General features: G+C 73.3%; 102 protein-coding genes, 1 pseudogene and 1 riboswitch. Of the genes and pseudogenes, 42 read left to right on the forward strand and 61 right to left on the reverse strand.

Annotated features, from left to right (window positions below; translation table 11 throughout):
* Positions 1 to 557: PepSY domain-containing protein (locus tag PSU4_RS07390; RefSeq protein WP_147103974.1), on the forward strand; the 557-nt coding region annotated here is incomplete at its 5' end.
* Between the two features lie 52 nt (positions 558 to 609).
* Here the strand turns inward: PSU4_RS07390 and PSU4_RS07395 are convergent.
* From PSU4_RS07395 to mftF, 5 genes are all read right to left on the reverse strand, one after another.
* Positions 610 to 1,344: an SRPBCC family protein gene (locus PSU4_RS07395; RefSeq protein WP_147103977.1), complete on the reverse strand. Its 735-nt coding sequence runs from the start codon at positions 1,342 to 1,344 to the stop codon at positions 610 to 612.
* A gap of 122 nt (positions 1,345 to 1,466) precedes the next feature.
* A complete protein-coding gene (locus tag PSU4_RS07400) occupies positions 1,467 to 2,318 on the reverse strand; it encodes an FAD binding domain-containing protein (RefSeq protein WP_147103980.1) in 852 nt (283 codons plus the stop codon).
* Positions 2,315 to 4,792, reverse strand: coding sequence for a xanthine dehydrogenase family protein molybdopterin-binding subunit (locus tag PSU4_RS07405; protein WP_147103983.1), 2,478 nt, complete (start codon positions 4,790 to 4,792; stop codon positions 2,315 to 2,317). Before PSU4_RS07405 ends, PSU4_RS07400 begins: the two co-directional genes overlap by 4 nt.
* Positions 4,793 to 4,794: 2 nt before the next feature.
* A complete protein-coding gene (locus PSU4_RS07410) occupies positions 4,795 to 5,310 on the reverse strand; it encodes a (2Fe-2S)-binding protein (RefSeq protein WP_147103986.1) in 516 nt (171 codons plus the stop codon).
* A gap of 282 nt (positions 5,311 to 5,592) precedes the next feature.
* Positions 5,593 to 7,041 (reverse strand): mycofactocin biosynthesis glycosyltransferase MftF, encoded by a 1,449-nt coding sequence (gene mftF / locus PSU4_RS07415; RefSeq protein WP_147103989.1) that lies wholly within the window; start codon positions 7,039 to 7,041, stop codon positions 5,593 to 5,595.
* Positions 7,042 to 7,153: 112 nt separating this feature from the next.
* Here mftF and PSU4_RS07420 point away from each other — a divergent pair, with 112 nt between their 5' ends.
* Positions 7,154 to 8,299 (forward strand): alkaline phosphatase family protein, encoded by a 1,146-nt coding sequence (locus PSU4_RS07420; protein ID WP_147103993.1) that lies wholly within the window; start codon positions 7,154 to 7,156, stop codon positions 8,297 to 8,299.
* Positions 8,300 to 8,438: 139 nt separating this feature from the next.
* Here PSU4_RS07420 and PSU4_RS07425 read toward each other — a convergent pair whose 3' ends face one another.
* From PSU4_RS07425 to mftA, 7 genes are all read right to left on the reverse strand, one after another.
* Positions 8,439 to 8,993 carry a cyclodeaminase/cyclohydrolase family protein gene (locus PSU4_RS07425; RefSeq protein ID WP_147103996.1) on the reverse strand — a complete coding sequence of 185 codons (555 nt, stop codon included), beginning with the start codon at positions 8,991 to 8,993 and terminating at the stop codon, positions 8,439 to 8,441.
* Complete coding sequence (locus PSU4_RS07430; protein ID WP_147103999.1) at positions 8,990 to 10,687, reverse strand: formate--tetrahydrofolate ligase; 1,698 nt, start codon at positions 10,685 to 10,687, stop codon at positions 8,990 to 8,992. The genes PSU4_RS07425 and PSU4_RS07430 overlap by 4 nt, the downstream gene beginning before the upstream one ends.
* Before the next feature lie 99 nt (positions 10,688 to 10,786).
* On the reverse strand, positions 10,787 to 11,479 hold the full coding sequence (mftE, locus tag PSU4_RS07435; RefSeq protein WP_147104002.1) for a mycofactocin biosynthesis peptidyl-dipeptidase MftE: 693 nt from the start codon (positions 11,477 to 11,479) through the stop codon (positions 10,787 to 10,789).
* Positions 11,480 to 11,488: 9 nt separating this feature from the next.
* Positions 11,489 to 15,331, reverse strand: coding sequence for an oxidoreductase (locus tag PSU4_RS32215; RefSeq protein ID WP_246114989.1), 3,843 nt, complete (start codon positions 15,329 to 15,331; stop codon positions 11,489 to 11,491).
* A 61-nt stretch (positions 15,332 to 15,392) separates the two neighbouring features.
* Positions 15,393 to 16,625, reverse strand: coding sequence for a mycofactocin radical SAM maturase (gene mftC, locus PSU4_RS07445; RefSeq protein WP_147104005.1), 1,233 nt, complete (start codon positions 16,623 to 16,625; stop codon positions 15,393 to 15,395).
* Between the two features lie 12 nt (positions 16,626 to 16,637).
* Entirely contained in the window at positions 16,638 to 16,946 is a 309-nt protein-coding gene (gene mftB, locus PSU4_RS07450; protein ID WP_147104008.1) for a mycofactocin biosynthesis chaperone MftB, read from the reverse strand.
* Positions 16,936 to 17,040: a mycofactocin precursor MftA gene (gene mftA / locus PSU4_RS07455; protein WP_147104010.1), complete on the reverse strand. Its 105-nt coding sequence runs from the start codon at positions 17,038 to 17,040 to the stop codon at positions 16,936 to 16,938. The genes mftB and mftA overlap by 11 nt, the downstream gene beginning before the upstream one ends.
* 147 nt (positions 17,041 to 17,187) lie before the next feature.
* Here mftA and PSU4_RS31170 point away from each other — a divergent pair, with 147 nt between their 5' ends.
* Positions 17,188 to 18,321, forward strand: coding sequence for a GNAT family N-acetyltransferase (locus PSU4_RS31170; protein ID WP_186816795.1), 1,134 nt, complete (start codon positions 17,188 to 17,190; stop codon positions 18,319 to 18,321).
* A 73-nt stretch (positions 18,322 to 18,394) separates the two neighbouring features.
* On the opposite strand, the gene PSU4_RS07465 is transcribed toward PSU4_RS31170, so the two are convergent.
* From PSU4_RS07465 to PSU4_RS07480, 4 genes are all read right to left on the reverse strand, one after another.
* Positions 18,395 to 19,153 (reverse strand): SDR family NAD(P)-dependent oxidoreductase, encoded by a 759-nt coding sequence (locus PSU4_RS07465; protein ID WP_147104013.1) that lies wholly within the window; start codon positions 19,151 to 19,153, stop codon positions 18,395 to 18,397.
* Complete coding sequence (locus tag PSU4_RS07470) at positions 19,150 to 21,099, reverse strand: oxidoreductase (RefSeq protein ID WP_147104016.1); 1,950 nt, start codon at positions 21,097 to 21,099, stop codon at positions 19,150 to 19,152. Before PSU4_RS07470 ends, PSU4_RS07465 begins: the two co-directional genes overlap by 4 nt.
* Before the next feature lie 160 nt (positions 21,100 to 21,259).
* Complete coding sequence (locus PSU4_RS07475) at positions 21,260 to 21,910, reverse strand: DUF6069 family protein (RefSeq protein ID WP_147104019.1); 651 nt, start codon at positions 21,908 to 21,910, stop codon at positions 21,260 to 21,262.
* Positions 21,911 to 22,090: 180 nt separating this feature from the next.
* Positions 22,091 to 23,314, reverse strand: a complete 1,224-nt coding sequence (locus PSU4_RS07480; RefSeq protein WP_147104022.1) for a sensor histidine kinase — start codon at positions 23,312 to 23,314, stop codon at positions 22,091 to 22,093.
* Positions 23,315 to 23,382: 68 nt separating this feature from the next.
* Between PSU4_RS07480 and PSU4_RS07485 the strand changes: the two genes are divergently transcribed.
* Entirely contained in the window at positions 23,383 to 24,030 is a 648-nt protein-coding gene (locus PSU4_RS07485) for a response regulator (RefSeq protein ID WP_147104025.1), read from the forward strand.
* A 6-nt stretch (positions 24,031 to 24,036) separates the two neighbouring features.
* On the opposite strand, the gene PSU4_RS07490 is transcribed toward PSU4_RS07485, so the two are convergent.
* The 6 genes from PSU4_RS07490 to PSU4_RS07515 all read right to left on the reverse strand — a co-directional run bounded on the left by PSU4_RS07490 (position 24,037) and on the right by PSU4_RS07515 (position 29,057).
* Positions 24,037 to 24,858 carry a glycoside hydrolase family 16 protein gene (locus tag PSU4_RS07490; protein WP_147104028.1) on the reverse strand — a complete coding sequence of 274 codons (822 nt, stop codon included), beginning with the start codon at positions 24,856 to 24,858 and terminating at the stop codon, positions 24,037 to 24,039.
* Positions 24,852 to 25,613 (reverse strand): polysaccharide deacetylase family protein, encoded by a 762-nt coding sequence (locus PSU4_RS07495; protein WP_147104031.1) that lies wholly within the window; start codon positions 25,611 to 25,613, stop codon positions 24,852 to 24,854. The genes PSU4_RS07490 and PSU4_RS07495 overlap by 7 nt, the downstream gene beginning before the upstream one ends.
* Entirely contained in the window at positions 25,613 to 25,840 is a 228-nt protein-coding gene (locus PSU4_RS07500; protein ID WP_147104033.1) for a hypothetical protein, read from the reverse strand. Before PSU4_RS07500 ends, PSU4_RS07495 begins: the two co-directional genes overlap by 1 nt.
* 13 nt (positions 25,841 to 25,853) lie before the next feature.
* Positions 25,854 to 27,407 carry a glycosyltransferase family 2 protein gene (locus PSU4_RS07505; protein ID WP_222596197.1) on the reverse strand — a complete coding sequence of 518 codons (1,554 nt, stop codon included), beginning with the start codon at positions 27,405 to 27,407 and terminating at the stop codon, positions 25,854 to 25,856.
* 437 nt (positions 27,408 to 27,844) lie between these two features.
* A complete protein-coding gene (locus PSU4_RS07510; RefSeq protein WP_147104036.1) occupies positions 27,845 to 28,306 on the reverse strand; it encodes a peptidoglycan-binding domain-containing protein in 462 nt (153 codons plus the stop codon).
* A 157-nt stretch (positions 28,307 to 28,463) separates the two neighbouring features.
* The gene (locus PSU4_RS07515) at positions 28,464 to 29,057 is read right to left on the reverse strand and encodes a hypothetical protein (protein ID WP_147104039.1); all 594 of its coding nucleotides are present in this window, start codon (positions 29,055 to 29,057) and stop codon (positions 28,464 to 28,466) included.
* A gap of 111 nt (positions 29,058 to 29,168) precedes the next feature.
* Here PSU4_RS07515 and PSU4_RS07520 point away from each other — a divergent pair, with 111 nt between their 5' ends.
* Both PSU4_RS07520 and PSU4_RS07525 read left to right on the forward strand, forming a co-directional pair.
* Positions 29,169 to 30,341: a sensor histidine kinase gene (locus tag PSU4_RS07520; protein ID WP_147104042.1), complete on the forward strand. Its 1,173-nt coding sequence runs from the start codon at positions 29,169 to 29,171 to the stop codon at positions 30,339 to 30,341.
* A complete protein-coding gene (locus tag PSU4_RS07525; RefSeq protein WP_147104045.1) occupies positions 30,338 to 30,976 on the forward strand; it encodes a response regulator transcription factor in 639 nt (212 codons plus the stop codon). The genes PSU4_RS07520 and PSU4_RS07525 overlap by 4 nt, the downstream gene beginning before the upstream one ends.
* A 174-nt stretch (positions 30,977 to 31,150) precedes the next feature.
* Here PSU4_RS07525 and PSU4_RS07530 read toward each other — a convergent pair whose 3' ends face one another.
* The 4 genes from PSU4_RS07530 to thiD all read right to left on the reverse strand — a co-directional run bounded on the left by PSU4_RS07530 (position 31,151) and on the right by thiD (position 35,843).
* Positions 31,151 to 31,966 (reverse strand): FAD binding domain-containing protein, encoded by an 816-nt coding sequence (locus PSU4_RS07530; protein WP_147104048.1) that lies wholly within the window; start codon positions 31,964 to 31,966, stop codon positions 31,151 to 31,153.
* The gene (locus tag PSU4_RS07535; protein WP_281290663.1) at positions 31,963 to 32,508 is read right to left on the reverse strand and encodes a (2Fe-2S)-binding protein; all 546 of its coding nucleotides are present in this window, start codon (positions 32,506 to 32,508) and stop codon (positions 31,963 to 31,965) included. Before PSU4_RS07535 ends, PSU4_RS07530 begins: the two co-directional genes overlap by 4 nt.
* A 5-nt stretch (positions 32,509 to 32,513) precedes the next feature.
* Positions 32,514 to 34,784, reverse strand: coding sequence for a xanthine dehydrogenase family protein molybdopterin-binding subunit (locus PSU4_RS07540; protein WP_147104054.1), 2,271 nt, complete (start codon positions 34,782 to 34,784; stop codon positions 32,514 to 32,516).
* A 192-nt stretch (positions 34,785 to 34,976) separates the two neighbouring features.
* Entirely contained in the window at positions 34,977 to 35,843 is an 867-nt protein-coding gene (thiD, locus tag PSU4_RS07545; protein ID WP_147104057.1) for a bifunctional hydroxymethylpyrimidine kinase/phosphomethylpyrimidine kinase, read from the reverse strand.
* A 185-nt stretch (positions 35,844 to 36,028) separates the two neighbouring features.
* On the opposite strand from thiD, the gene PSU4_RS07550 reads away from it, so the two are divergent.
* Positions 36,029 to 36,463 (forward strand): nitroreductase family deazaflavin-dependent oxidoreductase, encoded by a 435-nt coding sequence (locus PSU4_RS07550; RefSeq protein ID WP_147104060.1) that lies wholly within the window; start codon positions 36,029 to 36,031, stop codon positions 36,461 to 36,463.
* A gap of 53 nt (positions 36,464 to 36,516) precedes the next feature.
* On the opposite strand, the gene PSU4_RS07555 is transcribed toward PSU4_RS07550, so the two are convergent.
* Positions 36,517 to 38,640, reverse strand: coding sequence for an FtsX-like permease family protein (locus PSU4_RS07555; RefSeq protein ID WP_147104065.1), 2,124 nt, complete (start codon positions 38,638 to 38,640; stop codon positions 36,517 to 36,519).
* The gene (locus tag PSU4_RS07560) at positions 38,637 to 39,377 is read right to left on the reverse strand and encodes an ABC transporter ATP-binding protein (RefSeq protein WP_147104067.1); all 741 of its coding nucleotides are present in this window, start codon (positions 39,375 to 39,377) and stop codon (positions 38,637 to 38,639) included. Before PSU4_RS07560 ends, PSU4_RS07555 begins: the two co-directional genes overlap by 4 nt.
* Before the next feature lie 218 nt (positions 39,378 to 39,595).
* Here PSU4_RS07560 and PSU4_RS07565 point away from each other — a divergent pair, with 218 nt between their 5' ends.
* Both PSU4_RS07565 and PSU4_RS07570 read left to right on the forward strand, forming a co-directional pair.
* The gene (locus tag PSU4_RS07565; RefSeq protein ID WP_186816796.1) at positions 39,596 to 40,750 is read left to right on the forward strand and encodes a sensor histidine kinase; all 1,155 of its coding nucleotides are present in this window, start codon (positions 39,596 to 39,598) and stop codon (positions 40,748 to 40,750) included.
* On the forward strand, positions 40,747 to 41,388 hold the full coding sequence (locus PSU4_RS07570) for a response regulator (protein ID WP_147104073.1): 642 nt from the start codon (positions 40,747 to 40,749) through the stop codon (positions 41,386 to 41,388). The genes PSU4_RS07565 and PSU4_RS07570 overlap by 4 nt, the downstream gene beginning before the upstream one ends.
* Positions 41,389 to 41,447: 59 nt before the next feature.
* Here the strand turns inward: PSU4_RS07570 and PSU4_RS07575 are convergent, their stop codons facing one another.
* On the reverse strand, positions 41,448 to 42,020 hold the full coding sequence (locus tag PSU4_RS07575; RefSeq protein ID WP_147104076.1) for a peptide deformylase: 573 nt from the start codon (positions 42,018 to 42,020) through the stop codon (positions 41,448 to 41,450).
* 209 nt (positions 42,021 to 42,229) lie between these two features.
* On the opposite strand from PSU4_RS07575, the gene napA reads away from it, so the two are divergent.
* Positions 42,230 to 42,535 (forward strand): nucleoid-associated protein NapA, encoded by a 306-nt coding sequence (napA, locus tag PSU4_RS07580; protein ID WP_147104081.1) that lies wholly within the window; start codon positions 42,230 to 42,232, stop codon positions 42,533 to 42,535.
* Between the two features lie 57 nt (positions 42,536 to 42,592).
* Positions 42,593 to 43,267 (forward strand): LytR C-terminal domain-containing protein, encoded by a 675-nt coding sequence (locus PSU4_RS07585; protein ID WP_147104084.1) that lies wholly within the window; start codon positions 42,593 to 42,595, stop codon positions 43,265 to 43,267.
* Positions 43,268 to 43,332: 65 nt separating this feature from the next.
* On the opposite strand, the gene PSU4_RS07590 is transcribed toward PSU4_RS07585, so the two are convergent.
* From PSU4_RS07590 to moeA, 4 genes are all read right to left on the reverse strand, one after another.
* The gene (locus tag PSU4_RS07590) at positions 43,333 to 45,555 is read right to left on the reverse strand and encodes an AAA family ATPase (RefSeq protein ID WP_147104088.1); all 2,223 of its coding nucleotides are present in this window, start codon (positions 45,553 to 45,555) and stop codon (positions 43,333 to 43,335) included.
* 117 nt (positions 45,556 to 45,672) lie between these two features.
* A complete protein-coding gene (locus PSU4_RS07595; protein WP_147104091.1) occupies positions 45,673 to 46,656 on the reverse strand; it encodes a CDP-alcohol phosphatidyltransferase family protein in 984 nt (327 codons plus the stop codon).
* Complete coding sequence (locus PSU4_RS07600; RefSeq protein WP_147104094.1) at positions 46,653 to 47,396, reverse strand: phosphatidylserine decarboxylase; 744 nt, start codon at positions 47,394 to 47,396, stop codon at positions 46,653 to 46,655. Before PSU4_RS07600 ends, PSU4_RS07595 begins: the two co-directional genes overlap by 4 nt.
* A gap of 444 nt (positions 47,397 to 47,840) precedes the next feature.
* A complete protein-coding gene (moeA, locus tag PSU4_RS07605) occupies positions 47,841 to 49,082 on the reverse strand; it encodes a molybdopterin molybdotransferase MoeA (RefSeq protein WP_246114990.1) in 1,242 nt (413 codons plus the stop codon).
* 126 nt (positions 49,083 to 49,208) lie between these two features.
* Between moeA and PSU4_RS07610 the strand changes: the two genes are divergently transcribed.
* The gene (locus tag PSU4_RS07610; protein WP_013677741.1) at positions 49,209 to 49,412 is read left to right on the forward strand and encodes a cold-shock protein; all 204 of its coding nucleotides are present in this window, start codon (positions 49,209 to 49,211) and stop codon (positions 49,410 to 49,412) included.
* Positions 49,413 to 49,613: 201 nt separating this feature from the next.
* A complete protein-coding gene (groL, locus tag PSU4_RS07615; RefSeq protein WP_147104100.1) occupies positions 49,614 to 51,251 on the forward strand; it encodes a chaperonin GroEL in 1,638 nt (545 codons plus the stop codon).
* 181 nt (positions 51,252 to 51,432) lie between these two features.
* On the opposite strand, the gene PSU4_RS07620 is transcribed toward groL, so the two are convergent.
* On the reverse strand, positions 51,433 to 52,377 hold the full coding sequence (locus PSU4_RS07620) for a helix-turn-helix transcriptional regulator (protein ID WP_147104103.1): 945 nt from the start codon (positions 52,375 to 52,377) through the stop codon (positions 51,433 to 51,435).
* Positions 52,378 to 52,439: 62 nt separating this feature from the next.
* Between PSU4_RS07620 and PSU4_RS07625 the strand changes: the two genes are divergently transcribed.
* Complete coding sequence (locus PSU4_RS07625; RefSeq protein WP_147104106.1) at positions 52,440 to 53,030, forward strand: TIGR03086 family metal-binding protein; 591 nt, start codon at positions 52,440 to 52,442, stop codon at positions 53,028 to 53,030.
* Positions 53,031 to 53,036: 6 nt separating this feature from the next.
* Here the strand turns inward: PSU4_RS07625 and PSU4_RS07630 are convergent, their stop codons facing one another.
* The 5 genes from PSU4_RS07630 to PSU4_RS07650 form a co-directional block, all read right to left on the reverse strand.
* Positions 53,037 to 53,369, reverse strand: coding sequence for a YciI family protein (locus PSU4_RS07630; RefSeq protein WP_246114991.1), 333 nt, complete (start codon positions 53,367 to 53,369; stop codon positions 53,037 to 53,039).
* Between the two features lie 289 nt (positions 53,370 to 53,658).
* Positions 53,659 to 53,970, reverse strand: coding sequence for a PspC domain-containing protein (locus tag PSU4_RS07635; protein WP_147104109.1), 312 nt, complete (start codon positions 53,968 to 53,970; stop codon positions 53,659 to 53,661).
* A gap of 106 nt (positions 53,971 to 54,076) precedes the next feature.
* The gene (locus PSU4_RS07640; RefSeq protein ID WP_147104112.1) at positions 54,077 to 54,397 is read right to left on the reverse strand and encodes a hypothetical protein; all 321 of its coding nucleotides are present in this window, start codon (positions 54,395 to 54,397) and stop codon (positions 54,077 to 54,079) included.
* Between the two features lie 128 nt (positions 54,398 to 54,525).
* Positions 54,526 to 54,756 carry a hypothetical protein gene (locus PSU4_RS07645; protein ID WP_147104115.1) on the reverse strand — a complete coding sequence of 77 codons (231 nt, stop codon included), beginning with the start codon at positions 54,754 to 54,756 and terminating at the stop codon, positions 54,526 to 54,528.
* Between the two features lie 117 nt (positions 54,757 to 54,873).
* Positions 54,874 to 56,535, reverse strand: coding sequence for a DNA repair helicase XPB (locus tag PSU4_RS07650; RefSeq protein ID WP_147104118.1), 1,662 nt, complete (start codon positions 56,533 to 56,535; stop codon positions 54,874 to 54,876).
* Positions 56,536 to 57,014: 479 nt separating this feature from the next.
* Between PSU4_RS07650 and PSU4_RS32730 the strand changes: the two genes are divergently transcribed.
* From PSU4_RS32730 to PSU4_RS07670, 4 genes are all read left to right on the forward strand, one after another.
* A complete protein-coding gene (locus PSU4_RS32730) occupies positions 57,015 to 62,216 on the forward strand; it encodes a nitrate- and nitrite sensing domain-containing protein (RefSeq protein WP_147104121.1) in 5,202 nt (1,733 codons plus the stop codon).
* Entirely contained in the window at positions 62,213 to 62,635 is a 423-nt protein-coding gene (locus PSU4_RS07660; RefSeq protein ID WP_098957503.1) for a roadblock/LC7 domain-containing protein, read from the forward strand. Before PSU4_RS32730 ends, PSU4_RS07660 begins: the two co-directional genes overlap by 4 nt.
* 78 nt (positions 62,636 to 62,713) lie before the next feature.
* A complete protein-coding gene (locus PSU4_RS32230) occupies positions 62,714 to 63,646 on the forward strand; it encodes a DUF742 domain-containing protein (RefSeq protein WP_246114992.1) in 933 nt (310 codons plus the stop codon).
* Complete coding sequence (locus tag PSU4_RS07670; RefSeq protein WP_147104124.1) at positions 63,627 to 64,220, forward strand: GTP-binding protein; 594 nt, start codon at positions 63,627 to 63,629, stop codon at positions 64,218 to 64,220. Before PSU4_RS32230 ends, PSU4_RS07670 begins: the two co-directional genes overlap by 20 nt.
* A gap of 412 nt (positions 64,221 to 64,632) precedes the next feature.
* Here PSU4_RS07670 and PSU4_RS07675 read toward each other — a convergent pair whose 3' ends face one another.
* Both PSU4_RS07675 and PSU4_RS07680 read right to left on the reverse strand, forming a co-directional pair.
* Positions 64,633 to 65,208 carry a P-loop nucleotide/nucleoside kinase family protein gene (locus PSU4_RS07675; protein WP_147104127.1) on the reverse strand — a complete coding sequence of 192 codons (576 nt, stop codon included), beginning with the start codon at positions 65,206 to 65,208 and terminating at the stop codon, positions 64,633 to 64,635.
* Positions 65,205 to 67,454, reverse strand: coding sequence for a helicase-associated domain-containing protein (locus PSU4_RS07680; protein WP_147104130.1), 2,250 nt, complete (start codon positions 67,452 to 67,454; stop codon positions 65,205 to 65,207). The genes PSU4_RS07675 and PSU4_RS07680 overlap by 4 nt, the downstream gene beginning before the upstream one ends.
* A 107-nt stretch (positions 67,455 to 67,561) precedes the next feature.
* On the opposite strand from PSU4_RS07680, the gene PSU4_RS07685 reads away from it, so the two are divergent.
* Entirely contained in the window at positions 67,562 to 67,741 is a 180-nt protein-coding gene (locus PSU4_RS07685; RefSeq protein WP_147104134.1) for a hypothetical protein, read from the forward strand.
* A 1-nt stretch (position 67,742) separates the two neighbouring features.
* Entirely contained in the window at positions 67,743 to 68,330 is a 588-nt protein-coding gene (locus tag PSU4_RS07690; protein WP_147104136.1) for a nucleotidyltransferase family protein, read from the forward strand.
* A gap of 331 nt (positions 68,331 to 68,661) precedes the next feature.
* Here PSU4_RS07690 and PSU4_RS07695 read toward each other — a convergent pair whose 3' ends face one another.
* Positions 68,662 to 69,363: a LysM peptidoglycan-binding domain-containing protein gene (locus PSU4_RS07695; RefSeq protein WP_147104139.1), complete on the reverse strand. Its 702-nt coding sequence runs from the start codon at positions 69,361 to 69,363 to the stop codon at positions 68,662 to 68,664.
* A gap of 420 nt (positions 69,364 to 69,783) precedes the next feature.
* Between PSU4_RS07695 and moaC the strand changes: the two genes are divergently transcribed.
* Together moaC and PSU4_RS32990 are read left to right on the forward strand one after the other, a co-directional pair.
* Positions 69,784 to 70,263, forward strand: coding sequence for a cyclic pyranopterin monophosphate synthase MoaC (gene moaC, locus PSU4_RS07700; protein ID WP_186816797.1), 480 nt, complete (start codon positions 69,784 to 69,786; stop codon positions 70,261 to 70,263).
* A pseudogene (locus PSU4_RS32990) lies at positions 70,236 to 71,179 on the forward strand (molybdenum cofactor biosynthesis protein MoaE). The gene moaC and the pseudogene PSU4_RS32990 overlap by 28 nt, the downstream one beginning before the upstream one ends.
* Positions 71,180 to 71,251: 72 nt before the next feature.
* Here PSU4_RS32990 and PSU4_RS07715 read toward each other — a convergent pair.
* A complete protein-coding gene (locus PSU4_RS07715) occupies positions 71,252 to 71,836 on the reverse strand; it encodes a LysM peptidoglycan-binding domain-containing protein (RefSeq protein ID WP_147104145.1) in 585 nt (194 codons plus the stop codon).
* A gap of 554 nt (positions 71,837 to 72,390) precedes the next feature.
* Between PSU4_RS07715 and PSU4_RS07720 the strand changes: the two genes are divergently transcribed.
* From PSU4_RS07720 to PSU4_RS07730, 3 genes are read left to right on the forward strand one after another with little or no spacing between them, the layout of a single operon-like run.
* Positions 72,391 to 73,287 carry an AAA family ATPase gene (locus tag PSU4_RS07720; RefSeq protein ID WP_147104148.1) on the forward strand — a complete coding sequence of 299 codons (897 nt, stop codon included), beginning with the start codon at positions 72,391 to 72,393 and terminating at the stop codon, positions 73,285 to 73,287.
* Positions 73,288 to 73,300: 13 nt separating this feature from the next.
* On the forward strand, positions 73,301 to 74,449 hold the full coding sequence (locus tag PSU4_RS07725) for a vWA domain-containing protein (RefSeq protein ID WP_147104151.1): 1,149 nt from the start codon (positions 73,301 to 73,303) through the stop codon (positions 74,447 to 74,449).
* Complete coding sequence (locus PSU4_RS07730) at positions 74,442 to 75,566, forward strand: XdhC family protein (protein WP_147104154.1); 1,125 nt, start codon at positions 74,442 to 74,444, stop codon at positions 75,564 to 75,566. The genes PSU4_RS07725 and PSU4_RS07730 overlap by 8 nt, the downstream gene beginning before the upstream one ends.
* A 70-nt stretch (positions 75,567 to 75,636) precedes the next feature.
* Here PSU4_RS07730 and PSU4_RS07735 read toward each other — a convergent pair whose 3' ends face one another.
* A complete protein-coding gene (locus tag PSU4_RS07735; RefSeq protein WP_186816798.1) occupies positions 75,637 to 76,488 on the reverse strand; it encodes a Gmad2 immunoglobulin-like domain-containing protein in 852 nt (283 codons plus the stop codon).
* A 548-nt stretch (positions 76,489 to 77,036) separates the two neighbouring features.
* On the opposite strand from PSU4_RS07735, the gene PSU4_RS07740 reads away from it, so the two are divergent.
* Positions 77,037 to 77,567 (forward strand): gamma carbonic anhydrase family protein, encoded by a 531-nt coding sequence (locus tag PSU4_RS07740; protein WP_147104160.1) that lies wholly within the window; start codon positions 77,037 to 77,039, stop codon positions 77,565 to 77,567.
* On the opposite strand, the gene PSU4_RS07745 is transcribed toward PSU4_RS07740, so the two are convergent.
* The 3 genes from PSU4_RS07745 to thiO all read right to left on the reverse strand — a co-directional run bounded on the left by PSU4_RS07745 (position 77,564) and on the right by thiO (position 79,673).
* Positions 77,564 to 78,325 carry a thiazole synthase gene (locus PSU4_RS07745; protein WP_147104163.1) on the reverse strand — a complete coding sequence of 254 codons (762 nt, stop codon included), beginning with the start codon at positions 78,323 to 78,325 and terminating at the stop codon, positions 77,564 to 77,566. The two genes, PSU4_RS07740 and PSU4_RS07745, sit on opposite strands and share 4 nt — an antisense overlap.
* A 5-nt stretch (positions 78,326 to 78,330) precedes the next feature.
* The gene (thiS, locus tag PSU4_RS07750) at positions 78,331 to 78,531 is read right to left on the reverse strand and encodes a sulfur carrier protein ThiS (RefSeq protein WP_147104166.1); all 201 of its coding nucleotides are present in this window, start codon (positions 78,529 to 78,531) and stop codon (positions 78,331 to 78,333) included.
* Positions 78,528 to 79,673, reverse strand: a complete 1,146-nt coding sequence (gene thiO, locus PSU4_RS07755; RefSeq protein WP_147104169.1) for a glycine oxidase ThiO — start codon at positions 79,671 to 79,673, stop codon at positions 78,528 to 78,530. Before thiO ends, thiS begins: the two co-directional genes overlap by 4 nt.
* Positions 79,667 to 79,775, reverse strand: a riboswitch (TPP riboswitch). Its footprint overlaps the gene before it by 7 nt.
* A 31-nt stretch (positions 79,776 to 79,806) precedes the next feature.
* Between thiO and thiE the strand changes: the two genes are divergently transcribed.
* Positions 79,807 to 80,475, forward strand: a complete 669-nt coding sequence (thiE, locus tag PSU4_RS07760; protein ID WP_147104172.1) for a thiamine phosphate synthase — start codon at positions 79,807 to 79,809, stop codon at positions 80,473 to 80,475.
* Positions 80,476 to 81,247: 772 nt separating this feature from the next.
* Here the strand turns inward: thiE and PSU4_RS07765 are convergent.
* Positions 81,248 to 81,892, reverse strand: coding sequence for a hypothetical protein (locus PSU4_RS07765; RefSeq protein ID WP_147104175.1), 645 nt, complete (start codon positions 81,890 to 81,892; stop codon positions 81,248 to 81,250).
* Between the two features lie 963 nt (positions 81,893 to 82,855).
* Positions 82,856 to 83,563 (reverse strand): DUF3159 domain-containing protein, encoded by a 708-nt coding sequence (locus tag PSU4_RS07770; RefSeq protein WP_147104178.1) that lies wholly within the window; start codon positions 83,561 to 83,563, stop codon positions 82,856 to 82,858.
* A gap of 164 nt (positions 83,564 to 83,727) precedes the next feature.
* Between PSU4_RS07770 and PSU4_RS07775 the strand changes: the two genes are divergently transcribed.
* The gene (locus PSU4_RS07775) at positions 83,728 to 84,525 is read left to right on the forward strand and encodes an SGNH/GDSL hydrolase family protein (RefSeq protein ID WP_147104181.1); all 798 of its coding nucleotides are present in this window, start codon (positions 83,728 to 83,730) and stop codon (positions 84,523 to 84,525) included.
* A 76-nt stretch (positions 84,526 to 84,601) separates the two neighbouring features.
* On the opposite strand, the gene thpD is transcribed toward PSU4_RS07775, so the two are convergent.
* The 6 genes from thpD to PSU4_RS07805 all read right to left on the reverse strand — a co-directional run bounded on the left by thpD (position 84,602) and on the right by PSU4_RS07805 (position 90,376).
* Positions 84,602 to 85,513: an ectoine hydroxylase gene (thpD, locus tag PSU4_RS07780; protein WP_147104184.1), complete on the reverse strand. Its 912-nt coding sequence runs from the start codon at positions 85,511 to 85,513 to the stop codon at positions 84,602 to 84,604.
* A complete protein-coding gene (locus PSU4_RS07785; RefSeq protein ID WP_147104186.1) occupies positions 85,514 to 85,951 on the reverse strand; it encodes an ectoine synthase in 438 nt (145 codons plus the stop codon).
* A 2-nt stretch (positions 85,952 to 85,953) separates the two neighbouring features.
* Positions 85,954 to 87,333, reverse strand: a complete 1,380-nt coding sequence (ectB, locus tag PSU4_RS07790) for a diaminobutyrate--2-oxoglutarate transaminase (RefSeq protein WP_246114994.1) — start codon at positions 87,331 to 87,333, stop codon at positions 85,954 to 85,956.
* A gap of 119 nt (positions 87,334 to 87,452) precedes the next feature.
* Complete coding sequence (ectA, locus tag PSU4_RS07795) at positions 87,453 to 87,983, reverse strand: diaminobutyrate acetyltransferase (RefSeq protein WP_147104189.1); 531 nt, start codon at positions 87,981 to 87,983, stop codon at positions 87,453 to 87,455.
* Between the two features lie 176 nt (positions 87,984 to 88,159).
* The gene (locus PSU4_RS07800; RefSeq protein WP_147104192.1) at positions 88,160 to 89,761 is read right to left on the reverse strand and encodes a flavin-containing monooxygenase; all 1,602 of its coding nucleotides are present in this window, start codon (positions 89,759 to 89,761) and stop codon (positions 88,160 to 88,162) included.
* Between the two features lie 207 nt (positions 89,762 to 89,968).
* On the reverse strand, positions 89,969 to 90,376 hold the full coding sequence (locus PSU4_RS07805) for a YccF domain-containing protein (protein WP_147104195.1): 408 nt from the start codon (positions 90,374 to 90,376) through the stop codon (positions 89,969 to 89,971).
* A gap of 211 nt (positions 90,377 to 90,587) precedes the next feature.
* Here PSU4_RS07805 and PSU4_RS07810 point away from each other — a divergent pair, with 211 nt between their 5' ends.
* The 5 genes from PSU4_RS07810 to PSU4_RS07830 all read left to right on the forward strand — a co-directional run bounded on the left by PSU4_RS07810 (position 90,588) and on the right by PSU4_RS07830 (position 94,616).
* On the forward strand, positions 90,588 to 90,797 hold the full coding sequence (locus tag PSU4_RS07810) for a hypervirulence associated TUDOR domain-containing protein (protein WP_147104197.1): 210 nt from the start codon (positions 90,588 to 90,590) through the stop codon (positions 90,795 to 90,797).
* 36 nt (positions 90,798 to 90,833) lie between these two features.
* On the forward strand, positions 90,834 to 91,208 hold the full coding sequence (locus PSU4_RS07815) for a DUF427 domain-containing protein (protein WP_147104200.1): 375 nt from the start codon (positions 90,834 to 90,836) through the stop codon (positions 91,206 to 91,208).
* A 283-nt stretch (positions 91,209 to 91,491) separates the two neighbouring features.
* Entirely contained in the window at positions 91,492 to 92,673 is a 1,182-nt protein-coding gene (locus tag PSU4_RS07820; protein WP_147104202.1) for an LLM class flavin-dependent oxidoreductase, read from the forward strand.
* Positions 92,670 to 94,034 (forward strand): NtaA/DmoA family FMN-dependent monooxygenase, encoded by a 1,365-nt coding sequence (locus PSU4_RS07825; RefSeq protein ID WP_147104205.1) that lies wholly within the window; start codon positions 92,670 to 92,672, stop codon positions 94,032 to 94,034. The genes PSU4_RS07820 and PSU4_RS07825 overlap by 4 nt, the downstream gene beginning before the upstream one ends.
* Before the next feature lie 12 nt (positions 94,035 to 94,046).
* Positions 94,047 to 94,616: an NADPH-dependent FMN reductase gene (locus tag PSU4_RS07830; RefSeq protein ID WP_147104208.1), complete on the forward strand. Its 570-nt coding sequence runs from the start codon at positions 94,047 to 94,049 to the stop codon at positions 94,614 to 94,616.
* A 159-nt stretch (positions 94,617 to 94,775) separates the two neighbouring features.
* On the opposite strand, the gene PSU4_RS07835 is transcribed toward PSU4_RS07830, so the two are convergent.
* The gene (locus PSU4_RS07835) at positions 94,776 to 95,261 is read right to left on the reverse strand and encodes a cupin domain-containing protein (protein ID WP_147104210.1); all 486 of its coding nucleotides are present in this window, start codon (positions 95,259 to 95,261) and stop codon (positions 94,776 to 94,778) included.
* A gap of 204 nt (positions 95,262 to 95,465) precedes the next feature.
* Between PSU4_RS07835 and zwf the strand changes: the two genes are divergently transcribed.
* Positions 95,466 to 96,959: a glucose-6-phosphate dehydrogenase gene (gene zwf / locus PSU4_RS07840; RefSeq protein ID WP_186816799.1), complete on the forward strand. Its 1,494-nt coding sequence runs from the start codon at positions 95,466 to 95,468 to the stop codon at positions 96,957 to 96,959.
* Between the two features lie 131 nt (positions 96,960 to 97,090).
* Here zwf and PSU4_RS07845 read toward each other — a convergent pair whose 3' ends face one another.
* Both PSU4_RS07845 and PSU4_RS07850 read right to left on the reverse strand, forming a co-directional pair.
* Positions 97,091 to 97,816, reverse strand: coding sequence for a zf-HC2 domain-containing protein (locus PSU4_RS07845; protein WP_147104213.1), 726 nt, complete (start codon positions 97,814 to 97,816; stop codon positions 97,091 to 97,093).
* 13 nt (positions 97,817 to 97,829) lie between these two features.
* A complete protein-coding gene (locus PSU4_RS07850) occupies positions 97,830 to 98,036 on the reverse strand; it encodes a hypothetical protein (protein ID WP_147104218.1) in 207 nt (68 codons plus the stop codon).
* 81 nt (positions 98,037 to 98,117) lie between these two features.
* Here PSU4_RS07850 and PSU4_RS07855 point away from each other — a divergent pair, with 81 nt between their 5' ends.
* On the forward strand, positions 98,118 to 98,696 hold the full coding sequence (locus tag PSU4_RS07855; RefSeq protein ID WP_147104220.1) for a sigma-70 family RNA polymerase sigma factor: 579 nt from the start codon (positions 98,118 to 98,120) through the stop codon (positions 98,694 to 98,696).
* Between the two features lie 17 nt (positions 98,697 to 98,713).
* On the opposite strand, the gene PSU4_RS07860 is transcribed toward PSU4_RS07855, so the two are convergent.
* The gene (locus PSU4_RS07860; protein ID WP_147104223.1) at positions 98,714 to 99,727 is read right to left on the reverse strand and encodes a TerC family protein; all 1,014 of its coding nucleotides are present in this window, start codon (positions 99,725 to 99,727) and stop codon (positions 98,714 to 98,716) included.
* Positions 99,728 to 99,898: 171 nt separating this feature from the next.
* Here PSU4_RS07860 and PSU4_RS07865 point away from each other — a divergent pair, with 171 nt between their 5' ends.
* Positions 99,899 to 100,333 (forward strand): VOC family protein, encoded by a 435-nt coding sequence (locus PSU4_RS07865; protein WP_147104226.1) that lies wholly within the window; start codon positions 99,899 to 99,901, stop codon positions 100,331 to 100,333.
* Positions 100,334 to 100,574: 241 nt separating this feature from the next.
* The gene (locus tag PSU4_RS07870; RefSeq protein ID WP_147104228.1) at positions 100,575 to 101,741 is read left to right on the forward strand and encodes a luciferase domain-containing protein; all 1,167 of its coding nucleotides are present in this window, start codon (positions 100,575 to 100,577) and stop codon (positions 101,739 to 101,741) included.
* A 70-nt stretch (positions 101,742 to 101,811) separates the two neighbouring features.
* Here the strand turns inward: PSU4_RS07870 and pdxR are convergent, their stop codons facing one another.
* A complete protein-coding gene (pdxR, locus tag PSU4_RS07875) occupies positions 101,812 to 103,218 on the reverse strand; it encodes a MocR-like pyridoxine biosynthesis transcription factor PdxR (RefSeq protein WP_147104230.1) in 1,407 nt (468 codons plus the stop codon).
* 50 nt (positions 103,219 to 103,268) lie between these two features.
* Here pdxR and PSU4_RS07880 point away from each other — a divergent pair, with 50 nt between their 5' ends.
* Positions 103,269 to 103,766 (forward strand): carboxymuconolactone decarboxylase family protein, encoded by a 498-nt coding sequence (locus PSU4_RS07880; RefSeq protein ID WP_147104233.1) that lies wholly within the window; start codon positions 103,269 to 103,271, stop codon positions 103,764 to 103,766.
* Between the two features lie 25 nt (positions 103,767 to 103,791).
* Positions 103,792 to 104,964, forward strand: a complete 1,173-nt coding sequence (locus PSU4_RS07885; protein ID WP_246114995.1) for a low temperature requirement protein A — start codon at positions 103,792 to 103,794, stop codon at positions 104,962 to 104,964.
* Here the strand turns inward: PSU4_RS07885 and PSU4_RS07890 are convergent, their stop codons facing one another.
* A complete protein-coding gene (locus PSU4_RS07890) occupies positions 104,965 to 105,741 on the reverse strand; it encodes a methyltransferase domain-containing protein (RefSeq protein ID WP_147104265.1) in 777 nt (258 codons plus the stop codon).
* A gap of 74 nt (positions 105,742 to 105,815) precedes the next feature.
* Here PSU4_RS07890 and PSU4_RS07895 point away from each other — a divergent pair, with 74 nt between their 5' ends.
* From PSU4_RS07895 to PSU4_RS07905, 3 genes are read left to right on the forward strand one after another with little or no spacing between them, the layout of a single operon-like run.
* Positions 105,816 to 106,016, forward strand: coding sequence for a ribbon-helix-helix protein, CopG family (locus PSU4_RS07895; RefSeq protein ID WP_147104238.1), 201 nt, complete (start codon positions 105,816 to 105,818; stop codon positions 106,014 to 106,016).
* Positions 106,013 to 106,393 carry a type II toxin-antitoxin system death-on-curing family toxin gene (locus PSU4_RS07900; RefSeq protein ID WP_147104241.1) on the forward strand — a complete coding sequence of 127 codons (381 nt, stop codon included), beginning with the start codon at positions 106,013 to 106,015 and terminating at the stop codon, positions 106,391 to 106,393. The genes PSU4_RS07895 and PSU4_RS07900 overlap by 4 nt, the downstream gene beginning before the upstream one ends.
* 39 nt (positions 106,394 to 106,432) lie before the next feature.
* Positions 106,433 to 107,911, forward strand: a complete 1,479-nt coding sequence (locus tag PSU4_RS07905; protein ID WP_147104243.1) for an amidase — start codon at positions 106,433 to 106,435, stop codon at positions 107,909 to 107,911.
* Positions 107,912 to 107,923: the final 12 nt, after the last annotated feature.

A 107,923-nucleotide genomic window follows, 5' to 3' on the forward strand; every position in this document is an offset into this window, starting at 1 on the left:
TTAGCCGAGCGTTAGGGATCGGGCAGCGCGGCGCTAGGCGCCGCGGCGGCATCGTCGTGCAGGTCGGACGAACCCGACGAACAACCGACCTGGAGGACACCGTGAACATCCGCCGCCCCGTCGTTCTGGCCGCCGCCACCGGCGTCACCCTGCTCGCCCTCACCGGCACCGCGCTGGCCCTCGGCACCGGGGGCGACGACAGCACGACCCGCACCCCCACCGTGCCGACGACGTCCACGAGCTCGACGGGCGCGCCCCCCACCCCGCTGCTCACCGACACCGCGCAGGCCGCGGTCGACCGCTCCGCCGCCGAGCAGGCTGCGGTGGCGCACGTGGGTGGCGGGCAGGTCGTCGAGGTGGAGCGGGAGTTCGAGCACGGCCGGCAGGTGTGGGAGGTCGACGTCCGGACGACGTCGGGCCTGCGGGAGCTGCACGTCGACACCGCGACGGGCCAGGTGACCCGCGACCGCCTCGACGACGATGACGACGATGACGACGACCGCCGGGTCGGGGACGACGACCGCCGGGTCGGCGACGACGACCGCTGGGACGACTGACCTCGTGAGTGGCAATAGTCGCGATAGCGACTATTGCCACTCACAGGTAGTTCTACTTCGAGCGCAGGCGACGCACCACGACGAAGATCGCCAGCAGCGCGCCCAGCACGCCGACGACCGGCGCCACCCGCTTCAGGACGGGCGCGCCGGCGGAGTCGAGCAGGTCGATGGCGTCGACCTCGCTGCGCAGCGGGCCACCCGTCGGCGTCGACTTCGGGGTCGTCGCCGGCTTCGGCGCCTCGGAGCCGGCGGTGGCCGACGTCGGGGCGCTGGTCGGCGCGGCCGCGGCCGGAGCGTCGGCCGACGGCGCCGCGGGTGCGGCGTCGGCGGCCTCGGCGCCGGAGGCGCCCAGCTTGTCGGTCAGGCACGACGCGAACTGGCCGATGATCTTCTCGCTGACGTCGGAGATGACGCCGCGGCCGAACTGGGCCGGACGGCCGGTGATCGAGAGGTCGGTGACCATCGTGACCTCGGTCTTGTCCGGGCCCTGGGACACCATGGAGCCGGTGACCTTGGCCGCGGCGGTGCCGTTGCCGCGGGAGTCGCGGCCGGTGGCGTCGATGACGACCTTGTGGTTGGCGTCGTCACGCTCGACGTAGGTGCCCTTGCCCTTGTACGTCAGGGAGATGGGGCCGAGCTTGACCTTGACGGTGCCGGTGAACGAGTCGTCCTCGTACTCGGTCAGGGTGGCACCCGGGAAGCACGGCGCGACCGTCTCAGGATTGTTCAGGGCCGCCCAGGCCTCCTCGATCGGCGCCGCGATCGTGAACTTGTTCTCCAGCTGCATCGGTACTGCCTCCTCTTCGGGGCCACTCTCCCGCCGACCGGGCGGGAGGGGCCGAAAAACCCCCACACAACACTGTGGACGCCCACCCGGAACGGGCGGGCGTCCACAGATGACGCTGTTGCTCAGCCCGCTGCCGCGAGCACCGCCCGGCCGGTCAGCACCCTTGCCAGGTGCTCACGGTAGTCGGCTGCGGCGTCGGCGTCACTCGGTGCGGCAGTGCCCTCCGTCGCGTGCTCGGCCGCGGCACGTGCCGAGTCCTCGTTCGCCTGCTGCCCGACGAGTGCCGCCTCGACGCCGCTCGCGCGGATCGGGGTGGTGCCCATGTTGGTCAGCCCGACCCGGGCCTCGGCGATCGAGCCGCCGTCGATGCGCAGGGCCACGGCGACCGCGCACATCGACCAGGCCTGAGCGGTCCGGTTGAACTTCTCGTAGTGGGAGGCCCAGCCGGTGTACTTCGGGAACCGCACCTGGGTGAGGATCTCGCCCTCGCCGATGGCGGTCGTGAAGTAGTCGACGAAGAATTCGCTCGCGCCGACGGTGCGGGTGCCGGAGGCGCCCGCGATGACGAACTCGGCGTCGAGCGCGAGCGCGACGGCGCCGAGGTCACCGGCGGGGTCGGCGTGCGCGAGGGCGCCGCCGAGGGTGCCGCGGTGGCGGACCTGCGGGTCGGCGACGGTCGCGGTGGCCTGCGAGAGCAGCGACACGTGCTGCTTCACCAGGTCGTCGCGCATGACGTCGTGGTGCGGGACCATGGCGCCGATGGCGATGCGGTCGCCGTCCTCGGCGATCCGGCGCAGGTCGGCGATGCCGCCGAGGTCGATGATCGTCGACGGGGCGGCGAGCCGCAGCCGCAGCACGGGCAGCAGGCTCTGTCCGCCGGCGAGGATCTTGGCGTCCTCACCGGCGTCCCGCAGCGCCGCCACGGCCTCGTCCACCGACGAGGGCCGCACGTAGTCGAACTTGGCGGGGATCACTGGACCTCTCCCTGGGGGTTGTTCGGGTCGATCGAGCCGAGGCCCGCGCCCGGCGAGTGGGTGTCGACGGGAGTCTCCTGCGTGCTGCGGCCCTGCGCCTCCTGGATGGCCCGCCACACGCGCTGCGACGTCGTCGGCATCTCGACGTTGGTCACGCCGAGGTGCCGGAGCGCGTCGATGACGCCGTTGACGATAGCGGGGGTGGAAGCAATGGTGCCCGCCTCGCCGACGCCCTTGACGCCCAGCGGGTTCGACGTGGCCGGCGTGGAGACCGTCGACGACTCGAAGCTGGGGAGGTCCGCCGCCGAGGGCAGCGTGTAGTCGACGAAGGTCCCGTTGACCAGGGTGCCCTGGTCGTCGTAGTTGGCCTCCTCGAACAGTGCCTGCGCGATGCCCTGGGCGAGCCCGCCGTGGACCTGCCCCTCGGCGATCAGCGGGTTGACGACGTTGCCGATGTCGTCGACGCAGACGTAGCGGCGGAGCGTGACCCGGCCGGTCTCGGTGTCGACCTCCATCGCGGCGAGGTGCGTGCCGTGCGGGAAGGAGAAGTTCTCCGGGTCGTAGACGGCGTCGGAGTCGAGGCTCGGCTCCATGTCCTCGGGGTAGTCGTGCGCCATGAACGCGGCGAACGCCAGCTCCTGGATGGCCTTGCCCTTGTCGGTGCCGCGGACGGTGAACTGGCCGGCGTTGAACTCGATGTCGTCCTCGGACGCCTCGAGCAGGTGCGCGGCCAGCTTCTTCGCCTTCGCGATGACCTTCTCGGCCGCCTTGACGACGGCGATGCCGCCGACGACGAGCGACCGGGACCCGTAGGTGTCGAGGCCCTTCGGCGAGATCTGGGTGTCGCCGTGGAGGATCTCGACGTCCTCGAACGGCACGCCGAGCTGGTCGGCGACGATCTGGCTGAACGCCGTCTCGTGGCCCTGGCCGTGCGCCGAGGCGCCGGTGACGACCTCGACCTTGCCGGTGGCGAGCATACGGATGCTCGCCGCTTCCCAACCACCGGCGCCGTAGGCGAGGGAGCCGAGGACGCGGGACGGGGCGAGACCGCACATCTCGGTGAAGGTGGAGATGCCGATGCCGAGCTGGACCTTGTCACCGCGGGCGCGGCGCTCCTCCTGCTCGCGGCGCAGGCCGGCGTAGTCGAACGTCGCCATGGCCTGCTCGGTGGCCTGCTCGTAGTTGCCCGAGTCGTAGGTCAGACCGACGACGGTGGTGAACGGGAACTCCTCGTGGGTGATCCAGTTCTGCTTGCGCAGGTCCATCGGGTCGCGGCCGAGCTCGACGGCGAGCTCGTCCATGATCCGCTCGATGCCGAACGTCGCCTCGGGGCGTCCCGCGCCGCGGTAGGCGTCGGTCAGGGTCTTCGTGGTGAAGACGTTGGTGCAGGTGAACTTGAGCGCCGGGATCTTGTAGATCGCGTTGAACATGAACGCGCCCAGGATCGGCACGCCCGGGCCGACGAGGCCCAGGTAGGCGCCCATGTCGGCGAGCAGGTGGACGTCGAGGCCGGTGACCGTGCCGTCCTTCTTCGCCGTGATCGTCAGGTCCTGGATCTGGTCACGGCCGTGGTGGGCGGCGAGCAGGGACTCCGACCGGGTCTCGGTCCACTTGACGGGCTTGTTGAGCCGCTGCGCCAGCGCGACGCAGAGCATCTCCTCGGGCAGTACACCGATCTTGCCGCCGAAACCGCCGCCCACGTCGGGGGCGATGACGCGCAGCTTGGCCTCGGGCACGCCGAGGGTCACGGTCGTCATGGTGCGCAGGATGTGCGGGACCTGGGTCGCGGCCCACACGGTGATCTGCTCACCGGTCGGGTCGACGACGCAGGAGCGCGGCTCCATGAACGCGGGGATGAGGCGCTGCTGGCGGAACCGGCGCCGCACGACGACCGAGTCGGGGTCGGCCTCCGCGGCGGCGATGGCCTCGTCGACGCTGCCGCCGGTGCCGGCGGCGCCCGAGTCGAACGCCCAGGTGGCGTTCTCGTTGGTGCCGAGGTCGGGGTGGACCAGGGTGGCGCCCTCGGCGAGGGCGGCCTCCATGTCGAGGACCGGCTCGAGCGCGTCGTAGTCGATCTCGACGAGGTCGCCCGCGTCGCGGGCCTCGGCGGCGGTGCGGGCCACGACGACCACGACACCTTCGCCGGCGAAGTGCACGGTGCCCGTGGCGAGCAGCGGCCGCTGGGGCGCCTTCATGTCCGGGGTGATCGGCCACGCGCAGGGCAGGCCGACGGACTCGACGCCCAGGTCGGCGGCGGTGAACACGCCGATGACGCCCGGCGCCGCCTCGGCGGCGGACTTGTCGATGCTCGTGATCGTCGCGTGCGCGATCGGCGAGCGGACGACGTGCAGGTGCAGCGTGCCGTGCGGGGTGATCGCGTCGGTGTAGCGGGTGCGCCCGGTGATGAGGCGCGCGTCCTCCTTGCGGGTGCGCGCCTTGCCGAGCTCGGTGGTGGGTTCGGCGGTCGTCGTCATGCTCAGTTGCCTCCCGCAACGGGGGCCGGCGACTCGGTGGGGGCCGACGCGCCGGGCTTCATCATCTGCGCGGCGCGCTGCACCGAGCGGACGATGTTCTGGTAGCCGGTGCAGCGGCAGAGGTTGCCCTCGATGCCTTCACGCACCTCGGTCTCGTCGGGGTCGGGGTTGTCCCCGAGCAGGTCGACGGCCGCCATGATCATGCCGGGGGTGCAGTAGCCGCACTGCAGGCCGTGGCACTCGTTGAACGCCTTCTGAACGGGGTGCAGCTCACCGTCGCGGGCGAGCCCCTCGATGGTCAGCACCTCGGCGCCGTCGGCCTGGACCGCCAGGACGGAGCAGGACTTCACGCTCTGCCCGTTCAGGTGGACGGTGCAGGCACCGCAGTTGCTCGTGTCGCAGCCGACGACTGTCCCGGTCTTGCCCAGACGCTCCCTCAGGTACTGCACCAACAACATTCGGGGCTCGACGTCGTCGGCGTAGTTCACGCCGTCGACCGTGACCCGGACCTGTGCCATGAGTCTCACTCCTCAACCGCGACGTCGGTGGCTTGTCGCGAGGACTACCGGGGGTGTGTCGCCCCCGCCGCGGCAGGGCCGCGCGGGGCACCGCGCACACGTGTGGCGGTCGACACATCACACTCCCGATGATCGACCGGTGCAACACGGTCGACGGGCGCCGATGCGGGTCACGGGGCGTGTGCGTGCTCCATCGGGTCACGGTTTCCGCAACAGCGGCGCAGATTGCGGAACCAATACGCAGACGCGGCACGGTCCCGACCGGCTCTTCATCCTTTCGGACTAGCCCTGTCGGTGTGGCCGCCGCCGACCCGGCCCGGTCGGACGCAGCGGTGCCGCCGTCCGGTGCCGCCACGCACCCCACCACAGCCCGGCGCCGTAACCGAGGTCGTCGAGCCGGTGGGCGCCGACGTGGGCGAGCGGTCCGGGCCCGTCGGCGTCGTGACCGCGGTGGGTCCACCAGTCGACGACGCCCTCGACCACCGCGGCGACCGCGACCGCGCGGCGGGCCCGCGCCGAGAACAGGCACGCGAGCACGGCGACGGGCCAGAAGTGCCGGGTGAGCGCCGACCCGGTCTGGGCGAGCGCGCCGACGAGACCGATCCCGGTCAGCCGGGCGGCGGCGAGCCGGGGCCTGCGCAGCTTCCCGAGTTTCCGCGACAGCCGTTCCGCCGCCCCGGCCGTGATCACCGCGGCCAGCGCCGTCGCCCCGCGACGTTGCACCAGGAGCAGCGCGCACACCGCGGCCGACCACGGTGAGAGCACCATCGGCGGCACCGCACCGGTGTGCCGCAGCGCGAGCGGCGCCGCTCCCGTCCCGTAGAACGTCTTGCGTCCCCACCACTGAACGACGTCGACGCGATGGTCGTGCGCGACGTGCGACGCCGGCTCGTAGCGCAGCCGCCACCCCTGGGCGTGCAGCCGCAGCACGAGATCGACGTCCTCGGCGACGTGCAGCTCCTCGTCGAACCCGGTGCCCGCGGCGTCGCGCCGCACCAGGAGTGCGGCGCTGGGCACGTAGGCCACCCGCGAGCGGGGGACGACGGGTGCCGCGTCGAGCCCGAGGTCCAGTGAGGACCGGACGGCCTCGTAGCGGCTCACCCACGTCGTGCCCGCGTCGAGGGCGACGATCCGCGGCGCGACGAGCCCGACGGCGGGGTCGGCGAACCGGTCGAGCAAGGGCTCCAGCCAGCCCGGCCGGGGCACGACGTCGGAGTCGAGGAACGCCACCAGTTCGGTCGTGGCGGCGGCGAGGCCGGCGTTGCGGGCGGCGGCGGGGCCGCGGGCGGTGTCGTTGCGCAGCACCGTGACCGGGCTGTCGTGGCCGACCGCGACGGGGACCGCCGACCCGTCGTCGACGACGACGATCCCGCCCAGGTCCGCGGGCAGCGTGGCGAGCAGCCGGACCAGCCCAGCTGTCCGGTCCTTCACGGGGACGACGACGGTGACGTCCTTCGCCGTCGGTCGCTCCAACGCGGCGACGGGCCGAGCCGGCTGGGCCAGTCCGCCGTCGAGCAGCAGCCGTGCGAGTGCGCGGGAGGCCGGGTCGGCGACGGTGATCGTGTTGCCCGTGTCGACGATCGCGCGTGCCTTCGCGGTGAGGTGCACCAGCCGCGGCGGCGCACCGCCGAGCAGCGCGGCGCCGTCGTCGAGGATCCTCGTCCGCCGGTCGAGGACGATCCGGAACCCGTCGGGCAGCCGGGTGTCCTGCGGGCCCGTCTGTGAGGTCATCGGCCGCCATTGTGCCCGCCCCTGTGCGTGGCGCCCTGTGAGTGGCGATAGTCGCTATAGCGACTATCGCCACTCACAGGGGCACTCCGTCGCAGATGGCAGGCTGCACACCGTGACGGCCCCCCTGCTCCCGCGCTACGGCACCGCCTCACTCGCCGAGGTGCTGCCCTCGGTGCTCGCCGCGCTCGGTGTCCCCGGCCCCGCGCCCCTGCCGCTGCCGCCGGTGCGTGCCGCGTGCGTGCTGCTCGTCGACGGGCTCGGCACCGAGCTGCTGCGCACCCACGCCGCCGACGCGCCCTTCCTCTCGACCATGGCCGACGCCGGCCCGCTGACCGTCGGGTTCCCGTCGACGACCCCGATCAGCCTCGCGTCACTGGGCACCGGCCTGCCGCCCGGCGGACACGGTCTCGTCGGCCTCTCCTTCGACCCCGGCGACCAGGCCCTCCTCGACGTCCTGCGCTGGACCAGGGCACGCGACGGCAAGCACGTCGACCAGCGCGACCTCCACGTGCCCGAGGTCGTGCAACCGTCGGACACCGCGTTGCAACGGGCCGCCGCCGACGGGGTCGTCGTCACCGCGGTGGCGCCCGCGTTCCAACGAGAGTCGGGCCTCACCCGCGCCGCGCTGCGCGGCGGGACCTTCCGCGGGGTGCTGGCCCTCGGCGACCTCGCCGCCGAGATCGACGCCGCGCTCACCGGCCCCGGGCGGCGCCTCTGCTACGGCTACCACTCCGACCTCGACACCCTCGGCCACGTCCACGGCCCGGGCACGCTCCCGTGGCGGTTGCAGCTGCGCCAGATCGACCTGCTGGTGTCGACGATCGCCGCCGCCCTCCCGCCCGATGCCTTGCTCGTCGTCACCGGGGACCACGGGATGATCACCGTCGACCGCGCTCCCGACTTCGACACCGACGAGACCCTGCAGGCCGGGGTCTCGCTGCTGGGTGGCGACGCCCGGGCCCGGCACGTCTACACGACGCCCGGGGCCATCGACGACGTGCTCGCGACGTGGCAGGACGTGCTCGGCGACGACGCCTGGGTCGTCACCCGCGACGAGGCCGTGGCCGCCGGCTGGTTCGGGCCGCTGGGGCCGCATGTCGCCGGGCGGATCGGCGACGTCGTCGCGGCGATGCGCGGCGGTACCGCGCTGGTGCGCAGCCAGGCCGAACCCAAGCTCGCGAAGCTCGTCGGCCAGCACGGCTCGTTGACGAGCGCCGAGCAGCTCGTGCCGCTGCTCGTCACCGGCCCGCAGAGCTGACAACCCACCCCGCGCGCAACCTCACGGTCGTCGCGCGGGCCGAACACGACCGTGAGGTTGCGCCCGACCTCTTGCGCCCGACCTCTTCCGCCCGACCTCTTGCGCCCGACTTCTTGCGCCCTTCTCGCACCGCCGTACGTCAGCCGGACGGGGCCACCGCCGGGAAGGCGGCGAACGCCGTCTCGGCGGCGGAACGAGCAGCAGCGGCGGCACGGGCGGCGCGGGCGAGGCGTGGGTCGTCGGGACTCCCCGCCAGGTTCTCCGCGACCATCGTCGCCGCGGAGGCAGCAGCGCCCGCCGCCAGGAACACCGCGGTCGCGGCGTCGGCACGCAGGTTGCGGTTCCCCCCACCGACGAGCGGGACCGCCAGCGCGGCGACCTCCGCGGCGGCCTCGGCGGTGGCGAGGGGCACCTCGGCCGCGTGGGAGCGCGCCGCCGCCTCGCCCGGACCGCGACGTGCCGCCATGAACGCCGAGTAGGCGGCGATGTCGTCGTCGGCCAGGCCGCAGGCCATGGCGCGCAGACGGTCCGCGAGATCAGCGCCAGGCGCACCGGGGGCGAACCGCGCCGCCATCCCCGCCAGCGCGGCCGCCTGCGCCGCGACGAGCGCCGCCACCGCACCCCCGGCAGGCGCGGGGGTGCGCGCGGCGACGTCGTCGAGCAGGTCCCGGACGGTGCGGTCGGACAGGCTCACGAGAGGTTGACGACGTTGCCGTCGGCGTCGACGTCGATCTCGTGCGCCGCGGGGTGGGTGCCCAGGCCGGGCATGGTCCGCATGTCACCGCAGATGGGGTAGACGAAGCCGGCCCCGACGGAGGCGCGCACCTCCCGGACCGGGAGGCGCCAGCCGGTCGGGGCGCCCATCAGCGTCGGGTCGGACGAGATCGACAGGTGCGTCTTCGCGATGCACACGGGCAGGTCGCCGAACCCGTTGCGCTCGTAGTTGTCGAGCTGCCGGGAGGCGGCCGGGGCGATGTCGACGCCGTCGGCGCCGTACACCTTCGTCGCGATGATCTCGATCTTCTCCCGCAGCGAGGCGTCGTCGGGGTAGAGGAACGCGAAGTCGGAGGGCTCGTCGGCGGCCTCGGCGACGGCCTGCGCGAGGTCGACGCCGCCGCGCCCGCCGTCGGAGAAGTGCGTCGACACCGCGGCGCGCACCCCCATCGAGGCGGCGATCTCGGCGATGGCGGCGTGCTCGCTGGGGTGGTCGTCGGGGAAGGCGTTGATGGCGACGACCGGCGTGACGCCGTGGATGCGGATGTTCTCGATCTGCTTGCGCAGGTTGGCCCCGCCCGCGTGGACCTCGTCGGGGTTCTCGGCGAGCAGCGCCTCGGGCAGCGCCTTGCCGGCGACGATGCGGTGGTTGCCGGAGTGGGCCTTCAGCGCCCGGACCGTGGTCACCACGACGGCGGCGTCGGGGACGAGGCCCGAGGCGCGGCACTTGATGTTGAAGAACCGCTCGGCGCCCATGTCGGCGCCGAAACCGGCCTCGGTGACGAGGTAGTCGCCGGCGTGGACGCCGATGAGGTCGGCGACGACGGACGAGTTGCCGTGCGCGATGTTGCCGAACGGCCCGGCGTGGACGAGGACGGGCGTGTTCTCCAGCGTCTGCATCAGGTTGGGGCGCAACGCGTCGACCATGATCGCGGCCATCGCGCCGGCGCCCTTGATGTCCTCGGCGGTGACGGCGGACCCGTCGGCGCGGTAGCCGACGACGATGCGTCCCAGCCGCGCGCGCATCTCGGGGATCGACGTCGACAGGGCCAGGATGGCCATGACCTCGGACGCCGCGGTGATGTCGAAACCGGTCTGGCGGGGCACGCCGTCGAGGCGCCCGCCGAGGCCGACGACGATGTTGCGCAACGCCCGGTCGTTGACGTCGAGGACGCGTCGCCAGGTGATGTCGTGCGGGGCGATGCCCTGGGCGTTGCCCTGGAACAGGTGGTTGTCGAGCACCGCGGACAGCATGTTGTGGGCCGCGGTGACGGCGTGGAAGTCGCCGGTCAGGTGCATGTTGAGGATGTCCATGGGGACGACCTGCGAGTAGCCACCGCCCGCGGCGCCGCCCTTGATCCCGAACGTCGGGCCCATCGAGGGCTGGCGGATCGCGATCGTCGCGCGTTTCCCGATGTGGGAGAACGCCTGCCCGAGCCCGACGGTCGTGGTGGTCTTGCCTTCGCCCAGCGGCGTGGGGGTCACCGCGGACACGACCACGTACTTGGCCTTCGGCCTGTCGGCCAGCTCCTGCACGGCCGAGAGCTTGATCTTCGCGACGTGGTCGCCGTGGGGCTGCAGCAGGTGCGACGGGATGTCCATCGCCGCGGCCACCTCGTCGAGGGGCTTGAGGTTCGCCCCGCGCGCGATCGTCAGGTCGGAGGGGAAGCCCATGAACGTCCTCGCTTTGCCCAGCGGTCGTGCGACGGCGCGTCCGTCGTCGCTCCCGAGGCTATGTGAGCCGCGCCTCTCGTCCAGGAAGATGGGTGATCGTCACAAACGTCCGCCGGGTCCGGGCTCCCATTTGTGGAGGGCCACAAGACAGTTGTCGACGATCGTCGCCAGCAGCGCGCGTCCCTCGGCGGCGGAGGCGCCGGTGGGGTCGCCGAGGATGCCGTTGGGGCTCGCCGCCGCTGTCCCGCCTGCGCGCAGGAGCGGGAGGAGGTCGGCGAGGGGCGCGGTGTTGCCGGGTTCGGCGCGGTCGGCGTGCACGGCGGTGGGGGCGATCGCCGCCATGAGGGAGGTCTCGGTGCGCCCGGCGTGCGGGTCACCACCCGGTGTGCCGCAGGGGACCCAGGCCGCGTCGCGGCCCTCGTAGCGGAGCCGTTCGACGGCCTCGACCACGGTCACGAGGTTGCCGCCGTGGCCGTTGACGAACAGCAGCCGCCCGGCCCAGCGGCAGGCGGAACGTCCGTACTCGACGAGCAGCAGCCGCAGCGCCTCGTGCCCGATCGACACCGTGCCGGGGAAGCCTTCGTGCTCCCCCGCGGCCCCGTAGGCGACGGCCGGGGCGACGACGAGTTCGGGTGCGCGCGCCAGGAGACCGGCGGCGACGGCCTCGGCGATCCGGACGTCGGTGTCGAGCGGCAGGTGCGGCCCGTGTTGCTCGACCGACCCGACGGGCACGACGAGCGTCGGCCGCGTGGAGCGCAGCTGTGGCCAGGTGAGATCCCGCAGCAGGGGCACGCGCGGACCTTAACGCCCGCCGAGACCGACGTGAGTGCTGTTCGTGGACGCGCCGACAGCACTCCGGTTGGTCTCGGCGAGCACGATCTCGGCGACGAGCCGCTCGGCGTCGGCGATCGCGGCGCCCACCCGGCGTGGGGCGAGGGCGTCGCCTATCCGGTTCGGGCCCTCGCGTGGGCGCGGCGGGGTGGCGACGACGACCGCGTCGACCTCCCGCGTGTACTCCCGGCCGGTCGGGTGGTGCAGCAGCGTCACGGCCACCCGTCCTGTCGACGTGCGCGCCGCGGCGAGGACGACCGTGTCCGGGGTGCACGTGATGCCGAGGGCGGCGGCGCGGCGTCGGAACATGGGGCGGTGCAGGGTGAGGCCGAGGTCCTGGCCGACGACCATCGCCGCCGCCACCACCTCCACCGCGCAGCCGCGCTCGGCGAGCAGCTCCGCGACGGAGGTGGCCTCGTGGAACCCTGTCCCGTCGACGATCAGCACCTCGCCGCGGGGGTCGGCGGACCCGTCGAGTACGTCGACGACGTCGTGCACCGCCTCGACAGCCCAGGCCGGCCGGTCGGGGATGCCGCCCGTGGCGACGATCCTGATGCCGCGGTGCGTCACCACGTCCCCCGACACGCCTGTGCACAGCTCCACCCCGACCGCGCGGCACTCGGCGACGAGATCCTCGACCAGTACAGCCAGCTCCCCGCGGCCGGGCGCACGAGCGGCGAGCGCCAGCGTCCCGCCGAAGTGGTCCGAGCGTTCGACGAGCCGCACCCGCATCCCCCGCTGCGCCGCCGACGCGGCCGCCCGCAACCCGGCGGGCCCACCGCCGACGACCAGCAACTCCGCCGAGTTCGACACGGGACTGCTTCCGACCATGATCGAACCAGTCCCGTGTCGAACTCGGCGGTCGTCGTCGGGGCGCGGCGTCACCGCGCACGACAACGGCCGGTTCATGCCGACGTTCGCCGTGCACTCCTGGTTGCAGCCGATGCAGGTCCGCGCGCCGGTGCCCGACGCCCACTCCGGGTCGGCGATCTGCCCGCGGACGACCCCGACGAGGTCGCAGTGTCCGGCCGCCAGCGCAGCGCGGGCGTCGTCGGGGCGGGTGTAGCGGCCCGCGCCGAGGACCGGCACCGACACCGCCGCCCGGACCGCCGACGGCAGCGCCGCCGCGTACCCCGCCGGAACCGGCGAGGGGGCCTCGACCAGCTCCAACGTCCGCGTCGCCAGGCCGACCGACGTGCTGAGGTAGTCGACGGACGGCTCGACGAGCCGGGCGGCGGCGACGGCGTCGTCGATCGTCAGCCCGCCGGGGACGTCCTCGCCGCCGCCCAGCCGCACCCCCAGCACCCGGTCCGGCCCGATGGCCGCACGCACGGCGTCGACGACCTCTTCCAACAGGCGCGTCCGGGCGATGCCGTAGGCGTCCGTGCGCAGGTTCGTGTCCGGCGCGAGGAACGCCCGCAGGATCGAGGCCTGCGACGCCTGGACCTCCACCCCGTCGAAGCCGCCCTCGACACACCGCGCCGCGACGTCGGCGTAGGCCGCGATCAGCTCGTCGATCTGCCCGAGCGTCATCGCGACGGGCACCTCGCGGAACATCGGGTCCGGAACCGCCGACGGCCCCCACACCGGCGCCTGCGAGTACAGCCCCGACGACTGGGGCCCGTTGTGGTTGAGCTGCGCCAGCACCGGGACATCGTGGGTGTGCACGGCGTCGGTGAGGCGGCGGTACGCGTCGAGCACGCGGGGGTCGTGGCCGCGGATCATCTGCTCGTACGGCCGGTCTCCGGGGTGGACGGCGTGCTCCTCGGTGATCACGAGCCCGGCCCCGCCGGCGGCCCGCGCCGCGTAGTGGTCGACGTGCCGGCGGCTCGGCAGCCCGTCCTCGGCGAAGCCGGTGAGGTGCGCGGCGAAGACGACCCGGTTGCGCAGCCGCAGCGGCCCGAGCTGCAACGGGGTGAACAGCGGGTCCGGCCCGAGCGCCGTCCGCGCCGCCGGGCGCACCGCCCGAACCCCCTGTGAGCGGGAATAGTCGCTATAGCGACTATTCCCGCTCACAGGCGCTCTGCCCTCCCGGACCGCCTCCTGGATTCCGCGGGGTGCGACGCAGTCGCCGGCGCGGGGGAGGTCGGGGCGCGCGGACCACAGGGTGTCGTCGGGCAGGCGTTGGACGCAGTCGACGACGACCGTGCACGGGACCTCTCGCACGCTGCCGGTGTGCACGTCGCGCAATGACGCGACACCGTCGGCGACGGACCTGACCTCGGTGAACGCCGCGATCGTGACGCCCGCGCGCAGGAGCCGGGCGTGGGCGCCACCGATGTCGGCGCCGGGGCCGAGCCGGGTGCCGGCCGCGGGGTCGGGGGTGACGAGCGTGCAACGGTGCCCTGCCGAGGCGAGCAGCTCCGCCACCCCGATCGCGACCGCGTCCCCCACGGGATCGCTGATGACGACGTCGGCCGGGTTCTGCCGGAACGCCGAGTTCTGCCGGAAGGTGGCGACGAGCTCCGCCGCCGGGATGACGTCCACCCCCGCGCCCACGGGGAAGGCGGGGGGCCGCGGGCGGGAGCCCGTCGCGAGGATGATCTCGACGTCCCGGCGGGAGAGGTCCGCCGGAGTCAGCGCGCGCCCCGTGGTCACCTGGACGCCGAGGTGCGCGAGCTCCCGTTCCCACCACTCGATCAACAGCCCGAAACGTGACCGGCCGGGCAGCGCGGCGGCCAGCCGGAGGGCCCCGCCGAGCTGGGAGTCGCGTTCGACGAGGTGCACCGGCCGTCCCTGCAGCGCGTAGGTCCGGGCGGCCTCCAGCCCGGCCGGCCCTCCCCCGACGACGAGGACCGGCCCGTCTCCCGACGCAGCAGCCGGAGAAGAAGGAGGCGCCGCGTCATCGGAGATCACGACGTTGCGGGGGTCCCGGCCTGCCCACCACCTGCCGGAGAGGGTCGCCGGCCGGACCCGGTCCACCTGGCCGGAGCGGACGAGGGAGACGAGGTCGGGGTCGGCGATCTGCGCCCGGGTCATCTCGACCGCGTCGCACACCCCATCCTCCAGCCCGGAGAGCGCGAGCGAGGGCGAGGCGACCGAGCCCTGCCACACCACGTCGCACCGACCGTCCACGACCGAGCGCATCGCCTCCGCGAGCGCCCGGCCGAACCCTTGTGCGGTGTGCATGTCAGGACGGGTCGCTGCCGTGGAGAAAACGCCCCCGCGCACGGGCACGAGGTAGTCGACGACACCGGCGACGGCGTCGACCACCGGCGCGATCGAGGTGGGCGTGATCCCGGTCCAGGGGGTGAGCTCGTCGCAGCAGAGCCGCAGGCCGAGGACCGCGTCGCCGATCGCGTCGCGGACGACGTCGAGCACCTCGGTCACCACGTCTGGGCAGCCGGCGGACACGCACTGCCGCAGCAGCGCGTACTGCCCGGCGTCGATCTCCACCCCGTCGAGCCCGGAGGAGACGGCGAGCAGGGCGGCGGAGCGGAACCCGTCGACGAGGGCGGGCCGGTCGAACGAGTCAGGCCCCCACATGATCGGCGACGAGAACGCGACGGACCCCTGCGACCCTGCGTGCCCGAGCGAGGCGAGCACCAGGGCCGGGCCGCAGGCGGCGGCAACCGCAGCCCACCCCGGTCCACAGGAGGAGAAGAGAGGCGCCCGCGCGTACGGATGGTCGGACGGGTGCACCGACGCCGTCTCCGTCACGACGACGCCGCAGCCCCCCGCGGCCCGGGCGGCGTAGTAGGGGACGTGCCGCGACGAGAAGACCCGGCCGTCGCCCAGGTTGGTCTCGTGCGGGCCGAACAGCACCCGCGAGGGCGCGACGCGACCCCGCAGCGGCCAGGGCGACGTCAGCACGGCGGCGGGGGTAAGTGCACGGCACCGGACCCGGTCGGGCGGGTCCGGTGCCGGCGGTCTCTCAGCCGCCCGCGACCGGCAGGCGCAGCCCGGAGTCGGACTCCGAGGCACCGAAACCGGTGAGCGGGCTCGTCTCGCACGCACGGTCCGGGCGGGTCGTGAGCGTCAGCGGCACCGGGGCCTTGGGCGTGCGCGAGTTCCGCGGCGCGGAGCGGCTGTGGTCGACGTCGGACTTCGGGATCAGCGTCTCGCCGTCGCGGGCCGCGAGGGCCTGCTCGCCGAAACCGCGGACGCACTCGGGGTCCGGACCGTCCAGCGGCAGGCCGGTGAAGAACTTGGCCGCCATGCAGCCGCCCTGACACGAGTCGTAGTGCATGCACCCGGAGCACGCGCCACCTGTCTGGGGCTGACGCAGCTCGGTGAACAGCTCCGAGTCCTGCCACACCTTCTGGAAGCCACCCTCGGAGCGGACGTTGCCCGCCAGGAAGTTCTCGTGGATCGCGAAGGGGCAGGCGTAGACGTCGCCGACCGGGTCGATGAGGCAGACGACGCGACCTGCGCCGCACAGGTTGAGCCCGGGCAGCGCCTCGCCGTAGGCGGAGAGGTGGAAGAAGGAGTCGCCGGTGAGGACCTGGTCGCCGCGTTCGACGAGCCAGTCGTACATCTGGCGCTGCTGCGACGGGAGCGGGTGCAGCTCGTCCCACACGTCGGCGCCGCGGCCCGAGGGGCGGAGCCGGGTGATGCGCAGCTGGGCGCCGAACTTGTCGGCGATGGCCTTGAACTCGTCGAGCTGGTCGACGTTCTGCCGGGTCATGACGACGCTGATCTTGGGCTGGGCGAACCCGGCCTCGGCGAGGTTCTCCAGCGCGCGCATGGCGGTGGCGTAGGAGCCGGGGCCGCGGACGTGGTCGTTGACGTCGGCGGTCGCGCCGTCGAGAGAGATCTGGATGTCGACGTAGTCGGTCGCCGCGAGCTGGGCGGCGCGCTTCTTGTCGAGCTTGATGCCGTTGGTGGAGAACTTGACGCCGACGTCGTGGGCGATCGAGTAGTCGAGCAGCTCCCAGAAGTCGGGGCGCACGGTCGGCTCGCCGCCACCGATGTTGATGTAGAAGACCTGCATGCGCTGGAGCTCGTCGATGACCGCCTTGGCCTCGGCGGTGGTGAGCTCACGCGGGTCGCGCCGACCCGACGACGACAGGCAGTGCACGCACGCGAGGTTGCACGCGTAGGTGAGCTCCCAGGTCAGGCAGATGGGCGAACTGAGGCCGTACTGGAAGTGGTCGACGAGCTTCACGTCGGTCCCCGATCAGGTGGTGGGACGGGCCTCGATGGTCCCCGAGGCGGCGAGACCGGCCAGGGCCTTGAGGTACGCGGGTCGTTCGGTGTCGGCGACGCCCGCCGCGTCGATCGCGGCGTGCACGTCGCTGTGCTTCTCCAGCCCGGTGACGACGTCGACGAGCTGCGGCGTCTTCAGGAAGGAGAGCTTGCGGGTCCCGAAGTGGTAGACGAGCGCGCCGAACGACTCGGGGCGCAGCGACACCTGCGGGCTGCAGCGGTACGCGGCCCCCGGGTCGAACCCGGGGTCCGCGCCGCCGGAGGTCGGGTCAGTAGACACCGCACATACCGTCGATCGAGACCTCTTCGACGAGGGTCTCCTCGACGAGCGGCTCCTCCTGCGAGGTGGACTGGGTGTTCTCGACCGGCGCCATCGGCTGTCTCCCGTCGTGGGGGTGGTGCTTGGGACGAACTGGACGCTAAATGGCACCCGGTGCCAATGCAAGAGTGACCTGGACCGCCGACCTGTCCGGACCAACCCGTTCGGAGGGGTCCGGACGAGACCGTTCAGACTTGCCGACGTGAGTGCTCCGACGTTGCTGCACCTCTGCACGCCCCCCGAGTGGCGCGCTGCCCTGGCCGACGGCGCGCTCGGTCTGTCGGGTGCGGCGGGCCGGTCGATGGCCGAGTCCGGGTTCGTGCACCTGTCCACCGCCGGGCAGGTCACGCTGCCCGCGAACCGGCTGTTCGCGGGCCGCGACGACATGGTGCTGCTGGCCGTCGACGCCGGCCGGATCGCCGACCTGCGGTGGGAGCCCGGGCTGCCGGACGACCCGTCGGACATGGTCTTCCCGCACGCCTACGGCCCGGTGCCCACGGGCGCGGTCGTCGCGGTGCTGCCGTTCCGCCCGCGTCCCGACGGTGGTTTCGACACGCCCGACGGCCCGCCCGCCCGCGTCGACGCCGCCGCCCGCCGTGACGCGATGGCCTACTCGGTGCTGCGCCGGCTCGCGACGTCGGAGGTGCCCGTCACCGGTGGCGTCGCCGTCGTCACCGAGCCGGTGTCGGCGTCCTACCAGCACAACCAGCTGCTGCTCGACGGCCCGGTCGGGGCGGCGCAGGTGATCGCCGACGCCGACCGCGTCCTGGGTGGGGCCGGGCTCGCGCACCGGGCGGCGACGCTGCGCGGGGTCGACGCCGCGGCGACGGCGGCCGAGCTGGGTCGGCACGGCTGGGAGGTCGACCACCTCGTGTCGCTGGTGACCACGCCCTCGGCCGAACCGCCGCGCCACCGCGTCCACGCCGAGCGTGCACTGCCGTCGGAGCTGCGTTCGTTCTGGGAGGCGTCCTGGCTGCGGTCCACGCCGGGGCTGACCGAACAGCAGCGCGCCCAACTGTCCGACCGGCACGACCTCGAGGACGACGCCGTCGACGTGCACGCCATGGCGATCCGCGAGGACGGGCTCGTCGTCGCCTGCTGCCTGCTGAAGATCGACGGGGCGACCGCGGAGCTCGACGCCGTCGAGACCGCCCCGACCCACCGCGGCCGTGGGCTGGGCGACGCGCTGCTCGCGGGCGCGCTGCGGCAGGCCCACCAGGCCGGGTGCGACCTCGTGTGGCTCGACGCCGACGCCGCCGACTGGCCCCGCGACTGGTACCGGCGCCGCGGGTTCGGCGAGGTCGGCGAGTCGTGGTTCTGCCGCTCGCGCGGGTGACGCCGAGACCGACGGGAGTGCTGTTCGCGCGGCGCGCAACAGCACTCCCGTCGGTCTCGGCGAGGCGAAGCGGCTACGCCGTGTCGCCCGGCTGCGGGAAGTGGGCCATCAACGTCTGCGTCAGCGCGCCGTCGACGAGGATGTGCTGGCCGCTGACGTAGCCGGCGTCGTCGGAGAGCAGGAACGCGGCGACGCGGCCGATGTCCTCCGGCGCCCCGATCCGCCCGACGGGGATCAGCGCGCGGCGCCGCTCGTACATGACCGGGTCGGCGTAGACGGCCTCGGCCATCTCGGTGCGGATCATGCCGGGGCCGATGGCGTTGACCCGCACACCCTGCGGCCCCCACTCGACCGCGGCCTGCCGCGTGTACGCGACCACCCCGGCCTTCGACGCGGCGTACAGGCCGCCGCCCAGCTGCGGCACCTCCGCCGCCATCGACGCGATGTTCACGATCGCCCCGCCCGCCGACGACAGGTGCGGCAGCGCGGCCGCGCTCAGCGCGACGACCGCGCGCAGGTTGACCCCGAGGGTGGCGTCGACGTCGGCCGGGTCGAGGGCCGACAGCGGGCCGCGGCGGATGATGCCGGCGTTGTTGACCAGGCCGTCGAGGCTCCCGGAGACGGCGAGCGCGGCCTCGACCAGCGCGGCCGGGTCGGCGGTGACGTCGCCGGGGACCGCGGTGCCGCCGACCTCGGCCGCAGTCTTGGCGGCGTCGTCGGAGGAGACGTCGTTGACCGCCACGTGCCAGCCCCGCTCGGCCAGCACCCGCGCGATGCCGGCGCCGATGCCGCCGCCGGCACCCGTCACCAGAACGACCTTGCCGTTGCTCATGCCTCTACCCCCACTCGGAACCCGTCCCAGATCGCGTCGATCGCCCGTCGCGGGGCGAGCGCGTCGCCCACCGCCCGGACCTGAATGTCCTGCGCCGCGAGCTCACCGACCAGCGCGTCCTGCGCCACGCCGTACCAGGCCGCGACGACGGCGTCGGCCTCGTCGACCACCTGCTCGCCGGTCCAGTTGTCGCGCGAACGCACGAGACCGTCCTCGATCGCGAGGACGGTGTGGCTCTCCCGGATCCGGACCTTGGCCGCGCCGAGGCGGCGCAGCATCGGCGGCCGGGAGAAGGCGTCGAGCTCGGCGCCCGCGGGCACCGGCGTGATGACGGTGACGACGTGTCCGTCCGCGGCGAGACGCTCGGCCGTCGTGAGGACCTTCCAGTCGGCTTCGCCGGAGTCGAGCACGACGACGCGCTCGCCGCGGACCCCGTGGGTGATCGCGTCGTGGGCGCTGACCGCCACGGAGCCGCCGGGGATCGGAGGCGTGCCGGGGGTCGACCCCGTGGCGACGACGACCAGGTCGGGGTCCAGCGCCTTCACCGACGCGACGTCGGCGTGCACGCCGAGGCGGACGGTCACGCCCAGCCGCCGCACCTGCCGCTCCAGGAACCGTGTCGCCCCGGCGAACTCGTCGCGGTAGGGCATCGCGGCGGCGGCGACGAGCACCTGCCCACCGAGCCGGTCGGAGGCCTCCAGCAGCGTGACGCGGTGTCCGCGCAGGGCCGCGGTCTCGGCCGTCTTCAGCCCGCCCGGCCCGCCGCCGACGACGACCACGTGGCGCGGTTCGTCGACGACCGGAAGCGTTCCGCCCCACTGCTTCTCGAACCCGACGACGGGGTTGACCAGGCACGCGACGGGCACCCCGCGGTGGGGCCCGCCGCGGCAGCCGACGTTGCACGAGATGCAGGGCCGGATCTCGTCGAGCCGGCCCTCGCGCGCCTTGTTCGGCAGGTCCGGGTCGGCGATCAGCGGCCGGACGAGGCAGACCAGGTCGGCGGTGCCGTCGACAAGAAGCTCCTCGGCCTTCTCCGCGCTGACGACGCGCGCGACCGCGAACACCGGCACCCCGCCCGTGACCTCGCGGATCGAGCCGGCGAGGTGCACGAACGGCGCCTGCGGGTAGCTCATGTCGGGGATCTGGCGGTCGATGGAGGCGTAGTTGGACTGGCTGACGCTCACGTAGTGGGTGGGCACCGCGTCGAGCAGCCGGGCGACGATCTCGCGGCTCTCGTCGATCTCCAGGCCGTCGGGGACGAACTCGTCGCCCGACACCCGGATGCCGACGGGCACGTCCGGCCCGGCGACCTCGCGGACCTCGGCGAGGATCCGCAGCGGCAGCCGCAGCCGGTTCTCCAGCGACCCGCCGTACTCGTCGGTGCGGGTGTTGCTGAAGCGGGACAGGAACGAGCAGAGCAGGTAGCCGTGGGCCAGGTAGACCTCGAGGCCGTCGAACCCGGCGGCGAGGAAGCGTCGCGCGGCCGACCGGTAGGACTCGATGAGCTCGGAGATGTCGGCGTGCGTCATGGCGTGCGGGACGACGCGGCTGGACGGGTCCGGCACCGCCGACGGTGCCCACAGCTCACGGTGGCTGGGGAAGCCGCTGCCCTGGCGTCCGAGGTGGGAGAGCTGGGCGAAGATCGCGGCGCCGTGTTCGTGGACGGCGTCGACGACGCGGGCGTACGGGGCGATGCCGGCGTCGTCCCACACCTGGTTGATGCCGCCGAAGGTCAGGCCCGTCGGGTGCACGATGCCGGAGCCCTGGATGATCAGTCCGACGCCGCCACGGGCGCGTTCGGCCAGGTAGTGGGCTTGCCGCTCGGCCAGCGCGTGCTCGTGGGGGTCGACGAAACGGCTGCCGTGACCGGCCATGACGATGCGGTTGCGCAGCCGGACGTTCCCCATGTCGATGGGTTCGAACAGACGCGTCAGCGGAGAGGCCACACCGGGACACTGCCCCCGGAACAGGAGCGTAGTCAAGGTCCTAACGACGACTCTGTTCGAGCGCAGGAAGGCGCCCCCGCACCGGGCTGGTGGGTCCGGTACGAGGGCGCGAGGTCGAGACTGCCTGGTCGGAGTCGCGATCAGGTCTCGAAGTACCCGATCAGTGGAGCCGGCGGCCGCGCGAGGCGGAGGCGGCCGAACCGGCGACGAGCGTCCCGATCGCCAGACCGATGACCAGGTGGATCACCGCGGCCGCACCGGTGATGGCCAGGGCCGTCGTGCCGAGGAACGGGAGCACCACGGCGACAGCGGTCGTGAGCCCGACGATCCAACCGAGGTAGGCCAGCGGGCGCGGCGTCGACAGCAGGAGCAGGTGGGCGAGGCCCGTCGCGGCCAGCGCCGCACCGGCGGCGACCAGACACAGCGTCGTCACCGAGGCCGACGAGCCCAGCGCCGCCGAACCGGCCGGCGCGTAGAGCGCGACGTGGAAGGCCACCCGCACGACCAGCACCCCGACCAGCCCGATCAGCGCCGCCACGACCGCGGTGGCGAGGCCCCCGGCCCAGAGCCGCGTCGCGTCCACGACCGGGCGGTGCTCCACCGGTTCGGTGTGCGTCGGAGCGGCCGGCGGGACGGCGGCGGAGGCTCCGTCGTAGCCGTAGCGGCGCTCGGCCGGGAGTCCGCGCTGCGGCTCGTACCCGCGCTCCGGCGCCGTCGTCTGTGGGGGGACGGCGGTGCGGACCTGCCGGCCGACCGGCGCCATGCGCTCGGTGTCGCCGTCCCAGTAGCGGTTGTCCATCGTCGTGCTCATCGCACTCGCCTCATTCGGTCTGCGGGGCTTCCTCCCCGATGCCTCAAGGCTCTCGCGCGCAACGGATCCGCACCGTCGACCGACCGCCCGATGCACTGGACGACGCCGGTGTCCCCCGATCGACGGACATGGACCACAGCGCTCGTGAGCGGCGATGGTCGCTATAGCGACCATCGCCGCTCACAGGGGCAGGTCGACCGTCACCACCGTTCCGGTCGGCGCCGACGCCGCGGCCGTGAACGTGCCGCCCGCGGCCTCGATGCGCACCCGGTGCGACGCCAGTCCGATGTGGCCACGACGCAGGCTGGTGGTCATCGCGTCGGGCGGCAGGCCCACCCCGTCGTCGGCGACGACCAGCCGCGCGTGGTCGCCCTCGCGGGCCAGCGAGAGCCGCACCGTCGACGCCTTCGCATGCGTCGCCGCGTTACCGACGAGCTCGCGCGCCGTCCGGTACAGCAGCCCGTCCAGCGGGGTGCGCCCGTCGGGCCAGCCGTCCGTCGACACCTCGCCGTCGAACCCGGCGCGGCCCGCCGCGGTACGGACGAGATCGCCCAGCGCCGCCGTCAACCCCGCCCGGTCCAGCACGGCCGGATGCAGCTCCGAGACCGTCGTCCGCAACAGCCGCGACGACTCCAGCAGCGCCTCCTCGATCCGGTCGAACGACTCCGCGTCGCCGGTGTCACGAGCGTCCTCCAGGTCCTGGCGGGCGGCGAGGACGTACTGCAGCGCACCGTCGTGCAAGGCCTCCGACAGCGCCCGGCGCTCGTGCTCCTCGATGCCGGTGAGCTGGTCGAGCAGATCGGTGCGGTCGTTGACGAGCGTGCCGATGGTGTCGACCCGTGAGCGCTGGATCCGCGACAGCCCGATGCAGCCCAACCCCACCCCGGCGACGATCGCCGTCCGCAACAGCAGCGACCCCCACGGCTCCGCGTTCGACTCCTGCGTCGCGATCGCCGCCGCCAGATACACGACGAGCGTCGCCCCCGCCACAGCCGCGCAGATGTGCACCCGCAGCTGCGTGGCGGCGAGCACCGGGATCAGCAGGAAGCCCGCGGAGAGGACGTCGGCGGTCCAGCTCTGCGGCGTCGACAGGCCTGTGAGCAGCGTCAACGACCCCAGCACCAGAAGGTCCACGAGCAGCGCGACCCACGCCAGCCGGACCGGGGCATCGCTGCCGCCGCGCGTCCACAGGAACACCGCGAGCGCCCACATCGCGTACCCGGCGGCGACCAGCGTGCACGCGAACACGTCGTGGGCGGGCGGCACGAACGCCACCGTCAGCGCGACGAACGCGACCAGCACCCCCCGCAGCACCACCTGCAGGTCCACCCCGCGACGGGCGTGGTCCATCGCGACACGCATGACGTCGGGGCCGATGGCGGCCCGCTCGGGGGCGTCGGGCATGGGACCTCCCTGTCGGGAACTGCCCGCGAAGTGTCCACCGCGGACGCTCGGATCCCTATGCTGGCCCGATGGAGTCGTCGGACGCCCGGGTGCGCGTGGTCGTCGCCGACGACCACCCCTTCTTCCGCGACGGCGTCGCCCGCGGTCTCACCACCAGCGGACGCGTCGAGGTCGTGGCGGAAGCCGACGACGGCCGCGAGGCCCTCGCCGCGATCCGCGAGCACTCCCCCGACGTCGCCCTCGTCGACTACGAGATGCCCGACATCGACGGCCTCGGCATCGTCCGGGCCGCCGTCCGCGACGGGCTGCCGACGCGGGTGCTGATCCTGTCGGCGCACACCGAGAGCGCCGTCGTGTTCCAGGCGCTGCAGGAGGGCGCCGCCGGCTACCTGGCCAAGGACTCCAGGCGCGCCGAGATCGTCGAGGCCGTCCTCGACGTCGCCAAGGGCAAGACGGTGGTGCCGCCGGAGCTGGCCGCCGGGCTCGCGGGCGAGATCCGGATGCGCGCGCAGAGCACGGGCCCGGCGCTGTCCGAACGCGAGCGCGAGGTGCTGCAGGCCTTCGCCCGCGGACTCTCCGTGCCGCAGGTGGCGGGCGAGCTGTTCATCGGCGTCAGCACGGTGAAGACGCACGTGCAGCGGCTCTACGAGAAGCTCGGCGTCTCCGACCGGGCGGCCGCGGTCGCCGAGGGGATGCGCCGCGGCCTCGTCGAATAGCGCTGCTCAGGTCCACACCCGGACGTAGTCGACGACGAGGTCCACCGGCCCGGTCCGGTCGGCCTCGGGCGGCCCTGCGTTCCCGCCGACGGCCAGGTTGAGCAGCATGAACGCCGCCTGGGGGTCGGCAGGCCGCGACGGATCGGTGGCGTCGAAGGCCAGCGAGCCGTAGGGCACGCCGTCGAGGGAGAACGTGATCCCGGCCGGGGCCCAGTCCATGCGGACGACGTGGAAGTCGCCGTCGTTCGGTGCGCCCGCTGACCAGCTCGCGAGCGCGGCGTCGTCGGTACCGGTGTGCACGCTGGACTCGCGGGCGCCGTGGCCGAAGTCCTCGAACATGTCGATCTCGCCGCACCGCGGCCACCCGACGGTGTCGATGTCGGCGCCCAGGGTCCACCACGCGGGCCAGAACCCGCGGGTGCTGACGTGCTTGACCCGCGCCTCCCAGTGCCCGTGGCGCTGCGCGAACAGGCCCTTCGTCGTGAGCCGGGCGGACTCCCAGGTCACCTGCCCGTCGGCACCGGTCGTGGGTGTCGCGCGGATGACGAGGTTCCCGGTGCCGTCGAGGAACGAGTTGCGACGCGAGTCCGTGTAGGTCTGCGCCTCGCCGTTGCCCCAGCCGCCGCCGCCGAGGTCGTAGGTCCAGCGTGCCGGGTCGGGGGCGTGGCCCGCGGGGCCGTCGAAGTCGTCGGCGAAGGTGTACACCGGGGGCGGCGCCGCGTTGGCGGTGCCGTTCGAGGCCGGGCCGGTGAGCTCGGCGACCAGCGCCACCGCGGTCACGACGCCCGCCGCAGCGGCGATCCGGATCGCACCGCGCCGCGTCACCACGGTCCCGCCACCGCGTCGAAGTACGTCTTGTCGGGACCGTCGTAGTCGAGCCATGCCTGCCTCGGTGTCGTCGACGGCACCACCCGCCCGGCGCAGATGCCCCTGCGGTCGAGGACGTCCAGAACCAGCGGCACCGCGTCGACGGTGCTCTGGTAGCGGTCGTGGTAGAGCAGGATGTCGCCGTCGCGAGCCTTCTCCGCCTGGTCGAGCATGTCCTCGGGGGTCGCTTCCTCGTAGTCGTCGGAGTCGTAGCTCCACAGCACGAACGTCAGCCCGAGCCGCCGCGCGACGCGCTCGACGGCGTCACTGCTGCGCCCGTACGGCGGCCGGAACAGTGTGGGCGCCGGTCCGCCCATGCCGGTGAGGATCGCCGTCGTCGCCGTGAGCTCGTCGGTGATCTGTTGCTCGGTCTGCTCGTCCAGGAACGGGTGGTCGTAGGTGTGGTTCCCGACCTCGTTCCCCGCGGCGCGGGTGAGGATCACCGTGTCCGGCCGGGCCTGCGCGTCGGCGCCGATCATGAAGAACGTCGCTCGGCTGCCGTGGTCGCGCAGCGCGGCGACGATCTGCGGCGTCGTCACCGGGTCGGGCCCGTCGTCGAAGGTGAGCGCGACATGGCCGTTGGGGCAGGCGTCGCCGCTGCGCACCGGAGCGGCGAGCGAGGTCTCGCGGACGGCGGCGACGCCGTCCGCGACGACCACGGGTGAGGCCGCCACCATGACCGCGAACATCACCTGCCAGACACGGGCGGAGTGCATCAGCGGTGGTTCGGCAGCCGCTCGCCGGGGACACTGCCGCCGTCACGACGGCTCGACCAGTCCTGACCCTCGACGATCATGCGGGGCAGGACACGGTTGATCGCGCTGATGCACGCGATCACGGCGAACGCGGCCAGCACCCACCACAGCGGCGACATCTCCAGGAACGGCAACGAGGCTCCGGCCCCGACGCCCATCGCCGCGGGGGTCAACGCAGAGTTGTACATCGCGATCCTTCGTCTAGTTCCAGCGCTTGGTCTTGCGGGTGAGTGAGTCCCAGTAGGCCTTCACGTGACAGGCCTGCAGGAAGTAGTCGAGGATCAGCTCGTACATCGTCGCGGCGAGGAGCATCTGTCTCCAGCCCCGGTAGCGGACGGTCACGACTCGCTCGACGACGAACACGACGCTGACGGCCAGCCAGAACGGGTGGATGTGCAGCCCGCCGAACACCGCGGCCCACAGCAGCGTCCCCAGGTAGGCGACGGACACGAGGCAGCCGAGCATCGTGAACAGCTGCCGTCCCCAGTAGCGCCACGTCACGCGGGTCATGCCGTACTGCAGGCAGTTCTCCACCGCGCCGCGCTTCCACCGCAGCCGCTGCTTCCACAGGTCGCGCCAGCTCTCCATCACCTCGGTGGTGAGCGTGCACTGCACCGGCGAGATGATCCGGTGGCCGAGGTGCAGCAGCGCGAACGTCAGCTCGTTGTCCTCGGTCAGCACGGTGGTGTCGTAGACCCCGCCGCGGCCGTCACCGGCGGGCAACCGGCCGTCCAACCGGGCCTCGACGACCTGGCGCAGCATGCCGACCTTGAACAGCGCCGCGGTTCCGGTGATGACGAGGCACCGACCGTTGAGCCGGTTCACGTCGCGGGCGTATCGCGCGTACTCGTTGCGCTGCAGGTGTCCGACGAACCCGCCGCCCTCGCCGCCGCGGAACACCCCACCGACGCCGCCGTAGCCGCGTCGCAGGTAGAACAGCGCGGCCTCCAGGAAGTGGGGGTCGAGCAGGCTGTCGGCGTCCTGGACCAGGACGACGTCGTCGTCGGTGAGGGTCGGGAACAACCGGGCGAGCACCTGGTTGAGGGCACCGGCCTTCTTGTCGGAGTTGTCGACGGTCTCGACCACCTCGACACCGAGATCGCGACCGATCGACGGCGTCGCGTCGGTGCTGTTGTCGGAGACGACGACGATCCGGTCGGGTGGGCTGGTCTGACCGCGCAGCCCGGCGATCGCATCGGGCAGCGTCTCCTGCTCGTTGTGGGCGGGCAGCAGCGCGACGAGGATCGGTTGCCGACGACGGTTGCGCACCACTGCGATCGGTCGCGTCAGCGACTCCAGCGCCGCGCGCAGCGACCCCTCCGCTGCCGGAGGGCGCGGGGGGACGGTCCTGCGCGCAGGGTCGGCCCGGTCGACGAGGGCGCGCCCCGTCCGACGCGACGGTGAGGGGTGGAGCGGGACGGTCGGGGAGAACAGCGCTGCCGGCGGCACCGTGGTCGGCAGCGCCGTCGTCGGCAGCGCCGTCGTCAGCAGCTCTGTCTGCGGGTCCGGCGCCGTTTCTGGTCGGCGTGGCGACGGGACCGGGCGGACACGCTCGTCGAGGGCCGCGGCGGCGGTGTGCCGACCGGTCCCGGGTTCGGGGACGACCACTGCCGGCTGCGCGGTGCGGCGCCGTGGCGCAGGAGAGGGACGGACACCCGCGGCGCGGTGCCTGCCCGCGGACTCGGGGCGGCGCGCCTGGGCGGGGATGCGGACGGTCTCCTCGAGGAGGTCGGAGCCCGGCGCCGCACTACTCACACCCTCCAAAGAGGACTCACTCCTTCTGCGAAGCCCGAGGGGATCGCGACTCGACACATCGACCGGTGGTGCTGAGCATCGGCCGTCTCGCGATGGGGAGCGTCCGGGCGGTGCAAAGGTGACTTCGGATGATGCCCCCCTGCCGTTACCCCGAACGCCGACCCGGCGACTCCGTACAGTGACGAACGGCGGATCATCTACCTCCGAACGTGGCGCCGATCAGCGCAGTCGAGCTACGACACACCGACCACTGCCTGCCCGATTTAGTAGCTTCTGTCGGCTTTCTCGAGGCTCTCGTGAAACTCTCAGAATTGCTCGTGCCGAGACGGCGTGTCCCCGTCGTCGGCGTGGCGCGCCGCGAGCCCGGCGGAGTTCTTCCGAACGGCACGGAGCCCGCGCCCTGTGCGGGCGCGGGCTGTCCGCGTGGGATCGGGTGCTCAGCCGCCCATCTGGTTGTTGCCGTTGGCCAGGAAGTTGGCCAGGGCGGCCTGGGTGGCGGCGTTCATCGTGCCGGTCTGGGGCAGGTGCGCGTCGCGCTGCAGGTAGGTGATCGCCTGCGTCGTCTGTGTGTTCATGACGCCGGTGACCGGGCCCTCGTAGTAGTTCAGCCGGCCCAGTTCCTTCTGCAGCGTCTCGATCGCGGCCGACGGCGCAACCGGGGTGACGGGCTCGACCGGCGTCACGCTGTGGGACGGGGTGTGGCTGGTGGAGTGCGAGATCGGCGCGATCTGCGGTGCGGCGGGGGTCGCGCTCGGCGTGCTGCCGCCGAAGCCGATCACCAGGCCGGTGACGATGCCCGCGACGGCGATGCCGGCGGCGGAGAAGGCGACGACCTTGCGGGTCCGGGACGGGCCGGCGGGGGTGGAGGGGGTGCTGGTGGGGGCGGTCTGGGTGCTCATGGCCGGTGCTCCTTCGAGGTGTTCCGGGGGTGTTTCCCCGATGCCTCGAGGTTCGTCCTCGCAGGCCACGGGCACCGTCGACCGACCGACCGGCGCACGGGACGACCGTCGTGTCCGCCGATCGACGGACACGACGGTCCCCCTGCGGTTCGGGGCCTCAGCCCTTGCTCGGCTCACGGTCTTGCGGCGGCGACACCGTCGTCCACAACGGACCGACGACGAACCAGATCACGGTGACGAGGACGACCCGGCCGCCCCACGTCCAGAACGGGTCGGCGAGCCAGGCCGCGGGAGCGGGTACGACGAGTCCGCCGACGAGTGCGACCACCGCCATCACGACGAGCGCGATCACCCCAGCGACCAGCATCTTCCGCCATTCGCGCCACTCGTGCGCGACCTTGGCCGGGCCGTACCTCGGCGCCTTCGCGGGCGCCGGGCCGCCCGCGAAGCGGTGTGCCATCCGGACGTCGGCCCAGCGGATCATCGAGTGTCCGAACGCGACGGTGACGCCCAGGTACACGGCGGCCAGCCCGTGGGTGAGTCCCGGCCGGGTGCCACCGGCGACGTCGACGATCGACGCGGTGACCAGCACGAGGTCGAGCACCGGGACAAGCAGCAGGAGCACGGCACTCGTCCTGCGGAGCCGCAGCACGTACCGGGCCAGCAGGCCCGCCCCCAGCAGTATCCAGAAACCGGCCTCGCACGCCGCGATCAGCACGACGAGCGGGTTCTCGTTCACGAAGTCCCCCATGGCATCGAGCGTCGGTGACGCCGGGGGCGGTGTCGTCGGTCGTCGGACCGATCATCGCGGCGGCCGGCGTACATCCTTCGAGGGACGCGGGCGCCGGGCGGGCGTGCTCTGATGGACGACGTGCCCCTGCTCGCACGCGACTCCGCCGCGGCGGCGGGCTATCTCGTCGCCGGGCTCGTGCTCATGCTGTTCGTGCCGGACGTCCGCATCTCCTGGGAGGCGGCGCCGCCTCCGCCGGGAGCGGCGGCGGTCGTGGTGCTCGTGGTCGCGTGTGCCGCGGAGGTGCTGCGCCGCACCGCGCCGCTGGTCGGGCTGGCGATCTCGGTCGCGACGTTCGCCGCGGGCATCGTCCTGGGCGCCACCGACCTCGGTGTCCTGCTGATCTTCACCGACCTCCTCTACTGCGCCGTCCTGTTCACCTCGCGCCGCGTCAGCCGGGCGGTGTCGGGGGCGGCGGGTGCGGGGATCGTCGCGGTCGTCGTGCTGAGCCTCGTGTCCGGTGACGGCCGCGCAGCCCTCTACGGGCTGCTCAACGCCGCGCTCCTGTTCGCCATCCCCGTCATGTGGGCGTCGGAGGTCCGACGGCACCGCACTCTTGCCGACGCCGAACGCGACCGCGCGGAGCAGGCAGAACGGATGGCCGCGCTCGACCGGGAGGCTGCCGTCGCGGCCGAGCGCACCCGGATGGCCCGCGACCTGCACGACGTCGTCGCCGGGCAGTTGTCGGCGATCGCGCTGCAGTCCGCCGCGGCGCTCAACCTCCCCGATGCCGACGCGCCCGCCCTGCGCCGCGTCCTGGGTTCGGTGCGGGAGCAGTCGGTGGCCTCGCTCGGCGAGATGCGGGCGATGATCACGTTGCTGCGCGACGGCCACGACGCCGACCCGCCGGCCGCGCCCGCCCGGCTCGACGACCTGGGCCCGCTGCTCGGCCCGGCCCGCGCCACCGGCCTCGACGTGAGGCTCGACGACTCCCGCCGCGGTGCGCCGACCCGGGCGGCCGTCGAGCTGGCGGCGCACCGGATCGTGGCGGAGTCACTCACCAACGCCGCGAAGCACGCGCCCGGGTCGACGGTCCGGGTCGCGTTGTCCGACAAGGGTTCCGCGCTGGTGGTGGAGGTCGCGAACACGGCCGGGTCCCGCCCGTCGACGGGGGTGGGTGGCGCGGGTACGGGCCTCGCCGGGCTCGGCGAACGCGCGGCCGCGGTCGGCGGCACGCTGCACGCCGGACCCGCCGACGACGGCTGGCTCGTCCGCGCCGAACTGCCGCTGGAGGGTGCGTCGTGATCCGTGTCGTCGTCGCCGACGACCAGGCCGCCGTCCGCGCCGGGCTGGTCATGATCCTCGACTCGGCACCCGACGTGGAGGTCGTCGGTGAGGCTTCCGACGGCGCCCAGGCCGTCCGGGCGGCGACGTCGCTGCGCCCCGACGTCGTGCTCATGGACATCCGGATGCCCGGTGTCGACGGCATCGCCGCGACCCGCGAGCTCACCGCCGCGGGCATCGCCGAGGTGCTGGTCCTCACGACGTTCGACCTCGACGACCTGGTCGACGGGGCGCTCGCGGCCGGGGCGGCCGGGTTCCTGCTCAAGACGGTCGACGCTCCCGCGCTCGTCGACGCCGTCCGTTCGGTCGCGCGTGGCGACGGGGTGCTCGCCCCCGAGGTGACCCGTCGCGTCCTCGCCCGGCTGTCGGCCCGTCCTGCCCGCCCGGCGGTCCCCGGTGTCGACGACCTGACCGCCCGCGAACGCGACGTCCTCGGCTGTCTGGGTCGCGGGCTGTCGAACGCCGCGATCGCCGACGAGCTCGTCATCACCGAGGCCACCGCCAAGACGCACGTGTCCCGGGTGCTCGCGAAGCTCGGCCTGCGCTCGCGCACCCAGGCCGCGCTGGCGGCGCAGGACGCGGGCCTGGTCCCGTGACTGCAGGCGCTGCCGCGGCCCGGGCAAGAACCCGCGCGCAACCTCACCGCTGTTTCCGCGGCCGAAACCAACCGTCAGGTTGCGCGCGGGGTCTCGGCGCAGGGCGTCTCCGCGGGGCCGGGACGCACGACGGTCCCCTGCCGAACCCGGCAGGGGACCGTCCGCGTGCAGGGCCTACCGACCGGCGGCGGTCTCCAGCGCGCGACGGGTCAGGACCCGCGCGAGGTTGCGGCGGTACTCCGGGGTGCCGGCGGTGTCGGTCGGGGGCTCGGTGCCCTCGCCCGCGAGCGCGGCGGCGTCGGCGATCGAGCGCCCCTCCGCCAGCGCCGCCTCGGTCGCACTGGCGCGCAGGGGCGTCGAACCCATGTTGACCAGCCCGACCCGCCCGTCGACGACAGCGACCGCGACGATGGCCCAGTCGTTGGCGCGGCGGGTGAACTTCTCGTACGCCCAGCCCGCGGACCCGGTGCGCGGCACCCGGATCTCGACGATCAGCTCGTCGGGCTCCTTGGCCGTGGTGAACACGCCGGTCCAGAACTCGGTGGCGGGCACCGTGCGCTCCCCGCGCGGCGAGCGCAGGACGATCGTCGCGTCGAGGGCGAGGACCGCGGCGGGCAGGTCGGAGGCCGGGTCGCCGTGGGCGAGCGAGCCGCCCAGGGTGCCGCGGTGGCGGACCTGCGGGTCGCCGACCGTCCGCGCGACGGCGGGCAGCAGCGGCACCTCGGCGGCGAGGACGTCGGAGACCTCGACGTCGTGGTGTCGTGTCCCCGCGCCGATGGCGACCTCGTCGCCGTCGACCCGGATGTAGTTCAGCTCGCGGAGCCGTCCGATGTCGACGATCAGCTCCGGCGCGGCCAGGCGCAGCTTCATGACCGGCAGCAGCGAGTGCCCGCCCGCCATGATCGTGGCGTCGTCGCCGTGCTCGGCGAGCAGCGCGAGTGCGCCGTCGACCGAGTCGGGGCGGGCGTACTCGAACCCGACGGGGATCACGAGCCACTCCCGACGGAGAACCCGGGTGCGGTGCGCGCGTCGTCGCTCAGCGCCTCGATCTCCTGCTCGGCGTCGGGGTCCTTGCCCGCGGCGACGAGCGCGGCACGCACGATGTTGTGGTAGCCGGTGCAGCGGCAGAGGTTGCCCTCCAGCCCCTCCCGGACCGCGCGCTCGTCGAGGTCCGGGTTCTCGGCGATCAGACCGGTCACGGCCATGACCATGCCCGGCGTGCAGAACCCGCACTGCAGACCGTGCTCGGCACGGAACGCGGCGGTGACCGGGTGGTCGAGGGAGTCGCCGCTCTCTCCGGCGAGACCCTCCATCGTCGTGACCGCGAGCTGGTCGGCCTGCACCGCGAGCACGGTGCAGGACTTGACCGACTCGCCGTCGAGCAGGACCGTGCACGCCCCGCAGGACGTGGTGTCGCAGCCGATGTTGGTGGCCTTGAGCCCGACGTTCTCGCGCAGGTAGTGCGCCAGCAGCAGCCGGGGCTCGACCTCGTCGGTGGTGGTGCGGCCGTTGACGGTGATCTCGACCTTCACGCCTGTCATCCGTCCTCCTTCACGGCGTCCTGGATGGCCTCCCACACCCGCAGCGGGGTGGTCGGCATGTCGATGTGGCGGATCCCGAGGTGCGCGAGCGCGTCGACGACGGCGCTCTGCACCGCGGGGGCGGAGCCGATGGTCCCGGCCTCACCGATCCCCTTGAAGCCCAAGGGGTTGATGGGGGTGGGCGTCTCCATGGTGACGAGGTCGAAGCTCGGCAGCTCGGCCGCCGACGGGAAGCCGTAGTCGGCGAAGGTCGCGGTGAGCGGCTGCCCGTCGGGGTCGAACACGACCTCCTCCAGCATCGCCTGCGCGATGCCCTGGGCGATGCCGCCGTGGCGCTGGCCCTCGCAGAGCAGCGGGTTGAGCACGGGCCCGGCGTCGTCGACCGCCCAGATGCGTTCGACGGTGACCTTGCCGGTCTCGGTGTCGACCTCGACGACGGCGACGTGCGACCCGAAGGGGAACGTCGCCTTCTTGCCGTCCCAGACCGTCTTGACCTTGAGCTCCTCGCGCTCGGCGAGCTGCGCGAAGGTGACGGTCGGCGAGCCGGGGGCGCCGCGGACGACGATCGCGGCGTTGGTGGTGTCGACCTCGAGGTCCTCGACGGACGCCTCGAGGATCTCGGCGGCGCGCTGCTTGGCGAGGTCGATGAGCTCGAGCGAGGCCTGGTGGACGGCGACGCCGCCGGTCTGCAGGCTGCGCGAGCCCATCGTGCCGCCGCCCTCGGGGACGTGGTCGGTGTCGCCGTGGCGGACCGTGATCTTCTCGACGGGGATTCCGAGCTGCTCGCTGGCGAGCATCGCCCAGGCCGTGGCGTGGCCCTGGCCGTGCGGCGACGTGCCCGTCCAGACCAGGGCGGTGCCGTCCGCGTGCACCTCGACGGAGGCGTTCTCGACGAACGCCCCACCGCCGGTGATCTCGACGTACGACGAGACGCCGATACCGATCTGCTTGGCGTCGCCCCGCTCGCGGCGGGCCTTCTGGACCTCGCGCAGCGTGGCGTAGTCGCTGGCCTCGAGCGCGAGGTCGATGGCCTTGGCGTACTCGCCGGAGTCGTACTCGACGCCACCCTTGGTGGTGAAGGGGAACTTCTCCGGGGCGACGACGTTGATCTTGCGGACCTCGGCCGGGTCCATCCCGATCTCGGCGGCGAACAGGTCCATGGCCCGCTCGATCGCCGACGTGGCCTCGGGACGGCCGGCGCCGCGGTAGGCGGCCGTCGACGTCGTGTTGGTGACGACGACCGTCGCCCGCGAGTCGACCTTCTCGATGTCGTAGGTGCCGGGCGCCATCATGCGCGTGAACACCGGCAGGAACACGCCGAGGCGCGGGTAGGCGCCGGCGTCGGCGATGACGTCGAGCCGGTAGGCCTTCACCCGGCCGTCGCGGCTGCCGCCGATGGTGATGGTCTGGCGCTGGTCGCGCCCCTGGACCATCCCGGTCATGTTCTCCGAGCGGCTCTCGCTCCAGCGGACCGGTCGGCCGGTGTGCCGGGCCAGCCACGCGACGAGCGCGAACTCGGGATCGGCGCCGATCTTGGCGCCGAAGCCGCCACCGACGTCGGGGAGGATGACGTGGATCTGTGACGCGTCGACGCCCAGCCACCCGGCCACCTCGTCGCGCGCGCCCTGCGCGTTCTGGTTGGAGACGAACAGGGTGCAGCGCCCGTCGTCACCCCAGACGGCCGAGGCGGCGCGCGTCTCCAGCGACGCCGCGGCGACCCGCTGGTTGATGATCTCCCGGGTGACGACGACCTCGCAGTCGGCGAAGAAGTCGGGGTCCGGGTCTTCTTTGTTGTAGACGCTGCACGTGTTCGTGCCGGCGTCGGGGAACAGCAGGTTCTCGTCCTTGAGGGCCTCGCGGACGTCGACGACGGCCGGCAACGGCTCGTAGTCGACGTCGACGAGCTCGGCGGCGTCGGGGCCCTGGTAGCGCTCCTCGGTGAGGACCGCGGCCACGGGCTCGCCGACGAAGCGCACCCGCTCGGTGGCCAGCCAGGGGCGGACCATCTGCTTGGGTGCGCCCCCGAACAGGAGTGGGGCCGGCAGGTCGATGTCGGCACCGGTCAGGACCGCGACGACGCCGGGGGCCTCGCGGGCCGCCTCGACGTCGATCGAGGTGATCGTCGCGTGTGCGATCGGGGAGCGGACCAGCGTGAGGTGCAGCGCTCCGCTGAGCCGCTCGTCTGTCAGGTCGTCGGTGTATGTCGCGCCTCGCGTGAGGAACACCGGATCCTCTACGCGGACGACGCGCGTCCCCATGATGCTCATCAAGGGCGAGACTAGCCCCGCCCCGGTGGACGCGTCGGCGCGCGGATTGTCCGACGACGCCGACCGACCAGCAGCTTCAGTAAGGCTACCCTGTCCGACGCCGAACACCGACCCGCACAGCCGGTTCGGTTCGCACTGGGCATCCGCAGCTGCGGACCTGGACAGCGCGGGCCGGTGGCTCACGTCACCGGCTCAGGACGGCTCGTTCCACCAGTCCCGCACCGTCCACAAGGGCGACACCGGGCCGTGCCCCGCACCCAACGGATAGGAGTTGCGGACGGCCTCCACGATGTAGCGCTTCCCGAACGCGACGGCCTCGCCGACCGACAGCCCACGCGCGAGCCCCGACGCGATCGCCGCCGCCATCGAGTCGCCACCACCGTGGGTGTTGCCCGTGTCGAAGCGCGGTCCGGGCAGCTCGGTGAACGTGTGCCCGTCGTAGAGCAGGTCGATGCAGCCGTCGACGTCCTCGGCCAGGTGCCCGCCCTTCACCAGGACGTTGCGCGGCCCCAGCCCGTGCAGCACCTTCGCCGCCTCGTACTGGCCCGCCCGGTCGTGCACGTCGATGCCGACGAGCAGTCGCACCTCGTCGAGGTTCGGCGTGACCAGGGTGGCGCGGGGGAACAGCAGCCCGCGGAAGGCGTCGAGGGCGGAGTCGGCGAGCAGCTGGTCGCCGTGCATCGAGGCCGCCACCGGGTCGATCACGAGCGGTGTCGCGTGGGCGGCGCCGATCCCGTTGTCGTCGCAGGCGGCCGCGACGGCCTCGATGATCTCCGCACCTGCCAGCATGCCGGTCTTGGCGGCGTCGAGGCCGATGTCGGAGGCGACGGCGGCGATCTGCGCCGCGACCGTCTCGGGCGGGATCGGGTGCACACCGGTCACGCCGACGGAGTTCTGCACCGTCACCGCGCACACCGCGAGGCAGCCGTGCACCCCGCACGCGGCGAAGGTCCGCAGGTCGGCGGCGATGCCCGCGCCGCCCCCGGAGTCGGTGCCCGCGATCGTCAGCACCCGCGGCGGGGTGACCCCGACCGTCGGCAGTGGACCCGACGTTCTCATGGGACAGCCTCCCTCGCCGGCATTACCCGGCCGGTTCAGCGGTCGACGGCTCCGGCCGCCCTCTCAGCCCCCCACCCGGAGCTCCCGCGTTGCTCTTACGTGCGTCGTCGACGGTAGCCCACCGGCCGCCGACGTCATGCCCCCGCACGGAATAGATCCGGACCCGCCGGGGAGTTGCTCCGGACATGGCAGCGAACAACGAGGTCGAGCTCAGCCCCGAGGGCTGGGTGCGTGGCCAGACCGAGAAGATCCTCGAGACCGGGACGACCGGCAGCGTCGACATCGGGGGCCGCCCCGTGGTTCTGGTGACGATGAAGGGCGCCAAGACCGGCAAGCTGCGCTACGTGCCCCTGATGCGGGTCGAGCACGACGGGCACTACGCCCTCGTCGCCTCCAAGGGCGGGGCCGCCGAGCACCCGGTCTGGTACCACAACCTGCGCGCCAACCCGACCGTCACGCTGCAGGACGGGACCGAGGCGGGCGAGTACTCGGTTCGCGAGGTCGACGGAACCGAGCGGGAGCAGTGGTGGGAGCGCTCCGTCGCGGCCTTCCCGAACTACGCCGAGTACCAGACGAAGACCGACCGCCGGATCCCCGTCTTCGTCCTCGACCCGGCCTGACGACCTGTGAGTGGCAATAGTCGCTATCGCGACTATTGCCACTCACGACTCCGTCAGGCGCCCAGCGCGCGGATCGGCGGGACCCGGCCCGCGCGGATCGCCGGGGCGAGCGCGGCCAGCACCGCGACGAGCACGACGCCCACCCCGAGCACCGCGAGCTCCACCCCCGGCAGCGACCCGGTGCCCGGGTCGAACCCCACCGACTTCAGCGCGAGGAACCCGTACAACGAGCCCAGGACCACGCCCAGCACCGCGGCGGCCAGCGCGCTGCACGCCGCCTCCCACGCCACCATCGCGCGCACACCCCCGCGGGTGAGCCCGACCGCGCGCAGCAGGCCCGTCTCCCGGGTCCGCTCGGTGACCGACAACGTCAGCGTCACCCCCACCCCGACGACCGCCACCAGCACCGTCATCCCCACCAGACCCAGCCCGACGCCGCGCAGCACCGCCAGCTCCTCGGCCAGGTCGGCACGCACGTCGGCGGCGTAGACGACGACCGCGGTCGAGTCCGGGCCCAACGCCCGGTCGACAGCGGCGCGCAGGGCGGTGTCGTCGACACCCGGGGCGGGGTCGACGAGTACCTTCTCCCCGTTCTCCTGCACCCGCAGCGCAGGGTCGGCGGCCAGCTGCGCGAGTGTCGCCGGCAGGTCGGTCGCGGTCACCTGCACCGCGCTCGGCAGCCGATCGGAGATCGACTTCTGGGCGGACGCGTCGACACTCGCCACCCCCACCAGCAGCGCCGACGTCAGCCCCACGCCCAAGGTCAGGACCGTGACCGTGGCGGCGGTGCGCCGCGGCACCTGACCCGCGTTGGCGACGGCCATCCGCCCCGGCGCCCGCCCGACGGCCGCGACGACCCGCCCGACCGTCGCCGCCAGCCCGCCCATCAGCAACGGGCCCAGCGCGACCAGCGCGGCGAACGTCGCCAGCCCGGACGCGGCCGCGGCGATCAGCCCGGCCTCCCCGTCGCTGCCGGCCCCCACGAGCGCCAGGAGCACCGCCGCCACCGCCGCGCCCGTCGCAACCACCGCCCGACGGCCCCGCCGCGACGGCCCCGCCTCGCTCGTCGCCGCCTCCCCGAGGGCGGCGACCGGCGGGGTGCGGCCCGCCGCGAGCGCCGGTCCGACCGCGGCGACGACCGTCGCCACGACGGCGAGCAGCACACAACCCGCGAGTCCTCCCCAGGACAGCACGAGCGGGCCACCGCCCACCGCCGCGACGACGATCTCCCCCACCCCGACCGCGGCACCTGCCCCCAGCAGGCCCGCGACCAGTCCCGACACCGCCGCCTCGGCCAGCACCGCCCGCACGACGTCGCTGCTGCGCGCCCCCACGCACCGCAGCAACGCCAGCTGGGTGCGGCGCTGGGTCAGCAGGATGCGGAACGTCGACCCCACGACGACCACGGCCGCGATCAGCGCCAGCCCGGTGAACACCGACACCCCGCTGACGACGGCCGCCGCCCTGGTCGAGCCGCTCTCCCGCTCGGCGGCGCGCTGCTCGTCGCCGGACCGGACCATGGCGTCGGCGGGCAGCTGGGCCCGGACCGCCGCGGCGTCGGCGCCCGCCACGTCGACCTGGTCGAGCGAACCGCCCAGTGCCGCAACGGCGGCCGGGGTCGCGACGATCATGTTGGTGCCGACGTTCGGCAGCTCCGCGACACCGGTGACCGTCAGGCGCTGCTCCCCCACCGTCAGCACCGATCCGGGACGGACGTCGCCCCGGGCCGCGGTGGCCGCGGAGACCAGTGCCTCGTCGTCGGCGGCCGGGAGCCGGCCCGCGACCGGCGGCGCGGACAGCCGCGTCAGCGGCCCCGTCATCGGGTCCGACCTCAGCAACCACGAGCCCGCCCCCGCCGCCCCGCCGACCGGCGCCAGCCCGCTCCACACTCCCACCGCGTCGGTGACGCCGGGTGTGGCCGCGATCCGCGCGACCGTCGCGGCGTCGACGTCGCCCCGGACGACGACGGACGCCGACGCAGGCGTCACCACCGACTGCGCCTCCAGCGTCGAGGACAGCGTGCCGCCGAGCAGCAGCGTGCCGGCGGCGAAGAACGTCGCGACCAGGACCGCAAGCCCCGTGAGGACGACGCGGCCCGGATGGCGGCGGGCGTCGGCCAGCAGCGCCCCCGCAGCCGCCCGGCCTCCCCCACGCCCGCCGCCTGCCCGCCCGCTCACGCCGCCGCCCCCGACAGCGACGACAGCGCGGCCAGCACCGTCTCCGGGCGCGGGTCGCGCAGCGACCCCGCGACGCGGCCGTCGCGCAGCAGCAGCACCCCGTCGGCGAACGACGCCGCGACGGGGTCGTGGGTGACCATGACGACAGAACGGCCGAGCTCGCGGACCGAGGTCCGCAGCAGGTCGAGCAGCTCGTGGCCGGACGTCGTGTCCAGGTTGCCCGTCGGCTCGTCGGCGAACACGATCTCGGGCCGCCCGAGCAGCGCCCGCGCGACGGCGACGCGCTGCTGCTGACCGCCCGACAGCTCCGACGGCCGGTGGTCGAGGCGGTCACCGATGCCGAGCAGGTCGATCAGCGAGGCCCGCCACATCGGGTCGGGTCTGCGGCCGGCGAGCCGCGCGGGCAGGTCGATGTTCTGCGCGGCGGTGAGCTGCGGCAGCAGGTTGAACGACTGGAACACGAACCCGAGCCGGTCGCGGCGAACAGCGGTGAGCTGCGCGTCGGACAGCGTGCCGAGGTCGGTGTCGCCCAGCAGGACCCGCCCCGAGGTGGCGGTGTCGAGCCCGGCGAGGCAGTGCAGCAACGTCGACTTGCCGGAACCCGACGGTCCCATGACCGCGGTGAACATCCCGGCCGGGATGCGCAGGGAGACGCTGTCGAGGGCGCGCACGGCCGAGCCGCCGCGACCGTGCACCTTCACGAGGTCGACGGTCGCCGCGCAGACGCGGGCGGTCATCGGGACCTGCTCCCGAGCGTCTCCAGCAGCGGGAGTGCGGCCATCACGACGATGACCACCAGTCCGAGGGCCCATCCGGCCGTCTCCAAGAACGTCATGCCATGACGATCTCCGGCGGCGGCCGGTGTGCGCCTCGGCCACGGGACCGATCTGCGGGGCCGCGCCTCGTACTTTCGGCCGAGGGTGGCCGTCGGCCGGTCGGACCTAGGCTGACCGGCGTGATCAGCGGGACGGGCGGGGCGGAGCGGCTGCGGGCGCTGCGCTGGGCCGGGCTCGGCGTCGAGATCATCGGCTACCTCGTGTGGCTGGGCGTCGACGCCCTGTTCGTCGTGACCGGCAGCTCCCTGCCGTGGAGCGCGGCCACGGCGTTCACGGGCCTGTGCATCGTGGTGATCGTGTTGTGGCGCAGGCGCCCCGGTGTCGACGCGAAACACGTCGCGGCCGTCGCGTACGCGGCGTCGGCGGCGGCGACGTTGACGGCGCTGGTGATCGGGCAGCCCACGATGTCGTTCGGGGAGCAGCTCGCGCTGGCCGTCGTCACGGTCGCGGCCCTGCGCCACGCCGACGACCGCACGACCCTGCTGCTGTGCGCGGGCGCCGGCGTCGTGATCGTGGCGTCGCCGTACCTGCGGATCGAGATCGGTTCGACGACGACGGCGTTCACGATCCTGTCGGCGCTGGGCTGGGGCGGGACGGTCGCCATCGGGCTGGTGCTGCGCGAGGCCGGGTCACGACGGGCGTCGCTGCTCGAACGCGCCCGCGCCGACGAACGCCTGGAGCTGGCCCGCGACCTGCACGACGTCGTCGCCCACCAGGTCACCGGCATCGTCGTGGCCGCGCAGGCGGCGCGGGTCGTCGCCCCGGCCGACCCGGACGTCGCGAAAGCGTTGGCGGCCATCGAGACCGCGGGTGCCGACGCCCTCGCCGCGATGCGCGCCATGGTCGGCGTGCTGCGCGGCGGGGAGGGGGGCCGCGCGCCCGGGGCGGAGCTCGGCGGCATCCCGGAGATGGTGCGCCGCTTCGATCCCGACGGCACCCGGGTCCGGCTGATCGCCGATCCCGGGTTCGAGCACGCCGTCCTCCCGGCGGGGGTCGCGGCGACGGGCTACCGCGTCGTGCAGGAGGCGCTGACCAACGTCCGCCGCCACGCCCCGGCCGCGACCCGGGTCGAGGTCGAGGTCAGACTGCGCTCCGACGAGCTCGTCGTCGGGGTCCGCAACGACGGCGCGGGGTCCGGGTCGGCCCACCCGGCGGGGTTCGGGCTGGCGGGGATGGCCGAGCGGGTCGGGGCACTCGACGGCACCCTGCACGCGGGACCCGCCGGCGACGGTGTGTGGACGGTGACGGCGCGGCTGCCGGTGGGGGGACGATGACGATCAGCGTGCTGGTGGCCGACGACCAGGAGATGGTGCGCACCGGGTTCCGGCTGATCCTGTCGGCGGAGCCGGGTGTCGAGGTGGTCGGCGAGGCGGGGACGGGCGTCGCGGCGGTGGAGCTGGCGCGGCGGCTGCGCCCCGACGTCGTGCTCATGGACATCCGGATGCCCGAGCTGGACGGCCTGGAGGCCACCCGCGCCCTGACCGGGGACCCCGCGCCGCCGCGGATCGTGGTCGTCACGACCTTCGATCTCGACGAGTACGTCTACGGCGCGCTGCGGGCCGGGGCGTGCGGGTTCCTGCTCAAGGACGCCGGTCCGCGGCTGCTCGTCGAGGCGGTCCGCGCCGCGGCGGCGGGCGACGCCCTGGTCTCGCCGTCGGTCACGGTCCGGTTGCTGGAGCACCTGACGGCGCCGGCGTCGAAGGCGCCGAGGCTGCCGGACCCGTTGTCGCCCAGGGAGCTCGACGTCGTTCGCGCGGTGGCGAGAGGCCGCACGAACAACGAGATCGCCGCCGACCTGTTCGTCTCCCTGTCGACGGTCAAGACGCACCTGACGAACGTCCACGCCAAGCTGGGCGCCCGCAACCGCGTCGAGGTGGCGGCGTGGGCGTGGGAGAACGGGCTTCTGACCTAGCCCTGTGAGTGGCGATAGTCGCTATAGCGACTATCGCCACTCACAGGCGCCGGAGGCGCTCAGACCTCCTCGGCCCGCTGCGTCGACGGGTCCCAGGACAGGCCCGGGACGCCCCAGCCGTTGGCCTTGAGCATCTTCTTCGACGCCTTCTGGTTGCGCCCCATGAGCCGTTCGACGTAGACGTGCCCGTCGAGGTGGTCGACCTCGTGCTGGAAGCAGCGCGCCAGGAAGCCGCGGCCCTCGACCTCGACCGGCTCCCCGTCGACGTCGACACCGGTGACCTTGGCCCAGTCGGCCCGGCCGGTCGGGAACTGCTCGCCGGGGACCGAGAGGCAGCCCTCGTCGTCGTCCTCCGGGTCGGGCATCGTCTCCGGCAGCGCCGACGTCTCGATCACCGGGTTGACGACGACGCCGCGCGCCATCGACTTCGTCAGCTCGTCCGGGCAGTCGTAGACGAACACCCGCAGGCCGACGCCGACCTGGTTGGCGGCCAGCCCGACGCCGTGCGCGGCGGCCATCGTCTCGAACATGTCGTCGACGAGCTCACGCAGCGCATCGTCGAACTCCACGACCGGGGCCGTGGGGGTGTGAAGCACCGGGTCGCCGATGATGCGGATGGGGCGGACTGTCACACCTGCAGACTAGTGTCGCGCCCTGTGAGGGACGGTTCCGGGAGGCTCGTCCCCCCACTCGGCTGATGCACGATTCATGCCTCGTCGTGGCGCGTCCCTGCCCGGTTCGTGTCGGGCTCGCGTGGTTGAATCACCCCGGTGAATGACACATGTGTGATTCACGGTTCTGCCAGCCAGTGCACGATGTGCTGTGACGCCCGAGGAGCGTGATGGAGTCCGCCACGGAACACGGGGTCGCAGACCCCGCAGCCGGCCCGGCCGACGAGCTCGACCGCCGGGAGCGCGAGATCCTCGCCTTCGAAGGCCAGTGGTGGAAGTACGCCGGCGCCAAGGAACAGGCCATCCGCGAGCTGTTCGACATGTCGGCGACCCGCTACTACCAGGTCCTCAACGCGCTGATCGACAAGCCCGAGGCACTCGCCGCCGATCCCCTGCTCGTCAAGCGGCTCCGGAGGCTTCGTACCAGTCGGCAGCGCACCCGTGCGGCGCGTCGGCTGGGAATCGAGCCCTGGTGACGCCATTGTGATCACGCATCCGGTCGCCGACCGGTACCCGTTGACCCGGAGGTTGTCGTGACCACACCAGGATCGTCCGGTGGCTCGCCGCTGCGGATCGGCGGCTTCGCGCTGATCGGCGTCGGCATCGTCGCCGGTGTGATCGGTCTGGCGACGACCGCGCTCGGCAACGGGAACGGTGCCGGCGAGACCGACAACGCGGCCGCGCCGACCTCCGCGACCGCCCCCGCGGAGCCGGGCCCCGGCGCGACACCCACCGACGGCTCCGTGCCGCTGCCCTCGTTCGGGCCGACCGGCAACATCGGCGCCCCGCCCACCACCGAGCCCGGCGCCGGCGGCGCGGCAGCGGGCGGTGCAGGTGGCGTCGGCGGTACGGGTGGAGCGGGTGGGGCCGGTGGCATCGGCTCGGGCTCGCTCGCCGAGGGTGGGGTCAGCCCCGACACGTTGAAGGCGCCCGTCCGCGTCTACAACAACAGCAACATCAGCGGCCTGGCCGAGCGTGCGCGCACCGACTTCGAGTCGGCGGGCTGGAACGTCACCGAGGCGCGCAACTACTCCGAGGGCATCATCCCGACGAGCACGGTGTACTACCGGCCCGGCACCGCCGAGCAGGGCGCGGCCGACGCGCTGGCCCGCCAGTTCGGCATGCGCTCCGAGCCCCGGTTCTCCGGGATCGAGGACGCCACGCCCGGCATCATCGTGATCGTCACCAAGGACTTCCAGCAACGTTGACGTCCGCTCCCCGGTCGTCTGCGCTCGTGGCGGTCAACGCCGACCGCCACGAGCGCAACACTCCTTCAGGGCCTGCGTGACGCGTAGGCCTCCAGCTGGGCCAGCTGCGCCGGGTCGAGCGAGGCCGGGACGGTCTTGCGGGCCGCGTCGATGTGCGCGGCCGTGACCTGCGTGGCCTCCAGCGACTCCCGCATCGCCGTCAGCGCGGCCTCCCGCAGCACCGCCGCGCAGTCGGCCGCCGAGTAGCCCTCCAGCTCGGTGCCGAGCGCGTCGAGATCGACGTCGTCGGCCAGCGGGGTGTTCCTGCCCGCCGCGCGCAGGATGTCGGCGCGCGCCTGCGCGTCCGGCGGCGGCACGTACACCAGGCGCTCCAGCCGACCCGGGCGCAGCAGGGCGGGATCGATCAGCTCGGGCCGGTTGGTGGCGCCGACGACGACGACCTCCCGCAGCGGCTGCGCGCCGTCGAGCTCGGTGAGCAGGGCGGCGACCACCCGGTCGGCCACCCCGGAGTCGGTCGACCCGCCGCGGCGCGGCGCCAGCGCGTCGACCTCGTCGAGGAAGATCAGCGCGGGTGCGGCGTCGGAGGCCTTGCGGAACAGCTCGCGGACCGCGCGCTCGGACTCGCCGACGTACTTGTCCAGCAGCTCGGCGCCCTTGACGGACAACACGTTCAGCCGTCCCGTGCCCGCGAGCGCGCGCAGCAGGAACGTCTTGCCGCAGCCGGGCGGGCCGTAGAGCAGCACCCCGCGCGGCGCCGCGACACCCAGACGCGCGAACGAGTCGGGGTACTGCAGCGGCCACAGCACCGCCTCGGTGAGCGCCTGCTTGACCTCGGTCATGTCGCCGACGTCATCGAGCTCGATCCCGCCAGTCTGCAACGTCTCCGACGACGACATCGACACCGGCCGCACCGACGACACCGCGTCGAGCAGGTCCTCCTGCCGGATGCGCGGCTCGTCGTCGGCGTCGGCCTCCGTGCGCAGCGCCGCGCGGATCGCCGCCTCCCGGCGCACCGCCAGCAGGTCGGCCACCACGAATCCCGGCGCGCGCTCCGCCACCGCCGCGAGGTCGACGCCCTCGGCCAGCGGGACCGACGCCAGCAACCGGCGCAGCAGGTCCGTGCGGGTCCGGGCGTCGGGCAGCGCCAGGCTCAGCTCCCGGTCGACCAGGTCCGGCGCACGCAGCCGCGGGTCGACGGCCTCGGGTGCCGACGTCGTCGCCACCAGCGCCACGCCCGGTGTCGCCAGCGCGTTGCGCAGCACGTCGAGCACCAGCGTCGCCAGCGGCGGCGGATCGGCCGCCGGGAGCAGGGCGTGCACGTCGGTGACCAGCAGCACGGTCGGCCGGCCCGCACGCGCCGCACCGACGGCCGACTCCACCGCGTCGTGCACCCGCTGCGACGCCGCGCCCGGCTCCAGCGCCGCCGCCGACGGCGCGTCCAGCTCGACACAGCCGGCCTCGACCGCGGCCGCGGCGCTGCGCGTCAACGTCGCCTTGCCGACACCCTCCGGGCCGACGACCAGCGCCCCCAGCTGCGCCGTCCCGCCGAGTTTGGCCAGCAGCTCGGGCCGGCGGAACGTCAGCTCCAGCCACTCGACGAGGCGCCTGGCCCGGTCCACGCTGCCGACGAGCTCGTCGATGCCGAGAGCCGGTTCGGCCGGGGCCGCCGTGGGTGCGGTCACCGTCGGCACGGCCGGCGCGGTCGGTGTCGCCGGTGCACCGGTGGTCGGGCCGTCGAGCCACCCCACCACCGTCGACGGCTGGACCGCCACCACACCCGCCGGCTCCGTGTCCGCGACGACCAGCAGCTCCGACGTCCAGCCCCCGCCGACAGTGTTGGCCAGCGTCCGGCGGGCCGTCGGCACGTCCGAGCCGGGCGGCGGCGCGAGGTCCTGGGGCAGCAACGACACCGCGTCGCCGCGCACCACGACCTTGCCCAGCAGCGCCAGCCGGATCGTCTCCGGCGTCGCCGTCCGCGCGATCCGCGAGCCGCTCAGCACCACCCGCCGCGCCGCCGCCGCGACGGTCGGGGCCACGACGACACTCGCGCCGTCGGTCAGGCCGCAGTTGGACAGCGTGACGTCGTCGACCGTGACCTGCCCGTGCGGCGTCGCCGGGTCGGCCGCGGCGGCCAGGGCGCTCGTGACCCGGGAACCGGTCAGCGTGACCGCGTCCCAGGGCCTCAGGTCGAGTGCGTCGAGCACCTCCGGGTGCAGCCGCACGACCCCACGACGGGAGTCGACAGCGGACGTGGCCAGCCGGGCGACGAGCGTGATCTCCGCGGGCACCCCCGCACGCTATCGGTCCGCACCCACCCCCTCACGCCGAGTGCGACACAGCGCTGGTCCCGGCGACGAACCCGGGCAGCTCGCGCCGGGCGCAGGGCAGGTCGTGGACACCCCGGGTCAGCGGCGGCGGATACCCAGGCGTCGGCGGCTGCCGCGGGGCAGCCGGCCGCGTGGGGGTGTGGGGCCGGGGCGGCCGTTTCCGTTGACCGCGCCCTCGTCGGCACCGATCAGGCGCACCCGGCGCGCGACGGCGGAGGCGCCACCGGCGACGCGGCGGCGCAGCGGCGGGCGCAGACCCAGCCGGCGGGCGGAGCGGGCGGCCCGTGCGACGGCCCGCCGCTGCCGTACGGGGACGTTCCAGGCCTCGGGGTGCTGGGCCAGCCACCGGTGCCGGTACATCGTGTACGGCAGCAGCAGGAGGTATCCCAGGGCCACGACGGCGAGCCCGAGGAACGGTGCGGTGAGCAGGACGGCCGCGGCGAGGCCGACGAGGACGAGCAGCGGGGCGATCAGCCGCGGGGGGACGCGGACGGTCTTGAGCGACAGCGTCGGGATCCGGCTGACCATGAGCGCCGCGGCGACGAGCGCCCACAGGGCGACGGTGAGCTGCGAGGACCACCAGCCGTCGCCGAAGTGCAGCCACAGGTACAGCGGGATGCCCGCGACCAGGGCAGCGGCCGGCGCGGGGACGCCGACGAAGAACTCCTTGGCGTACGGCGGCTGGTCCTCGTCGTCGAGCAGGGTGTTGAAGCGGGCGAGCCGCAGGGCCATGCAGACGGCGAAGACGAGGGCGACGATCCAGCCGAAGCGGTTGCCCTCGAGCCCCCAGATGTAGATGACGAGGGCGGGGGCGACGCCGAAGGAGACCAGGTCGGACAGGGAGTCGAGCTCGGCGCCGATCTTCGAGCTGGCGTCGAGGAGCCGGGCGAGGCCGCCGTCGAGTGCGTCGCAGAGCGCGGCGGCACCGACGGCGGCCACGCACAGCTCGAACCGCCCGACCAGCGCGAACTGCACGCCCGAGAGCCCGGCGCACAGCGCGAGGATCGTGACCGCGTTGGGCAGCAGCCGGATCCCGGCGGTGTAGCCGGGCACCGACCTCATCGGGCGTCCGGCAGCTCGGCGAGCACCGTCTCGCCCCCGATCGTGCGTTGCCCCGGCGCGACGAGCACGCGTGACCCCGCGGGCAGGTAGGTGTCGACGCGGGAGCCGAACCGGATGAGGCCGAACGTCTCGCCGGCCGCGACCTCGTCGCCGGGCTTCACCTGGCAGACGATGCGGCGGGCGAGCAGCCCGGCGATCTGCAGGACGCCGACGCGGTGGCCGTCGGCCGTGGTGAACAGGACCGCGTTGCGTTCGTTGTCCTCGCTGGCCTTGTCGAGGTCGGCGGAGAGGAAGACACCGGGCCGGTACTCGACGGCGGTGACGCGGCCCTCGACGGGGACACGCTGCACGTGGACGTCGAGGACGGAGAGGAAGACGCTGACGCGCGGGACGGGCCCGGCGGGCAGGCCGAGCTCGGGGGCGGGCTCCACCTCGGACACCGTGGCGACGGTGCCGTCGGCGGCGGCGACGACGACCCCGGCGCGGACGGGCGGGACCCGCCGCGGCTCGCGGAAGAACGCGGCGACCGCAGCGGTGGCGGCGACGCCCGCGACGGTGCCGCGACCGGTGACGAGACGGAGGAGCGCGGCCCCGGCGGCGACGCCCGCGACGAGTGGCCGTCCTCCGGGGTGCATGGGTGGGACGGCGGCGCGGACCAGTTCCGCGACGTGCCCGATCGAGGTTCCGGACGTCGAGGGCGCGGACTCTGCGGACGACTCTGCGGACGACTGTGCGGACATGGACGGGTCGGCTCCTGAGTGGCGACCGTGGCGCGGCCCGGCAGGCCGCGACGACGAATCGCCACGGTAGTGCAGGGGAGGTCGACGACCGCAGAGGGTGCGCACCGCGCAGAAGGGGTGATCGCAAAGGGCCGGGGCCGTCATCCCCCGAGACGACGACCCCGGCCGTGGAACCGCTCGTCCGCTCCCCAGCGACGGGCGGTAGGTCCGTTGCGTTGAAAGGCGGTTACCCGCCTTCTACCGAAAGTATCCAGAGCAATCGGCTCATCGTCCAGATCAGCAGGTCGAGAACCCTGCGAAGTGCACCGATCGGCCGAACGCTCACCAGTTAAGACGCTCTCAGGTGCCTGGTTGTTGCACTCTTCGCGTGTGATGTAGGTCACATTTCATCGCCTGACCGTGCGGAACCGATCGCCGAGCGGTTCAAAGCCGCTTCACGACGGGTCACGCCTCGAGGAGCCAGACCTCCACATCCACACCCCTGTCGACCGCCGAGACACCCTCGGGGACGACGATCAGGCAGTCGGCCAGCGCCAGCGACGCGAGCAGGTGCGAAGCCGGCGCCCCGACCTCGTGGACGGTCCCGTCGGCCGCGTCGAGGACACCGCGGCGGAACTGCCGCTTCTCCGCGGGCGACACCAGCGCCTCACCCAGCGCCGCCGAGACCACCGGCCGCATCGGGTGCGGATGCCCCATCGCCGCCCGCAGCGCCGGACGCACGAACACCTCGAACGACACCAGCGAGCTCACCGGGTTGCCCGGCAGCGTCACCACGGCAGGCCCGTCCCCGTCGAGCCGGCCCGCGCCCTGCGGCCCACCCGGCTGCATCGCGACCCGCACGAACTCCACACCCCGGCCCGCCAGCGCGTCCTTGACCACCTCGTAGGCGCCCGCGCTCACCCCGCCGGAGGTGAGGATCAGGTCGACCCCACCCGCCTTCTCGGCGAGCAGCTCGGCGAAGACCTCCACGTCGTCGGGGACGAACCGCAGCAGCTCCGGCTCGCCACCCGCGTCGGCGACCGCCGCGGCCAGCATCGGACCGTTCGACTCGAAGATCTGGCCGGGCGCCAACGCGGAACCGGGCTCGACGAGCTCCGACCCCGTGGACAGCACGAGCACCCGCGGGCGACGACGGACCGCGACCGTGGGCAGCCCGACGGCAGCCAGGAGCCCGATCTGCGGCGGCCCCAGGACCACGCCCGCCGTCAGGACGGTCGCGCCGGGCGTGACGTCCTCGCCCGTGCGTCGCACGTGCTGGCCCGCGGCCGGGTGGCCGTGGACGACGACCGTCTCGACGCCGCCGTCGGTCAGCTCGACCTGGACCACCGCGTCGGCACCCGCGGGCATCGGCGCGCCCGTCATGATCCGGTGGGCGGTACCGGGCCGCAGCGTCGGCACGTCGGTGCGGCCGGCCGGGATGTCCTCCGGAACCGGGAGCGTCACCGGTGAGTCGGGCGAGGCGGCGGCGACGTCGGCCGCGAGGACCGCGTAGCCGTCCATCGCCGAGTTGTCGAAGGGCGGCAGGGCGACGGCGGACACGACGTCGGCGGCCAGCACCCGCCCCAGCGCCCCGGAGATCGGCACCTCCACCGCCGGCATGGGCGCCAGCAGCGACGCCACGAACGCCCGGTGCTCGTCGACGGTGCGCGGACGGCGCGGGGCGGTCAGGTTCTCGGAGGTCGTCACCTCCCGCATCCTGCCCGACCCGGCCCGTTCCGCCGCGACCTGGGGATCGTCCCGGATCGCCGGCCCCCGGCGGGCCCGTTCCGGGGGTAGCGTCGACGTCGTTCGTACGCAGCAACAGGAGGTGCCGTGGCTCAGGGCACGGTCAAGTGGTTCAACTCGGAAAAGGGCTACGGCTTCATCGCCACCGACGGCGGCCCGGACGTCTTCGTCCACTACTCGGCGATCCAGGCGGACGGGTTCCGCACCCTCGACGAGGGCGACCGGGTGGAGTTCGAGACGACGGCAGGCCGCGACGGCCGGAGCCAGGCCGAGGCGGTCCGCCGCATCTGACCCCGGGTGACGCGCACCCCGGAGGGCGCCCCGCACGGGTGGGGCCTTTGTTGCACTCGCCTGTGCCGAGTGCTAAAAACGGCGTTGGCACTCCGGCATGCCGAGTGCCAGTCGGGTCGGTGAGACCGGCGCAGGGTTGCCGGTCGTCCGTCGCGGGCACCACCCGACACGAGGTCATCCCAATCGGAGGGCAACACCCCCATGGCGAAGCAGATCGCGTTCGACGAGGAGGCGCGCCGCGGGCTCGAGCGCGGCATGAACACCCTCGCCGACGCCGTCAAGGTGACGCTCGGCCCGCGTGGCCGCAACGTCGTCCTGGAGAAGAAGTGGGGCGCGCCCACCATCACCAACGATGGTGTGTCGATCGCCAAGGAGATCGAGCTCGAGGACCCGTGGGAGAAGATCGGGGCCGAGCTCGTCAAGGAAGTTGCGAAGAAGACCGACGACATCGCGGGTGACGGCACCACGACCGCCACCGTGCTGGCGCAGGCGCTGGTCCGCGAGGGCCTGCGCAACGTCGCCGCCGGCGCCAACCCGATGGCGCTCAAGCGCGGCATCGAGAAGGCCGTCGAGGCTGTCTCCCAGGCGCTGCTGAAGGCCGCCAAGGACGTCGAGACCAAGGACCAGATCGCCGCCACCGCGTCGATCTCGGCCGCCGACGCCTCGATCGGCGAGCTCATCGCCGAGGCGATGGACAAGGTCGGCAAGGAAGGCGTCATCACCGTCGAGGAGTCGCAGACCTTCGGGCTCGAGCTCGAGCTCACCGAGGGCATGCGCTTCGACAAGGGCTACATCTCGCCCTACTTCGTGACCGACGCGGAGCGGATGGAGGCCGAGCTCGAGGACCCGTACATCCTCCTCGTCTCGTCCAAGATCTCGACCGTCAAGGACCTGCTCCCGCTGCTGGAGAAGGTCATGCAGTCGGGCAAGCCGCTCGCGATCATCGCCGAGGACGTCGAGGGCGAGGCCCTGGCCACGCTCGTCGTCAACAAGATCCGTGGCACCTTCAAGTCCATCGCCGTCAAGGCGCCGGGCTTCGGTGACCGCCGCGAGGCGATGCTGACCGACATGGCCATCCTCACCGGTGGCGAGGTCATCTCGGAGAAGGTCGGCCTCAAGCTGGAGAACGCCGACCTGTCGCTGCTGGGCTCCGCCCGCAAGGTCGTCGTCACCAAGGACGAGACGACCATCGTCGACGGCTCGGGCGACGCCGACCAGATCGCCGGTCGCGTCAACCAGATCCGTTCCGAGATCGACCGCACGGACTCGGACTACGACCGCGAGAAGCTGCAGGAGCGCCTGGCCAAGCTGGCCGGCGGTGTTGCGGTCATCAAGGCCGGTGCCGCGACCGAGGTCGAGCTCAAGGAGCGCAAGCACCGCATCGAGGACGCCGTCCGCAACGCGAAGGCGGCCGTCGAGGAGGGCATCGTCGCCGGTGGTGGCGTTGCGCTGATCCAGGCCGGTGCCGGCCTGTTCGAGGGTCTCGGTCTCGACGGTGACGAGGCCACCGGCGCGAACATCGTCAAGGTCGCGCTGGAGGCTCCGCTCAAGCAGATCGCCGTCAACGCCGGCCTCGAGGGTGGCGTCGTCGCGGAGAAGGTGCGCTCGCTCCCCGCGGGTGAGGGCCTCGACGCCGCGACCGGTGAGTACAAGGACCTGGTCAAGGCCGGCATCATCGACCCGGCCAAGGTCACCCGCTCGGCGCTGCAGAACGCCGCGTCGATCGCGGCGCTGTTCCTCACCACCGAGGCCGTCATCGCCGACAAGCCGGAGAAGAACGCCGGCCCGGCCGGCGACCCGACCGGTGGCATGGGTGGCATGGGCGGCATGGACTTCTGAGTCCGGCTCCACAGCACCACAGCACGTCCTGTCAGGGGCGGCACCCGTTCCCGGGTGCCGCCCCTGCGGCGTTCCCGGCTCCCTGGCGGCTCCGCGCGCGGCGGCTCCGTGCGCGGCGGCTCAGCGCACGGCGGCTCCGCCGCCTGTGAGCGGCGATAGTCGCTATAGCGACTATCGCCGCTCACGAGTGCGTGTCGGCCAGGCGCTGGGCGCGGGCGCGGATCGCCTCCCGCAGCTCCGGCGGGTCGAGCGCCTCGGCGTCGACGGCCAGGGACCACATGACCCGCTCGGCGTGCTGCAGGTCGCCGAACCCCACGTCGACGACGAGCCACTGCCCCTCGTCGCAGACATCGGTGACCCCCGCCGAGATGCGGACGATCTCCGCGCGCCGCGACGGCCGGATCCGCAGCCGGGCGCGGATGCCGGTGTAGCTCGACAGGAACTCGGCGCGGCGTCGTTGCCACAGCTCCTCGAGGTCGACGCCGGCGGGCCGGGCGGCGGGCTCGGCGAGCTCCTCGGCCTCGGTGATCCGGTTGACGCGGTAGGTGCGGTCGGCCCCGTCGTGCAACGCCAGCAGGTACCAGCGGCCGGCGGCACTCACCAGCCCGAGGGGATCGACGGTCCGCCAGCTCGGCGGCTCGCCGCGGCTCGGGTAGCGGATGCGCAGCCGGTGTCCGGTGAGGACGGCGCGTTGCACGGCCTCGGGGTGGCGGTCGGGCTCGGGCTCGGCGATGAGGCCGCCGCGGCGGACGAGGACGCGGCCGGCGGCGTCGGTGGCACGGCTGCGGGCGTCGTCGGGCATGGCGGCGACGAGCTTGGCCATCGCCGAGGAGAAGGCCGGGCCCATGCCGAGTGCCTCGGACGTGACTCGCGAACGTGAGGTGAGCAGGGCGACGGCCTCGTCGTGGGTGAGGCCGGTGAGGTCGGTCGTGAACCCGGGGAGCAGGGCGAAGCCGCCGTCGCGGCCGCGTTCGGAGTAGACGGGCACACCGGCGGCCGACAAGGCGTCGATGTCGCGCAGAACCGTGCGCGTCGACACTTCCAGCTCCCTGGCCAGCGCGGATGCCGGCATCCGGCCGCGGTGGCGCAGCAGCAGGACGAGGGCGAGCAACCGGTCGGCGCGCACTCGGAAAGAATGCCACGGATACACGACACAAGATGTCGTGATTGGGCGCCAGGGTTCTCGCCATGACGACTCCCACCGCACAGCAGACCGACCCCCGACCCCTCTACCGCGACGCCCTCGGCTGGGTCCGCGGCCTCGTCGACACGGTGCCCGTGGCGCGCTACGGCGACCCGACCCCGTGCGCCGACTTCGACGTCCGCACCCTCGTCGCGCACCTGATCGCGACGGTTGGCCGCGCGCAGGCCGTCTCGCTCGGCGAACCGGCGATCTCGCGGCCGTCGATGATCGAGGGCATCCCGGACGACGACCTCGCCGCCACGTACGGCCGCGCCGTCGACGACCTCGCTCCACTGTGGAGCAACGACGCCGTGCTGGACTCGATGGTGCAGGTCCCGTGGGGCGAGGTCCCCGGCCGCGGCGCGCTGTGGGGCTACCTCGACGAGGCGCTCGTCCACGGCTGGGACCTCGCCGTCGCCACCGGCCAGGACGTGGAGGCCGACCCCGCACTGGCGCAGGCCACGTTCGCCGCGGTCGTGCGGTTCCTGCCGGCCGAGCCGCGCGGCGGCCCCGTGCCGTTCGGACCGGTCGTCGAACCGACCGCCGACGCGGGGCCCACCGAGCGGCTCGCCAACTGGGCCGGACACCACCGCTGAGCCGGCTCAGCCGACCTCTTCGCGCACCTCGACGGTCTCCTCCGGACACCGGCGGGCCAGCGCCAGCGCGGTGTCGAGGTCGGGCGCGGAGATCATGTAGTAACCGCCGAGCACCTCACGCGCCTCGGCGTACGGCCCGTCGCTGACCACCCGGTCCACGCCGCGGACGGTCCTGGCCGTCTGTGGTGGGGCCAGGGCCGCAGCGCTCACGATCTCGGCGCCTGCCTCCGCAACGGCCTCGACGAACGCCTCGTGCTCGGCGATTCCCTCGTCCCACGAGTCGTCGCCGATCTCCCAGTCGGTGGTCGTCGAGTAGAGCAGCAGCATGTAGTTGGGCACGTCGGCTCCTCGGCTGTGGGGACCCCGGTGACCCCCTCATGATGCCGACGAACCGGACAACCCGGATTCGACATGCTCACCGGGGACCGTGGGATCAGGCCGACGGACCGCGCCCGCAGCAGCTGGGCCGCGAGCGCACCATGACGATCCAGGTCGCGCGAGCTCTCCCGTCACTCGCAGCCCGAGCCGAGTGCGGCGACGACCAGGCCGGGCAGGGACCGCAGCACGATGCCCCGAGGCCGGTGGGCGACGCGGCGCGCCCGCAGCGGGCACTCGTCCGGCCCGGCCGTCAGTCGGCCTCGGGCGCCAGAACCCAGGCCGCGACGTAGAGCACCGCGCCGGCGCCCGCGCCGAGGATCGTCAGGGCGACGAGCCCGAGGCGCAGCAGGGACACGTCGATGTCGAGCTGCGCGGCGATGCCGCCGCACACGCCGCCGAGCATCCGGTCGGAGCGGCTGCGGACGAGACGGAAGGGCTTCTTCGGGGTGCCCTGCGCGTCGGCGGTCGTGTCCGTCGCCGGGTTGTCCGTCCCGGGGATGTCCGTCGGGGGGATGTCGGTCGTCGGGATCGAGGTGCCGGTCGAGGTGGTGTCGGTGTCCATGACGTCGAGACTCCCGCCGCGGACGGCGCACATCCTCCGGGACGCCCCCGATCCGAACCCGGATCCGACCCCGGCCCCGGGTCGGTGCTCACCCCCGGTGGGCTCCTCAGCCGCGGCGCGTCGACGGACCGATGCGAGGGCGCCGGCCACGTGGGACCGCGCGCCGCTGCTGCGGGATCCGGGGCACCTGGCGTCCGAGCAGCTCACGACCGGTGTCCGACGGAGTGCCGTCGGCGGGCGGGGGTGTTCTGTCGACGACCGGCAGTGCGACGGGGCGGGCGCGCCGCACGGGCATCGGCGGACGGTCCTGCCCGATGGCTTTCTCGCGCAGGTGGAAGAAGCGGCCGATGACCAGCGCGGCGGCCATCGCCACCACGAGCCATCCCGCGACGCCCACGAGAACCCACGCCAGAACTGAGATCGTCATCACCTGCCTGGAGGCGACGATATACCGGGTGTGAGCGTTTCGCGCCGGGCCGTGACGCTGATGGGTGACGCTCGACAGCGGCTTTCGCGTCAGCTATCTGACGTCGCGTGGCCGGCACTCACGGAGGGTCAACGGTCGCGGAGGCGGTGCCCGCGGCCCGGCCGACCCGCCGGTGGATCACCGGAGGGCTCGTCGACCGGGTCCGGGGGCTGCGGCACCACCGGCTCGGCGGGACCTCGGGGGACCTGTGCGTCGCGGGCGCGGATCATCCGGCCGAGGAGGACGACGACGATCACCGACACAAGGATCCATGCCGCGACGCCGATCGCGACCCAGCCGATGACCGGAATCGTCCCCACCTCCCCCGCACGGTCGTGCCGTCAGGGGTTCGAGTGTGCCCGCCGGCCGGCCCCTCCGCCGACCTGACTGGCCGATCAGCGCAGCACGGGGGCCCGATCGGGGGTATCCGGTGACTCTCAGTCCACCTCGGGGATGGCCGGGCCCAGCAGGTCGTCGGCGTCGACGATCCGGTAGGCGTAACCCTGCTCGGCGAGGAAGCGCTGACGGTGAGCGGCGTACTCGGTGTCGAGGGTGTCGCGCGAGACCACGGAGTAGAAGTGCGCCTGCCGGCCGTCACCTTTGGGCCGGAGCAACCGGCCCAGCCGCTGGGCCTCCTCCTGCCGCGAGCCGAACGTTCCCGACACCTGAACGGCGACGGTCGCCTCCGGCAGGTCGATCGAGAAGTTCGCGACCTTACTGACCACGAGACGCTTGATCTCGCCCGCGCGGAACGCGTCGAACAGCGCCTCGCGCTCCTTGTTCTTCGTCGACCCCTGGATGACGGGGCACTCCAGCGCCTCGCCGAGGTCGTCGAGCTGGTCGAGGTAGGCACCGATCACCAGGGTGGGCTCGTCGGGATGGCGGTCGAGGATCGCCTTGACGACGGGCAGCTTCGTCCGCGCCGTCGACGCCATCCGGTAGCGCTCCTCCGCATCGGCGGTGGCGTAGCCGAGGCGCTCGGCGTCGGTCAGCGTCACCCGGACCTCGATGCACTCGGCCGGCGCGATCCAGCCCTGTGCCTCGATGTCGCGCCACGGGGCGTCGTAACGCTTGGGGCCGATCAGGGAGAACACGTCACCCTCGCGGCCGTCCTCGCGCACGAGGGTGGCGGTGAGGCCGAGCCGGCGGCGCGACTGCAGGTCCGCCGTCATCCGGAAGACGGGCGCGGGGAGCAGGTGCACCTCGTCGTAGATGACCAGACCCCAGTCCCGGGAGTCGAACAGCTCGAGGTGGCGGTACTCGCCCTTGGTCCGCCGGGTGATGACCTGGTAGGTGGCGATCGTGACCGGGCGGATCTCCTTGCGCTCGCCGGAGTACTCGCCGATCTCCTCCTCGGTCAGGCTCGTCCGCGCGATCAGCTCGCGCTTCCACTGCCGCCCGGAGACGGTGTTGGTGACGAGGATCAGCGTCGTCGCCTTGGCCTGGGCCATCGCCGCTGCGCCCACGAGCGTCTTGCCCGCCCCGCACGGCAGCACGACGACACCCGAGCCGCCCTGCCAGAAGCCGTCGACCGCCTCCTGCTGGTAGGAGCGCAGGTTCCAGCCGTCCTCGGCGAGGTCGATCTCGTGGGCCTCGCCGTCGACGTAGCCGGCCAGGTCCTCGGCCGGCCACCCGATCTTGAGCAGGGCCTGCTTGAGCGGGCCGCGCTCGGACGGGTGCACGACGACGGTGTCGTCGTCGATGCGCGCGCCGAGCATCGGGGCGATCTTCTTCTGCCGGAGGACCTCCTCCAGCACCGCGCGGTCGAGCGCCGTCATGACCAGGCCGTGGACCGGGGAGTTCGACAGCTGCAGCCGTCCGTAGCGGCCCATCGTGTCGACGACGTCGACCAGCAGGGGCTGCGGCACGGCGTAGCGGGAGAACCGGACGAGGGCGTCGACGACCTGCTCCGCGTCGTGCCCCGCGGCACGGGCGTTCCACAAGGCCAAGGGCGTCACCCGGTAGGTGTGTACGTGCTCGGGCGCGCGCTCCAGCTCGGCGAACGGGGCGATCGCCGACCGGGCGTCGCCGGCCGAGGGGTGGTCGACCTCCAGCAGGAGGGTCTTGTCGGACTGGACGATGAGTGGGCCGTCGGGCACCGAGAGTCCTTTCGCACGCGCAAGATGAGCTGGGCGGGGCCGTGACGTCGACGAACGGCGACAATCGGTCACTCCACGTGACCGGCTTCGGTCGAGCGACGGACGGGGAAAGCGGGCGCCGACCTCGCGATATACTCCACTGGCTCCGAAAGAGCAGAGGTAATCCGACGCGATCGTACCTACTCGGCGCCGCAGCGGTCGTTCCCCGACGCCCGCGTGTCGTAGTCGCGCAGGTCACGTGGTCCAGTCGGTTTCACCCGTCCGGATGACCCACCACAGAAGGCTCGACGGCTCCACACGATGCTCCCCGTAGTCGCACCTCGTTTCCGTTCCGGTACGCGCTGTCCATCCACCGCGGCGGACGGGCAACTCGGCTCTGCATCCCGTCGACGACGCAACCTCTGTCGGGGGTCCGTGTCAGGCTCGGACGGCTCGAACCCGAACGGCTCGACGCAGACCGGCAGCAGGGAGTTCTCGACGTGACCACCACCGAGCGTGGCCCATCGCGGTCCGAACGGTTGAACCCACGCAACTGGAGCCTGTCGATCAAGCTCCTGATCGTCGGTCTGGTGCCCACCCTGCTGGCCCTCGGCCTCGGTGCCCTGCGCATCTCCGACCAGGCCGACGTCGCCGCCGACCTCGGCCGCAGCAACGAGCTCCTCGCCGTCCGCGACCAGGTCGAGGCCGCCGCCACCGCGCTGCGCGCCGAGCGCGACGCCGCCGTCCGGTTCGTCGCCGCCAACCGCACGGGCGACCGCGCCCCGGTCGACGCCGCCGCCCAGACCACCGACGCCCAGCTCGACAAGGCCGTCCAGGCGCTGGCCAGCACCGAGTCGGCCGACGACCCGGGCGTCGGCGCGCAGCCCCTGCGCGACGTCAAGGTCTCCATGCAGGACCTGCGCCGCGACACGACCTCGTCCCCGCTGCCGGCGGACGGCATCCTCAACCGCTACGGCGACGTCGTCTCCCAGACCGACGTCGTGGTCCGCACGCTGCTGCGCCAGGTCGCCAACCCCGAGGTCGCCGGCCTCGCCGACGCGCTCGCCGCCACCGACGCGGCGGCCGAGCAGCTCGCCGTCCAGCACACCGTCGTCGCCGCCGCCGTCGCCGCCGGCCGGGTCACCGACACCGACCTCACGCTCGTCGGCGCCACCGAGAACGCCTACAACGCGGCGTTCAACTCCTACCGCCTGTCGCTCACCCCCGAGCAGCAGCAGCGCTTCGGGCTCTTCGGCACCGACCCCGCCAACGGCCCGCGCGTCCAGCTCGGCGCCACCATCCTGCAGACCACGCCGGGTCGCGCACTGACCATCGACCCCGCCGCCTGGGACGCCGCCTACACCTCGTCGAACGACGCGGTACAGAAGTCGGCCGACGCCGCCGTCTCCCAGCTCAAGCAGGACACCACCGCCGCCCAGGAGGCGGCCAGCAACCAGGCCGGCGTCAACTCCGTCATCCTGATGCTCGGCCTGCTGCTGGGCATCGCGATCATCGTCCTGCTCGCCCGCTCGCTGCTGAAGTCGCTGCGACTGCTGCGCTCCAGCGCGCTCGACGTCGCGGAACGGCAGCTCCCCGAAGCCGTCGAGAGCCTGCGGACCGGTGAGTCGCCCAACGCCCACGTCGACCCCGTGCCGATCGACACGCGCGACGAGGTCGGCCAAGTGGCCCGAGCGTTCGACGCCGTCCACGGCCAGGCCGTCCGCCTCGCCGCCGACCAGGCCGCGCTGCAGGCCAACGTCAACAGCATGTTCGTCAACCTCTCCCGCCGCAGCCAGGCGCTCGTCGAGCGCCAGCTGCAGCTCATCGAGCAGCTGGAGAGCAACGAGCAGGACCCCGACCAGCTGTCCAACCTGTTCCAGCTCGACCACCTGGCGACCCGTATGCGTCGCAACAGCGAGAACCTGCTGGTCCTCGCCGGCACCGAGCTCTCCAAGCGCAACATCGCGCCCATCCCCGTCGTCGACGTCCTGCGCGCCGCCGTGTCCGAGGTCGAGCAGTACCAGCGGATCGTCGTGCAGTCGCCGCCCGACGCCACCGTCGTCGGCCGCGCCGCGAACGACCTCGTCCACCTGCTGGCCGAGCTGCTCGACAACGCGACCAACTTCTCCCCGCCCGACTCCCAGGTCGTGCTGAGCAGTACCCGCACGCCCGACGGCTCGATCCTCGTCGAGATCGCCGACCGCGGCGTCGGCATGGCCGAGCACGAGCTCACCGACGCCAACGAGCGCCTCGGCGGCCCCGCTCAGGTCGACGTCTCCGCGTCACGTCGCATGGGCCTGTTCGTGGTCGGTCGCCTCGCGGCCCGCCACGGCATCGGTGTCCGCCTCGGCAGCACCGGCTCCGGCGGCCTCACCGCCTCGGTCACTGTGCCCGGCTACCTCATCCCCGGCGCCCCCGGCGACGCGACCGGCCCGGCCGGCGCACCGAAGATGCCGTCGGTCCAGGACGGCACCGCAGGTCCCGCCCTCCCCCAGCACGTCACCCCCAACGGGCACGTCGTTCCCACCGGCTCGCTGGCCGACCTCGTCGTCGGCGACGACGGGACGACCTTCCCGCCGCTGCAGACGGTCGACGGATCGGCCAACGGCTCCGGGCCCGGCTCCCACACCAACGGCTCCTCGCCGCTGCTGCCCACCCGCCGCCCCGGCGCCAATCTGCTGTCGGGCACCTCCGGCAACGGCCGCACCCCCGGCGAGATGTTCACGCCCACCGAGGCCGACGACCACGAGTCCGACGAGGGCGGCTGGGCTCTGGCCGGCCCGGCCCCGGGGGCCCCGGTCGTTCCCGATTCCCCGGCCCCGACCGGCTCCGCCGACCCCGCCACCGGGTGGGCCCTCGCCGGGCCCGTCGTCCCCGAGGAGGAGCTGCGCGCCGCGCACGGCCTCACCGCACCGCACCCCGACGCCCCCGAGGCCGGCCGGGCCCCGTCCGACACCCCGCCCACCCGGGCCGGTGGCGCCGCCGCAGCCGCGCTGGGCGGCGCCGCGGCCGCCGCCGCGCTCGCCGCGGCCCGTCGCCGGGCCCGGCGTCAGCCGCCCGAGGCCCCCACCCCCGACGACCCGAACGAGTTCTTCACGGGCACCGACGGGTCCGACGACGCCCGCATCACCGGGTCGCGTCCGGACACCGCCCGCGCGCTGCTCGGCCGTCCCAAGGAGCCGACGCCGTCGCCGCGTCACGAGAACACCGGCACCGGCGAGATCCGCATCGCCGTCGATCCCCACTCGGCGCCGCTGCCCCGCCGGACGCCGCGTCCCATCGGCCAGGTCGCGACCGAGGGCCAGGTTCCCGAGGTCCCCGGCGAGACCGGCCGCGACGCCGGCCCTGACGAGACCCCCCGCGACGAGACCCCCCGCGACGACGACGCAGCCGTCGACGCCGGTCCTGCCGCCGGTTCCGACGCGCCTGCGCCCGAGGTCGGGTCGGCCGACGCCGCCGTGACGGCTGCCGGCTCGGATGCCTCCGACTCGGGTGCCTCCGACTCCGGTGCCTCCGGGGCCGCGGTCATCGCCGAGGCGGACACCACCGACGAGGCTGCCGCCGGCGAGAGCGCCACCGGCGAGAGCAGGGCCGACGAGAGCAGGGCCGACGAGCCTGCGGCCGACGACGAGAGCGCCTCCGACGAGAGCGCGGCAGCCAAGAGCACGGCAGCCAAGAGCACGTCGGCCGAAGCTGCGGCCGACGACGCCGAGGGCGGCGGCGACGCTGCTGCCGAGGTACCAGCGGCCGACGAGCAGCCCGCCCCTGCCTCGCCCTTCCGGCGGCGCGACATCGGCGCGGCCCTCGCCGCGGGCCTCGCCGGGACTGTCCGCGGTTCCGACGACGCCGCCGCCCGGCCCGCCGACCGCACCGACGACACCGCCTCCGCCCGCCCGCTCGTCTCCGGTCCCCAGGCCGCGAGCGACCGGCCGGCAGCCGAGGCTGCCGCTGCCGCCACCGACGCCGGAACCGCCGAGAGCGGGCCCACCGGGGAGACCGACACCGAGGCGTCGCGTGCCCGCGACACCGAGGCCGCACCGTCTGCCCCGACCCCCCGGCCGAACATCATGCGACCGGTCCCACGGCCCGGCACCCCGCCGTCGCCGAGCGGGCCCGCCGACCGGCAGCCGCCGTCGGCGCTGCCGCCGCCGTCGCGTCCGGCGGCCGATGGTCCCGGCCGCTCCGGTCTGCTTCCGCGCCGCATCCCGGGTGCGGAGATGAACCGCACCCCTGTGGGGCCGCCTCCGGTCCCGGCGCCGGACACCTCGACTCCCGACGCGCGGACGGCCGCTCCTGTCGCAGCGAGTGGCCCGGTCGACCTGACCAAGGCCGGTCCGGACAACGTTCCCGCCCAGCCGGCCGCGCGGCAGGACCCGGCCGCGCAGGGTCCCGACACACAGTCGCCGACCGCGCAGACTCCCGCGCCGCAGACTCCCGCGCCGCAGACTCCCGCGCCGCAGACTCCCGGCGGGCTGCCCGCGCGGGGAACCGGGGCGCCCGTCCCGCCGCAGGACGGTGGCGACACCGCGGGCCGTGTCCCGACCGGCGAGCAGCCCGCCGTCCGGCCGGTCGGTGAGCAGCGTGCCGCCGAGCCCGCGATCGGTGAGCAGCGCAGTGCTCCGCCGCTGCCGCAGCGGGCCGGCACGCCGCAGCCGCCGGCCCGGCCCGCGGCGCAGCCCCTGGCAGCACAGCCGCCGGCAGCCCAGGCCCCGGCCGCGCCGCCTACGGTCGCGCAGCCACCGGCAGCGCAGGCCCCGACAGCGCAGGCCCCGACAGCCCAGGCCTCACTGGCCCAGCCGCCCGCGGCTCAGGTCCCCGCGGCCCAGCCGCCCGCAGCCCAGCCGCCCGCAGCCCAGCCGCCCGCAGCCCAGCCGCCCGCAGCCCAGGCCCCCGCAGCCCAGCCGCGGGCCGCGCAGGCGCCGAACGCGCCGCAGGCGGGTCCGCCGCAGACCGGTGGTCTGCCCGTCCGTACCCCGGGTGCGCAGTCCTACGGCCGGCCGCCGGCCCCGCCGCAGCCGGGCCCGGCGTACCCCCAGCAGGGTCCGCCCGCCGAGGAGGCCGCGTCCGAGGACGACGGCTTCTCCACGCCGATCTTCGCCGAGATCGCGTCGGCCTGGTTCCGCTCGAACCGGCCGATCCCGATCACCTGGAGCGACGAGGTCCCGCAGAACGGCACGCCCGCGCCGGTCGTGCCGCCCGGGTCCGACCCGTTGCAGGTCAGGCCGTCGCCGGTGGCACGCCCGCCGGCGTCCGCGCCGGCCCAGCCGGTCGCGGCCACCCCGCTGCGCGCGGCTCCCGACGCGTCGGGGCCGGGCCGGCAGACCGCGGGCGACGACGACTTCTCCAGCACCGCCGACATCGGCTGGGAAGCCGCCGGGCGCAACGCGGAGACGTCGGCGGGCGAGTACACCTCAGCCGGACTGCCCAAGCGGCGACCCCGGGCTCGACTCGTGCCCGGCAGCGCGGGAGGATCCGCGGTGCTCGCGTCGTCGACCTCGACGACGGCATCGGCGACCGCCACCGACGCCGGAGGACGGACGGCGGAGGCGGTCCGCGGACGACTCGCCAGCTACCAGAGAGGGATCCGGCAGGGCCGGGAGAACCGGCTCCGCAGGGAACGTGAACTCGCCGAGGGCAGGATGGCGAACAGCACCGATGCGCAGCCCGCGGGTGCGGGCGCACAGGACGAGGAGACCAGGTGACCGCACCACAGACCCAGCCGAGCCGGTTCGGATGGCTGGTCACGAACTTCGCGGAGCGCGTGCCGGGGGTGGCCCACGCGATCGTGGTGTCGGCCGATGGTCTGCTCCTGACGTCGTCGGACCGCCTCCCGCGGGACCGTGCCGATCAGCTGGCGGCCGTGTCGTCGGGATTGATCAGCCTGACCCAGGGTGCAGCCCGCTGCTTCGACGCGGGCGGGGTCGTGCAGACCGTTGTCGAGATGGACCGGGGCATCGTCCTGCTGATGTCGATCAGCGACGGTTCCTGCCTGTCCGTCCTGGCTTCACCGACGTGCGACATCGGCCTCATCGGCTACGAGATGACGCTGCTCGTCGACCGTGTCGGTCAGCTGCTCACCCCGGAGCTGCGGGCCGAGCTGCAGGGTTCCTTCGGGCCCTGATCGCACGCACCGCACGACCGGCCGCGGCAGCGGCCCGAACCCCGTCCGACGTCGACAAGCAGAGGTAGGTGATACGCGATGAGCATCGGTCCCGACGACGAACGCCGGCAGTCCGACGAGCCACCCCTTGCCGACGTCATGAACGGGTTCTCGTTGGACAGCCGTCATGAGCGCGACGGCTACGAGGAGCAGTATCCCGACTACGAGGCGCCCGAGCGCCGGTTCTGGACCAGGAAGCCCAGCGGTCCGCGTCCGCCGTCCCCGTACCCCGCGCACGCGGAGGCCGGGCCGACGTGGGACGCGAGCAGCGCGACCCAGTTCCACGAGACGGACTGGTTGACCGGGCACGCCCCCACGGGCGGCACGGTGCAGCGCCCCGACGGCGACAGCCCGCAGAGCGACTTCCTGGCCGGGATGCCGAGCATCGACACGCCGCGGCACCGCCCCCTGCGGGCGCCGCGCAAGGTGTCGGAGGTGCTGCGGCACTACAACCCGCAGACCGACGCGCCGGAGGAGCCCGAGCAGCCGCAAGGGCAGACGTTCCAGCCGGCGGGCCCGCGGCCCTCGGCCGATCCGCTGCCGGTGAGCCGGGCTCTGCCCGACTCCGCACCGACGGCCCCGATCGACCTCCGGGGCGTCGGCGAGGTCGGCGATCTTGAGGATGTCTCCTCGGGTGCGTCCTTCGTCCGCCCGTACGCGTGGACTCGGGGCCGGACCAGGTCGGGTCTCGACCTCGCGATCGAAGCCCTGGTCTCGACGAGCCGGCAGGGCCGCAGCCAGCTGGAGCTACTGCAGATGGAACATCGGGCGATCGCCGAACTGTGCGAAGAGCCCCGCTCGGTCGCCGAGGTGGCGGCGCTGATGTCGCTCCCCCTGGGGGTGGCGCGCGTGCTGCTCGGTGACATGGCAGGACTGGGCGTCGTCACGGTGCACCAGACCGCGAGCAGTACCGGCTCGTCGCCGGACCTCGCTCTGATGGAAAGGGTGTTGAGTGGACTCCGTCGGCTCTAGGCCACAGGCCGTCGCGACGACGGCGACGATCTCGGCCAAGATCGTCGTCGCCGGTGGGTTCGGTGTCGGCAAGACGACCTTCGTCGGGTCGGTCTCCGAGATCGTGCCGCTCACGACCGAGGCCGTCATGACCGAGGCGAGCGCGGGTCACGACGATCTGTCCGCGACGCCGAACAAGACGACCACGACCGTCGCCATGGACTTCGGGCGCGTCTCGCTGGACTCGGACCTCATCCTGTACCTGTTCGGCACTCCCGGGCAGCACCGGTTCTGGTTCATGTGGGACGACCTGGTGCGTGGCGCGATCGGCGCGGTCGTCCTGGTCGACACCCGCCGGCTCGCGGACTGTTTCGGCGCGATCGACTTCTTCGAGGACCGTGGACTGCCCTACGTGGTGGGCCTCAACGCGTTCGACGGAATGCTGCAGCACCGCATCGACGACGTGCGCGAGGCGATGGCCATCAGCCCCGACGTCCCGATCGTCACCTGCGACGCGCGTAATCGGGACTCGACGAAGCAGACGTTGATCTCGCTGGTCGAGCACGCGATGACGCAGCGGATGGCGTCGCACTGATCCACCCTTCGCTGCCGCTGTCGACACCCCTGGTCAGGGCTCCGACGGCGGCAGCGGCGTGTGGACCGCCTGCGGAACGCCCTCGTGCCGTAGCCGGTCGACGGCGGTCTCGACGAGCCCGAACATCGCGAGGGCTGCGAGCGACCCCTCGCGGATGCTGCAGTCCGAACGGCCGCAACCTCACTGCTGCGAATCCGCCCCAGCAGAGCAGCGAGGTTGCGCGCCACCAACCGGCCGCAACCTCACCGCTGCGAATCCGCCTCAGGAGAGCAGTAGGGTTGCGCGCCACCAACCGGCCGCAACCTCACTGCTGTGGATCGGCCCTCTGCGGGAGCAGTGAGGTTGCGGGCGGTACTCCGTCCGACTCGCGGTAGCCCGACCCTGTCCGACCGCAGAGTCGGCGGGCGCACCCTCACCGCTGCCAGGTGCGCAGGAGGGCGTCGACACGTGAGGCCGGGGTGCCGGGGGCGGTCAGGCGGTTGTCGATCTCCAGGTGCGGCACGGGCGGCGGGTCGTCGGGGCGCATGCGCGCGACGAAGGCGTCGAAGGCCGCGAGCTTGCCGGTGTCGCGCGGGGAGCCGCGGTGTTCGAGGCGGTGCCGCAGGGTCCGGGGGTCGGACCGGACCCAGACCAGCCGCACCTGCGGCCCGCCGAGCTCCTCCACCCACGAGGCCCAGCGGCCGGGGTCGCGGATCTGGCCGGTGAAGGGCCCGGACAGCAGGACGGGGCAGCCGTGGGAACGGATCTCGCGGGCGGTGGCGGTGAGGCCCGCGTACTCGTGGGTCTTGATGTGCGCGTCGTACCAGTCGCCCTCCCGCTCCCCCGGCGGCCGGCCCGCGGCGGCGAGTCCGGCGGCGACGAAGGACCCGTAGAGGGTGTCCTTGTCGAGGAGGGCGGGGGTGGGGTCGAGGCGGTCGAGGAGCAGGTCGGCGACGGTCGTCTTGCCGGCCCCCGGCGCTCCGGCGACGACCCACACGTCGGCGGTCACGCGTCGGTGGCCGGGTCCACGAGCGCGATGGACGTGATGCGGTGCAACGGGATCCGGCGGACCTCACCGTCGACGGTGTCGCGGCCCTCGACGACTCCGCCCCCGGCGGAGGTGGGCACGAGGACGCGTTCGCCGGCGACGCCGTGGCTGTCGACGAACCCGATCCAGACGGCGCGGCGGGTGGCGACGGCGTGCTGCAGCTCGGTCAGCGTCGAGGAGCTGCCGCCGGCGACACGGGTCGAGGTGCGGGAGCGCCGGACGCCGCTGAGGGCGTCGCCCGCCCGCATGGTGGACACGACGGCGGCGAGGCGGCTGTCGTCGGGTGCGGCGGGGCCGGAGGGGGTGCGGGCGGGCCGGCCTCGGGACTCGACGCGGCGGCCGCGGTCGCCGAGGTCGAGGACGCCACCGGCGGCGTCCTCCGCGGCGGGGCTGAACCCGGCGGCGCGCAGGCCGTCGAGGACCTCGACGAGCGGCAGGGGGCTGATGGCGACGGTGGGCGCGAGCCGCCGCAGCTCGAGCAGACCGGTCTCGGGGTGGGCCATGACCTCGGAGAGCAGCGTCTCGTCGTCGCTGCGCAGGAACGAGGAGGCGGCGCCGCCGCGGAGCCTGCCGTGGCGGCGGGCGACGTCGTCGACGAGGTAGCCGAGTGCTTGCGGCACAGGGGTTGCGGAGCGGGCGGCGAGGAGCTCGCGGACGTCGTCGGCGGTGCGCCCGGCGTCGAGGGCGCGGCGGATGCTGGCTTCGGTGAACCGGAAGACGGTGGCGCCGCCGGCGGACTCGACGTCGGCGACGAGGGCGATCTCGGCGGCGAGCTCGGGCTGCAGCCGGCCGGGGGCGACGGCGGTGAGGTCGGCTTGGAGGAGGACGTGGTCGACGGGTTCGGGCAGCGCGTCGCGCAGGGCGGCGGCGGCCTTGCCGGGGTCGGTGAGCAGCACGCGGCCGGGGCCGGTGAGGGCGTCGAGGGCGACGACGCCGAGGACTGTGGCCTCGGTGAGCGTCCAGGTGACCATGTCGTCGCGGAGCCGCCCGCCGCGGCGGGGGGCCCGCCAGGCGAGGAGGCCGACGAGGTCGGCTGGGCTGCGGACGGCCTGGCCGGACGGGAGCTCGCCGAGGGCTTCGAGGACGCGGCGACGGTCGCGGACGGCGAGGGGGCGGCGCAGTGCCTCGCCGAGGGCGGGCAGGGGTTTGCCGGACTCGTCGCGGGTGCCGGTGAGCCCGGGCAGCCGGGGCAGTTCGAGCCAGGCCTGGGCGAGCTGGGACCAGCGCTGTTCGGGGCCGCCCGCGGCCCAGATGTCGGACGCGGTCGTCGGCACGTACTCGGCGGGGAACCCGTCGCTGACGGCGACGAGGTCGGCGGCCACCAGGATCTCGACGACGAGTGCCGCGGTGGGTTCGTCGAGCTCCATCTCCTTGGCGGCACGGCGCAGGTCGCGGACGCCGAGGCCGCCGGCCCGCAGCGTGGGCGGCGGTGTGTCGCCCCAGAGCGCGAGGAGGGCTTCGACGCGGCGCAGCAGTTCGAGGGCTGCGCCGCCGGCGGTGGCGTCGACGGTGTCGGTACCGCGGTCGACGGTCTCGGGCACGGGCGGGGTGACGGCGACGCCGCCGAGGGGCCGGTCGCCGCGCAGGGCGAGGCCGACCTGGCGGGGCAGCTCGACGGTCTCGGGGTCGACGCGGACGAGGAGGCCGCGGGCGAGGAGGCGGCCGACGGGGCTGTCGGGATCGGCGCCGGCGCGGCTGCGGCCGATGGGGGGCCCGGCGGCGAGGGCGTCGAGGACCCGGCGTTCCTCGGGGGTGACGTCGGCGAGCAGCGCGGCCAGCTGGGTGGACCCTGCCGGCCCGGCGGCGGGACGGCCGAGGCCGCCGGGGTAGCGGGAGACGACCTCGCGGGCGGCGGGGACGAGGGCCCAGCCGTCGTCGGAGGACCAGATGATGGCGCGGGCGCGCAGCTCGTCGAGGGCCCGGTCGAGGGCGGCGTCGGGCACGTCGGGGCCGAGGAGGCGGACGAGTTCGGGGCGTTCGGCGGGTTCGCTGTCGGCACCGACGACGACGAGGGCTTCCAGGACGGCGAGGACGAGGGTGTCGAGATCGTCACAGGCGCGGTGCACCGACGCGCGGATGCCTGCCCGGGTGGCCAGCACGGTGAGGTCGGCGGGCGCGGGAACGGCCAGGTCGGGGCGCAGGCGCAGGAGGGCGACGAGGAAGTCGTCGTCCTCGGCGCGCAGGCGGTCGACCAGGGAGCTGGGCATCCCCTCCACGGTACTTGGCCCGGCCGGGCGGCCTCGTCGCGGCGATGGGTGATAATCGGCGCGATACCGGTCCGGTTCGTCCGGGCCGCACCCGCGAGGAGGATTACGTGTCGCAGCCGACCCGCCCGGCCCGGATCGACCCGAACTGGCCGCAGCTGCCCGACGGCGAGCACCCCGTCACCGAGCTCCTGGGCGACGTGCAGGGTTCGCTGTCGCCGTTCGGCGAGATCGAGTTCCCCCTCGACGAGGTGCCCTACGTGCACCCCGTCACCGAGATCAACAAGTAGCGTGCCGGCGGGTCTGCTGCTGGCGGCCGGGGCCGGCCGCCGGATGGGTGGGCCCAAGGCGCTCGTGCAGCTCGACGGCCGTCCGCTGGTGCTGCGGGCCGTCGACGTACTGCGCGCCGCGGGGTGCGCCCCGGTCGTGGTCGTCGTGGGCGCCGCGGCCGACGAGGTGCGCACCCTGCTCCCTGCCGACGTGACGGCCGTCGAGGCCGTGGGGTGGGCCGACGGCATGGGCGCCTCGCTGCGCGCGGGCCTGGCGGCTCTGGAGCCGCTGGCGGGCGTCGACACCGCGATCGTGCACCTGGTGGACCTGCCGGGCGTCACGGCGGCCGCGGTGGCCCGGCTGGCGGATGCCGCCGACGACGCTCCTGCTGCCCTCGCGCGCGCCGCCTACGACGGCCGTGCGGGCCATCCTGTCCTGCTGGGCCGCGACCACTGGGCGGCGGTCTCCGCGTCCGCGACAGGCGATGCGGGGGCCCGCGGCTACCTCGCGGGGAACTCCGACGTGGCGCTGGTGGAGTGTGGCGACGTCGCGGAGCCCGACGACGTCGACACCCCGGAGCAGCTGGCACGGCGGGACCCGACGCGCTGATCGTCCCCACTCGCCGAGCGTGTCGTGAGCGTCCGGTAGCCGCTCTCCTGACACGTCCGCTGCCGAGCCGCTGAACCGAGCGTGTCAGCAGCGCACCCGGACCGCGCTCAGCACACGCTCGCGGCCGCCCACCCCACCGAGCGTGTCGACAGCGCACCCGGACCGCGCTCAGCACACGCTCGCGGCGCGCTGGGTCGCGAGGACGCACACCGGGTCGGGTGCGACACCCCGAAGACGGGCCGACGGCCGCCGCGGGGAGGGCCGCGACGGCCGTCGGGGATGCGACACCGGGCCGTGGCACCGGTCCGGGTGTCGCGCCGGAGAAGTCCGGTCAGAACGCGATCTTGTCGCCCGGGTGGATCAGGTTCGGGTTGTCGGCGCACTGCGGGTTCTTGGCGACGAGTGCCTTCCACCCGCCGGCGACCTTGTGTGCGGTCGCGATCTCGCTGAGGGTGTCGCCGGCGACGACGGTGTAGGAGCCGGTGGCCGCGTCGGCGGGCTGGGAGACGCGGATCTTCTCCTCGGCGGGCTTGGCCGGCTCGGTCTTCGGCGGTGCCTGCGTCGTGCTCTTCGGGGTCTTCGGCGCGGTCTTCGTCGCCGTCTTCGGCGCGGTCTTGGCGGCGTTGTCGCCCGCGGGGACCTCACGCGGGGTCGAGCCGCCGCTGGCGCCGGCCTTCTTGGAGCAGACGGGCCAGGCGCCCCAGCCCTGACCGGCGAGGACCTTCTCGGCGACGGCGATCTGCTCGGCCTTGCTGGCCTGGTTTGCGGTCGCGGCGTACTGGGTGCCGCCGAAGGCCTTCCAGGTCGACGCGCTGAACTGCAGGCCGCCGTAGTAGCCGTTGCCGGTGTTGATGCTCCAGTTTCCGCCGCTCTCGCAGGCGGCGACGCGGTCCCAGGTGGCGTCGGTCGCGGCGCTGGCGGCGGGAGCGAGGGCGACGAGCGGGGTGCCGACGACGACACCGGCGAGGGCGGCGCGACCGAGCGTGCGGGCGGTGCTGGTGGTTTTCCGGTGCTGACCGCGATAGCGGGCCATGGCATTTCTCCGTCGCCGCGCGTGCGGATTCCGGCCGGGGGGGTTTTCCGGCGGCGCGGATCTCGTGGAACCGCGTATTCCGTCCTGTCCAGCGGATGCTGTCGGGGGATCGGGACCGTCGGACAGGACTCGCGCAGCGGTTCCGAGGCCCGGCCGTCAGGGGAGTTCGGAACGGGCCGTCGGCGACGCTACGTGCACTGCCCCGGATCGCAAACTCGATCGAGGGAATCGAATGTCGGCGCGCGTTTGGTCCGGCCTGGTGACATTCTTGTGTTTCCGCAGGTGACCTGGCGTGTATCACGGAACGACAACGCCCGGATTTCGATACGGGAGGTTGCCTGAACGTGATACACGTCACAGTGAGTGCTCGGGTGGATCCGGCACCGACCCCGGCCGGGCGGACACCGTAGGGTCGCGGGCGTGGAGTTCACCCACATCGACAGCGCCGGCGCCGCCCGCATGGTCGACGTCACCGGCAAGGAGCCGACCGCACGTACCGCGGTGGCCACCGGTGTGCTGCGCACGACCGCCGAGGTGGTCGAGCTGTTGCGCCGCGACGGCCTCCCCAAGGGCGACGCGCTGGCCACCGCCCGCATCGCCGGGATCATGGGCGCCAAGCGCACGCCCGACCTGGTCCCCCTGTGCCACCCGATCGCACTGAGCGGGGTCGTCGTCGACCTCGAACCCGACGACGACCGGGTCCGCATCCGGGCCACCGTGCGCACGACCGACCGCACGGGCGTCGAGATGGAGGCGCTGACGGCGGTCGCGGTCGCCGGGCTCGCGCTGCACGACATGGTGAAGGCGGTCGACCCCGCCGCCGTGCTCGACGCCGTCCGCGTCGAACGAAAGGACGGCGGCAAGACGGGCAGCTGGACCCGCCCCGAGGACCGGTCGTGACCAGCCCGCGGCGGGCGCACGTCGTCACCGCGTCCAACCGTGCCGCGGCGGGCGTCTACCCCGACCGCGGCGGCCCGATCATCGTGGACTGGTTGCGCGCCAAGGGTTACGAGTGCCCCGACGCCACCGTCGCGCCCGACGGGGAGCCCGTCGCGGAGGCGTTGCGCGGGGCGGTCGCCACGGGTGTCGACGTCGTCGTCACGACCGGCGGGACGGGTATCTCCCCCACCGACGCGACGCCCGAGGTCACCCGCGCGCTGCTCGACTACGAGGTCCCGGGCCTGGCCGACGCGATCCGTGCCGCGGGCGCGCCGAAGGTCCCGACGGCGATCCTGTCGCGCGGGGTGGCGGGCGTGGTGGGCCGGACGCTGGTCGTCAACCTGCCCGGATCGACAGGTGGGGTTCGCGACGGTCTCGCGGTCCTCGACGACGTCCTCGACCATGCCGTGGACCAGCTGCGGGGAGGCGATCACTGATGGCAGAAGTGTTGCGCGCCGAGGTCTTGCGCGCCGAGGTCGGCGAGGAGCCGCTCGACGTCGACGAACACGCCCGGCTGGTCGACCGCGCCGAGGCGGGGGCGGTCGTGACGTTCGCGGGGGTCGTGCGCGACCACGACGGCGGACGGTCGGTGCGGGGGCTGGAGTACAGCGCGCATCCGACGGCCGGCCGGATCGTGGCCGAGGTGGCCGCCGAGGTGGCGGGCCGCACGGCGGGCGTGCGGGCGATCGCGGTGAGCCATCGCGTCGGCCTGCTCGAGATCGGCGACGTGGCGCTGGCCTGCGCCGTTGCCGCGGACCACCGTCAGGAGGCGTTCGCGGTCTGCGCGGAGCTGGTCGACGAGGTGAAGCGGCTGCTGCCGGTGTGGAAGCACCAGGTCTTCACCGACGGCACCGACGAGTGGGTCAACTCGACCTGAGACACGACCACGGGCCGCCGCTTCGAGCGCCGCGGGGAACGCGGCACCGAGGCGACGGCCCGGTGGACGTCATCAGCCGACGGTCAGGACCTGACCCACGTTGATGAGGTTCGGGTCGCTGATCACGGTGCGGTTCTTCTCGAACAGCGCCTGCCACGTGGTGCCGTGGGCCTGCGCGATCTTCGAGAGGGTGTCGCCCGCGACGACCGTGTAGCCGGTGCCCGGAGCGGCGGGCGCGACCGGGGCCTTCGGCGCGGCCGGCGCCTTGGGCGCGGAGGCGCGCTGCGGGGTGGCGACGGTGCCGATCTTCGGCGGGGTGCCGCTGAGGCCCAGCTTGCGCGAGCAGGCGGGCCATGCGCCCCAGCCCTGCCCGGCGAGCACGCGCTCGGCGACAGCGATCTGCTGGGCACGGGAGGCGTTCTGCGGCGAACCGGTGCCGCCGTAGGCCTTCCACGTGCTCATGGTGAACTGCAGGCCACCGTAGAAGCCGTTGCCGGTGTTGATGGCCCAGTTGCCGCCGCTCTCGCACTGGGCAAGGCGGTCCCACGCGTCGGCGCCGGCGGCGTTGGCCGTGCCGGCGACGGCGACCGGGGCGCCGACGACGACAGCGCCGGCGACCAGCAGGCGCGCGATGCTCCGCTTGGAGACGAGCGTCATGTCGTTGCTCTCCTACCGCTCGCCCGAGGATTTCCCAGGAGGCCGGGCTGGGGTGCCCGTGGACGATGGGGGACCGTCCGTGCCTCGGAACACAATTGCTTGCATTCCGGAAATTGCGTCCTCGCCCTGCCCCGTCTTTTCCACTCGACGGACCGGAAACCGCGGGACAGGGAGCCGGGAGCGGCGGTTCCGGATGTATTCGGCCACCCCTTTCGGAACGACCGAGCGGGAACGCTACGTTTTCGGAGGGCCGTCCGGTCAAATCGATCCTGAGTGACCATCGTCACTGTAACGTCCGAGAAATACTTGCCGACGGGCCGGAATCCCCAGGTCAGGGTTGCCGGATCACGAAACGATCACGCCCCAAACATTAGAACCGAATCGCAAATATTGTCGATCGAGTCACATCGCAATGCTCGACAATCGGTGACGTGTCGATCACCGTCCGTGCGTCGGAGGCTCGCGTCACACCTGGCCGGAGACCGACTCGTCCGCCATGCTGGGGGGGTGAACCGACGTTCTGCCCGCACCGGGCCCGACGCGATGGTGCGGTCGTGACCGCCCCCGCGGCGCCCGCGTCCCCCACCGAGCTCGCCGACGCGCTCCGCGCCACCGGCTACCTTCCCGACGACGGCCTCGCCACCGCCGCCTTCCTCGCGATGCGGATGGGACGGCCGCTGTTCTGCGAGGGCGAGCCCGGCACCGGCAAGACCGCTCTCGCGCAGGCCCTGGCCCAGGTCACGGGCGCCGAGCTGATCCGGCTGCAGTGCCACGACGGCATCGACGCCTCACAGGCCCTCTACGACTGGGACTTCCCGCGCCAGCTGCTGCACCTGCGCGCCCTCGAGGCGACCGCCGGCGCCGACGGCTCGACGCTGGACACCGACGCCGTCGAGGCCTCGCTGTACGACAAGCGTTTCCTGCTGTCGCGGCCGATCCTGCGCGCACTGACCACCACGCCGAGCGTGCTGCTCATCGACGAGGTCGACCGTGCCGACGACGAGTTCGAGGCGTTCCTCCTGGAGGTGCTCACCGAGCACGCGGTGACGATCCCCGAGCTCGGCGAGATCCGGGCGAAGACGCCACCGCTGGTGGTGCTGACGTCCAACCGCACCCGCGAGGTCCACGACGCCCTGAAGCGGCGCTGCCTCTACCTCTGGCTCGATCACCCCGACGTGCGGCGCGAGATCGAGATCCTGCGCAGCCGGCTGCCCGGCGTCCCGGAGCGGCTGGCCACTCAGGTGGCGACGACCGTCGCCAAGCTGCGCCGGGCCGAGCTGCTCAAGCCGCCGGGCGTCGCCGAGTCGATCGACTGGGCGCAGGCCCTGCAGCTGGTCGGGGCGACGACGCTCGACGTCGACAGCGCAGCCGCGACGCTGGGTGCCGTGCTGAAGTACCGCGAGGACGCCGACCGGGTGCGCGACCAGCTCGACGCCCTGCTCGCATCCTGAGCGGGAGCAGCCGATGATGCCCGGAGCCCCGGCCCTCGCCGACGAGGACGCCGACGCCGACCCGATCGCGGGGCTCGTCGGCTTCACCGCCGTGCTGCGCAGCGCCGGACTGCCGATCACGACCGACCGCGTCACGGCGTTCCTCAGCGCGCTCGACGAGCTCGACGTCACCAGCAGGCTGCAGACGTACTGGGCGGGACGGCTGACGCTGTGCTCCGACCCCGACGATCTGCCGCGTTACGACATGGCCTTCGACGCCTGGTTCTCCCCGCCGCGGGGTGGGCAGACCCGGATCGTCGACGAGCGGCCGCCGCCTCCGCCGAAGATCGCGTCGCTGACGGTGAACCCGGACGACGGCGGCGACGCCGGGGACGACGACGGCGAGCAGATCAAGGCCACGGCCAGCGGGAACGAGGTGCTGCGCCACCGCGACCTGGGCGACATGTCACCGGCCGAGCGCGAGCACCTGCGGATGCTGCTGGCGACGTTGCGCCCCGAGCCGCCGACGCGGGCGTCGCGACGGCTGCGCCCCGGCCGCCACGGCGAGCCCGACCCGGGGCGGACGCTGCGCACCGCGCTGCGCAACCACGGTGAGCTCCGCGAGCTGCGGCGTCGGTCGCGGTCGCGGCGGCCGCGCAAGGTCGTGCTGCTCATCGACGTGTCCGGCTCGATGGAGCCCTACGCCGACTCGTTGCTGCGGTTCGCCCACGTCGTCGTGCGGCGCTCGCCGGCATCGGTGGAGGTGTTCACGCTCGGCACCCGGCTCACGCGCGTCACCCGGGAGCTGCGGCTGCGTGATGCCGAGCACGCCCTGCACGCAGCCGGTAAGGCGATCCCTGACTGGTCGGGCGGGACACGGCTGGGTGAGGTGCTGCGCGCGTTCGTCGACCGCTGGGGTCAGCGCGGGGCGGCCCGGCGTGCGGTCGTCGTGGTGTTCTCCGACGGCTGGGAACGTGGCGACACGACCATGCTGGGGGAACAGATGGCCCGGCTGGGACGGCTCGCGCACCGGCTGGTGTGGGTCAACCCGCACGCGGGCAAGGACGGGTACGCGCCCGTGCAGGGGGGAATAGTTGCGGCCCTCCCGCACTTGGACGAATTGTTGGCGGGTCACAGCCTGGACACGCTCGAACGACTGCTCAGGGTGGTGCAGCATGCGTGACGTGATCGACCAGCTCGAGGGCTGGTGGAAGAACGGGCAGGAGGCCGCGCTCGCGACGGTCGTCGGCACGTTCCGCTCGGCACCGCGTCAGCCCGGCGCGTCGATGCTGGTCGGACCGGCCGGCGAGGCGGTCGGCAGTGTGTCGGGCGGCTGCGTCGAGGGCGCGGTCTACGAGCTCGGCGGGGAGGTGCTCGGCGACGGGCGGCCGCGGCTGCAGCGCTACGGCGTGTCCGACGACGACGCGTTCTCCGTGGGCCTCACGTGTGGCGGAATCCTCGACATCTACGTCGAGAAGGTGTCGCCGGAGACCTACGAGCAGCTGGGCAAGGTCGCCGACGCGATCCGCGAGGAGTCTCCCGTCGCGGTGGCGACGGTCGTCGCCGGGCCCGAGGAGCGGCTGGGCAAGCGGCTGATCGTGTGGCCGGAGTCGGTCGACGGCACCACCGGCTCGGAACGTCTCGACGAGGCCGTCCGCGACGACGTCCGCGGCCTGCTGGCGGCGGGCCGCAACGCGACGCTGCACTACGGCGTCGACGGGCAGCGCCGCGGTGAGGGCCTCGACGTCTTCGTGGAGTCCTTCGCGCCCCCGCCGCGCATGATCGTGTTCGGCGCCATCGACTTCGCGGCCGCCGTCGCCAAGATGGGCAACTTCCTCGGCTACCGGGTGACGGTGTGCGACGCCCGCCCGGTGTTCGCCACGGCGAGCCGGTTCCCGGGCGCCAACGAGGTCGTCGTCGAGTGGCCGCACCGCTACCTCGCCGCCGAGGCGAAGGCCGGCCGGATCGACGGTCGGACCGTCATCACGGTGCTCACCCACGACCCGAAGTTCGACGTGCCCGTCCTCGAGGTGGCGCTGCGGCTGCCCGAGGTCGGCTACATCGGTGCGATGGGGTCGCGACGCACCCACGACGACCGGCTGGAACGGCTGCGTGAGGCGGGCCTCACCGAGGCGGAGCTGGCGCGGATGTCCAGCCCGATCGGGCTCGACCTGGGCGCCCGCACCCCCGAGGAGACGGCCGTCTCGATCGCCGCCGAGATGATCGCCCAGCACTGGGGTGGCGGCGGTGTCCGCCTCGCCGAGCGCGAGGGCCCCATCCACCTGGCCGCGGGCACCTGACGTCCTCCTGCGACCCCTGTGAGTGGTAATAGTCGCTGGAGCGACTATTACCGCTCACGACCGGGACAGCTCAGCGGACGCTGATCCGCTTCGTGTCGGTCATCGGGGCGCGACCGGCACCGCCCGAGGGGTCGTCCTCGGTGGCGACGAGTTCGTAGTCGCCCGGTTCGAGGGTGACCGTGAACCGGTAGGGGCTGAACTTCTGGCCCTCCGCGGTCGTCGCGAACCCTTCGCGGACCACGCTGTCGCCCTGCCGGACCTGCCACGGCAGCGTCGCCTCGAACACGGCCGCCTCCCCGGTGACGACGAGCTCGCGGCCGACGGTGGCGCCGTCGGCGGGCGCGTCGATCTGGACGAGCGAGCGCACCGATGTCTGCTCGGCGCGGGCGACGGGCGCGCCGATGTCGACGAGGCCCCACAGCTGGTCGGCGCGCTGCCCGTCGACGAGGACCCGGACCGGGTCGGTCGACTGCAGCGCACCCTGCACGGTGTAGACGAGCTGTTGCAGCGCAAGGGTTGCGACGGCCTTCGACGCAGGCGCGCGGCCGATCCCGGTGAGGTCGACGACGATCTCCCCGCCGTCGTGGGTCACGGACCGGCGCGGGGTGACGCCGGTGGGCCAGAGCGTGCGGTAGTCGGGGTCGATCGCGGGGGCGCCGAGCATCTCGCGGAGGGCGGTGGTGCCGGGGTCGTCGGGGACGACGGCGTGGAACTCGCGGTAGAGGCGGGTCCCGGCGGAGGTGTCGGCGGCGTAGTAGACGGGCAGCGCCCGGGTCGCGGGCGGCGCGCTGGTCGGGGCACCCGACGTCGGCGGGATGCTGCGGTCGTCGGCGTTGCCGCTTCCGGTGCAGGCGGCGACGCCGCCGGCGAGCAGGACGACGAGGGCGGTGACGACGAGCCGTCGGACACGAGGTGGACGCACGCGCCCAGGGTGTCGGATCGACCGCGGACCGTAGCGCGCGACACACCCCCTGTGAGCGGCAATAGTCGCCATGGCGACTATTGCCGCTCACGACCGGCTGTCGCGAGGTCCGCCGGCGGGAGCGACCGGACCAGCCGGCGACCGGCCCGACGCGGGCGGTGACCCGGTCGCGACCAGCCGTCCGGCGGTCATCGCGACCGAGAACCCGATGCAGGCCGCGGCGGCGAGCGCGGGCGCCGTGCCCGGACGTGAGGTCCAGCGTGCTCCAGTCGCCGGCCACGCCCTCGGCCAGGAAGAAGCACAGCGCGAGCAGGGCCGAGCCCCAGATGCGCCCGGGCGTACGGACCCGGCGGCCCGAGGGACGTTCCGTAGGAGGGTCGGGGACCTGCTCGCACGACAACAGGAACCGCCGCGACGACGACACCCACCCCGGCGACGACCAGCGCCGGGACGAGCGGCCCGGAACCGGCAGCGGCGAGGAAGCCCCCGAGCAGCGCGGCCGGCACCCTGGTCCGGTTCGTGGGCGGCTGATCCGGCAAGCTCGGCCCATGCCGCTGTTCTCGTTCGAGGGCGTCACGCCCACCATGCACCCCGACGCCTGGATCGCCCCCACGGCCACCCTGGTCGGCGACGTGCACGTCGAGGCCGACGCCTCGATCTGGTACAACGCCGTGCTCCGCGCCGACTTCGGCCGGATCATCGTGCGCGAGGGCGCGAACGTGCAGGACGGCTCCGTCCTCCACGGTGGCGACGACCCGATCACCGAGGTAGGCCCGGGCGCCACCATCGGCCACCTGTGCGTCGTGCACGGCTGCGTCATCGGGGCGGAGGCCGTCATCGGTAACGGCGCCACCATCCAGGACGGCGCCCGCGTCGGCGCCCGCTGCCTCGTCGGTGCGGGCTCCACCGTCGCCCCCGGCAAGGTCGTCGACGACGGCACCCTCGTCCTGGGCGACGTCACCGCCTCGCCGCGCGGACCGCTCACCGGCTCCGCCGCCTGGTGGGTGCGGACCAACCCCGATACCTACCGCCTCCTGGCCCGCCGCCACCGCGACGGCGTCTCGCCCGTCGTCGGCTAGTCGATACCGGGCGACGACGCCTGGGCCCAGTACCGGCGCGGGATGCGGCCCGCACCGTGCGCCGCCCGGCCGGCCTCCACGGCCAGCCGCATGGCGTGCGCCATCCGCTCCGGGTCGCCCGCGCGGGTCACGGCTGTGGCCAGCAGGACGGCGTCGCAGCCCAGCTCCATGGCCTGCGCCGCCTCCGACGCCGTGCCGATCCCCGCGTCCAGCACCACCGGCACCCCGGCCTGCTCGACGATCATCGCGATGTTGTGCGGGTTGCGGATGCCCAGCCCCGTCCCGATCGGCGAGCCCAGCGGCATCACCGCGGCACACCCGACCGACTCCAGCCGACGCGCCAGCACCGGGTCGTCGTTCGTGTAGGGCAGCACGGTGAACCCGTCGTCGACGAGCTGCTCCGCCGCGTCGAGCAGCTCGATCGGGTCGGGCAGCAACGTGCGCTCGTCGGCCACGACCTCCAGCTTCACCAGATCGGTCTCCAACGCCTCCCGGGCCAGCCGCGCCGTCAGCAGAGCCTCCGCGGCGCTGCGACAGCCCGCCGTGTTGGGCAGGACCTCGATCTTCAAGCGGCGCAACAGGTCCAGCACGCCGGTGCCAGTCGTCGCGTCGACCCGGCGCATCGCCACCGTCGTCAACGACGTCGCCGACGCCACCAGCGCCCGCTCGAGGATCTCCAGGTTCCCGGCACCGCCGGTACCCATGATCAGCCGTGACCCGATCTTGCGGCCACCGATCACCAGCTGGTCCTCGCTCATCACCCTCACCCTCCCTGCACCGCGGTCAGGACCTCGACCCGGCTGCCCGCGGCCAGCGCCGTCGACGCCCAGTCGGCCCGCGGAACCACCTCGGCGTCGACCGCCACCGCGACACCCACGCGCGGCGCGCCCATCGCGTCCAGCGCGTCGAGCACGTTCGCACCCTCACCGAGCTCGTGCTCCGCACCGTTGATCCACACGGTCATCCGTTCGCCCTCCTGAGCAGACGTGCCGGGTCGGCGACCCGCACGACGTCGGCCACCGCCCCGCCCCCCAGCATCGCGACGACCGCCTCCGCGGTCACCGGCGCGAGCAGGATCCCGTTGCGGTGGTGCCCGCTCGCCACCAGCAGACCCTCCGGCCCCACCGGACCGATCAACGGCAGGTTGTCCGGGCTGCCCGGCCGCACCCCGGCCGCCACCTCCAGCAGCGCGAACTCCGCGACACCCGGCAGCACCCGCTCCGCGTCACGCAGCAGATCACGCACCCCGCCGACCGTCGGCTCCAGGTCGAAACCCACGTCGGCCTGCGTCGCCCCGACCACCAGCCCACCCGCGTCGCGCGGCACCGCGTACACCGGCCGGCCGTCGACCAGCGCGCGCACCGTCCGCGACGGCGCCGGGAACGCCCCCGCCCGGTGGCCCAGCCGCAGGATCTCGCCCTTCACCGGGCGCACCATCGCGTCGAGCGCCGGATGCAGCGCCGACGACCACGCCCCCGCCGCGACCAGCACCGCGTCCGCCTCGACGACCGACCCGTCGTCGCACGTCACGCCCGCGACCCGGGTGCCGTCGTCGACGACTCCGGCCGCGTTGCGGGCGACGAACGCGACGCCCGCCTTCTCCGCCGCTGCCCGCAACGCGGTTAGCAACAACCTGTTGTCGACGGCCAGGTCGTCGGGCACCGACAGCCCACCACGCACCTCCGGGCCGATCGCCGGCTCCAGCCGCCGCAGCTCCTTGCCCGACAAGCGCTGCACCGGCCGGCCCAGCCCGTCGAGATACGACGCGAGCGTCTCCAGCTCGGCCCGGTCCCCGCTGCCCGTGGCGACGACGACGGTGCCCTCGGATCGCAGCCCCGGCTCGCGGCCCGCCGCCTCGCCGAGCCGTGCCGCGAAACCCGGCCACAGCCGCACCGACTCCACGCCCAGCGCGAGCAGATCCTCCTCGCCCGGCCACGCCTCCGTGACCGGTGCGAGCATCCCGCCCGCCACCCACGACGCCCCCGACCCCGGCGCCGCATCGACCAGCGTCACCCGGGCGCCACCGGCCGCCGCACGCCACGCGCACGAGAGCCCGACGACCCCGCCGCCCACCACGACCAGTCGCATGCTGCTGTCGATCGTCATCTCCATCCGCTCCCTGCGCCGGCATGACCCGGATCAGGTTCGACGGTCGGGACGGCTCGCGTCCCCTCTCAGCCCGCTGCCCGGGCTCCCGTGCGTCACCTGCCGCCCACCCTACGCCGTAGGGTTCGACGTCGTGCCCATCCTCGATGGTGATTCCCGGCGCGCCCGCCTCGCCGACGCCCGCCTGTACCTCTGCACCGACGCCCGCCGCGCCCGCGGCGACCTCGCCGAGTTCGCCGACGCCGCCCTCGCCGGCGGGGTCGACATCATCCAGTTGCGCGACAAAGGAACCGAGGGCCCCCTCGAAGCCCGCGACGAGCTCGCCGCGCTCGAGACCCTGGCCGAGGCCTGCGCCCGCCACGGCGCGCTGCTCGCCGTCAACGACCGCGCCGACGTCGCCCTCGCCTCGGGCGCCGACGTCCTGCACCTGGGCCAGGACGACCTCCCGGTCGAATGGGCGCGCCGCATCGTCGGCGACGACGTCGTCATCGGCCGCTCCGCCCACAGCTCCGACGAGACCGCCACCGCCGCCGGTGAGGCGGGCGTCGACTACTTCTGCGCCGGCCCCTGCTGGCCCACCCCGACCAAACCCGGCCGCCCCGCCCCCGGCCTCGACCTGGTCCGCACCGTCGCCGGCCGCGAGCCCGACCGCCCCTGGTTCGCCATCGGCGGGATCGACAACTCTCGGCTCGACGAGGTCCTCGACGCCGGTGCCCGCCGCATCGTCGTGGTCCGGGCGATCACCGAGGCCGACGACCCCCGGGCCGCCGCCCGCGCCCTGGCCGACCGCCTCCGCCCGTAGGGCTCGGTGATCCGGGCGGTTCCTGGCAAGGCGGAGCCAGGGCCGAACACCGGGCGCCGAGACCGTGGCGACCAATCCGTCAGACGCCCCTGACCTGCCCCGGGGGCACCTCCCCCGGGCGATCGCCGCCCGCGGGACATGAGCGTCACCCGTGGCGCGCACGTCCCGCTCACAGCGATCACCGGTCGTGGCGCACGACCGTCATCTGCGTCGCCCATCCGCCCCCGACGACGATCACCACGGGGCCGGGGCCGCCGAGGCCGCCCGCGCCCCTGCCCCGATGATCGCGGTCTCTGGCGGATGCGCGACGAATACTGCGCGTATCCGCCACGAGCGACGATCACCAAGGTTTGAGGCCGCGCCGAGGCAGCCCAGCGCCGGGGACGCCAGCCCCAGGGCATCCCCGGGCACCCGCGCCCCGATGATCGCCGTCCCTGGCGCGTACGCGAAACGCTGCGCCCATCCACCACGAACAACGATCACCACAGAGGTCCACCCCGGGCCGGGGAAGCCGCCGGCAGCCGGGCCGCACGGGCCGGCCGGACCCACCCCGGTGATCGACAGTCCTGGCGCATACCCGACGAACGCTGCGCCCAGCCGCCACGAACAACGATCACCAGAGAGGTTCACGCCAGACCGGGGAAGCCCAGCGCGCCGGCAGCCGCGGCCGCGCCGGCCGGGGCCCCGCAGTGATCGCTGTTTCTGGTGCATGAGCGACGGAAATGACGCTCAAGCACCAGAAACGATGATCACAGGAGGCTGGTGGCCGGGGTCAGCCGGCCGCGCCGCCGCCGCCGTCGCCCGCGCCCGAGCCCGCGCCCGAGCCCGCGCCGCCAAGGTCGGGCAGCACGCCGCCGCGGGGGGCGGTGGGGATGGCGCCGGTCGTCGTCGGCGGGCTGGTCGTCCGGCCGGCGGAGCCTCCGGGGCCGCCGCGTTGCGTGGGCTCCTGGGTCGGCTCGGTGCCGGAGTCCCGGTCGTCGCTCGCGCTGCTGGACTCGGAGTCCTGGGGCGCGGTGGTGGCGGGCGCGGTGGGGTCGGCCGGGGCGGGGCGCAGGACCCTGCCGACGGAGGTGCCGGACTCACCGCCGGAGATCGGTGATCCCTTGACCCATTCGATCCCGGTGACCACGAACAACCCGATGAAGAACGCCACCACCGCGATCGCGGCCGTCACCGCGATGCGCTTGGGCGTGAACCGTGACGTGCGTCCGCCCGCCTCGGCGTCGCCCAGCCGGATGGTGCCGTCGGAGCCGGCGACGGCACGGGTCGCGTCGGGGTCGTCGCCGGCGCGTTGCGCGGGCAGCGGCGGCATGACGGCGGTGACCTCGGTGCCGGTGTCGTCGCGGCGGAGCCGGACGACCCGGGATCGGACGGTGCGCGTCGTGGTGTCGAGTCCGCGCTGGAACGTGGTGGTCACGACCGACGTCACGATCGCGGCGAGGGCCGCCCCGACCACCGTGCCCGCGGCACCGAAGTAGGAACCGACGACGGCGGTGGTCGCCGCCGCGCCGCCACCGGCGATGACCCTGGGCAGGTTGTACTCGGCCTTGGACGCGGGCTCGGGTGCCGTGTCGGCCTCGGTGCGGGTGGTCGCGTCGTCGGTCCGGGCGCTGCCCGGGAGGGGGTCGGGGCGCGCGCTACCCGGGAGGGGGTCGGGGCGGGCGCTGCCCGGGAGAGGATCGCGACGGGTCGGCGCGCCGGGGGCCGGGTGGCCGGTGGGCGGGGTCCGGACCCCGACGCGGGCGCGGTGCCCGTGCGCGTACCGGCCGGATGCCCCGGGAGCGAACCCACCGGGCGGCGTGCCCCCGAACCCACCCGGCGGCGTTCCACCAGAACCAGGACCACCCCCGAGGCCGCTCGGCGGCGTGCCCCCGAACCCACCCGGCGGCGTTCCACCAGGGCCACTCCCGAACCCACCCGGCGGCGTTCCACCGGGTCCAGGACCACTCCCGGAGCCGCTCGGCGGCCTGCCCTCGGACCCGCCGGTTGCGGCCCGGGGGGACGGGATGCCCGGGGTGCCGGCGGGTGGTGTCGTCCCGGGCGGCCACGCGGCTGTGGGCTGGCCGGGGCCGGGTGGGCCCGTCGGCGTGGGGCCTGTGGGGGGCGGGCCGCTCGCGTCGGTGTCGGGGTGTCGGCGTTGCCGGGGAGCGGGCTGCCGATCAGGGTCGGGGTTCGGGGGTGGGAACTGCTGGTACCGCATGGCTCCTGTTCGCGTTCACGTCGGTTCGGTGCGCTCACCGTCGTCACCGGTACCAACGTGGGCGGGCCGAGGAACACGCCCGTTGATCACCGACAGTGAGTGCCTTCACTCTCCTTCGCGGGGCCGGGAGCCGCAGATGTTATCGAACCGTCACCAACATCCCTCCAACGGGTGGCCTCCTCACGACTCTCCGTGATCATTGGGACGAGTCGGAGAATCCGTCGGAATCCCGTCGACGACGGGGTGCAGCAGGCCCGGGTGGTCGTGGGGCAGCGACCGGCGCAGCACGACCCAGGAGATGCCGATACAGGCCGCGACCAGGGGCCACGTGAGCGCGATGCGGGCGACCCCGAGGGCGACGACCTGCCCGGCGGCGAAGAGCGGCAGGAAGACGGCGAGCCGCACGAGGTACTGGCCGACCCACACCCAGCTGGCACGTCCGTAGGCGCGCAACAGGTCGGCGTCGCGGCGCCAGCGCGTCTTCTGTCCCAGGACGAGTCCGACGATGACGCCGAGCAGCGGCCACCGGATCACGATCGACACGGCGAAGGCGAGCGCGCTGCCGGCGTTGCTGGCGATCTGGACCAGGAAGAAGTCGACGGCCCGGCCGGTCGCGACGGCGACGGCCACGGCCACGGCGACGGGGATGAGGCCGAGCAGGACCGATCGGGGCTTCCCGCCGCGCGCCATCCTGAAGCCCGCCACCAGGATCGCGGCGACGACCGCGGCGCCACCGCCCCAGGAGACGGCGGAGAGGCTTCCTGTGCGGTCGGCGACGAGCCAGCCGACGACGAAGGCGGCGACGGGGATCGTGGCGTCGAGAGCGCCGCGTCGCCCGCCGAGGATCTCCCGCAGGGTCGGCTCGGCGGGCCGTGGGGGAACGGTCACAGAGGTAAGGGTGCCCTATTGCTGCGATCCGATCACCCCCCTGGCGCGCCGGACCGACTCTGGGTGATCCTGGAGGGAAGCACCACCCGACGGTGGGGTGACGCCCCGGTGAACGCGTCCGAGGCGTGCGGGTGGTGCCGATGTGGATCGAGGGGACAGCCATCATGCGCGCCAGGAACACCTTTGTCGCCATCGGCGACAGCTTCACGGAGGGGCTCGACGACCTCTGGGACGACGGCTCGCCCCGTGGGTGGGCCGACCGCACCGCCGAGCGCCTGGCCGCGGGGCGCCCCGAGTTCACCTACGCCAACCTCGCGGTGCGCGGCAAGCTGCTCGACCAGATCGTCGCCGACCAGATCCCGGTGGCCGAGCGCATGAAACCGGACCTGATCACGTTCTGCGCGGGCGGCAACGACATCATCGGCTTCCGCTGCGACACCGACGACCTCGCGGCCCGGTTCGACGCCGCGCTGGCCCGTCTGGTGGCCACCGGCGCCGAGGTGCTCATCTTCACGGGGTTCGACCTGCGGAAGATGCACGTGCTGATGCGCCGGTTGCGGGGCCGTGTCGCCTGCTACAACGAGATGATGCGGGCCAGTGCCGAGCGGCACGGCTGCCGGGTCGTCGACCTGTGGAGCATGGACGTGCTGGCCGATCCGCGCGCGTGGAGCCTGGACCGGCTGCACCTGACGCCGGAGGCTCACGAGCGGGTGGCGTTGCGGGTGCTGGAGGCGCTGGGCGAGCCCGTCCCGGCCGACTGGCGCACGCCCTGGCCCGCGGCGGAGGCCCCGGGTTGGCGGTCGCGTCAGCAGTCGGATCTGGTGTGGTTCCGCGACCACGTGATGCCCTACGTCCGTAAGCGCCTGCGGGGAATCGCGATCGGCGACGGCTACCTGCCGAAGCGTCCCGAGCTGTCCCCGGTCGTCCCGCTGGACGACAGGCTGGGCCGGCGCCGGGCCTGAGCGGCCCCCGCAGGCCGGGTACAGGAGCCGGCCCCACCCGGGGCAGGGCGGGGCCGGCGTCGGGGCGTGAGGCCCGTCAGTGCGGCACGGGGGTGAAGTCGCGCGCGCCGATGAAGTCCGGCCGGCGGCCGGGCGCGGAGAACGGCTCGACGCACTCGTTCTCGACGCTGTTGAACACCACGAAGATGTTCGAGCGCGGGTACGGCGAGATGTTGTCCGACGACCCGTGCATGCAGTTCGAGTCGAAGAACGTCGCCGACCCGGCGGCCCCGGTGAGCATGGCGATGCCGTGCCGGTCGGACAGCACCGTCAGGCTGTCCGGGTCCGGTGTGCCGATCTCCTGCTCCTTCAACGACTCTCGGTAGTGGTCCGCGGGGGTCTCGCCGACGCAGGACACGAAGGTCCGGTGGGAGCCCGGCATGATCATCAGGCAGCCGTTGTAGGGGAAGTTCTCGGTGAGCGAGATCGAGCAGCTGACCGCGCGCGGGACGGGCATGCCGTCCTCGGCGTGCCAGGTCTCGAAGTCGGAGTGCCAGTAGAAGCCGCCGCCGCCGAAGCCGGGCTTGTAGTTGATCCGGCTCTGGTGGACGTAGACCTCCGAGCCCAGGATCTGGCGGGCCCGGCCGGCGACGCGTTCGTCGGCGACCAACCGCGCGACGGCGTCGCTGATGCGGTGCACCTCGAAGATCGAGCGCACCTCGTTCGACGTCTTCTCCACGACACAGCGCTCGTCGCGGCGGACGTCCGGGTCCGTCGCCAGCCGGTCCAGCTCGGCGGCGTACCCGGCGACCTCGGCCGGTGTGAGGAGCTGCGGGACCTGCACGAATCCGTCGCGTTCGTGCGCCTCCAGCTCTCCGACCCCGAACATCCCACCGTCGGGGCCGCCCCAGACGGCCGGTTCCTCGCGCGCTATCAGCGACGCGTTCGCCGCGATCCGCGTGGGGTACCGGTCACCGGTCCGTCGATCACCGCCGACAACAGCGGTCATTCAGCTCGCCTCCTCCACTTTCGCTTTCTCGGTGCCGGCCTTCTCCCCCGGGGTGATCCTGATCAGCGGGTACACACCGTTCTCGTCGTGCACCTCACGCCCCGTGACCGGCGGGTTGAACACACAGACCGTCCGCATCTCGGTGCGGGGCCGGAGCTGGTGACGCTCGTTGCCGTTGAGCACGTAGATCGAGCCCGGCCCGAGCTGGTAGGTGGTGTCGTTGTCCTTGTCGTAGAGCTCGCCCTCACCCGCGGTGATGAAGACGGCCTCGATGTGGTTGGCGTACCAGAAGTCGTTGATCGATCCCGCATCGAGCACGGTCTCGTGCACCGAGAAGCCCACGCCGTCGTCGGCGAGGACGATGCGCTTGCTGCGCCAGTTCGGCGTCTTGACGTCGCGCTCGGTGTCGGTGATCTCGGCAAGTGTCCGGACGATCATGGTCAGGCCCCCTTCACCACGGTGCGGACGGACTCGGCGATGGTCGCGAGTCCCTCGTCGAGCTCGGCGTCGCTCACGGTCAGCGGCGGGAGCACCTTCATGACCTCGCTGTTGGGTCCGGAGGTCTCCATCAGCAGACCACGTTCGAACGCCGCGGCACAGACCTTGGCGGCGAGCTCGGGCTGTTCGAACTGCAGGCCGCGGGCCAGGCCCCGGCCCTTGACGGTGATGGCGGCCTCGGCGTTGTCGGCGGCGATCCGGGTGAACGCCTCCTCGACGTGCTCGCCCTTGGCGAGCGTCGAGCGCTCGAGGGTGTCGTCGGCCCAGAACTCGCGCAGCGCGGCGGTGGCGGTCACGAACGCGGGGTTGTGACCGCGGAAGGTGCCGTTGTGCTCACCGGGTCCCCACTGGTCGATCTCGGGCTTGATCAGGACCAGCGCCATGGGCAGGCCGTAACCGGAGATGGACTTGGAGATCGTGACGATGTCGGGCTCGATCCCGGCGATCTCGAACGAGAAGAACGGGCCGGTGCGGCCGACGCCCATCTGCACGTCGTCGACGATGAGCAGCATGTCGTGGCGCTTGCACAGCTCGGAGAGGGCCTGCAGCCATTCGATGCGGGCGGGGTTGATGCCGCCCTCGCCCTGCACGGTCTCGACGATCACGGCGGCGGGCTCGTTGAGCGAGGACCCCTGGTCGTCGAGCACACGCTCGAACCACAGGAAGTCGGGCACCTGGCCGTCGAAGTAGTTGTCGAACGGCATCGGCGTGGCGTGGACCAGCGGGATACCGGCGCCGCCGCGCTTCATCGAGTTGCCGGTCACCGAGAGCGCGCCCAACGTCATGCCGTGGAACGCGTTGGTGAAGTTGATCATTGCCTCGCGGCCGGTGACCTTGCGCGCCAACTTGAGGGCGGACTCGACGGCGTTCGCGCCGGTGGGCCCGGGGAACTGCACCTTGTAGTTCAGCCCGCGGGGTTTCAGGACGAGGTCGCGGAACGTGTCGAGGAAGTCGCCCTTGGCCGTGGTGTACATGTCCAGGCCGTGGGTGATGCCGTCGCGCATCAGGTAGTCGATCAGCGGCTTCTTGAGCGCGGGCGGGTTGTGGCCGTAGTTGAGCGCACCGGCGCCCGCGAAGAAGTCGAGGTAGCTGCGGCCGTCGACGTCGCTGAGGCGGCTGCCGCGGGCGGTGTCGAACACCACCGGCCAGTTGCGGCAGTAGCTGCGGACCTCTGATTCGAGATCGCCGAAGACGGTCGTGTCGCCACGGGCGTCGGATGGTCGCCGGACGGACGGGGTCGAACCGGCGGTGGGCGTCTCGAGCATCGTGCTCCCCAATGTGGTGAGGGTCTGCGGAAGATCGGTGCGGGCGGTCGTCGTCATCTGGTGATCACTGCGTCTCGGGTCGTCGTGACCGGCGGGCGGCCGGTCGTGAGCGGGTGTCCGGTATCGGTGTCGCCGTCGTTCGTCGCCGTGGTGCGTGCCGGGGCGCGCGTCGCCGGTCAGGCCGCGAAGGGGCCGATGCGGTGGAGGATCTCCGGCTCGTGACCGGCGCCGAGCTGCTCGGCGGAGAACAGCTCGGAGGTGACGAGGCGGGCCGCGCGGCGCTCGGCGAACGCGGCGAACAACCGCTCGGACGCGTCGTTGTCCGGGGTGATCGTCGTTTCGAGGTGATCGATGCCGGGCACCCGGTCGACGAGGGCGTCGAGCATGCCGCCGGCGACTCCGAGGCCGCGGGCGGCGGCGTCGACCGCGACCTGCCACACGACGAGGGTGTTCGGGGCGTCGGGGCGGCGGTAGCCGGTGACGAAGCCGATGGGCTCACTCGTCGGGTCGTCGAGCCGGGCCAGGACGGACGTCTCGGCGAAGTCGCGGCACCACAACAGATAGGCGTAACGAGAGTTGAGATCGAGCACCTTCGACTCGGCGGCGAGCCGGGAAAGGTCGACGCCGTCGTCGACCGTCGGCTGGGAAATCAGCACGGTGGGCGGCGTACTCGGCGGGCCTTCGGGGGCGTCCACTTGCACCGTCATGGTGGACCAACCTAACAAGCCGTTTGCCGTCGCGCAGCCCACTCGTGGCGCCGACCTGCGCAAACGTGGAAATTCTGTGAGGTGGTCCACGGAGATGTTTAGTTTCCGGGACCGGCGGGAACGGGTCGCCGAACAACGGTGATTCCGCTGTCCCGCCGGTCGCGGCGGCACTCCGATCAGGCCATCACGAATCCGCGATATCCGTCCTTGGCGACGTCGGTGCACGTGCCCGCGTACGACGCCATTCCCCCTGCGTATGGCATGAATACGCGCGGTTTGCCGGGGACGTTCGCACCGAGGTACCAGGATGTCGCGGCGCGTGGCAGCAGCGTCCGGTCGGCGGCCCGCTGGACCTCCTCGCCCCACTCCCGTTCGGCGGCCTCCGTCGTCTCGATGCGGGTGAGACCGCCGTCACGGGCGTGCTCGAGGACGTCGGTGATCCAGTCGACGTGCTGTTCGATGCACGTCGGCATGTTGGTGAGCACCGACGGGCTGCCGGGCCCGGTGATCGTGAACATGTTCGGGAAGCCGGCGACCTGCAGGCCCAGGTATGTCTTCGGGCCCTCGGCCCAGTGGTCGCGCAGGGTCGTCCCGTCGCGGCCCTGGATGTTCATCCGCAGCAACGGACCGGTGAGGGCGTCGAAGCCGGTCGCGAACACGATGCAGTCGAGCGGGTACTCCTGCTCGGTCGTGCGCATGCCGGTCGCGGTGATCTCCTGGATCGGGGTGGATCGGACGTCGACGAGCGTGACGTTGTCGCGGTTGTAGGTCTCGAAGTACTGCGTGTCGATGGGGGGTCGCTTCGTCGCGAAGCCGTGGTCGTCGGGCAGCAGCCGCTCGGCGACCTCGGCGTCCTTCACGACCTCGCGGATCTTGTCGCGGATGAAGTCGGAGGCGGTGTCGTTGGCGGCCTGGTCGGACAGCAGGTCGGAGTAGGCGGCGCGGAAGCGCAGGCCGCCGAACTCCCACGCGTCCTCGTAGGTCGCGCTGCGCACGTCGTCGGCGACCGACAGCGCGGAGGTCGGGCTGATGAGGAACGGGTGCCCGTTGGTGGAGGCGCGCTGGACGGCGCGGATGTCGGCGTACTCCTGCTTGATCCGGTCCGACACCTCGGGCGGCATGGGGCCGTTGCGGGCGGGGATGGAGTAGTTCGGGGTCCGCTGGAAGACGGTGAGGTGTTCGGCTTCGGCCGCGACGACCGGGATGGCCTGGATGCCCGTCGACCCGGTGCCGACGATGCCGACGCGCTTGCCGGTGAAGTCGACCTTCTCGTGGGGCCACTGCCCGGTGTGGTACCAGTCGCCTCCGAACGAGTCGAGGCCGGGGATGTCGGGCACGTTGGCCGACGACAGGCACCCGACCGCGGTGACCATCCAGCGCGCGCTCCAGCTGCCGCCCTGCTCGGTGTCGACGGTCCAGGTGCCGGCGGTGTCGTCCCACCGGGCGGCGGTGACGCGGGTGTTCAGCCGGATGTCGCGACGCAGGTCGAAGCGGTCGGCGACGTGGTCGAGGTAGCGCAGGATCTCGGCCTGCCCGGCGTAGCGCTCCGACCAGGTCCACTCCTGCTGGAGGTCCTCGTCGAACGAATAGGAGTAGTAGTAGCTCTCCGAGTCGCAGCGGGCGCCGGGATAGCGGTTCCAGTACCAGGTGCCGCCGACGCCGTCCGCGGCTTCGAGCACGACCGCGCTCAGCCCGAGGCGGTGCAGCTGCCGCAGCATGTAGAGCCCGGCGAAACCGGCGCCGACGACGACCACGTCGACGGTCTGATCTTCGGCCATGAGTCCCTCCACTGTGAGGGTGCAGCTCGACGCCGTCGGACGCACGTCGGAGCGACGGACAGGGGTCGTCAATAGTGTAACGACCGTTCCACGAAACAGCGGAGCTCACGGGCGGCCGATACGTCGGCGACCTCGTGGCCCTGCGGGTCGTGCGCGTCGCCTCCTGACCGGCCCCGCAGCACCGCGGCGCCGGCGGTCCGGTCCCGCTCAGTAGGCCGGACGGTAGCCCGGGTAGGCGAGCTCCGGGCGGTCGACGATGACGCGGCCCAGCGGGACGATCGACACCGGGATGAGCTTGATGTTGGCCCACGCCAGCGGGATCCCGATGATGGTCACGGCCAGCGCGATCGCCGTGGCCAGGTGGCCCAGGGCGAGCCACCAGCCGGCGAAGACGAACCAGATGACGTTGCCGATCGCCGACGGGGCGCCGGCGTCGGGCCGCCGGACCAGGTCGCGACCGAACGGCCAGAGGGCGTAGTTGGCCATCCGGAACGAGGCGAGCCCGAACGGGATCGTGACGATCAGGATGCAGCAGATGACGCCGGCGACGGCGTAGCCGATGGCGAGCCACAGCCCGCAGAGCACCAGCCAGATGACGTTGAGCACCGTGCGCATCGCGCGTCCCACCCTCTCGCCCGGCGAGTCCGTCCGGACCGTCCAGTGTGCCCGTGTCCGAGGTGCGCCGCCACAAGCCGCCGACCCCGTCCGAGACCCTGCCGAGCTGCACCTCAGCGCGGTCCGCGCCGCACCCGCGACCCTGACGTGCATCTCGGCGGGCGGTCACGGCAGCGGGTTACGCGGAGCGCCGGGCCGGGTAGCGCCGGACATGACCCAGGAGTTCCGCAAGGGCGACAAGGTCCGCTGGAAGAGCCACGGCGGCACGGCCGAGGGCGAGGTCGTCGAGAAGATCACCTCCGACACCGAGGCGGCCGGACGGACCGTCCGCGCGTCGAAGGACGAACCGCAGTACCGGGTGCGCAGCGACAAGAGCGGCGGTGACGCCGTCCACAAGCCGGACGCCCTCGAGCGCATGTGAGGCAATAGATCGGGGCCGGGAACGGTTGGACCGGTCATGAGCCGCAGCGTGAGGATTCCCGGCCCGGACCACCCGATCACCGTCGAGCCCGGCGGCGTGCGCGTCGTCGTGAAGGTGGGCGGGCACGTCGTCGCCGACTCGACGAAGGCGCTCGCCCTGCGCGAGGCCGACTACCCCGTCGCCTGGTACGTGCCGCGCGAGGACGTCGACGCGGCGGTGCTGTCCGACAGCGCCACCACCACCTACTGCCCGTACAAGGGCGACGCCTCCTACGTCACGGTGACGACACCCGAAGGCTCCGTCGAGGACGTGGCCTGGAGCTACGTCGAGCCGTACGAGGCGGTGGCCCCGATCGCCGGGCACCTCGCGTTCTACCCGAACCGCGCGAACATCGTCGTCGAGGAAGCCTGAGGGGCGACGTGCAGCGCGGCACCCCGCCCGGCCCGCGGGATCGGGCGACGGCTGACCGGACATCTCCCGGTATTCCCGCCGGGGCCGAGGACAGCATCACGCTGACCTCGGCCTCGTCGGTGTGCGACCGTGGAGGAGTGCACGACGTCGCGACGCTGCCCGGACCCGACGCGGTCCTCGTCGGCCGCCGCTGGCTCGACGGCGTCGGTTCCCCCACCGGCCTCTGACGCCGGGCGCCGTTCCCGCGCCCGCCGACCCTGCCGTCCGAACCGAAGGCGAACCCGTGCCCGACACACCCCTGCACCTCGGCGTCCTGCTCGACGGCGCCGGCCGCCATCCCGCCGCCTGGCGCGAACCCGGCACCCGGCCCGCCGAGCTGCTCACCGCCGGCTACTGGGCCGATCTCGTCGCGGAGGCCGAGCACGGGCTGCTCGACCTGGTCGCCGTCGACGACAGCCTCGGCCTCCAGTCGGCCGATCCCTTCGCCTCCGACGACCGCACCGACCAGGTCCGCGGCCGCCTCGACGCGTCGATGCTCGCGTCCCGGATCGCGCCGCTGACCGCGCACGTCGGGATCCTGCCGACGGTCGTCGTCACCCACACCGAGCCCTTCCACGTGTCGACGACGATCGCGACGCTCGACTACGTCAGCAGCGGCCGCGGCGGCGTCCAGGTCCGGGTCGCCGCCCGCCCCGACGACGCCGCGCTCTTCGGCAGGCGCACCATCCCGACCGACCGCGACGAGCTGCTGCGCGAGCTGTTCGGCGAGGCCGCCGACGCCGTCGAGGTGATCCGGCGGCTCTGGGACAGCTGGGAGGACGACGCGATCATCCGCGACGCCGCGACCGGCCGGTTCATCGACCGCGACCGCCTGCACTACATCGACTTCGAGGGCCCGCACTTCAGCGTGCGGGGGCCGTCGATCACGCCGCGCCCGCCGCAGGGGCAGCCGATCGTGGCGGCGCTCGCCCATCGGGCGGAGCCGTTCGCGCTGGTCGGGACGTCGTGCGACCTCGGTTTCGTCACCCCGCGCGACGCCGCCGACGCCCGCCAGATCGTCGCCTCGATCCGGGAGGCGCAGGCCGGTGCGGGCCGCGAGGCCGAGACCGTCCACGTCTGGGCGGACCTGACCGTCGTCCTCGACGACGACGCCTCGGCCGCCCGCGACCGGCTCGCCCGCCTCGACGCGACGGACCCCCTCACCGACGACGCCCGGGTCTTCGCCGGGTCGCCCACCGAGCTCGCCGACCTGCTCGACGACCTGCGCGGCGCCGGGCTCACCGGCTTCCGGCTGCGCCCGGCCGTGCTGCCCGACGACCTCAGGCAGGTCACCCGCGGGCTCGTCCCCGAGCTGCAACGCCGGGGCCTGTTCCGCGCCGCCTACGAGGCGTCGACGCTGCGCGGGCTGCTCGGCCTGCCCCGCCCCGCCGACCGCTACGCCACCACCGCAGGGAGCGCCCGATGAGCCGCAGGCAGATGCACCTCGCCGCGCACTTCCCCGGCGTCAACAACACGACGGTCTGGAGCGAGCCCGAGTCGGGCAGCCAGATCGAGTTCTCCTCGTTCGCGCACATGGCCCGCACCGCCGAGCGCGCCAAGTTCGACTTCATGTTCCTCGCCGAGGGCCTGCGGCTGCGGGAGCAGAACGGCGCCGTCTACGACCTCGACGTCGTCGGGCGCCCCGACAACGCGGCGATCCTCGCCGCCGTCGCCGCCGTCACCGAGAGGCTCGGCCTGGCCGCGACGATCAGCTCCACCTTCAACGAGCCCTACGAGGTCGCGCGGCGGCTCGCGTCGATCGACCACCTGTCCGGCGGGCGCGCGGCCTGGAACGTCGTCACCTCCTGGGACAAGTTCACCGGCGAGAACTTCCGCCGCGGCGGCTACCTCGCCCAGGGCGACCGCTACCTGCGCGCCACGCAGTTCCTCGACACCGTCATGACGCTGCTCGACTCCTGGCATGGCGACGAGATCGTCGCCGACAAGGCGTCGGCCGCGTTCCTGCGCGACGGCGACGCCGGCCGCTTCGACGTCCACGTCGACCAGTTCGACATCCGCGGCCGCTTCTCGGTGCCGCGCAGCCCCCAGGGCCGGCCCGTCGTGCTGCAGGCCGGCGACTCCGACGAGGGCCGCGAGTTCGCCGCCGCCGGCGCCGACGCGATCTTCACCCGGCACGGCTCGCTGGAAGCCGGCCAGGCGTTCTACGCCGACGTCAAGCGACGCCTCGCCGCCCACGGCCGCACCGAGGACCAGCTGAAGATCCTGCCCGCCACCACCTTCGCCCTCGGCGACACGCAGGCCGAGGCCGAGGAACGCGGGCGCGAGATCCGTCGTCAGCAGGTGAGCGGCCAGACCGCGCTGCGTTTCCTCGAGCAGGTGTGGAACCGCGACCTGTCGCACCTCGACCCGGACGGTCCGCTGCCCGAGATCGACCCGCTCGTCGTCGACGCCGACACCCCGCGTGTCTCGCAGGGCCGCGCCGCCGACCGCATGTACCGCGACCCGCTGGCCACCGCTCGCGAATGGCGGGAGCGCGCGGCGGCGCACAACCTCTCGATCCGCGACCTCATGACCGAGGTGACGTCGCGGCAGTCGTTCGTCGGCACCCCGCAGGCCGTCGCCGAGGAGATGGAACGATTCGTCGACCAGCGGGCGTCGGACGGGTTCATCCTGGTCCCGCACATCACACCCACGGGTCTCGACGAGTTCGCCGACAAGGTCGTGCCGATCCTGCAGGAGCGCGGCTCCTTCCGGGCCGACTACACCGGCACGACGTTGCGCGACCATCTGGGCCTGGCCCCGCTCGACACCCACGCGAAGGTTTGACAAGGAGTTTGTGTGCCCGTACTGCAGATCGTCGTCGGCAGCACCCGTCCCGGCCGCGTCGGCGCACCCGTCGCGGCCTGGGCCGCCGAGCAGGCGCGCGCCCACGGGGGCTTCGACGTGGAGGTGCTCGACCTCGCCGAGATCGACCTCCCGATGTTCGACGAGCCCATCCACCCCGTCCGCGCGCAGTACACGAACGACCACACGAAGCGCTGGTCGGAGACGATCGCGCGCGGCGACGCCTTCGTCTTCGTGACGCCCGAGTACAACGGCTCCTACGCCGGGGTGCTCAAGAACGCGATCGACTTCCTCAACCACGAGTGGCGCTACAAGCCCGCGGGGATCGTCTCCTACGGCGGTGTCTCCGCCGGTACCCGTGCCGCCGTCGCGCTGCGCAGCGTCCTCACGACGCTGCGGATGGTCCCCGCCGTCGACGCCGTCCACATCCCGTTCGTCGGGGAGAAGATCGCCGACGACGGGACGCTCGTCGCCAACGACGTCATGATCGCCGCCGCCAAGACGATGTTCGACGAGATCGCCCGCCTGCGGACGGGCATCGCCCCACTGCGCCCGGCCCCCTGACCCGCCCCGGTCCCTGCGCCCCGGCCCACTACCGCGCGCAACCTCACTGCTGTCGCGGACCGGATCCACGACGGTGAGGTTGCGCGCCGTTCGTCGGCCGACCGTCCGCAGCCCCAGGCGGTCGGGTCGTCGGGCACCGGGTCGCGTGGGCCACGGCGCTCAGGTCGTGCGCTCGTCCGCCGTCAGGGGACCGAGAGGAGGCCCGACGAACTCCACCCCGGCCAGGCGCGCGGACGCGGCGAGCGCCTCGAGGCCCTCCGGCTCGCCGGCGGCCGTCCAGTCCAGGAAGAACTCCTCGAGCCCCGACGGCGTGGACACGACGAGCAGCCGGCCGTCCGTACCGCCGTCGTTGCGGAACGTGTGGGGCACACCGCGGGGACCGAAGACGAACCCGCCGGTCGAGCGGGCGACGACGTCGTCGTCGAGACGGAACCGGAAGTCGCCGTCGAGGACGTACCAGATCTCGTGGTCGCGGCCGTGCACGTGCAGGCCCGGCCCCTCCCCCGCGCGGATGACGAGCTCCACGACCGAGATCGCACCACCGGTGTCCCCGGCCGCCGCCAGGAGATGGCCGACGCCCGTGGGCAGGGCGAAGGGGACGCCGCCGCCGGGCGCGTGGCTGAACGGGACGGGCGCGTCGGCCATGGCTCCTCCTCGCGGGGGCCGCCGACCGTACGCGCGCCTCACCCCCCGCGACGAGGGCCGGAATACCCGGACGCCCCCGGCCACGCACCGAGTCGTCACCCCGTCGACACCTGGCCGGCCTGAGGAACGGCCCGGATCTGGGTACGGTCCCACGGAGAGTCGCCCTGCGCGGTCACGCGGGGCCTGTTCGTGGGAGGTCGCACCGTGGTCAGCCCCCGTCGTGCCCAGACGATCGCCTATCCGGCCACCGGTGCGCGGCCGCGTACGCGCGACAACGAGCCGTTGGCTCCGCACGTCATCGTCCTGTTCGGCGCGACCGGCGACCTCGCGAAACGCAAACTCATCCCCGGTATGGCCTACCTGGTGCGGTCGTCGCTGGCGCCGGACATCCGCGTCGTCGGCACCGCGATGGACGACATCACCACCGACGAGTTCCGGGCGTTGGCGCGCTCCGCGATCGAGTCGTTCGGGATGCACAAGCTCGACGACGAGGGTTGGTCCCAGTTCGCCGAGCGGCTCACCTACGTCCCGCAGGGCGCCGGCCCCGAAGGGCTGTCGTCGGAGGTCAAGCGCGCCGAGGAGCTCCTCGGGCCGGACTGCCGCCGGCTGCACTACCTGTCGGTCCCGCCCAAGGCCGCGACGGCCGTCATCAGCATGCTGCGCGACGCCGACCTCGTGTCCGACTCGCGCGTCGTCATGGAGAAGCCGTTCGGGTCCGACCTCGACACCGCGATCCGGCTCAACGACTTCGTCCACGAGGTGTTCGACGAGTCGCAGGTCTTCCGGATCGACCACTTCCTCGGCAAGGAGGCGGCGCAGAACATCCTGGCGTTCCGCTTCGCCAACGGGCTGTTCGAGCCGATCTGGAACCGCAACTTCATCGACCACGTCCAGATCGACATCCCCGAGACGCTGGGTCTGGACCTGCGCGCCAACTTCTACGAGTCGACCGGCGCGTTCAAGGACATGGTCGTCACGCACCTCATGCAGGTGCTGGCGTTCGTCGCGATGGAGCCGCCGACGGCGCTGGAGCCGCGCGCGATCAGCGAGGAGAAGAACAAGGTCTTCCGGTCGCTGCTCCCGATCCGTCCCACCGACGTGGTGCGAGGGCAGTACGTCGGCTACTGCGAGGAGGAGGGGGTCAGCCGCGAGTCCGACACGGAGACGTTCATCGCGCTCAAGGTCGGCATCGACAACTGGCGCTGGGCCGGCACCCCGTTCTACCTGCGCACGGGGAAGAAGATGGCCGAGGGCATGCGGATCATCTCGATCGCCTTCAAGGAGGCACCGCGGACGATGTTCCCGACGGGCTCGGGCGTCGGGTCGCAGGGCCCGGACCACCTGACCTTCGACCTCGCCGAGTCGGGCCGGGTGTCGCTGTCGTTCTACGGCAAGCGACCGGGGCCGGGGATGCGGCTGGAGAAGCTGTCGCTGCAGTTCTCCACGCAGGAGACCGAGCACGGCGGCGACGTCCTGGAGGCCTACGAGCGGCTGATCCTCGACGCCATGCGTGGCGACCACACGCTGTTCAACACCGCCGAGGGCATCGAGTCGCTGTGGGAGCGGTCGGCCCCGCTGCTCGACGACCCGCCCCCGGTGAAGAGCTACCCGGTGGGCACCTGGGGCCCCAACGCCATCCACCAGCTCATCGCGCCGAACGCGTGGCGGCTGCCGTTCGAGCGGGCCTGGCGGGAGTAGGCCCCGCGCCAGCCGGCCGGTCGACAGCCGGTCTTCCGACGTCCGCGCGGTTGTTCAGGCTGGTCCGGCGGCGGGCCGGGACCGGCGGGCCCCTCGGCGGGGGCGGGCCGGGACCGGCGGGCCGCCGGGGGTCACGCCGCTCGGCGGGCCGAGGGGCGCAGGTCGACGCGCCTTTCCGTCGGAAGGGCACCGGCCGGCGCCGGGGCGTCGTCCGCCTCGACCGTGACGGTGGCGCCCACCCGGCTGCGACCGCGGCCGCCCGGACCTGTCCGGTACAGCACCAGCATCAGCACCAGCCCCACGACGAGCACGCCGTGCCCGGCCAGCCGTCCCGCCTCGACCCGTCCGGCGACGGCGTCGACACCCGACGTCGCCAGCAGGACCGCGACGAACGCACCGAGCGTCACGACGAGACTGCCCGCCGGCCGGGTCCGGCGCAGCGCGACGGCCAGGAACCCCACCCCGACCGCGGCGTTCCACGCCGCGCTCTCGTGCCCGAGATGGGCGAGCGCGGCGCCACCGAGCACGCCGCCGTGGTGGCCGGCGCCCGCGGCGTCGAGCAGCCCGGTGACACCCAGCGCGAGCTGCGCGACGCCGGCGGCGGCGAGCAGCGCGTGCAGGACGTCGCCACGGGGCCGGTCGGGCACGACGTCGGGGAGCGTCCCCGGGTCCACCGTCGACGCCCCGGACGTGACGAGCCGCGTCCGGGTCAGCCGCGTGACGCGCGCGGCCCGGTCGTGGAACGTCCGGCAGGTCGGGCACCCGGCGAGGTGGGTGTCGGTCGCCGTGGCCTCGCCGGGGCGGTCCTCACCGTCGAGACGCGCGGAGAGCGCCTCGCGACAGGCGGAGCAGTCCATCTGTTCGGGCAGGTCAGCCCGCGGCGGGTGCGACGACCTCGTCGAGGACCCCGCGGCGGACGTCGTCGATCAGGTCGGCGAGCTGGGCGACGCTCATCTGGATCCGCTGGCCGAAGTCGTCGGTGATGACGATCCGCTTCTCCGCCTCGGCGGTCTCGTCGACGAACAGCTCGGGGCATCCGCAGTTGCAGCTTCCGCAGAACGTGGCGATGTGGCGCATGTCGAAGAGGTCGTCGCCGGGGCGGTCGTGGTTCCCGATGTCACCCGGTCGTGTCGGGGCGGGGCTCTTTACGGTCTGCCCATGTTCCGCCGGTCCGCCCCCGCCGCGTCCGCCACGGCCGATCCCGTGACGACCTGTGCGCTGGCCGCGGCGGCAGGCGACCGCGCGGCCCTCGACGAGTTCGTCCGCACCACCCGGGACGACGTCCGGCGGTTCCTCTCCCATCTCGCCGGCCCGGCCGACGCCGACGACCTGCTGCAGGACACCTACCTGCGGGCCGTCCGCTCGCTGCCCCGCTTCACGGGCGAGGGCCCGGCCCGGGCGTGGCTGCTCGCGATCGCCCGCCGGGTCGCGGCCGACGCCGTGCGGACCGCGGTGCGCCGGCCTCGGACGACAGCCGTCGACGACTGGGACACCGTGGCGGCCCGGGGCGTGCGGGTGTCGGCCGCCGACGAGGCCGTCCTCGTGTCCTCGCTCGTCGCCGGGCTCGAGCCCGACCGTCGCGACGCGTTCGTCCTCACCCAGGTTCTGGGCATGGGCTACGCGGAGGCGGCGCAGGTGTGCGGCTGTCCCGTCGGCACCATCCGGTCGCGGGTGGCGAGGGCGCGCGAGGACCTGGTCGCGGCCCTGGAGCCGGGTGGGGCGCGCGCATCGGGCTGACCCCGGCCTGCCGGGTCTCAGGACTCGGTGTCGGCCTGCGCCTCGCGTGACCTCGTGGCCTTCAGCGAGCCGGCGTGGGCCTTCGCGGAGGGGTCGTTGCGCGTCTTGATCAGGCTCGCGACGGTCACGACGACCAGGATGCCGACGATCACGCCGAGGCTCAGCGGTGTCGGGATCTCGGGCACCGAGGGCGCGATGTCGACGTGCAGCCAGTGCAGGATCAGCTTCACCCCGATGAAGGCCAGGATGACCGCCAGCCCCGTCGACAGGTAGACGAGCCGGTCGAGCAGACCCTTCACCAGGAAGAACAGGGCGCGCAGACCGAGGAGGGCGAAGGCGTTCGCCGCGAAGACGATGAATGCCTCCGACGTCACGCCGAACACGGCGGGAATGGAGTCGAGCGCGAAGAGCAGGTCGATGCCGCCGATCGCGACGAGCACGATGAACAGCGGCGTCACCATCCTGCGGCCGTTCAGCCGCGTGAACAGCTTGCCGCCGTCGTACTCGTCGGTGACCGGGAGGATCCGTCGCGCGACCTTGACCAGGCCGTTGTCCTCGACGTCGGGGTCCTCGTCACGGTGCCGGAAAAGCTGCACTGCGGTGTAGACGAGCAGCAGGCCGAACAGCAGGAACATGAACGAGAAGTAGTTGAGCAGTGTGGCGCCGATGGCGATGAAGATCGCCCGCATGATCAGCGCGAGCACGATGCCGAAGGTCAGCACCTTGTGCTGGTGCTCCTCGGGTACGGCGAACGTCGACATGATGATCACGAAGACGAACAGGTTGTCGACCGACAGGCTCTTCTCGACGATGTAGCCGGCGAAGAACTCGGTGCCGAACTGGGCGCCTGCCGTCATCCAGAAGACGACGCCGAAGGCCACCGCGACCGCGATGTAGAACAGCGACCACAGCACGGCTTCACGGAAGCCGACCCGGTGCGGGCGTGCCGCGGCGGCGACCAGGTCGATGGCGAGCAGGAGCACGACGAGACCGATCGTCGCCCCCCACCAGAGCGCGCCGATCTCGAGCACCGTGGTGTCCCTTCTCGAAGACCCACCCGGAACCGGACGATTCGGGCGAACGGCTCCACCTTGCCACGGGTCGCGCCGGAGCCGGCGGGCGCCGGGCGCGACCAGGCTAGAGCACCTGCCGGTCCGATCCGTTCACGACGACGAGCCACCCGACGGCTACCGTCCGGCGCCATGGACCATCGGCTGAGCGTCGTCACCGTGGCCACCAGGGACCTCGACTCGGCGCGCACGTTCTACCGCGAGGCCTTCGGCTGGGACCCGCACCTCGACGTGCCGGGCGAGATCGTCTTCTACCAGGTGGCGGCGGGTCTGCTGCTCGGGTTCTTCGAGGTCGGCTCCTTCGACCGCGACCTCGGCGCACCGGCCGGGACGACGATCGGCCCGTCGGGAATGACGTTGGCGCACAACGTCGGCGACCGGGATGCCGTGCGCGCGCTCGCCGACGCGATGGCAGCGGCGGGCGGGACGGTGCTGAAGCCGCCGCAGGAGGGCGAGTTCGGCGGGGTGTTCCACGCGCTGGTGCGCGACCCCAACGACGTGCTGTGGGAGGTCGCGCACAACCCGTCGTGGCGGATCGCCGACGACGGGACGGTCGAGCTGACCTGATCCCCTCCGGCGCCGCGCCGGCGCACGGCCGGCGACTCGCCTCCGCCGGCGCGCCTCCAAGGGCGCGCCTCCGAGAGCACGCCTCCGAGAGCACGCCTCCGAGAGCACGCCTCCGCCGGCGCGCCTCCGAGGGCACGCCTGCGGCGCTCGTGAGCGGCAATAGTCGCTATAGCGACTATTGCCGCTCACAGTGTCTTTAAGTGAGACGGGTCGGGCGGCCGGGACAGGGCAGGGTGTTGTGATGACCGACGGCACGTCCCTCGACGAACCGATGGTCGCCCGCTGGGGAACCGAGCACCCGGCGGCGCCGCTCGTCGTCGCCCTGCACGGCAACGGGACGAGCGAGCACTCGCTGATCGAGCTGTCGCCGTGGCTGCCCTACGGCCCGGTCGCCTACGTCTCGGTGCGGGCGCCGCACGCCGTCGGCAAGGGGTACGAGTGGTTCCCGCTGGTCGACGGCGTCCCCGACGCCGACGCGCTCGCCACGACCTGCGACTGGCTGCTGCGCTGGCTCGACACCGAGGGTGACCCGGAGCGGCCCGTGCTGCTGCTCGGGTTCCGCGAGGGTGTCGCGCTCGCGGGGGCGTTGCTGCTCGCGGCGCCGCACCGGTTCGCGGGCGCGGTCCTGCTCTACGGGGCGCTGCCGTTCGACGCGGGTGTGGCGATGCCGCGGGCCGCGCTGGCCGGGATGCCGGTGTTCCTCGGGCACGGCAGCGACGACGTCCGCACCCCGCCGGAGCTGCTGCAACGCACCTGGGACTGGCTGACCCGACACAGCGGCGCACCGGTGTGGGCGGAGCGGGAGCCGGGCGGGGACCAGCTGGCGGGCAAGGTCGTCGGCGACCTGGGGACGTGGCTGGGCGACCGCCTCGACTGGGTGCACGCCCACGGGGAGAACCCGTTGGCCGACGGTGACGAACCGGCCTGGCCGACGCTGCCGGGAGGTCGGTTGCCGGCCCGCGCCGGGGAGCCGCCGGAGACGACGACCGGTGTGCCGCAGCACCAGACGTCGCAGAACGGGCCGGCTGATCTCGCCGACGCGCTGTGGCAGCGGATCGCCGCACTCGACGGGGTGTCGACGGGCCCGACGAAGGTCGGTGTCGAAGGGACGCAGGCGTTGCTGCTGGATCGGGCCGCGTCGACCGCTCCCGACGACGCGTTCGTCCTGCCCGCCGACGGCGAGTTCGCCCACCAGCACCCGGCACCGGACCACAGCCTGCACGTCGCGCTGCCCGCCGAGCTGGCCTACGACGCCGTCGGCAAGGGGTGGGCGGTGCCGCACCCGTTGGCGGGGGTCCGGGTCAGCGCGGGGATGGTGCTGGTCCCGGGCCCACGCGACGCCGCCGAGCTGGAGATCGTCGCCGGGATCGTGGCGGCGGCGCAGAGGCACGCGTCGGGGCGCGGGTGACCGCGCGGCCTGCAGCGCCTGCCCCCGGTCGACACCGGACCCGTGCACGACGTCGACATGTCCCGCCCGGTCAGGCGGACAGCACCCCGCACAGGGCCTCGAGCGCGCCCGACCACGCGCTGTCCGACGGCGTCGCGTAGCCGACGACGATCCCCGCCGGGCCGGGTGCGGCGCCGGGGTGGCGGAACGTGGAGAGCCCTTCCACGGCGAGACCGTGCCACGCGGCGGAGCGCAGCACGTCGGCCTCCGTGCCGTCGGGAAGTGTGAGGACGAGGTGCAGCCCGGCCGCCAGCCCCCGCACGCCGACGTGCGGCGCCCGCTGCGCGAGGGCGGCGACGAGCTGGTCGCGGCGTCGCATGTAGGTGCGCCGCCGGCCGCGGACCTGACGGTCGTAGGCGCCCGAGGAGAGCAGGTCGGCGAGGACGAGCTGCTCCAGCGCGCTGGTGACCGACGGCCCGGGGTCCGGGGAGCCGTCGTCGATCTCCGCGACGACGTCGGCCGGGGCGACCATCCACCCGAGCCGCAGCCCGGGCGCGAGGGCCTTGCTGGCCGTACCGAGGTGGACGACATGGTCGGGGTCGAGCCCCTGCAGCGCGCCGACGGGCTGGCGGTCGTAGCGGAACTCGCCGTCGTAGTCGTCCTCGACGACCAGACCACCGGTGGTGCGCGCCCACTCGACCGCGGCGGCGCGCCGGGCCGGGTCGAGGGCGACGCCCGTCGGGAACTGGTGGGCGGGGGTGAGCAGGACGGCGCCGACGTCGCGGCCCAGGGTGTCGGTGCGGGCGCCGAGCTCGTCGACCTCCATGGGCGGGATGCGCAGACCGGCGTCGCGCAGCAGGTTGCGGTGGATGTGCAGGCCCACCGACTCGACGGCCATCGCCCGCACCCCGCGCCGCCGCAGCACCCCCGCGAGCAGCGTCAACCCGTGCGACATCCCCGCGCACACGACGACCCGCTCCGGGTCGGCACGCACGCCGCGCGCCCGGGCGAGGTAGTCGGCCAGCGCCGCGCGCAGCTCGGGCCGCCCGCGGACGGCGCCGTAGCCGAACGCCTCGTCGGGTGCCGACGCCAACGCCCGCCGCGTCGCCCGCAGCCACTCGGCGCGTGGGAAGCCGGCGACGTCGGGGCGGCCGGGCATGAGGTCGTGCCGCGGTCCCGACGTGCGCGGCGGCGCCGGCGGCAACGGGTCGCGCGGCGTGGCGGGGGCCCGTTCGGCGACGCGGGTGGAGGAGCCGCGCCGGGCCGTCAGCCAACCTTCGGCGACCAGCTCGGCGTAGGCCTCGACGACCGTCGTCCGCGCGAGCCCGAGGTCGGTGGCCAGTGCCCGCGTGGCCGGCAGCCGGGTTCCGGGGGCCAGCCGGCCCGACCGGATCGCGTCGCGCAGCGCGTCGGTGAGCGCGACCCGCACCCCGCGGCCGTGGTCGACCGTCAGCTCCAGATGCAGGTCCGCACCCGCCGAGGTGGACCGCGAACTCATGCCGGAATTGGACCACACATGCGGGCCACACTCGAACTAGCGTCGTGATCATGACGCAGACGACCACCGCCCCCGACCGCGCGCCCGAACACGAGGCCCGCCTCCAGATGCCCGAGCTCGCCCCCGACGTCTACAAGGCGATGGTGCGGCTCGACACCGCGGTCCGCCGCAACATCGACCCCGTGATCAACGAGCTCGTCAAGATCCGCGCCTCGCAGATCAACCACTGCGCGTTCTGCATCGACATGCACACCAAGGACGCGCTGGCCGCCGGCGAGAGCGTCGAACGCATCGTCCAGCTCTCCGCGTGGGAGGAGTCACGACACTTCTACTCCCCCAAGGAGATCGCCGCCCTCGAGCTCACCGAAGCCGTCACCGTCCTGACCGACGGGTTCGTCCCCGACGACGTCTACGCCCGCGCCGCCGAGCACTTCGACGAGACCGAGCTGGCCCACCTCATCGCCGCGATCACCGTCATCAACGCGTGGAACCGGTTCGGCGTCGCGACCCGCATGGTCCCCGGCCACTACACCCCGGCCGGCAGCTGACGCCGCGACGTTAAGGTGTCGGCGCGTGGGGGTACCCGGGCTGCAGACACCGTGGCGTCGACGGATGAGCGGGCGCGACCCCGGCGAGGAGCACCGGGCGTCGACGCCGCTCGAGCTGCTGTTCGACCTGTGCTTCGTCGTCGGCGTCGCGCAGGCCGCGGCCCAGCTCGCGCACGGGATCGAGGAAGGCCACGCCGGCTCGGCCGTCGTCGGGTTCGCGATGGTCTTCTTCGCCATCTGGTGGGCGTGGATGAACTTCACGTGGTTCGCCTCGGCCTACGACACCGACGACGTCCCCTACCGAGTGCTCACCCTGCTGCAGATGGCGGGCGTGCTGATCCTCGCCGCCGGCGTCCCGGTGGCGCTGAACGACTACGACTTCCGCGTCGTGACGATCGGCTACGCCGTCATGCGGATCCCGATGGTCCTGCAGTGGCTGCGGGTCGCGCGCGAACATCCCGAGGGCCGACAGACCGCCTACCGGTACGCCATCGGCATCGGGGTCGTGCAGGTGCTGTGGCTGCTGCGCCTGCTCCTGCCGCACCCGCTCGACCACGTCGGCTTCGCCGTCCTCGTGCTCGCCGAGATCGCCGTGCCCATCTGGGCCGAACGCCGGCACACGACGGCCTGGCACCCCGAGCACATCGTCGACCGCTTCGGCGCGTTCACGATCATCGTCCTCGGCGAGGTCATCCTCGCCGCCGCCGTGGCCTTCGGCGGGGCCATCTCCGACGGGCTCTCGACGCAGCAGATCATGGTCGCCGTCGGCGGGCTGCTGCTGATGTTCACGATCTGGTGGACGGGATTCCTCGGTGGCGACGAGCACGGCCTGGTGACGACGCGCATCGCGCTGATCTGGGGCTACGGCCACTACCTGGTGTTCGCCGCGATCGCCGCCCTCGGCGCCGGGCTCGAGGTGGCCGTGCAGGACGCGGCGCACGAGGCGCACGTCGCGCCGCTGACCGTCGGCTACGCCGTCGCGATCCCGGTGGCGCTGGTGCTCGTGACGAACCTCGTGCTACGCCGGATCGTGTGGCCGCAGGGCAGCGCCGCGCCGCTCCCCGTCGGCGCCGGTGCGGTCGTCGTGCTGGTCTGCCCGCTGCTGGCGCCGTCGGCCGGGATCGGGGTCGCGGTGCTGGTCATGGGCGTCGTGCTCGTGGCGGTGCTCGTCGCGTTCCTGCGCACCCGCCACACGTGATCACCTGCGGACGGCCGAGAAGCTGTAGCGGTTGAGGCTGAAGAAGTACTCGTCCTCGGCGGCCCGGGCATCCAGGTCGGCGAGCCACGCGGCCGCGTCCTCGGCCGTCACCCCGCGCCGGCCCGGTACGAACGCCGCGATCGTCTCCTTGATCGTCGTGCTGAACGTGTCGGCGTGCAGCCGCGGGTTGAACAGCGGGACGACCCGCTGGTCGGTGACCTCGAGCCCGCCGCGGCGCAACAGGCCGGCCAGGCGGCGCGGCAGCCGGGGGTCGGCGAGGTGCTCCTCCCAGGCGTCGATGATCCGGTCGTGCAGCGGCCGGTCGGCGACGTTCCAGACCAGCGAGTCCCAGTCGGTGTCGAGGACGACCGCGCGCCCGCCCGGCTTCAGCACCCGGCGCAGCTCCGCGACGGCCGTCGGCATGTCCGCGACGTACTCGTAGACCTGGGTGCAGACGGCGACGTCGAAGCTCTCGTCGGCGAAGGGCAGGGCGAGCGCGTCGCCGGTGCCGACGGTCGTCCACGGCATCGACTCGCACCGCTCCCGGGCGAGGGCGTTCATCGCCTCGCTGGGGTCCATGCCGTGCACCGAGCCTCCGGGGCCGACGGCCTCGGCGATCGAGGCGAGCAGGTAGCCGGGGCCGGACCCGATGTCGAGGACACTCTCGCCGCGGCGCAGCCGCAGCATGTCGAGGGTCTGCGCCCGTTGCGCGACGACGTCGCTGGTCGCGTAGCTGCGGTCGAGCCGCCTGGCCTCGTCGTCACCGAACTCGAGCATCGCCACACCCCGCAGGCTAGCGATCTCCGGGGCCGGTGCAGTCGGTATCAGTCAGGCATCGTTGAACTGTGGCCATGACCTTGCGGTTGACCGACGACGAAGCCGACGCCCTGCGCCGGCAGGCCGAGCGCGAGGACCGGTCGATGCAGGAGGTCGTCCGCGAGGCCGTCCGCGAATACGTCGAGCGACGCACACACTCTGCGCGCGTCGACGAGGCGCTGCACGTGCTCGCACCGCGGTGTGCGAACCTTCTCGACCGCCTCGGCAAGGCGTGACCGAGCAGCTCACCCTCGACACCCTGCTGCGCGTCGCCGGTCGCGCGATCAGCGGCGACGTCCTGGTCCGCGGCTACGGACTCCTCGAGTCCGCACTCGCCCGCCCGCGGGCGACGGTGTTCGGTGAGGAGGCCTACCCGACGCTGATCGGCAAGGCGGCGGCGCTGCTCCACTCGCTCGCCCGCAACCACGCCCTCGTGGACGGGAACGAGCGACTCGCCTGGCTCGCGACCGCGACGTTCCTCTGGATCAACGGCCACACCGTCGACGCCGACGACGACATCCTGTTCGACCTCGTCATCGCGGTGTCGTCCGGCGAGCTCGACGACGTCGCCGGCATCACCGATCGATTGTCCGGCCTCGTCGTGCCGCGTTAGGGTCGCCGCGCCCCGACGGAGGAGCGAAGGAGCCGCGACGTGGACTACCCGGAGTACCGCCGTCACGACGCCGTCGGGCTGGCCGAGCTGGTCGCGAAGGGCGAGGTCTCCGCGTCGGAACTGCTGGAGACGGCGATCGCGCGGGCCGAGGAGGTCGAGCCGCGCATCCACGCGCTGGTGCGGCCGATGTACGAGATCGCCCGGGCCCGCGCCGCGGGACCGTTGACCGGTCCGTTCGCGGGCGTCCCGTTCCTGATCAAGGACCTCGGCCAGCACTACGCGGGCCTGCCGACGGGCGCCGGGTCGCGCGCGCCGGCGTCGTACCCGCAGCCGGTGCACGCGGTCGTCGTGCAGCACTGGCTCGACGCGGGGCTGGTTCCGTTCGGGAAGACGAACACCCCCGAGTTCGGGGCCAAGGCGATCACCGAGCCGGATGCCAACGGTCCCAGCTGCAACCCGTGGGACACCGGGCGGACGCCGGGTGGGTCGTCGGGCGGGTCGGCGGCGGCGGTCGCGGCGGGTGTCGTGCCGGTGGCGGGCGCGTCCGACGGCGGCGGGTCCATCCGGATCCCGGCGGCGTGCTGCGGGCTGTTCGGGCTCAAGCCGGGCCGGGGTCTGCTGCCCGACGGGCCCGACGTCGCCGAGCGGCTGCACGGCGCGGCGGTGAACGGCGTCGTGTCCCGGTCCGTGCGCGACACCGCGGCGATGCTCGACGTGCTCGCCGGCCCCGACCCGGGCGGTCCGTACCCGACGGCGCGGCCCGCGGAGCCGTTCGCGGACCTGGCCCGTCGCGACCCGGGAACGCTGCGCATCGGCTTCTCGACGACCTCGCCGCTCGGCACACCCGTCGACGCGCAGGCCGTCGCTGCGGTGGAGGACGCGGCCACGCTGCTCGCGGCGGCGGGTCACGAGGTCGAGGCGGCCGCGTCGGGGGTCGACGAACGTCAGCTGGCCAAGGACTTCCTGACGATGTGGTTCGCCGCGGTCGCCGCGCAGGTCGCCGAGACCCGCGCGCTGACCGGCTGCGGGCCGGACGCGTTCGAGCTCGACACCCGGATCATGGCGGCCGTCGGCCGGGCGACGTCCGCGCCGACCTACATCGCCGCGCACGGCCGCTGGAACGACCACACCCGCAGGCTGGCCGCGTTCCACGAGCGCTACGACCTGCTCCTGACGCCGACGTTGGCCCGTCCGCCGGTGCGGATCGGCGAGCTCGACGCGCCGGAGGCGGTGCAGCGGGCGAGCAGGGTCCTGCTGCGCGCGCACGCGGCCGGCCTGCTGGCGAAGACGAACGTCCTCGACACGTTGATCGACCAGAACCTGTCGCCGGTGCCGTTCACGCAGCTCGCGAACATCACGGGCCGCCCGGCGATGTCGGTGCCGCTGTACCGCACGCCCGAGGGGCTCCCGCTCGGCGTCCAGTTCGTCGGTCCGCTGGGCGGGGAGGGCCGGCTGCTCGCGCTCGCCACGCAGCTGGAGGCCGCGCGCCCCTGGGCCGATAGGGAGCCGCCCCTCTGATCGGAAGGGGGG

The organism is Pseudonocardia sulfidoxydans NBRC 16205, assembly GCF_007989085.1.
Classification (GTDB): Bacteria; Actinomycetota; Actinomycetes; order Mycobacteriales; family Pseudonocardiaceae; genus Pseudonocardia; species Pseudonocardia sulfidoxydans.

Excerpts from the sequence above, each read along its gene's own strand:
- PSU4_RS07480 (WP_147104022.1), bottom strand. The coding sequence starts at position 23,314 with ATGCCCGACGCCCCCGAGCGGGCCGCCATCGGCCCCGACGTCATGCGT.
- PSU4_RS07520 (WP_147104042.1), top strand. The coding sequence starts at position 29,169 with ATGGACGACGTGCCCCTGCTCGCACGCGACTCCGCCGCGGCGGCGGGC.
- PSU4_RS07540 (WP_147104054.1), bottom strand. The coding sequence starts at position 34,784 with ATGAGCATCATGGGGACGCGCGTCGTCCGCGTAGAGGATCCGGTGTTC.
- PSU4_RS07475 (WP_147104019.1), bottom strand. The coding sequence starts at position 21,910 with ATGAGCACGACGATGGACAACCGCTACTGGGACGGCGACACCGAGCGC.
- thiS (WP_147104166.1), bottom strand. The coding sequence starts at position 78,531 with ATGACCGTGTGGATCAACGGTGCGGAGCACGAGCTCGGTGAGGGTGCG.
- PSU4_RS07725 (WP_147104151.1), top strand. The coding sequence starts at position 73,301 with ATGATGCCCGGAGCCCCGGCCCTCGCCGACGAGGACGCCGACGCCGAC.
- PSU4_RS07680 (WP_147104130.1), bottom strand. The coding sequence starts at position 67,454 with ATGCCCAGCTCCCTGGTCGACCGCCTGCGCGCCGAGGACGACGACTTC.
- PSU4_RS07465 (WP_147104013.1), bottom strand. The coding sequence starts at position 19,153 with ATGAGCAACGGCAAGGTCGTTCTGGTGACGGGTGCCGGCGGCGGCATC.
- PSU4_RS07730 (WP_147104154.1), top strand. The coding sequence starts at position 74,442 with ATGCGTGACGTGATCGACCAGCTCGAGGGCTGGTGGAAGAACGGGCAG.
- PSU4_RS07835 (WP_147104210.1), bottom strand. The coding sequence starts at position 95,261 with ATGGCCGACGCGCCCGTCCCGTTCAGCCACGCGCCCGGCGGCGGCGTC.
- napA (WP_147104081.1), top strand. The coding sequence starts at position 42,230 with ATGGAGTCCGCCACGGAACACGGGGTCGCAGACCCCGCAGCCGGCCCG.
- PSU4_RS07850 (WP_147104218.1), bottom strand. The coding sequence starts at position 98,036 with ATGCGCCACATCGCCACGTTCTGCGGAAGCTGCAACTGCGGATGCCCC.
- PSU4_RS07635 (WP_147104109.1), bottom strand. The coding sequence starts at position 53,970 with ATGGACACCGACACCACCTCGACCGGCACCTCGATCCCGACGACCGAC.
- PSU4_RS07815 (WP_147104200.1), top strand. The coding sequence starts at position 90,834 with ATGAGCCGCAGCGTGAGGATTCCCGGCCCGGACCACCCGATCACCGTC.
- PSU4_RS07800 (WP_147104192.1), bottom strand. The coding sequence starts at position 89,761 with ATGGCCGAAGATCAGACCGTCGACGTGGTCGTCGTCGGCGCCGGTTTC.
- PSU4_RS07745 (WP_147104163.1), bottom strand. The coding sequence starts at position 78,325 with ATGAGCGAGGACCAGCTGGTGATCGGTGGCCGCAAGATCGGGTCACGG.
- PSU4_RS32230 (WP_246114992.1), top strand. The coding sequence starts at position 62,714 with ATGAGCATCGGTCCCGACGACGAACGCCGGCAGTCCGACGAGCCACCC.
- PSU4_RS07395 (WP_147103977.1), bottom strand. The coding sequence starts at position 1,344 with ATGCAGCTGGAGAACAAGTTCACGATCGCGGCGCCGATCGAGGAGGCC.
- PSU4_RS07595 (WP_147104091.1), bottom strand. The coding sequence starts at position 46,656 with ATGAGGTCGGTGCCCGGCTACACCGCCGGGATCCGGCTGCTGCCCAAC.
- PSU4_RS07600 (WP_147104094.1), bottom strand. The coding sequence starts at position 47,396 with ATGTCCGCACAGTCGTCCGCAGAGTCGTCCGCAGAGTCCGCGCCCTCG.
- thiO (WP_147104169.1), bottom strand. The coding sequence starts at position 79,673 with ATGACGATCGACAGCAGCATGCGACTGGTCGTGGTGGGCGGCGGGGTC.
- PSU4_RS07625 (WP_147104106.1), top strand. The coding sequence starts at position 52,440 with ATGACGACTCCCACCGCACAGCAGACCGACCCCCGACCCCTCTACCGC.
- PSU4_RS07500 (WP_147104033.1), bottom strand. The coding sequence starts at position 25,840 with ATGTACAACTCTGCGTTGACCCCCGCGGCGATGGGCGTCGGGGCCGGA.
- PSU4_RS07895 (WP_147104238.1), top strand. The coding sequence starts at position 105,816 with ATGACCTTGCGGTTGACCGACGACGAAGCCGACGCCCTGCGCCGGCAG.
- PSU4_RS07785 (WP_147104186.1), bottom strand. The coding sequence starts at position 85,951 with ATGATCGTCCGGACACTTGCCGAGATCACCGACACCGAGCGCGACGTC.
- PSU4_RS07825 (WP_147104205.1), top strand. The coding sequence starts at position 92,670 with ATGAGCCGCAGGCAGATGCACCTCGCCGCGCACTTCCCCGGCGTCAAC.
- PSU4_RS07715 (WP_147104145.1), bottom strand. The coding sequence starts at position 71,836 with ATGACGCTCGTCTCCAAGCGGAGCATCGCGCGCCTGCTGGTCGCCGGC.
- ectB (WP_246114994.1), bottom strand. The coding sequence starts at position 87,333 with ATGACGACGACCGCCCGCACCGATCTTCCGCAGACCCTCACCACATTG.
- PSU4_RS07510 (WP_147104036.1), bottom strand. The coding sequence starts at position 28,306 with ATGAGCACCCAGACCGCCCCCACCAGCACCCCCTCCACCCCCGCCGGC.
- PSU4_RS07560 (WP_147104067.1), bottom strand. The coding sequence starts at position 39,377 with ATGACCGCCCGCGTCTGCGCGGCGACCGTCGACCTCGTGAAGGTGCAC.
- PSU4_RS07550 (WP_147104060.1), top strand. The coding sequence starts at position 36,029 with ATGGCAGCGAACAACGAGGTCGAGCTCAGCCCCGAGGGCTGGGTGCGT.
- pdxR (WP_147104230.1), bottom strand. The coding sequence starts at position 103,218 with ATGAGTTCGCGGTCCACCTCGGCGGGTGCGGACCTGCATCTGGAGCTG.
- mftF (WP_147103989.1), bottom strand. The coding sequence starts at position 7,041 with ATGACCTCACAGACGGGCCCGCAGGACACCCGGCTGCCCGACGGGTTC.
- PSU4_RS07775 (WP_147104181.1), top strand. The coding sequence starts at position 83,728 with ATGCGCGCCAGGAACACCTTTGTCGCCATCGGCGACAGCTTCACGGAG.
- PSU4_RS07805 (WP_147104195.1), bottom strand. The coding sequence starts at position 90,376 with ATGCGCACGGTGCTCAACGTCATCTGGCTGGTGCTCTGCGGGCTGTGG.
- PSU4_RS07740 (WP_147104160.1), top strand. The coding sequence starts at position 77,037 with ATGCCGCTGTTCTCGTTCGAGGGCGTCACGCCCACCATGCACCCCGAC.
- PSU4_RS07405 (WP_147103983.1), bottom strand. The coding sequence starts at position 4,792 with ATGACGACGACCGCCGAACCCACCACCGAGCTCGGCAAGGCGCGCACC.
- PSU4_RS07855 (WP_147104220.1), top strand. The coding sequence starts at position 98,118 with ATGTTCCGCCGGTCCGCCCCCGCCGCGTCCGCCACGGCCGATCCCGTG.
- PSU4_RS07845 (WP_147104213.1), bottom strand. The coding sequence starts at position 97,816 with ATGGACTGCTCCGCCTGTCGCGAGGCGCTCTCCGCGCGTCTCGACGGT.
- thpD (WP_147104184.1), bottom strand. The coding sequence starts at position 85,513 with ATGACCGCTGTTGTCGGCGGTGATCGACGGACCGGTGACCGGTACCCC.
- ectA (WP_147104189.1), bottom strand. The coding sequence starts at position 87,983 with ATGACGGTGCAAGTGGACGCCCCCGAAGGCCCGCCGAGTACGCCGCCC.
- PSU4_RS07640 (WP_147104112.1), bottom strand. The coding sequence starts at position 54,397 with ATGACGATCTCAGTTCTGGCGTGGGTTCTCGTGGGCGTCGCGGGATGG.
- PSU4_RS07870 (WP_147104228.1), top strand. The coding sequence starts at position 100,575 with ATGACCGACGGCACGTCCCTCGACGAACCGATGGTCGCCCGCTGGGGA.
- PSU4_RS07515 (WP_147104039.1), bottom strand. The coding sequence starts at position 29,057 with ATGGGGGACTTCGTGAACGAGAACCCGCTCGTCGTGCTGATCGCGGCG.
- groL (WP_147104100.1), top strand. The coding sequence starts at position 49,614 with ATGGCGAAGCAGATCGCGTTCGACGAGGAGGCGCGCCGCGGGCTCGAG.
- PSU4_RS07430 (WP_147103999.1), bottom strand. The coding sequence starts at position 10,687 with ATGGGCTTCCCCTCCGACCTGACGATCGCGCGCGGGGCGAACCTCAAG.
- PSU4_RS07890 (WP_147104265.1), bottom strand. The coding sequence starts at position 105,741 with ATGCTCGAGTTCGGTGACGACGAGGCCAGGCGGCTCGACCGCAGCTAC.
- PSU4_RS07865 (WP_147104226.1), top strand. The coding sequence starts at position 99,899 with ATGGACCATCGGCTGAGCGTCGTCACCGTGGCCACCAGGGACCTCGAC.
- thiD (WP_147104057.1), bottom strand. The coding sequence starts at position 35,843 with ATGAGAACGTCGGGTCCACTGCCGACGGTCGGGGTCACCCCGCCGCGG.
- PSU4_RS07695 (WP_147104139.1), bottom strand. The coding sequence starts at position 69,363 with ATGGCCCGCTATCGCGGTCAGCACCGGAAAACCACCAGCACCGCCCGC.
- PSU4_RS07570 (WP_147104073.1), top strand. The coding sequence starts at position 40,747 with ATGACGATCAGCGTGCTGGTGGCCGACGACCAGGAGATGGTGCGCACC.
- PSU4_RS07495 (WP_147104031.1), bottom strand. The coding sequence starts at position 25,613 with ATGCACTCCGCCCGTGTCTGGCAGGTGATGTTCGCGGTCATGGTGGCG.
- mftA (WP_147104010.1), bottom strand. The coding sequence starts at position 17,040 with ATGGCGCCGGTCGAGAACACCCAGTCCACCTCGCAGGAGGAGCCGCTC.
- PSU4_RS07410 (WP_147103986.1), bottom strand. The coding sequence starts at position 5,310 with ATGGCACAGGTCCGGGTCACGGTCGACGGCGTGAACTACGCCGACGAC.
- PSU4_RS07810 (WP_147104197.1), top strand. The coding sequence starts at position 90,588 with ATGACCCAGGAGTTCCGCAAGGGCGACAAGGTCCGCTGGAAGAGCCAC.
- PSU4_RS07485 (WP_147104025.1), top strand. The coding sequence starts at position 23,383 with ATGGAGTCGTCGGACGCCCGGGTGCGCGTGGTCGTCGCCGACGACCAC.
- PSU4_RS07880 (WP_147104233.1), top strand. The coding sequence starts at position 103,269 with ATGACGCAGACGACCACCGCCCCCGACCGCGCGCCCGAACACGAGGCC.